This is a genomic window from Micromonospora sp. DT46, assembly GCF_049841735.1.
Lineage (GTDB): Bacteria > Actinomycetota > Actinomycetes > Mycobacteriales > Micromonosporaceae > Micromonospora > Micromonospora reichwaldensis.
The window spans coordinates 114,535-228,702 of record NZ_JBNCKW010000010.1; the positions used below are offsets into that span (position 1 = coordinate 114,535).

General features: G+C 73.2%; 101 protein-coding genes (2 of these 101 cut by a window edge). 59 read left to right on the forward strand and 42 right to left on the reverse strand.

Annotated features, from left to right (window positions below):
* Window positions 1–164, forward strand: the 3' portion of a protein-coding gene (locus ACLQ20_RS26130) for a 3-keto-5-aminohexanoate cleavage protein (RefSeq protein ID WP_425857945.1). The gene continues 550 nt to the left of window position 1, outside the view; only the last 164 of its 714 coding nucleotides appear in the window; its start codon lies off the left edge, out of view; the stop codon is at window positions 162–164.
* A 679-nt stretch (window positions 165–843) separates the two neighbouring features.
* Window positions 844–2,610 carry a ribonuclease Y gene (gene rny, locus ACLQ20_RS26135; RefSeq protein WP_151453945.1) on the forward strand — a complete coding sequence of 589 codons (1,767 nt, stop codon included), beginning with the start codon at window positions 844–846 and terminating at the stop codon, window positions 2,608–2,610.
* Between the two features lie 60 nt (window positions 2,611–2,670).
* Here the strand turns inward: rny and ACLQ20_RS26140 are convergent, their stop codons facing one another.
* The 4 genes from ACLQ20_RS26140 to ACLQ20_RS26155 are packed head-to-tail and all read right to left on the reverse strand — an operon-like array spanning window position 2,671 to window position 6,075.
* Window positions 2,671–3,639, reverse strand: coding sequence for an amino acid ABC transporter permease (locus ACLQ20_RS26140; RefSeq protein ID WP_151453946.1), 969 nt, complete (start codon window positions 3,637–3,639; stop codon window positions 2,671–2,673).
* Complete coding sequence (locus ACLQ20_RS26145; RefSeq protein ID WP_151453947.1) at window positions 3,636–4,343, reverse strand: amino acid ABC transporter permease; 708 nt, start codon at window positions 4,341–4,343, stop codon at window positions 3,636–3,638. The genes ACLQ20_RS26140 and ACLQ20_RS26145 overlap by 4 nt, the downstream gene beginning before the upstream one ends.
* Window positions 4,344–4,382: 39 nt before the next feature.
* Entirely contained in the window at window positions 4,383–5,261 is an 879-nt protein-coding gene (locus tag ACLQ20_RS26150; RefSeq protein ID WP_151453948.1) for a glutamate ABC transporter substrate-binding protein, read from the reverse strand.
* A gap of 58 nt (window positions 5,262–5,319) precedes the next feature.
* Window positions 5,320–6,075 (reverse strand): amino acid ABC transporter ATP-binding protein, encoded by a 756-nt coding sequence (locus tag ACLQ20_RS26155; protein ID WP_151453949.1) that lies wholly within the window; start codon window positions 6,073–6,075, stop codon window positions 5,320–5,322.
* Window positions 6,076–6,259: 184 nt separating this feature from the next.
* Here ACLQ20_RS26155 and selD point away from each other — a divergent pair, with 184 nt between their 5' ends.
* Complete coding sequence (gene selD, locus ACLQ20_RS26160; protein ID WP_425858006.1) at window positions 6,260–7,255, forward strand: selenide, water dikinase SelD; 996 nt, start codon at window positions 6,260–6,262, stop codon at window positions 7,253–7,255.
* A gap of 212 nt (window positions 7,256–7,467) precedes the next feature.
* On the forward strand, window positions 7,468–7,947 hold the full coding sequence (locus ACLQ20_RS26165; protein ID WP_151453951.1) for a hypothetical protein: 480 nt from the start codon (window positions 7,468–7,470) through the stop codon (window positions 7,945–7,947).
* 146 nt (window positions 7,948–8,093) lie between these two features.
* Here the strand turns inward: ACLQ20_RS26165 and ACLQ20_RS26170 are convergent, their stop codons facing one another.
* A complete protein-coding gene (locus ACLQ20_RS26170; protein ID WP_151453952.1) occupies window positions 8,094–8,324 on the reverse strand; it encodes a DUF2277 family protein in 231 nt (76 codons plus the stop codon).
* Window positions 8,325–8,375: 51 nt separating this feature from the next.
* Here ACLQ20_RS26170 and miaB point away from each other — a divergent pair, with 51 nt between their 5' ends.
* Window positions 8,376–9,902, forward strand: a complete 1,527-nt coding sequence (gene miaB / locus ACLQ20_RS26175) for a tRNA (N6-isopentenyl adenosine(37)-C2)-methylthiotransferase MiaB (RefSeq protein WP_151453953.1) — start codon at window positions 8,376–8,378, stop codon at window positions 9,900–9,902.
* A gap of 54 nt (window positions 9,903–9,956) precedes the next feature.
* Here the strand turns inward: miaB and ACLQ20_RS26180 are convergent, their stop codons facing one another.
* The 3 genes from ACLQ20_RS26180 to ACLQ20_RS26190 all read right to left on the reverse strand — a co-directional run bounded on the left by ACLQ20_RS26180 (window position 9,957) and on the right by ACLQ20_RS26190 (window position 14,362).
* Window positions 9,957–10,916 carry a pectate lyase family protein gene (locus ACLQ20_RS26180; protein ID WP_151453954.1) on the reverse strand — a complete coding sequence of 320 codons (960 nt, stop codon included), beginning with the start codon at window positions 10,914–10,916 and terminating at the stop codon, window positions 9,957–9,959.
* Window positions 10,917–11,188: 272 nt separating this feature from the next.
* On the reverse strand, window positions 11,189–12,793 hold the full coding sequence (locus ACLQ20_RS26185; RefSeq protein WP_425857946.1) for a cellulase family glycosylhydrolase: 1,605 nt from the start codon (window positions 12,791–12,793) through the stop codon (window positions 11,189–11,191).
* A 360-nt stretch (window positions 12,794–13,153) separates the two neighbouring features.
* On the reverse strand, window positions 13,154–14,362 hold the full coding sequence (locus tag ACLQ20_RS26190) for a DUF349 domain-containing protein (RefSeq protein ID WP_151453956.1): 1,209 nt from the start codon (window positions 14,360–14,362) through the stop codon (window positions 13,154–13,156).
* A gap of 332 nt (window positions 14,363–14,694) precedes the next feature.
* Here ACLQ20_RS26190 and ACLQ20_RS26195 point away from each other — a divergent pair, with 332 nt between their 5' ends.
* The 3 genes from ACLQ20_RS26195 to dapF are packed head-to-tail and all read left to right on the forward strand — an operon-like array spanning window position 14,695 to window position 17,196.
* Window positions 14,695–15,414 (forward strand): hypothetical protein, encoded by a 720-nt coding sequence (locus ACLQ20_RS26195; protein WP_425857947.1) that lies wholly within the window; start codon window positions 14,695–14,697, stop codon window positions 15,412–15,414.
* On the forward strand, window positions 15,411–16,337 hold the full coding sequence (miaA, locus tag ACLQ20_RS26200; RefSeq protein WP_425857948.1) for a tRNA (adenosine(37)-N6)-dimethylallyltransferase MiaA: 927 nt from the start codon (window positions 15,411–15,413) through the stop codon (window positions 16,335–16,337). The genes ACLQ20_RS26195 and miaA overlap by 4 nt, the downstream gene beginning before the upstream one ends.
* 7 nt (window positions 16,338–16,344) lie before the next feature.
* Window positions 16,345–17,196 carry a diaminopimelate epimerase gene (gene dapF / locus ACLQ20_RS26205; RefSeq protein ID WP_425857949.1) on the forward strand — a complete coding sequence of 284 codons (852 nt, stop codon included), beginning with the start codon at window positions 16,345–16,347 and terminating at the stop codon, window positions 17,194–17,196.
* Window positions 17,197–17,373: 177 nt separating this feature from the next.
* On the opposite strand, the gene ACLQ20_RS26210 is transcribed toward dapF, so the two are convergent.
* A complete protein-coding gene (locus ACLQ20_RS26210) occupies window positions 17,374–18,840 on the reverse strand; it encodes an NAD-dependent malic enzyme (RefSeq protein WP_089001418.1) in 1,467 nt (488 codons plus the stop codon).
* Window positions 18,841–19,014: 174 nt separating this feature from the next.
* Here ACLQ20_RS26210 and hflX point away from each other — a divergent pair, with 174 nt between their 5' ends.
* Both hflX and ACLQ20_RS26220 read left to right on the forward strand, forming a co-directional pair.
* Window positions 19,015–20,466 (forward strand): GTPase HflX, encoded by a 1,452-nt coding sequence (gene hflX / locus ACLQ20_RS26215; RefSeq protein ID WP_425857950.1) that lies wholly within the window; start codon window positions 19,015–19,017, stop codon window positions 20,464–20,466.
* Window positions 20,467–20,517: 51 nt separating this feature from the next.
* Complete coding sequence (locus ACLQ20_RS26220; RefSeq protein WP_425857951.1) at window positions 20,518–22,296, forward strand: hypothetical protein; 1,779 nt, start codon at window positions 20,518–20,520, stop codon at window positions 22,294–22,296.
* Window positions 22,297–22,399: 103 nt separating this feature from the next.
* Here the strand turns inward: ACLQ20_RS26220 and lexA are convergent, their stop codons facing one another.
* Entirely contained in the window at window positions 22,400–23,182 is a 783-nt protein-coding gene (lexA, locus tag ACLQ20_RS26225; protein WP_151452422.1) for a transcriptional repressor LexA, read from the reverse strand.
* Between the two features lie 600 nt (window positions 23,183–23,782).
* Between lexA and nrdR the strand changes: the two genes are divergently transcribed.
* The 4 genes from nrdR to ACLQ20_RS26245 all read left to right on the forward strand — a co-directional run bounded on the left by nrdR (window position 23,783) and on the right by ACLQ20_RS26245 (window position 28,966).
* A complete protein-coding gene (nrdR, locus tag ACLQ20_RS26230) occupies window positions 23,783–24,283 on the forward strand; it encodes a transcriptional regulator NrdR (RefSeq protein WP_132232964.1) in 501 nt (166 codons plus the stop codon).
* A gap of 67 nt (window positions 24,284–24,350) precedes the next feature.
* Window positions 24,351–27,233, forward strand: a complete 2,883-nt coding sequence (locus tag ACLQ20_RS26235; RefSeq protein ID WP_425857952.1) for a vitamin B12-dependent ribonucleotide reductase — start codon at window positions 24,351–24,353, stop codon at window positions 27,231–27,233.
* A 117-nt stretch (window positions 27,234–27,350) separates the two neighbouring features.
* Window positions 27,351–27,875: an AAA family ATPase gene (locus ACLQ20_RS26240; RefSeq protein WP_151452424.1), complete on the forward strand. Its 525-nt coding sequence runs from the start codon at window positions 27,351–27,353 to the stop codon at window positions 27,873–27,875.
* A gap of 155 nt (window positions 27,876–28,030) precedes the next feature.
* Complete coding sequence (locus ACLQ20_RS26245; RefSeq protein WP_425857953.1) at window positions 28,031–28,966, forward strand: DUF2332 domain-containing protein; 936 nt, start codon at window positions 28,031–28,033, stop codon at window positions 28,964–28,966.
* Window positions 28,967–29,012: 46 nt separating this feature from the next.
* Here ACLQ20_RS26245 and ACLQ20_RS26250 read toward each other — a convergent pair whose 3' ends face one another.
* Window positions 29,013–29,330: a TraR/DksA family transcriptional regulator gene (locus tag ACLQ20_RS26250; protein ID WP_151452426.1), complete on the reverse strand. Its 318-nt coding sequence runs from the start codon at window positions 29,328–29,330 to the stop codon at window positions 29,013–29,015.
* Window positions 29,331–29,742: 412 nt separating this feature from the next.
* Window positions 29,743–31,014 (reverse strand): MFS transporter, encoded by a 1,272-nt coding sequence (locus tag ACLQ20_RS26255; protein WP_425857954.1) that lies wholly within the window; start codon window positions 31,012–31,014, stop codon window positions 29,743–29,745.
* Between the two features lie 309 nt (window positions 31,015–31,323).
* Here ACLQ20_RS26255 and ACLQ20_RS26260 point away from each other — a divergent pair, with 309 nt between their 5' ends.
* A complete protein-coding gene (locus ACLQ20_RS26260; RefSeq protein ID WP_151452428.1) occupies window positions 31,324–31,566 on the forward strand; it encodes a DUF5522 domain-containing protein in 243 nt (80 codons plus the stop codon).
* Window positions 31,567–31,606: 40 nt separating this feature from the next.
* Here the strand turns inward: ACLQ20_RS26260 and ACLQ20_RS26265 are convergent, their stop codons facing one another.
* Complete coding sequence (locus tag ACLQ20_RS26265) at window positions 31,607–32,998, reverse strand: PLP-dependent aminotransferase family protein (protein WP_358116999.1); 1,392 nt, start codon at window positions 32,996–32,998, stop codon at window positions 31,607–31,609.
* 253 nt (window positions 32,999–33,251) lie between these two features.
* On the opposite strand from ACLQ20_RS26265, the gene ACLQ20_RS26270 reads away from it, so the two are divergent.
* From ACLQ20_RS26270 to ACLQ20_RS26300, 7 genes are all read left to right on the forward strand, one after another.
* Entirely contained in the window at window positions 33,252–35,048 is a 1,797-nt protein-coding gene (locus ACLQ20_RS26270; protein ID WP_358116996.1) for an ABC transporter family substrate-binding protein, read from the forward strand.
* A 27-nt stretch (window positions 35,049–35,075) separates the two neighbouring features.
* A complete protein-coding gene (locus ACLQ20_RS26275) occupies window positions 35,076–36,560 on the forward strand; it encodes an ABC transporter substrate-binding protein (protein WP_358116993.1) in 1,485 nt (494 codons plus the stop codon).
* 51 nt (window positions 36,561–36,611) lie between these two features.
* A complete protein-coding gene (locus tag ACLQ20_RS26280; protein ID WP_358116990.1) occupies window positions 36,612–37,598 on the forward strand; it encodes an ABC transporter permease in 987 nt (328 codons plus the stop codon).
* Window positions 37,599–37,638: 40 nt separating this feature from the next.
* Window positions 37,639–39,342, forward strand: a complete 1,704-nt coding sequence (locus ACLQ20_RS26285; protein ID WP_425857955.1) for a dipeptide/oligopeptide/nickel ABC transporter permease/ATP-binding protein — start codon at window positions 37,639–37,641, stop codon at window positions 39,340–39,342.
* Window positions 39,339–40,238 (forward strand): ATP-binding cassette domain-containing protein, encoded by a 900-nt coding sequence (locus tag ACLQ20_RS26290; RefSeq protein WP_425857956.1) that lies wholly within the window; start codon window positions 39,339–39,341, stop codon window positions 40,236–40,238. Before ACLQ20_RS26285 ends, ACLQ20_RS26290 begins: the two co-directional genes overlap by 4 nt.
* A 32-nt stretch (window positions 40,239–40,270) precedes the next feature.
* Entirely contained in the window at window positions 40,271–41,752 is a 1,482-nt protein-coding gene (locus ACLQ20_RS26295; protein WP_425857957.1) for an ABC transporter substrate-binding protein, read from the forward strand.
* A gap of 225 nt (window positions 41,753–41,977) precedes the next feature.
* Window positions 41,978–42,526, forward strand: coding sequence for a hypothetical protein (locus ACLQ20_RS26300; protein WP_425857958.1), 549 nt, complete (start codon window positions 41,978–41,980; stop codon window positions 42,524–42,526).
* Between the two features lie 95 nt (window positions 42,527–42,621).
* Here ACLQ20_RS26300 and ACLQ20_RS26305 read toward each other — a convergent pair whose 3' ends face one another.
* Window positions 42,622–43,308 (reverse strand): metal-dependent transcriptional regulator, encoded by a 687-nt coding sequence (locus ACLQ20_RS26305; RefSeq protein WP_425857959.1) that lies wholly within the window; start codon window positions 43,306–43,308, stop codon window positions 42,622–42,624.
* A 97-nt stretch (window positions 43,309–43,405) separates the two neighbouring features.
* Between ACLQ20_RS26305 and ACLQ20_RS26310 the strand changes: the two genes are divergently transcribed.
* The 3 genes from ACLQ20_RS26310 (at window position 43,406) to ACLQ20_RS26320 (ending at window position 48,110) form a co-directional block, all read left to right on the forward strand.
* Entirely contained in the window at window positions 43,406–44,263 is an 858-nt protein-coding gene (locus ACLQ20_RS26310) for a sulfurtransferase (RefSeq protein ID WP_425857960.1), read from the forward strand.
* An 83-nt stretch (window positions 44,264–44,346) separates the two neighbouring features.
* Window positions 44,347–45,528 carry an acetoin utilization protein AcuC gene (locus tag ACLQ20_RS26315; protein WP_425857961.1) on the forward strand — a complete coding sequence of 394 codons (1,182 nt, stop codon included), beginning with the start codon at window positions 44,347–44,349 and terminating at the stop codon, window positions 45,526–45,528.
* A 26-nt stretch (window positions 45,529–45,554) separates the two neighbouring features.
* Complete coding sequence (locus ACLQ20_RS26320; RefSeq protein ID WP_425857962.1) at window positions 45,555–48,110, forward strand: GNAT family N-acetyltransferase; 2,556 nt, start codon at window positions 45,555–45,557, stop codon at window positions 48,108–48,110.
* A gap of 45 nt (window positions 48,111–48,155) precedes the next feature.
* Here the strand turns inward: ACLQ20_RS26320 and ACLQ20_RS26325 are convergent, their stop codons facing one another.
* Together ACLQ20_RS26325 and sigB are read right to left on the reverse strand one after the other, a co-directional pair.
* Window positions 48,156–48,566, reverse strand: coding sequence for a VOC family protein (locus ACLQ20_RS26325; RefSeq protein ID WP_425857963.1), 411 nt, complete (start codon window positions 48,564–48,566; stop codon window positions 48,156–48,158).
* 100 nt (window positions 48,567–48,666) lie between these two features.
* Window positions 48,667–49,683 (reverse strand): RNA polymerase sigma factor SigB, encoded by a 1,017-nt coding sequence (sigB, locus tag ACLQ20_RS26330; RefSeq protein WP_425857964.1) that lies wholly within the window; start codon window positions 49,681–49,683, stop codon window positions 48,667–48,669.
* 258 nt (window positions 49,684–49,941) lie between these two features.
* Here sigB and ACLQ20_RS26335 point away from each other — a divergent pair, with 258 nt between their 5' ends.
* Window positions 49,942–50,730, forward strand: a complete 789-nt coding sequence (locus ACLQ20_RS26335) for a sporulation protein (protein WP_151452470.1) — start codon at window positions 49,942–49,944, stop codon at window positions 50,728–50,730.
* 51 nt (window positions 50,731–50,781) lie between these two features.
* Here ACLQ20_RS26335 and ACLQ20_RS26340 read toward each other — a convergent pair whose 3' ends face one another.
* The 4 genes from ACLQ20_RS26340 to ACLQ20_RS26355 form a co-directional block, all read right to left on the reverse strand.
* Entirely contained in the window at window positions 50,782–51,768 is a 987-nt protein-coding gene (locus ACLQ20_RS26340; RefSeq protein ID WP_425857965.1) for a TrmB family transcriptional regulator, read from the reverse strand.
* A 137-nt stretch (window positions 51,769–51,905) separates the two neighbouring features.
* Window positions 51,906–55,604, reverse strand: a complete 3,699-nt coding sequence (locus ACLQ20_RS26345; protein ID WP_425857966.1) for a S8 family serine peptidase — start codon at window positions 55,602–55,604, stop codon at window positions 51,906–51,908.
* Window positions 55,605–55,715: 111 nt separating this feature from the next.
* Complete coding sequence (gene dtd / locus ACLQ20_RS26350) at window positions 55,716–56,138, reverse strand: D-aminoacyl-tRNA deacylase (protein WP_151452438.1); 423 nt, start codon at window positions 56,136–56,138, stop codon at window positions 55,716–55,718.
* Complete coding sequence (locus ACLQ20_RS26355; protein ID WP_192581216.1) at window positions 56,138–57,622, reverse strand: DUF7059 domain-containing protein; 1,485 nt, start codon at window positions 57,620–57,622, stop codon at window positions 56,138–56,140. The genes dtd and ACLQ20_RS26355 overlap by 1 nt, the downstream gene beginning before the upstream one ends.
* A gap of 178 nt (window positions 57,623–57,800) precedes the next feature.
* Here ACLQ20_RS26355 and ACLQ20_RS26360 point away from each other — a divergent pair, with 178 nt between their 5' ends.
* On the forward strand, window positions 57,801–58,382 hold the full coding sequence (locus tag ACLQ20_RS26360) for an HhH-GPD-type base excision DNA repair protein (protein WP_327030879.1): 582 nt from the start codon (window positions 57,801–57,803) through the stop codon (window positions 58,380–58,382).
* Between the two features lie 56 nt (window positions 58,383–58,438).
* Window positions 58,439–59,677 (forward strand): low temperature requirement protein A, encoded by a 1,239-nt coding sequence (locus tag ACLQ20_RS26365; RefSeq protein ID WP_425857967.1) that lies wholly within the window; start codon window positions 58,439–58,441, stop codon window positions 59,675–59,677.
* Window positions 59,678–59,686: 9 nt separating this feature from the next.
* Here ACLQ20_RS26365 and ACLQ20_RS26370 read toward each other — a convergent pair whose 3' ends face one another.
* Window positions 59,687–59,998, reverse strand: coding sequence for a hypothetical protein (locus tag ACLQ20_RS26370; RefSeq protein WP_132233013.1), 312 nt, complete (start codon window positions 59,996–59,998; stop codon window positions 59,687–59,689).
* 13 nt (window positions 59,999–60,011) lie between these two features.
* The gene (locus tag ACLQ20_RS26375) at window positions 60,012–60,299 is read right to left on the reverse strand and encodes a hypothetical protein (protein WP_225851882.1); all 288 of its coding nucleotides are present in this window, start codon (window positions 60,297–60,299) and stop codon (window positions 60,012–60,014) included.
* Window positions 60,300–60,405: 106 nt separating this feature from the next.
* Between ACLQ20_RS26375 and ACLQ20_RS26380 the strand changes: the two genes are divergently transcribed.
* Window positions 60,406–60,762 carry a DUF3099 domain-containing protein gene (locus tag ACLQ20_RS26380; protein ID WP_151452442.1) on the forward strand — a complete coding sequence of 119 codons (357 nt, stop codon included), beginning with the start codon at window positions 60,406–60,408 and terminating at the stop codon, window positions 60,760–60,762.
* Window positions 60,763–60,786: 24 nt separating this feature from the next.
* Here ACLQ20_RS26380 and ACLQ20_RS26385 read toward each other — a convergent pair whose 3' ends face one another.
* Window positions 60,787–61,683 carry a carbohydrate kinase family protein gene (locus tag ACLQ20_RS26385; protein WP_425857968.1) on the reverse strand — a complete coding sequence of 299 codons (897 nt, stop codon included), beginning with the start codon at window positions 61,681–61,683 and terminating at the stop codon, window positions 60,787–60,789.
* Window positions 61,680–62,609, reverse strand: a complete 930-nt coding sequence (locus ACLQ20_RS26390) for a pseudouridine-5'-phosphate glycosidase (protein ID WP_358116959.1) — start codon at window positions 62,607–62,609, stop codon at window positions 61,680–61,682. The genes ACLQ20_RS26385 and ACLQ20_RS26390 overlap by 4 nt, the downstream gene beginning before the upstream one ends.
* 87 nt (window positions 62,610–62,696) lie before the next feature.
* Here ACLQ20_RS26390 and ACLQ20_RS26395 point away from each other — a divergent pair, with 87 nt between their 5' ends.
* The 3 genes from ACLQ20_RS26395 (at window position 62,697) to ACLQ20_RS26405 (ending at window position 65,533) form a co-directional block, all read left to right on the forward strand.
* Window positions 62,697–62,915, forward strand: a complete 219-nt coding sequence (locus tag ACLQ20_RS26395; RefSeq protein ID WP_089001394.1) for a DUF3039 domain-containing protein — start codon at window positions 62,697–62,699, stop codon at window positions 62,913–62,915.
* A gap of 40 nt (window positions 62,916–62,955) precedes the next feature.
* On the forward strand, window positions 62,956–63,606 hold the full coding sequence (locus tag ACLQ20_RS26400) for a trimeric intracellular cation channel family protein (RefSeq protein ID WP_151452445.1): 651 nt from the start codon (window positions 62,956–62,958) through the stop codon (window positions 63,604–63,606).
* Window positions 63,607–63,802: 196 nt separating this feature from the next.
* Window positions 63,803–65,533 carry a DEAD/DEAH box helicase gene (locus tag ACLQ20_RS26405; protein ID WP_327030882.1) on the forward strand — a complete coding sequence of 577 codons (1,731 nt, stop codon included), beginning with the start codon at window positions 63,803–63,805 and terminating at the stop codon, window positions 65,531–65,533.
* 122 nt (window positions 65,534–65,655) lie between these two features.
* Here ACLQ20_RS26405 and ACLQ20_RS26410 read toward each other — a convergent pair whose 3' ends face one another.
* Window positions 65,656–65,889: a DUF7455 domain-containing protein gene (locus tag ACLQ20_RS26410; protein ID WP_074474066.1), complete on the reverse strand. Its 234-nt coding sequence runs from the start codon at window positions 65,887–65,889 to the stop codon at window positions 65,656–65,658.
* 244 nt (window positions 65,890–66,133) lie between these two features.
* Complete coding sequence (locus tag ACLQ20_RS26415) at window positions 66,134–67,744, reverse strand: RNA polymerase sigma factor (protein ID WP_151452447.1); 1,611 nt, start codon at window positions 67,742–67,744, stop codon at window positions 66,134–66,136.
* Between the two features lie 288 nt (window positions 67,745–68,032).
* Between ACLQ20_RS26415 and ACLQ20_RS26420 the strand changes: the two genes are divergently transcribed.
* Window positions 68,033–68,848, forward strand: a complete 816-nt coding sequence (locus tag ACLQ20_RS26420) for an inositol monophosphatase family protein (protein WP_151452448.1) — start codon at window positions 68,033–68,035, stop codon at window positions 68,846–68,848.
* Window positions 68,849–68,892: 44 nt separating this feature from the next.
* Here the strand turns inward: ACLQ20_RS26420 and ACLQ20_RS26425 are convergent, their stop codons facing one another.
* A complete protein-coding gene (locus ACLQ20_RS26425; protein ID WP_192581217.1) occupies window positions 68,893–69,408 on the reverse strand; it encodes a LytR C-terminal domain-containing protein in 516 nt (171 codons plus the stop codon).
* A 435-nt stretch (window positions 69,409–69,843) separates the two neighbouring features.
* Here ACLQ20_RS26425 and ACLQ20_RS26430 point away from each other — a divergent pair, with 435 nt between their 5' ends.
* Window positions 69,844–70,140 carry a DUF4193 domain-containing protein gene (locus tag ACLQ20_RS26430; protein ID WP_013284790.1) on the forward strand — a complete coding sequence of 99 codons (297 nt, stop codon included), beginning with the start codon at window positions 69,844–69,846 and terminating at the stop codon, window positions 70,138–70,140.
* 139 nt (window positions 70,141–70,279) lie between these two features.
* Window positions 70,280–71,149, forward strand: coding sequence for a hypothetical protein (locus ACLQ20_RS26435; RefSeq protein WP_425857969.1), 870 nt, complete (start codon window positions 70,280–70,282; stop codon window positions 71,147–71,149).
* A 159-nt stretch (window positions 71,150–71,308) separates the two neighbouring features.
* Here the strand turns inward: ACLQ20_RS26435 and ACLQ20_RS26440 are convergent, their stop codons facing one another.
* Window positions 71,309–71,809, reverse strand: coding sequence for a DUF3093 domain-containing protein (locus ACLQ20_RS26440; protein WP_192581218.1), 501 nt, complete (start codon window positions 71,807–71,809; stop codon window positions 71,309–71,311).
* 90 nt (window positions 71,810–71,899) lie between these two features.
* On the opposite strand from ACLQ20_RS26440, the gene dut reads away from it, so the two are divergent.
* The 4 genes from dut (at window position 71,900) to ACLQ20_RS26460 (ending at window position 74,395) form a co-directional block, all read left to right on the forward strand.
* Entirely contained in the window at window positions 71,900–72,478 is a 579-nt protein-coding gene (dut, locus tag ACLQ20_RS26445; protein ID WP_421457898.1) for a dUTP diphosphatase, read from the forward strand.
* A gap of 25 nt (window positions 72,479–72,503) precedes the next feature.
* The gene (locus ACLQ20_RS26450) at window positions 72,504–73,172 is read left to right on the forward strand and encodes a DUF3710 domain-containing protein (RefSeq protein WP_151452451.1); all 669 of its coding nucleotides are present in this window, start codon (window positions 72,504–72,506) and stop codon (window positions 73,170–73,172) included.
* A gap of 127 nt (window positions 73,173–73,299) precedes the next feature.
* The gene (locus ACLQ20_RS26455) at window positions 73,300–73,680 is read left to right on the forward strand and encodes an OB-fold nucleic acid binding domain-containing protein (protein ID WP_151452452.1); all 381 of its coding nucleotides are present in this window, start codon (window positions 73,300–73,302) and stop codon (window positions 73,678–73,680) included.
* 31 nt (window positions 73,681–73,711) lie between these two features.
* A complete protein-coding gene (locus ACLQ20_RS26460) occupies window positions 73,712–74,395 on the forward strand; it encodes a DUF3159 domain-containing protein (RefSeq protein ID WP_151452453.1) in 684 nt (227 codons plus the stop codon).
* A 10-nt stretch (window positions 74,396–74,405) separates the two neighbouring features.
* Here ACLQ20_RS26460 and ACLQ20_RS26465 read toward each other — a convergent pair whose 3' ends face one another.
* Together ACLQ20_RS26465 and ACLQ20_RS26470 are read right to left on the reverse strand one after the other, a co-directional pair.
* A complete protein-coding gene (locus tag ACLQ20_RS26465; RefSeq protein WP_132233250.1) occupies window positions 74,406–75,095 on the reverse strand; it encodes a potassium channel family protein in 690 nt (229 codons plus the stop codon).
* 2 nt (window positions 75,096–75,097) lie between these two features.
* On the reverse strand, window positions 75,098–75,763 hold the full coding sequence (locus ACLQ20_RS26470) for a potassium channel family protein (protein WP_151452454.1): 666 nt from the start codon (window positions 75,761–75,763) through the stop codon (window positions 75,098–75,100).
* A gap of 161 nt (window positions 75,764–75,924) precedes the next feature.
* On the opposite strand from ACLQ20_RS26470, the gene ACLQ20_RS26475 reads away from it, so the two are divergent.
* The 4 genes from ACLQ20_RS26475 to dxs all read left to right on the forward strand — a co-directional run bounded on the left by ACLQ20_RS26475 (window position 75,925) and on the right by dxs (window position 82,508).
* Entirely contained in the window at window positions 75,925–78,000 is a 2,076-nt protein-coding gene (locus ACLQ20_RS26475) for an APC family permease (protein ID WP_151452455.1), read from the forward strand.
* Window positions 77,997–79,250, forward strand: a complete 1,254-nt coding sequence (locus tag ACLQ20_RS26480; protein WP_425857970.1) for a class I SAM-dependent RNA methyltransferase — start codon at window positions 77,997–77,999, stop codon at window positions 79,248–79,250. The genes ACLQ20_RS26475 and ACLQ20_RS26480 overlap by 4 nt, the downstream gene beginning before the upstream one ends.
* Window positions 79,251–79,259: 9 nt before the next feature.
* On the forward strand, window positions 79,260–80,429 hold the full coding sequence (locus ACLQ20_RS26485; RefSeq protein ID WP_425857971.1) for an anhydro-N-acetylmuramic acid kinase: 1,170 nt from the start codon (window positions 79,260–79,262) through the stop codon (window positions 80,427–80,429).
* Window positions 80,430–80,558: 129 nt separating this feature from the next.
* Window positions 80,559–82,508 (forward strand): 1-deoxy-D-xylulose-5-phosphate synthase, encoded by a 1,950-nt coding sequence (gene dxs, locus ACLQ20_RS26490; RefSeq protein WP_425857972.1) that lies wholly within the window; start codon window positions 80,559–80,561, stop codon window positions 82,506–82,508.
* An 88-nt stretch (window positions 82,509–82,596) separates the two neighbouring features.
* Here the strand turns inward: dxs and ACLQ20_RS26495 are convergent, their stop codons facing one another.
* Window positions 82,597–83,790 (reverse strand): hypothetical protein, encoded by a 1,194-nt coding sequence (locus ACLQ20_RS26495; RefSeq protein ID WP_151452459.1) that lies wholly within the window; start codon window positions 83,788–83,790, stop codon window positions 82,597–82,599.
* 189 nt (window positions 83,791–83,979) lie between these two features.
* Here ACLQ20_RS26495 and ACLQ20_RS26500 point away from each other — a divergent pair, with 189 nt between their 5' ends.
* Both ACLQ20_RS26500 and ACLQ20_RS26505 read left to right on the forward strand, forming a co-directional pair.
* A complete protein-coding gene (locus ACLQ20_RS26500; protein WP_370518891.1) occupies window positions 83,980–85,950 on the forward strand; it encodes a hypothetical protein in 1,971 nt (656 codons plus the stop codon).
* Window positions 85,950–87,791 carry a hypothetical protein gene (locus ACLQ20_RS26505; RefSeq protein ID WP_425857973.1) on the forward strand — a complete coding sequence of 614 codons (1,842 nt, stop codon included), beginning with the start codon at window positions 85,950–85,952 and terminating at the stop codon, window positions 87,789–87,791. The genes ACLQ20_RS26500 and ACLQ20_RS26505 overlap by 1 nt, the downstream gene beginning before the upstream one ends.
* A 57-nt stretch (window positions 87,792–87,848) precedes the next feature.
* On the opposite strand, the gene ACLQ20_RS26510 is transcribed toward ACLQ20_RS26505, so the two are convergent.
* Window positions 87,849–89,717 carry a glycosyltransferase family 87 protein gene (locus ACLQ20_RS26510; RefSeq protein ID WP_151452461.1) on the reverse strand — a complete coding sequence of 623 codons (1,869 nt, stop codon included), beginning with the start codon at window positions 89,715–89,717 and terminating at the stop codon, window positions 87,849–87,851.
* A 106-nt stretch (window positions 89,718–89,823) separates the two neighbouring features.
* On the opposite strand from ACLQ20_RS26510, the gene ACLQ20_RS26515 reads away from it, so the two are divergent.
* Together ACLQ20_RS26515 and ACLQ20_RS26520 are read left to right on the forward strand one after the other, a co-directional pair.
* On the forward strand, window positions 89,824–91,122 hold the full coding sequence (locus ACLQ20_RS26515) for a PQQ-binding-like beta-propeller repeat protein (protein WP_425857974.1): 1,299 nt from the start codon (window positions 89,824–89,826) through the stop codon (window positions 91,120–91,122).
* The gene (locus ACLQ20_RS26520; RefSeq protein ID WP_425857975.1) at window positions 91,119–92,405 is read left to right on the forward strand and encodes a PQQ-binding-like beta-propeller repeat protein; all 1,287 of its coding nucleotides are present in this window, start codon (window positions 91,119–91,121) and stop codon (window positions 92,403–92,405) included. Before ACLQ20_RS26515 ends, ACLQ20_RS26520 begins: the two co-directional genes overlap by 4 nt.
* A gap of 34 nt (window positions 92,406–92,439) precedes the next feature.
* On the opposite strand, the gene ACLQ20_RS26525 is transcribed toward ACLQ20_RS26520, so the two are convergent.
* The gene (locus tag ACLQ20_RS26525) at window positions 92,440–93,735 is read right to left on the reverse strand and encodes a C39 family peptidase (protein ID WP_425857976.1); all 1,296 of its coding nucleotides are present in this window, start codon (window positions 93,733–93,735) and stop codon (window positions 92,440–92,442) included.
* Window positions 93,736–93,884: 149 nt separating this feature from the next.
* On the opposite strand from ACLQ20_RS26525, the gene ACLQ20_RS26530 reads away from it, so the two are divergent.
* The 4 genes from ACLQ20_RS26530 to ACLQ20_RS26545 all read left to right on the forward strand — a co-directional run bounded on the left by ACLQ20_RS26530 (window position 93,885) and on the right by ACLQ20_RS26545 (window position 96,772).
* Entirely contained in the window at window positions 93,885–94,556 is a 672-nt protein-coding gene (locus ACLQ20_RS26530) for a response regulator transcription factor (protein ID WP_151452465.1), read from the forward strand.
* A 192-nt stretch (window positions 94,557–94,748) separates the two neighbouring features.
* Window positions 94,749–95,918 carry a sensor histidine kinase gene (locus ACLQ20_RS26535; RefSeq protein ID WP_151452474.1) on the forward strand — a complete coding sequence of 390 codons (1,170 nt, stop codon included), beginning with the start codon at window positions 94,749–94,751 and terminating at the stop codon, window positions 95,916–95,918.
* Window positions 95,919–96,086: 168 nt separating this feature from the next.
* A complete protein-coding gene (locus tag ACLQ20_RS26540) occupies window positions 96,087–96,389 on the forward strand; it encodes a VOC family protein (protein ID WP_425857977.1) in 303 nt (100 codons plus the stop codon).
* Window positions 96,386–96,772, forward strand: coding sequence for a VOC family protein (locus ACLQ20_RS26545; RefSeq protein ID WP_151452467.1), 387 nt, complete (start codon window positions 96,386–96,388; stop codon window positions 96,770–96,772). Before ACLQ20_RS26540 ends, ACLQ20_RS26545 begins: the two co-directional genes overlap by 4 nt.
* Window positions 96,773–96,825: 53 nt before the next feature.
* Here ACLQ20_RS26545 and ACLQ20_RS26550 read toward each other — a convergent pair whose 3' ends face one another.
* The 5 genes from ACLQ20_RS26550 to ACLQ20_RS26570 form a co-directional block, all read right to left on the reverse strand.
* A complete protein-coding gene (locus ACLQ20_RS26550) occupies window positions 96,826–97,668 on the reverse strand; it encodes a hypothetical protein (protein ID WP_425857978.1) in 843 nt (280 codons plus the stop codon).
* A 107-nt stretch (window positions 97,669–97,775) separates the two neighbouring features.
* Window positions 97,776–98,855: a hypothetical protein gene (locus tag ACLQ20_RS26555; RefSeq protein ID WP_425857979.1), complete on the reverse strand. Its 1,080-nt coding sequence runs from the start codon at window positions 98,853–98,855 to the stop codon at window positions 97,776–97,778.
* Between the two features lie 159 nt (window positions 98,856–99,014).
* A complete protein-coding gene (locus tag ACLQ20_RS26560; RefSeq protein WP_425857980.1) occupies window positions 99,015–101,084 on the reverse strand; it encodes a 3-hydroxyacyl-CoA dehydrogenase NAD-binding domain-containing protein in 2,070 nt (689 codons plus the stop codon).
* The gene (locus tag ACLQ20_RS26565) at window positions 101,081–102,277 is read right to left on the reverse strand and encodes a thiolase family protein (RefSeq protein WP_151457454.1); all 1,197 of its coding nucleotides are present in this window, start codon (window positions 102,275–102,277) and stop codon (window positions 101,081–101,083) included. The genes ACLQ20_RS26560 and ACLQ20_RS26565 overlap by 4 nt, the downstream gene beginning before the upstream one ends.
* A gap of 155 nt (window positions 102,278–102,432) precedes the next feature.
* Window positions 102,433–103,761, reverse strand: coding sequence for a ribonuclease D (locus tag ACLQ20_RS26570; protein WP_327030896.1), 1,329 nt, complete (start codon window positions 103,759–103,761; stop codon window positions 102,433–102,435).
* A gap of 209 nt (window positions 103,762–103,970) precedes the next feature.
* Between ACLQ20_RS26570 and ACLQ20_RS26575 the strand changes: the two genes are divergently transcribed.
* Complete coding sequence (locus ACLQ20_RS26575; RefSeq protein WP_327031174.1) at window positions 103,971–105,185, forward strand: S1C family serine protease; 1,215 nt, start codon at window positions 103,971–103,973, stop codon at window positions 105,183–105,185.
* 74 nt (window positions 105,186–105,259) lie between these two features.
* A complete protein-coding gene (locus tag ACLQ20_RS26580; RefSeq protein WP_425857981.1) occupies window positions 105,260–106,135 on the forward strand; it encodes a hypothetical protein in 876 nt (291 codons plus the stop codon).
* A 17-nt stretch (window positions 106,136–106,152) separates the two neighbouring features.
* On the opposite strand, the gene ACLQ20_RS26585 is transcribed toward ACLQ20_RS26580, so the two are convergent.
* Complete coding sequence (locus tag ACLQ20_RS26585; RefSeq protein WP_151457523.1) at window positions 106,153–106,725, reverse strand: DUF3000 domain-containing protein; 573 nt, start codon at window positions 106,723–106,725, stop codon at window positions 106,153–106,155.
* A gap of 171 nt (window positions 106,726–106,896) precedes the next feature.
* On the opposite strand from ACLQ20_RS26585, the gene hemE reads away from it, so the two are divergent.
* Genes hemE through hemQ form a run of 3 tightly spaced genes read left to right on the forward strand, consistent with a single transcriptional unit; the run spans window position 106,897 to window position 110,107 of the window.
* Window positions 106,897–107,994 carry a uroporphyrinogen decarboxylase gene (gene hemE / locus ACLQ20_RS26590; RefSeq protein WP_327030898.1) on the forward strand — a complete coding sequence of 366 codons (1,098 nt, stop codon included), beginning with the start codon at window positions 106,897–106,899 and terminating at the stop codon, window positions 107,992–107,994.
* A gap of 5 nt (window positions 107,995–107,999) precedes the next feature.
* Window positions 108,000–109,409 (forward strand): protoporphyrinogen oxidase, encoded by a 1,410-nt coding sequence (hemG, locus tag ACLQ20_RS26595; RefSeq protein ID WP_425857982.1) that lies wholly within the window; start codon window positions 108,000–108,002, stop codon window positions 109,407–109,409.
* A complete protein-coding gene (hemQ, locus tag ACLQ20_RS26600; protein ID WP_151457526.1) occupies window positions 109,406–110,107 on the forward strand; it encodes a hydrogen peroxide-dependent heme synthase in 702 nt (233 codons plus the stop codon). Before hemG ends, hemQ begins: the two co-directional genes overlap by 4 nt.
* A gap of 90 nt (window positions 110,108–110,197) precedes the next feature.
* Here hemQ and ACLQ20_RS26605 read toward each other — a convergent pair whose 3' ends face one another.
* From ACLQ20_RS26605 to ACLQ20_RS26615, 3 genes are all read right to left on the reverse strand, one after another.
* Entirely contained in the window at window positions 110,198–111,301 is a 1,104-nt protein-coding gene (locus ACLQ20_RS26605; RefSeq protein ID WP_358116909.1) for a lytic polysaccharide monooxygenase auxiliary activity family 9 protein, read from the reverse strand.
* Window positions 111,302–111,413: 112 nt separating this feature from the next.
* The gene (locus ACLQ20_RS26610) at window positions 111,414–111,872 is read right to left on the reverse strand and encodes a GNAT family N-acetyltransferase (RefSeq protein ID WP_327030901.1); all 459 of its coding nucleotides are present in this window, start codon (window positions 111,870–111,872) and stop codon (window positions 111,414–111,416) included.
* A 111-nt stretch (window positions 111,873–111,983) separates the two neighbouring features.
* Window positions 111,984–112,244, reverse strand: a complete 261-nt coding sequence (locus tag ACLQ20_RS26615) for a Prokaryotic metallothionein (protein WP_151457740.1) — start codon at window positions 112,242–112,244, stop codon at window positions 111,984–111,986.
* Window positions 112,245–112,405: 161 nt separating this feature from the next.
* Here ACLQ20_RS26615 and ACLQ20_RS26620 point away from each other — a divergent pair, with 161 nt between their 5' ends.
* The 3 genes from ACLQ20_RS26620 to ACLQ20_RS26630 form a co-directional block, all read left to right on the forward strand.
* Window positions 112,406–112,681 (forward strand): isoamylase early set domain-containing protein, encoded by a 276-nt coding sequence (locus ACLQ20_RS26620; RefSeq protein ID WP_132233095.1) that lies wholly within the window; start codon window positions 112,406–112,408, stop codon window positions 112,679–112,681.
* A 119-nt stretch (window positions 112,682–112,800) separates the two neighbouring features.
* The gene (locus ACLQ20_RS26625; RefSeq protein WP_327030902.1) at window positions 112,801–113,547 is read left to right on the forward strand and encodes a lytic polysaccharide monooxygenase; all 747 of its coding nucleotides are present in this window, start codon (window positions 112,801–112,803) and stop codon (window positions 113,545–113,547) included.
* A 66-nt stretch (window positions 113,548–113,613) separates the two neighbouring features.
* On the forward strand, window positions 113,614–114,168 hold the 5' portion of the coding sequence (locus tag ACLQ20_RS26630) for a DUF305 domain-containing protein (RefSeq protein WP_151456708.1). 30 nt of this gene lie beyond the right edge of the window; 555 of the gene's 585 nt are visible here — the first part of the coding sequence; it begins with the start codon at window positions 113,614–113,616; the stop codon falls past the right edge of the window.

Sequence of the window (114,168 nt, forward strand, 5' to 3'; positions counted from 1 at the left end):
TGCATGCCGAGGGGCCGGCGACCTGGCCGGTGCTGGCCGAGGCGGTACGCCGGGGCCTGCACAGCCGCGTCGGGCTGGAGGACACGCTGGCACTGCCCGACGGCTCGCCCGCGCCCGACAACGCCGCACTGGTGGCGGCGGCACTGGCGTCGGGCGCCCGCTGACCCACCCGATCGGGGGAGTGGTGCACTCGTGGGCTCCGGCGAGCGTCGCGGCGCAGAGGGTTGCGTCACAGCCGGTCGGCCGTGCGCCGGCGGGTACGCGCACGGCCGCAGGGTGGCGCGGCGGCGGGTGCGTACGGGCCGCCGCGCTGAGCAGGGCCGACACGCCGCGCGGCCCGGTCCGCTGCCGTTTTGTCCGCCGGTGTCCGGGCGTGCATCAGCGTTGCGTGACGTGACAACTTCTCTCCGTTCGGGGGGTTTGATCATGAGTTCTTGACCGGAGCACCCCGGGAGACCTAGCCTCGCCATACAGGCTCACATTGCCCGACCAAGCGCAGGCTAAGCGCACAACATAGATCGCGTAACGGAACAGCATCACTTTGGCCGATCCGATCGGCCATTGGCGGCAGCTTCGGACTGGCCGGTCCGACGCTGGCGCGACAACTGCACCCGGCCGTCGGCGATGCTCCCGCGTGGGCACCGCCGACGGAAGCTACCCCACGGCCAGTCGCTCCGGTCGGGCGTCCACAGCCGCAGGGTGCGTGCCCATCGGCACGGTCGCTGCGGTCCCGACGTTCAGGGGAGGCGGCCATGGCGAGGCGGCGCAGTTCCACCGGGGTCCCGACATGAGCGGGCCGGTCGGGCCGGGCCCTGTGGCCATCGGGCGGAGCGGGGCGCCGGCATGAGCGGGTTCGACATCCTGATCCTCGCCGTGGTGCTGGTCCTGACCGTGGTCGTGCTCGGGGCGGTGCTGCTCGGCGTACGGGCGCTGCGCCGGTTCGGTGCGGCACCGGCGCCCGAGGACCCCGCCTTCATCGCCGAGAAGGACCGGCAGGAGCAGTCCCTCGCGGCCCTGCGTACCGCCGCCGACGAGGCCAACAGCACGATCGACGTGGCGAAGTCCGCCGTCGCGGCGGCCCGCACCGAGGCGGCTGCCGCGAAGGCCGAGGCGAAGGCGGCCCGGGCGGAGGCCCGCCGGGTGCTCGACGACGCCCGGGCGGAGGCCGACACCGTCCTGGAGCGGGCCCACAAGCAGGCCGAGGCGGACGCGGAGCAGTTGCGGGCCACCGCCCGGCGCAGCGGCGAGCGGGAGGTCGCGGTGCTCGCCGCCACCACCCGGGAGCAGGCCGCCGAGGTGGACCGGCGGGCGGCCCGGATGGACGAGCGCGAGCGGCTGCACACCGAGGAGGTGGAGCGCCTCGCCGAGCGGGAACGGCAGCTCACCGCCGCCAGTGCGGCCCTGTCGGCCCGCGAGGCCGCCCTCGCCCAACGCGAGGCCGAGCTGGCCGAGGCGGAGGCGCAGCGGCGACGCGAGCTGGAGCGGGTCGCCGGCCTCACCGCCGACGCGGCCCGGGCGGAGCTGATCGAGGCGATCGAGGTCCAGGCCAAGCGGGAGGCCGCGCTGCTGGTCCGCGACATCGAGTCCGACGCCCGTGGCACCGCCGAGCAGCGCGCCCGGCACATCGTCGTCGACGCCATCCAGCGGGTCGCCAGCGAGCAGACCGCGGAGAGTGTGGTCAGCGTCCTGCACCTGCCCGGCGACGAGATGAAGGGGCGGATCATCGGCCGGGAGGGCCGCAACATCCGCGCCTTCGAGTCGGTCACCGGCGTGAACCTGATCATCGACGACACCCCCGAGGCGGTGCTGCTCTCCTGCTTCGACCCGGTGCGCCGGGAGGTCGGGCGGCTGACCCTGGAGAAGCTGATCCTGGACGGGCGGATCCACCCGCACCGCATCGAGGAGATCTACGACCTGGCCCGGCACGAGGTGGAGGAGCTCTGCCAGCGGGCCGCCGAGGACGCCCTGGTCGAGGTCGGCATCACCGAGATCCACCCGGAGCTGGTCACCCTGCTCGGCCGGCTGCGCTACCGGACGTCGTACGGGCAGAACGTGCTCAAGCACCTGGTGGAGACCGCGCACATCGCCGGCATCATGGCCGCCGAATTGCGGCTGGACGTGCCGATCATCAAACGCTCGGCGTTCCTGCACGACATCGGCAAGGCGCTCACGCACGAGGTGGAGGGCAGCCACGCCATCATCGGCGCCGACCTCGCCCGCAAGTACGGCGAGAACGAGGACGTCGTGCACGCCATCGAGGCGCACCACAACGAGGTGCCGCCGCAGACCATCGAGGCCGTCCTCACCCAGGCGTCCGACGCCTGCTCGGGCGGCCGGCCGGGGGCCCGGCGGGAGAGCCTCGAGGCGTACGTCAAGCGGCTGGAGCGGATCGAGGAGATCGCGGCCGGCAAGCTCGGCGTGGAGAAGGTCTTCGCCATGCAGGCCGGCCGGGAGGTCCGGGTGATGGTCAAGCCGGACGACGTCGACGACATCGGCGCCGCCGTGCTGGCCCGGGACGTGGCCAAGCAGATCGAGGAGGAGCTGACCTATCCGGGGCAGATCCGGGTGACCGTGGTCCGCGAGTCCCGGGTCACCGAGATCGCCCGCTGACGGCGTCAACACGAAGGGCCGGCCCGATCATCGGGCCGGCCCTTCGTCGTACCTCAGGGGTCAGATGCCCTGGCCGTTGCTTTCCGACTGCGCGGCGAGCGCGGCCGGGGGCGGGTTCTGGGCCGGGGTGCCGGCGGTCTTGCGGCCCCGGGAGAGCCGGCGCTGGACGTACTGGGCCAGCTTCGACAGCGAGTAGTTCACCAGGATGAACATCACCGCGATCACGACGTAGACCTGGATCGGGTTGTCCAGCGCGCCGATGATCTGCTTGCCGATGTTCAGGGTCTCCTCGTAGCTGATGATGAAGCCGAGCGAGGTGTCCTTGAGCACCACGACGAGCTGGCTGATCAGCGCCGGCAGCATGATCCGGAACGCCTGCGGCAGCAGGATCATCCGGGTGGTCTGCAACGGGGAGAGCCCGATTGCGGAGGCCGCCTCGGCCTGCCCGCCGGGCAGGCCCTCCATGCCGGAGCGGAGGATCTCGGCGATCACCACGGAGTTGTAGATGGTCAGGCCGATGACCAGGTACCACAGCGTGTCGAACGAGACGCCGAACTCGGGAAAGCCGCGGGCCACGAAGAAGATCGTGATGACCACGGGCAGGCCCCGGAACACCTCGACGCAGACCCGGGTGAGCGCCGACAGGAACAGGCTCAGCCCGCGCAGCAGGTACGCCAGCGGCGTGGCGAGACCCGTGAAGCGCCGACGGGTCAGGCTCTTGAGCTGGATCCGCAGCACCGCGAGCAGCGTGCCGACCACCAGCGACGAGACGATCGCCAGGGCGGCGGCGGTCAGCGTGTTCTTGAAGCCGATGCCGATCCGCTCCCACACCAGCGAGAAGTTCTCGTTGGAGGGGTCGATCAGCGGCCCCCACAGCTCCATCGAGAACTGGCCCTTGTCGTTCAGCGGGCGGTAGACCAGGAAGTACGCGCCGACGAGCAGCAGCACCGTCGCGACCGCGCTGCCGACCAGGGTGAGCCGGCGCTGCCGGGGTCCGGGGACGTCGTAGAGGACGCTCTGCTGGCTCATCGGGCCACCGCCTGCCGCTTCTCGATGCGGTCGAGGAGCGCGCCGAGGGGGACGGTCATGATCAGGTATCCGATCGAGATGCCGATGGCGACGGGGACGAAGGCGTAGCCCTCGGCCGAGGTGAGCTGGTCGGCGGTCTGCGAGAGGTCGCCGATCACGCCGAAGAAGCCGATCAGGGCAGAGTTCTTGATCATCGCGATGATCACCGACCCGAGCGGCACCACCGAGGCCTTCCAGGACTGCGGCAGCACCACGTGACGCAGGTTCTGGCCGAACGTGAGGCCCAGCGACCGGGCGGCCTCCGCCTGGCCGGCGGGCACGGCGTTCACCCCGGAGCGCAGCGCCTCGCAGACGAACGCGGCCGTGTAGAGCACCAGCGCGATCAGCGCGAACCGGAAGTACGGCAGGTCCGTGCCGAGCCGGCTGAACAACGAGTCGAGCACCGGGACGCGCAGGAAGTCCGCGTTGGAGCCGAGCGCCGGCAGGCCGAACGCGGCGAAGAACATCACCACGGTCAGCGGCATGTTGCGAAAGATGTTCACGTAGCCGGTGCCGAGCGCCCGCAGCGGCGGCACCGGGGAGATCCGCAGCACCGCCACGATGGCACCCAGGATCAGGGCGCCGATCGCGGCGAGTACGCAGATCTGGAGGGTGAGCCAGAAACCACCCGCGAAGACGTCGAACCTCTCGATGAGCACACTCACGGGACGGTCTTCCTCCCACCCTCCAGATCAGGAATCAGCTCAGTAGCGGTTGACGGTCGGCGCGGTGCCCAGTTCGGCACCGAACTTGCCGGCGGTGTCGTCCCAGGCCTTCTTCCAGCTGCCGTCGGCGAACGCCTTCTCCAGCGTGTCGTTGACGAAGTTGCGGAAGTCGGTGTCCTCCTTCTTCACCCCGAGGCCGTACGGCTCCTTGGTGAAGTTCTCGCCGGCCAGCTTGAACGACGCCTCGTCCTTGGCGATGTAGCCGAGCAGGATCACGTTGTCCGTGGTGACGGCGTCGACCTGGCCGTTCTTCAGGGCGTCGCGGCACTTGTCGTAGGTGTCGAAGGGCACCAGCTGGGTGGCGACGTCCTTGACGTACTTCTTGATCTCCTCGAACGGCGTGGAGCCGGTGACCGAGCAGACCTTCTTGGTGCCGTCCTTGAACGAGTCCGGGCCGGTGATGGTGGTGTCGTCCTTCTTCACCATGATGTTCTGGCCGGCCTCGTAGTACGGCCCGGCGAACGCGATGCGCTCCTTGCGCTTGTCGTTGATCGTGTAGGTGGCGGCGACCAGGTCGACCGTGCCGTTCACGATCACGTCCTCGCGGACCTTCGAGGGGGCCTCGACCCACTCGATCTTGTCCTCGGGGATGCCCAGCTCCTTGACGATGATCTTCGCGACCTCGACGTCGAAGCCCTCCGGCTTGCCGGACAGGCCCTTCAGGCCGAAGCCGGGCTGGTCGAACTTCGTGCCGATCTTGATGGCCTGGGCCTTGTTGAGGCGCTCCATCGTGCTGCCGGCGGCGAAGGACTTGCTGCCGGCGCCGGTGCCCTCGTCGGCGTCGTCGCCGCCGCAGGCGGTCATGCCGAGCGCCAGGGTGGCGGCCGCCGCGAGCGCCGCTACGCGCGTGATACGCATACACTTCTCCTTCTTCGACGGAACCCGCCGGGGGACGGCGCGCTCCAGGTACGGACGCCTAGTGCGTGAGGATCTTGGACAGGAAGTCCTTGGCGCGCTCGCTGCGCGGGTTGGCGAAGAACTCGGCCGGCGGCGCGTCCTCGACCAGCTGGCCGTCGGCCATGAAGATGACGCGGTTCGCCGCGTGCCGGGCGAAGCCCATCTCGTGGGTCACCACGACCATGGTCATGCCCTCGCTGGCCAGCGACGTCATCACGTCCAGCACCTCGCCGACCATCTCCGGGTCCAGCGCGCTGGTCGGCTCGTCGAAGAGCATCGCCTTGGGCTGCATGGCCAGCGCCCGGGCGATCGCCACCCGCTGCTGCTGGCCGCCGGAGAGCTGGGCCGGGAACTTGTCGGCCTGATTCGCGATGCCGACCCGGTCCAGCAGGGCCAGGCCGCGCTCGCGCGCCACCGCCGGCTTCTCCTTGCGGACCTTGACCGGCCCGAGGGTGACGTTCTCGAGGATCGTCTTGTGCGCGAAGAGGTTGAACGACTGGAACACCATGCCGACCTCGCTGCGCAGCTTCGCCAGCGCCTTGCCCTCGGCCGGCAGCGGCTGCCCGTCGAAGGTGATCGTGCCGGAGCTGATCGGTTCGAGGCGGTTGATGGTGCGGCACAGCGTCGACTTGCCGGAGCCCGACGGGCCGATCACCACGACCACCTCGCCGCGCCCGACCGACAGCGAGACGTCGTCCAGCACGTGCAGCGGCCCGAACCACTTGTTGACCGAGTCCAGCACGATGAGCGGTTCGCCCGTCGTCACGTCGTTCACCGTCCCTGTCGTCGCGCGGGGTCGGCTGACCCCCGGTTGGGCAACTGTAGGCGGGGGGATGTGGCGGGACGCAACTCAGTTGGTCACGGAGCGATAACACCAGTTCAGAACGGGGTCATGAGTCCGATTTTGACCGCGATCGGGGCCCGCCGGTTGCCATCGGATGGAGCTGTTCGGCGATCATGTGGGGATGACCGAACCGGTACGGCTCACCCGGTACGCCCGGGGCGGCGGCTGCGCGTGCAAGATCCCCCCGGGGGAGCTGGAGACCATGGTCGCCGGGCTCGGCCCGGCCACCGGCACAGCCGAGCTGCTCGTCGGGCTCGATCACGGCGACGACGCCGCGGTGGTCCGGCTCGACGAGCGCACCGGCCTGGTGACCACGGCCGACTTCTTCACCCCGGTGGTCGACGACGCGTACGACTGGGGGCGCATCGCCGCGACGAACGCCCTCTCCGACGTGTACGCCATGGGCGGCACCCCCCTCGTCGCGCTCAACCTGCTCTGCTGGCCGCGCGACGTGCTGCCGCTGGAGCTGGCCCGGGAGGTGCTGCGCGGCGGGCAGGACGTGGCCCGCGACGCCGGCTGCCACCTCGCCGGCGGGCACAGCGTCGACGACGAGGGCCCCAAGTACGGGCTGGCCGTCACCGGCGTGGTCCGGCCCGAGGAGCTGATCACCCTGGACGCCGGCCGGGCGGGGCTGCCGCTGTCGCTGACCAAGCCGCTCGGCGTCGGGGTGCTCAACACCCGGCACAAGGCCACCGGCGAGAGCTTCCCCGAGGCGGTCGCCGCGATGACCACCCTCAACCGCGACGCGGCGCGGGCCGCGGTGGCGGCCGGCGTCCGCTGCGGCACCGACGTGACCGGCTTCGGTCTGCTCGGGCACGCGTCCAAGCTGGCCCGGGCGAGCCGCCTGACGGTGGCGATCGACGCGGCCCGGGTGCCCTACCTGGCCGGCGCCCGGGAGGCGGTACGCGACGGGCACGTCAGCGGCGGCAGCCGGCGCAACCTGGAGTGGGTCACCGGGTGGACCGACTTCGGCGGCGTCAGCGAGGAGGAGCGGCTGCTGCTGGCCGACGCGCAGACCTCGGGCGGCCTGTTGGTCGCCGGCGAACTGCCGGGCGCCACCGTGATCGGCGAGCTGCTGCCGCCCGGGGAGCACCGCGTCGTCGTGCGCTGAGGGCGGGCCGCCCGGCGTGTGGCGTCCGGATCGGGCCACCGTACCCGATAAACTGTCATCTTTCCGCTACTCGGAGCAATGGCGCTCGGGGAAATTTTGCCCGGAATGGTCACAGACCGGTAACTTGCCCCCGGCTGAGGTCATATGCACCCCACCATCGTCAGTAAGGCCCGATCCGGAGGCCGGTGGGACGAGCACAGCGAGGAGGCGGCATGACCGAGCTGTGGAACTGGAGAATCGAGCAGGTGCGGCCGGTGGAGGTCTACCCGGCACTGGCCGAGGCGCTCGGCCGGGTGGTGATGCCCCTGGCGGCGGCGGACCCCGCCCGCCTGCCGACGTACGCGGTGATCTGCGACGTCTGGCAGGCGCCGGGGGAGTTCGCCACGATCGTGGACTGCTACGGGGTGCCCGAAGGGCTCTCCGAACACGGCAGCATCGCCACGCTGGCGCGGCTGCTGGACCGCAACTGCCTGCTGCGCGACGACACGCTGGACGCCGGGCGGCACCTGCTCGTCGCGCCCGACGGCACGATCCGGCCGGTGCACTTCGACGTCCGGGAGACCGACGACGGCGAGGAGCTCGCCGACCAGCGGCTGTGCACCGACGCCGATCCCCGCTGTCGCGGCTGGTCGCAGTGCCACCGCTCGCGCTGGGCGCCGGACTCGGTGCTCCCGGCGCTCGCCGCCGCCTGACCCGCGCACCCGCTGCCGGCCCCCGTGCCGGCACGGCGGAGGCAGCCCGGGAGCCGGCCGGTGGAAGCAGCCCGGGAGCCGGCCGGCGGAGGAGCCCGGGAGCCGGGCCGGCGGGGGCGAAACCCCGTCCCGGCCCGGCGGCGGGATCAGCTCGCCGGGCTGGTGGAGCGGCCACCGCGTACCTCCAGCTCGGCGAGCAGGGTCGCGGTGGCCGCGGCGACGGCGGCGACCGCCGCGTCGAAGGCCGCGGCGTTGTGGGCGGCGGGCTTGCGGAAACCCGAGATCTTGCGGACGTACTGCAACGCCGCCGCGTCGACGTCGCCCGGGGTCACCTCGGCGACGTACGGCTCACGTAGGGTCTTGATGCTCCGGCACACGGCTCCTCCTCGTTAAGTCCGGTCGGTGGGCCCGGATACGCTGTCCGGGTCATGACTACCGCAGCGGCGAGCAGCCCGCGCACCTATCAGGTGCGCACCTACGGCTGCCAGATGAACGTGCACGACTCCGAGCGCATCTCCGGCCTGCTGGAGCAGGCGGGCTACGTGCGCGCCGCCGAAGCCGACGACGACCCGGACGTGGTGGTGTTCAACACCTGCGCCGTCCGGGAGAACGCCGACAACCGGCTCTACGGCAACCTGGGTCACCTGCGCCCCGTCAAGGCCAGGCACCCGGGGATGCAGATCGCCGTGGGCGGCTGCCTGGCCCAGAAGGACCGGGGCGAGATCGTCCGCAAGGCGCCCTGGGTCGACGTGGTGTTCGGCACGCACAACATCGGGTCGCTGCCCGTGCTGCTGGAGCGGGCCCGGCACAACACGGCTGCCGAGGTGGAGATCCTCGAGTCCCTCGACGTCTTCCCCTCGACGCTGCCCACCCGGCGCGAGTCCACGTACGCGGGCTGGGTGTCGATCTCCGTCGGCTGCAACAACACCTGCACGTTCTGCATCGTGCCCTCTCTGCGGGGCAAGGAGAAGGACCGCCGCCCCGGCGACATCCTCTCCGAGGTCCGCGCCCTGGTCGACGAGGGCGTGCTGGAGGTGACCCTGCTCGGGCAGAACGTCAACTCCTACGGCGTGGAGTTCGGCGACCGGCTGGCCTTCGGCAAGCTGCTGCGCGCCTGCGGCGACATCGAGGGGCTGGAGCGGGTGCGGTTCACCAGCCCGCACCCGAAGGACTTCACCGACGACGTGATCGCCGCGATGGCCGAGACGCCCAACGTCTGCCACTCGCTGCACATGCCGCTCCAGTCCGGCTCCGACGACGTGCTGCGCGCGATGCGCCGCTCGTACCGGTCCGACCGCTACCTGGGCATCATCGAGAAGGTCCGGGCGGCGATGCCGGACGCGGCGATCACCACCGACATCATCGTCGGGTTCCCCGGCGAGACCGACGCCGACTTCGAGCGCACCCTCGACGTGGTCCGCGAGGCCCGGTTCTCCTCCGCGTTCACCTTCCAGTACTCCAAGCGCCCCGGCACGCCGGCCGCCACCATGGACGGCCAGCTGCCCAAGCAGGTCGTGCAGGAGCGCTACGAGCGGCTGATCGCCTGCGTGGAGGAGATCACCTGGGCGGAGAACAAGAAGCTGGTGGGGGAGACCGTGGAGGTGCTGGTCGCCGTCGGCGAGGGGCGCAAGGACGAGCGCACGGGTCGGATGTCCGGCCGCGCCCGCGACGGCCGCCTGGTCCACTTCGCCACCGGCGGGAACGGCCAGCAGGGCGACGCCGGTTCCCTCGCCGGGCGGATCCGGCCCGGCGACGTCGTGCACACCACCATCACCTACGCCGCACCGCACCACCTCAACGCCGACGGCGAGCCGCTGGCGCACCGGCGCACCCGGGCTGGTGACGCGGCCGAGGCGGGGCGCGCCCCGCGTACGCCGGGGGTGCTGCTCGGGCTGCCCACGATCGGCGCGCCGGCCGCGGCGCCCGCGCCGACGACCGGCTGCGCCGCGCACTGACCCGCGACCGGCCGGGGCCTGCGCGCGCAGGCCCCGGCCGGTGCGCTCAGCCGGTCACACCTGGATCCGACCCGCGCCCGCGCCGCCCGTGACGATGGACTTCACGCTGCTCGCGGCGTCCAGGGTGTACGAGTACGGGATGGCCCGGACGCTGCCGCCGGCCTGGCCGCTGCCGGAGTTGACGAAGTGGTTGTTCCGGGCGACCAGCGTGCCCGGCCCGGAGTCGCCCTCACCGAGGTGGTACGGGTCGTCGACGTTCTCGAAGTAGTTGCCCTCGACGAGCACCCCGGCGTTCTCCGTGGAGGCCACGCCGTAGCCGCCGTTGCTGTCGTAGTAGTTGTTGAACACGTGGACCGGGTTGCCGAAGCGGACCCGGGGGTGGCGCTGGGTGCTCTCGTCGAACCAGTTGTGGTGGTAGGTCACCCGCAGGTGGCCGGTGTCCTGGCTGCCGTTGCTGTCGCTGTGCCCGAGCAGCATCGACTTGTCGTGGTCGTAGACCCGGTTCCACGACACGGTGATGAAGTCCGAGCCCCGCTTGATGTCGACCGCGCCGTCGTTGCCGTTGGTGAAGCTGTTGTGGTCGATCCAGATGTTGGTGGCCGACTCCTGCACGTTGATCGCGTCGTCGTTCCAGTTCCGGAAGGTCAGGTTCCGGATGATGACGTTGCGGTCGCCGTTGATGTTGAAGCCGCAGCCGGAGATGGTCGCGCCGGGGTTGCCGAGGATGGTCTTGTTGGACCGCACCCGCAGCATGCCGGAGCAGGAGATGGTGCCGGAGACGCGGATCACCGCCGCGCTGCTGGAGCCGACCGCGCTGGTCAGGGCGGAGGCGCTGGTGACGGTGACGGGGTTGCCACTGCCGCCGGTGGTGCCGCCGTTCTGGGTGGCCCAGCCGATCAGCCCGGTGGGGGCGGCCGAGGCGGGTGCGGTGCCCGTGGTCAGCGCCCCCGCGGCGAGCAGGGCGGCGCTGGCGGCGGCGGTGAGCAGGGTGGTGCGACGTCGGGACGTACGCATGGTGCTTCCCTTCGGTGGTCGCGGGCTCGCGGACCGTGGGCCGACCCGGCGACGCCGTGCCCGGTGGCGTCTGGTCGGTGGGGACGGCGGTCTGCGGCCCCGCGGATGCGGACTGGCTACGCGAAGTTGCGGCTCCCGTGCTGGCGCTCACGAGCAGTCAGGTAAGCGCTTTCCCGATGTAAGCACAGATGTTCGTCGATGTAAAGACCGCCCCTACCTGCACGAAGATCGGCGGCCACCCCGAGGGATGACCGCCGATCGTCAGGGGTGGATCAGCAGGCGACGCCGTTGAGCTTCACCGCGCCCGGCGCGGCGGACGGGCCGTTGGCGGTGAAGCCGACCGTCACCGAGGCCCCCGGCGCCAGCGCCCCCGCCCAGGTCGGGGCCGCCGCCGTCACCGTGGTGCCGGACTGGGTCACCGTGGCGTTCCAGCCGCTGGCCAGGCTCACCCCGGCCGGCCAGGCCCAGGTGACCTGCCACGGGTTGACCGTCGCGGTGCCGGCGTTCGTCACCGTCAGCTCCCCCTGGAAGCCGCCCTGCCACGCGTTGACCTGCCGGTACGCGCCCGTGCAGCCCCCGGTCGGCGGAGGCGGCGACGAGGTCGGCGTCGCCGTCGGCGTGCCGGTGGGGCCGCCCCCGCCGCCCACCGGCGCGATCAGGTACGGCTGGAGGATGGCCTGCTTGGTGGTGTTGATGTTCGTCCAGTCGTCGAGCGCGATGCCCCCGGTGTCACCGGAGTTCGGGTTCCACGACCAGTAGGTGAAGGACATCCCGTCGACCCCGGTGCCGGTGTAGGCCATCAGCTTCTCCAGCCACACCTTGTCCCGGGGGTCGGCCAGGGTGCTGCCGAACTCGCCCATCATGATCGGCGCGATGTTCTGCTTGTAGAGGTAACCCCAGTACTTGTCCCAGATGCCCGGCAGGTTCGTCGGGAAGTCGGGGGACTTGAACCAGTTCTGCTCGAAGACCGAGGTGGCGTACTCGTGCGGCGAGTAGACCAGCCGGTTCGGCACGTCGAGCCGGACCGGGAAGTCCTTGGCCTTCGTCAGGTTGCCGCCCCACCAGCCGCAGTCCTCGTCGTTGCTCGGATCGTTGTCCCAGACGTTCGAGAGGCCACCGCTGGGGCAGCTCACGCCCTCCACGAAGATCAGCCAGTTCGGCTGCACCGACAGGACCGCGTTGCCGGCCCGCTCGGCGGCCAGCCGCCAGTCCCGTGCCGGGTCGCCGCAGCCCCAGCACGCGCCGGTGGCCGCCGGGTTGGTTCCTTCGGCGTGCGGCTCGTTGTGCAGGTCCGCCCCGATCACCGTGGTGTTGCCGGCGTACCGCTGGGCGAGCATCTTCCAGTCGTTGATCCAGGTCGCCTCGGAGACCGTCGGGGTGTACCAGAGCCCGGACTGGCCGGCGGAGGTCGGCCGGTGCCGGTCGAGGATGACCCGCATCCCCTTGCCGCCGGCGTAGTTGATGACCTTGTCGAGGATCTGCAACGGGGAGAGCCCGACCAGGTCCGGGTTGACGAAGTCGTTGATGCCGCTGGCCGTCGCGCCCGGCTTCAGCGCGTCGTTCGAATACGGCACGCGCAGCGTGTTGTAGCCGAGGCTGGCCATCTTGTCGATCTGTCCCCGCCACGGGTTCGTGGACCACAGCCCGTGGAAGGTCTTGTTGTCGGTCTCCATGCCGAACCAGTTGATGCCGGTGATGCGTACCGTCGCGCCGGTGCTGTCGACGATCTTGTTGCCGTTGGTGTGCAGGTAGCCGGTCCCGGTGCCGGCGGGGGCGGCGACGGCCGGGGCGGTGCTGACGGCGGCGGCGACGAGGACGCCGGCCGCGGCGGTGGCGAGCGCGGTGATCGCGCCGCCGAGGGCGCTGCGTCGGTGCATGCGAGCTCCACTTCGAACTGCCCGCCGCCGCCACCGGCGGCGCGGGCGGGAACCGGGCGACGGCCGTCACGCTCCCTCAGGGAGTACGCGGACAGGGCGCGACGGGACGTGCCACGTGGGATGCGGCCGCTCGCGGTACCACCGGCGTCCCCCGACGACGCGGTGTGCGCCGCCGGTGCCCTCGCGCCGGTGCCGGACCTGGCTCCGCCGCTCATTCTGATCAGCCCGCCTCGATGCGTCAACCGTCGCGTGCCCGGCCCGGGTGGCTGCGGGCGGACAGGCGGAAGCCCCCGGTCCGTGGCGGATCGGGGGCTTCCGTGGTGGCTCGGTGCGAGGCGGTGCCGTGGCGCTCGGTCCGGCTCAGCCGGCCTGCTCGGCGAGCTGGAGGAACTGCCGCTTGGAGGCCAGCGCCTGCTCGGCCTCCTTGACCCGCCGGGCGTCCCCGGCCGCCTGGGCCCGGGCCAGCCGCTCCTCGGCCTCGGCGACCTGCGCGCGCATCTGGGCGAGCAGAGGGTTGTCCTCCTTGGTGGTGCGCCGCCACGCGGAGTCCATCACCTCGCGGACCTTCTCGTCGATCGCGCGCAGCCGGCGCTCCAGCCCGGCCGCCGCCTCGCGGGGCACCCGGCCGGCCTCGTGCCACTGGGCCTGGATGTCCCGCAGCTTGGCCTGCGCGCCCTTCGGGTCGCCGTCGACGTCCAGCGCCTCGGCCTCGGCGAGCAGCGCCTGCTTGCGCTCCAGGTTGCCCCGCTGCTCGTTGTCGCGGGCGGAGAAGACCTCGCTGCGCCGGGTGAAGAACTCGTCCTGCGCGCCCCGGAACCGTTCCCAGAGCTTCTGCTCGGCCTCCTTGGAGGCCCGGGGAGCGGCCTTCCACTGGTTCATCAGGTCCTTGAGCTGGTTGGCGGTGGCCGCCCAGTCGGTGGAGTCCTTGAGCTTCTCGGCCTCGGCGACCAGCTCCTCCTTGACCGTCTGCGCCTGCTTGCGCTGAGAGTCGAGGGAGGCGAAGTGGGCGCCCCGGCGGCGGGTGAAGCCGTCACGCGCGGCGGCGAACCGCTTCCACAGCTCACCGTCGGCCTTCTTGTCGACCCCGCGGATGGTCTTCCACTCGTCGAGGATCTCCTTGAGCCGGTCCCCGGCGGTCTTCCAGCCCGTCGACTCGGCGGCCAGCTTCTCCGCCTCCTCCACGAGGGCCTGCTTGCGGGCAAGTGCCTCGCCCCGGGCGGCGTCGCGGGCCGCCTTGGCCTCGCCGGCCTTCTCCTCGGCGACCGTGGCGAGCCGGTCCAGCCGGGCGGCCAGCGCGTCGATGTCGCCGACGACGTGCGCCTCGGCCAGCGACGCGCGGATCCGCCGGATGGTGGTCAGTGAATGGCCGGCGTCGGCGGCACCCGAGTTGAGCCGGGCCTCCGTCAGGTTGACCTCGGTCACCAGGTCGTCGAAGCGGCGGGCGAAGTGGGCCAGCCCCTCCTCGGGCGCTCCCGCCTGCCAGGATCCGACCACCCGCTCGCCGTCGGCGGTCTTGACGTACACGGTGCCGTCCGCGTCCACCCGTCCGAAGGCAGTCCAGTCGCTCATGTGCCCATCCTCGTTCTCCCGGCGTCGGGGAGCAGTCCCGCGATCGCCGCCACGGCGCAGCAAAGTTTCCCCCGGCATTGTCACAGGTACGACCCCGTTCCCGTCGAGCGCCTATCGCCGACCGTGACCATACGGTGTCCTAGCGCCCGCGGACAGGCTCCCTGGGAGGAGTGTCGGAATCCGGCGTACGACGCGTCCGGACGGGCGGGCGTCGTCGGCGGCGTGGCGCCCCGAACCCGCAGGCGGCCCGCCGGCGGGGACCGGCCGGCAGCGGCGGCTCGAAGAGCCCGGGTGCGGGGCGCCGGGCGCCGTCGTGCCGATACCGTTGCCGGGTGCCCCTGGTCGCCGCTGCCGTCTGCCCCCACCCGCCGCTGATCGTCCCCGAGCTGGCCGGTGCCGCCGCGCCCGAGCTGGACGAGCTCCGTGCCGCCTGCGACGCCGCCGTCGCCGGGCTGCTCGCCGCCGGCCCCGAGGTGATCGTCCTGGTCGGCGGCGGGCCGGAGACCATCCGCTTCAACGCGGCCGACCACGGATCGCTGCGCCGGTACGGCCTCGACCGGGCCGTGCGGCTGTGGAAGGTGAACTGCGCCGGCGGCGAGCGGCTGCCGCTGAGCCTGACCGTCGGCGCGTGGCTGGTCGGCCGCTCCCGGACCGAGCTGCCCCGGCTGGCCCGCTCCGTCGCGTCCGACGCCTCCCCGGCGGACTGCGCCGAGCTGGGGGCGGCGCTCGGCGCGGCGACGGAGCCGCGTACCGCCCTGCTGGTGACGGGGGACGGATCGGCCTGCCGCGGCCCGAAGTCGCCCGGCTACGACGACCCGCGCGCCGAGGCGTACGACGACGGGGTCGCCCGCGCCCTGGCCGATGCGGACGCCGAGGCCCTGCTCGACCTGGACCCGGTCCTGTCGGCGGAGCTGAAGGTCGCCGGGCGGGCGCCCTGGCAGGTGCTGGCCGGCGCGGTCCGGGCGACGGGCGGCGACTGGCGCGGCGAGCTGCGCCACCACTCGGCGCCGTACGGCGTCGCCTACCTCGTGTCGTCCTGGACGCCGGCGTGACCACCCGCCCACCGGCCGGGACGGTCGTGGCCGTGGTCGGGCCGACGGCGGCCGGCAAGTCGGCGCTGAGCATCGCCCTCGCGCACGCCCTCGACGGCGAGGTGGTCAACGCCGACTCGATGCAGCTCTACCGGGGCATGGACGTGGGCACCGCCAAGCTCACCCCGGCCGAGCGCAAGGGGGTGCCGCACCACCTGCTGGACATCTGGGACGTCACCGAGCCGGCGAGCGTCGCCGAGTACCAGCGGCTGGCCCGCGCCGCCGTCGACGACGTCCTGGCCCGGGGCCGGGTGCCGCTGCTGGTCGGCGGCTCCGGCCTCTACGTGCGGGCGGTGCTGGAGCGCTTCGAGTTCCCCGGCACCGACCCGGCGGTGCGCGAGCGGCTGGAACGGGAGCTGACCGAGGCCGGCCCCGCACCCCTGTACGCCCGGCTGCGCGAGGCCGACCCGGCCGCCGCGGCGGGGATCCTGCCCGGCAACGGCCGGCGGATCGTCCGCGCCCTGGAGGTCATCGAGCTGACCGGGGCGCCGTTCACCGCCGCGCTGCCCGAACCGACCCCGTACTACCCCTCGGTGCAGCTCGGCGTGGACCTGGACACCGCGCTGCTGGACGAGCGGATAGCCCTGCGGGTGGACCGGATGTGGGCCGACGGGCTGGTCGCCGAGACCCGGGACCTGGTGGGGCGCGGCCTGCCCGAGGGACGTACGGCCAGCCGCGCGCTCGGCTACCAGCAGGTGCTGCGCTTCCTCGCCGGGGAGCTGACCGAGGCCGAGGCGCACGACGAGACCGTCCGGGCCACCCGGCGCTTCGTCCGGCGGCAGCGGTCCTGGTTCCGCCGCGACCCCCGGATCCACTGGCTGGACTCGTCGACGCCGGAGCTGGTCCCGGCCGCCCTGCGCCTGCTGCCCGCCGCTGCGCGATGATGGGGGCGTGCAGTTCACCAAGGGCCACGGCACCGGCAACGACTTCGTCATCCTCCCCGATCCGGACAACCGGCTCGACCTGACCCCGGGGCTGGTCGCGGCCCTCTGCGACCGGCGGCGCGGCCTCGGCGGCGACGGCGTGCTGCGGGCGGTCCGGGCAGCCGCGCACCCGGAGGGCGCCGAGCTGGCCGGCGAGGCCGAGTGGTTCATGGACTACTGGAACGCCGACGGGTCGTTCGCGGAGATGTGCGGCAACGGCGCCCGGGTCTTCGTGCGCTACCTGGTCGCCGGCGGGCTGGCCGAGCCGGCGGAAGGCGCGCTGCCGGTGGCCACCCGGGCCGGCGTCGTGCGCGCGCTGGTCACGGCCGACGCCATCGCCGTCGAGATGCGCCGCCCCCGGCTGTACGACACCGCGACCGCCACCCTCGGCGGACTGACCCTGCCCGGCACGGCCGTGGACGTGGGCAACCCGCACCTGGTCTGCGCGCTGCCGGCCGGGCTGGACCTGACCGCGCTCGACCTCACCCGGGCCCCCGACGTCGACCCGGCGGTCTTCCCCGCCGGGGTGAACGTGGAGTTCACGGCCCCCGGCGAGCCCGTCGACGGCACCGACGGCCACGTGCTCATGCGCGTGTACGAGCGCGGCTCCGCCGAGACGCTCTCCTGCGGTACGGGCGCCTGCGCGGTGGCTGCGGTGGCCCTGCGCGACGCCGGCCGGGACACCGGCGTGCTGGCGGTGGACGTCCCCGGCGGACGCCTCTCGGTCACGGTGACGGAGGACTCCTGCTGGCTGGCCGGCCCGGCCACCCTGGTAGCCACCGGCACCCTGGACCCCACCACCCTCACCACATCCGCCTGACCCACCCCACCCCGCCCCGCCCTCGGCCCGGGGCCGCCCCGCCCCCTGACCCTGTTGATCATGAAGTTATTGCCGGGGAGAACGCTTTCCTGGGGCAATAACTTCATGATCAACACGCTCGGGGCGCTCGGGGCGCTCGGGGCGCTCGGGGCGGGCGGGGCGGGGTGGGGTGGGGGGTCAGGGGGTGGCGCTGGCTTCGGCGGCGATCTCGGGGAGGTCGGCGGGGCCCGGGTCGGCGGCCGGGGCCGGAGCCGGGTTCTGGGCGGCGGCGCGGACCGCCGCGGCGACCGCCGGGGAGACCCGGGAGTCGAAGACGCTGGGCACGATCACCGTCGGGTTGATCTTGTCCTCGCCGACCACGTCCGCGATGGCCCGGGCCGCCGCGATCGCCATCTCCTCGGTGAACTCCTCGGCGTGCGCGTCCAGCATGCCCCGGAAGACACCCGGGAAGGCGAGCACGTTGTTGATCTGGTTCGGCTGGTCGGAGCGGCCGGTGGCGACCACGGCGGCGTACTTGCGCGCCTCCCGCGGGTCGACCTCCGGGTCCGGGTTGGCCAGCGCGAAGACGATCGAGTCCTTGGCCATCGTGGCGATGTCGTCGCCGGTGAGCAGGTTCGGCGCGCTCACCCCGATGAAGACGTCCGCACCGCGTACCGCCCCGGCCAGGTCGCCGGAGTAGTTCTCCTTGTTCGTGTTCTCGGCCAGCCACTGCCAGGCCGGGTTGAGCCCGCTCTGGCCGCGGTGCAGGGCGCCCTGCCGGTCGTACGCGATGATGTCGCCGACGCCCTGGCGCAGCAGCAGCTTCATGATCGCGGTGCCGGCCGCGCCCGCGCCGGAGACCACGACCCGGACGTCCGCGAGCTGCTTGCCCACGACGCGCAGCGCGTTGGTCAGCGCGGCCAGCACACAGATCGCGGTGCCGTGCTGGTCGTCGTGGAAGACCGGGATGTCCAGCGCCTCGCGCAGCCGCGCCTCGATCTCGAAGCAGCGCGGCGCGGCGATGTCCTCCAGGTTGATCCCGCCGTACGCCGGGGCGATCGCCTTGACGATCTGCACGATCTCGTCGGTGTCCTGGGTGTCGAGCACCACGGGCCAGGCGTCCACCCCGCCGAAGCGCTTGAACAGCGCGGCCTTGCCCTCCATCACGGGCAGCGACGCCGCCGGCCCGAGGTTGCCCAGGCCCAGCACGGCGGAGCCGTCGCTGACCACGGCCACGGTGTTGCGCTTGATGGTCAGCCGGCGGGCGTCGGCCGGGTTCTCCGCGATCGCCATGCAGACCCGCGCCACCCCCGGGGTGTACGCCCGGGACAGCTCGTCGCGGTTGCGCAGCGCCACCTTCGAGCTGACCTCGATCTTGCCGCCGAGGTGCAGGAGGAAGGTCCGGTCGGAGACCTTCCGCACGTCCACGCCGTCCAGCGCCGTCAACGCGTCGACCACCTGGTCGGCGTGGCTGGCGTCAGCGGTGTCGCAGGTCAGGTCGACGAGCACGTGGGTCGGGTCGGAGTCCACCACGTCGAGCGCGGTGACGATCGCCCCGGCCTCACCCACGGAGGTGGTCAGCCGGCCGATCGAGGACGCGTCCGCCGGCACGGCGATCCGAATCGTGATCGAGAATCCGGCACTTGGAAGTCGGGTGATGGCCACGGGGTCCCTCCGTCGACGCTGAACGGCTGCCCCGCATTTCTACTCGCCCCGGCGGGCCCCTCCGGCATCCGCCCCCACTTTTGTGGCCCGTTCGAGCGGGCATATAGCGGGTGCGTTCCGCGTTGGCACATGTCAGGATTGCTCGGTACGTGACAGAACGGACAGGAGACCGGCTTGCACAACCAGGAGACCCTTCTTCCCTACGAGGACGACGAGCTCGACGCCACCACCGGTGAGTTCGAGCTGTCGGAGCGGCAGGCGCTGCGGCGGGTCCCCGGCCTCTCCACCGAGCTCGCGGACATCACCGAGGTCGAATACCGCCAGCTGCGTCTGGAGCGCGTGGTCCTCGTCGGCGTCTGGACCGAGGGCTCGCAGAGCGACGCCGAGAACTCCCTCACCGAGCTGGCCGCGCTGGCGGAGACCGCCGGCTCGCAGGTGCTCGAGGGGCTGATCCAGCGGCGCAACCGCCCCGACCCCGCCACCTACGTCGGCCGGGGCAAGGTCGACGACCTCGGCTCGGTGGTGCTCTCCACCGGCGCCGACACGGTGATCTGCGACGGTGAACTGTCGCCGTCCCAGCTGCGCAACCTGGAGCAGCGCACCAAGGTCAAGGTGGTCGACCGCACCGCGCTGATCCTCGACATCTTCGCCCAGCACGCCAAGAGCAAGGAGGGCAAGGCGCAGGTCGAGCTGGCCCAGCTCGAATACCTGCTGCCGCGCCTGCGCGGTTGGGGTGAGACCCTCTCTCGGCAGACCGGTGGTAGCGGTCGTGGCGGCGGCGCCGGCGGCGGCGTGGGTCTGCGCGGCCCCGGTGAGACGAAGCTGGAGACCGACCGGCGTCGGATCCGCCACCGCATCTCCCGGCTGCGCCGGGAGATCAAGGGCATGCGGACCGTACGCCAGACCAAGCGCGCCAGGCGTTCCCGCAACGCCGTGCCGGCCGTGGCCATCGCCGGCTACACCAACGCCGGCAAGTCGAGCCTGCTCAACCGGCTCACCGGGGCGGGCGTGCTGGTGGAGAACGCGCTCTTCGCCACCCTCGACCCGACCACCCGCAAGGCCACCACGGCCGACGGGCGGCTCTACACCCTCTCCGACACGGTCGGGTTCGTCCGGCACCTGCCCCACCAGATCGTCGAGGCGTTCCGCTCGACCCTGGAGGAGGTCGCCGAGGCCGACCTGGTGGTGCACGTCGTCGACGGCACCCACCCGGACCCGGAGGAGCAGGTCCGGGCGGTCCACGAGGTGCTCGCCGAGGTGGGCGCCGACCGGCTGCCCGAGCTGCTGGTGGTCAACAAGACCGACGCGGCCGACGAGGAGACGCTGCTGCGGCTCAAGCGGCTCTGGCCGGAGGCGGTCTTCGTCTCCGCGCACTCGGGTCGCGGGATCGACGGGCTGCGCGAGGCCGTCGAGGCGCGGCTGCCCCGCCCGGCCGTGGATATCCGCGCGGTGCTGCCGTACGACCGGGGCGACCTGGTGGCCCGGGTGCACCGTCAGGGCGAGGTGCTGAGCACCTCCCACCTGCCGGAGGGCACCCTGGTGCACGTGCGGGTCGGTGAGGCGCTCGCCGCCGAGTTGGCGCCGTTCCGGGCGGACGAGGACCAGGCGGTCGCGGGCGCCCGGTGACGCCCTCCCGGCGTCACGCGTCGGAAACGCCCGGCATGCGACACTGATTCAATGCGCCGCGCTGTTTCTTCGGTCACGGTCGCCCTCGGCTTGCTGGGGGCGACCGTGGCGTGTACCGGAGTCGCCCTGGCGGCGGCGCCCGCCTCGGCCGCGTCCCCACTCGCGGCAGCTCCCGGCAAGAAGCGGTGCACGGTCACCGACGAGCGGCTGCGGGAGCTGTCGGGCCTGGTGGCCACCAAGAGCGGCTACATCGTGATCAACGACGGCACCGACGTGGAGAGCCGCAAGCGGATCTTCTTCCTCGACACCAAGTGCGGGATCGCGAAGGAGCCGGTCCGCTACTCGGGTCAGGGGCCGTTCGACACCGAGGACCTGGCGCTCTCCCCGGACGGCACGACGATCTGGATCGCCGACACCGGTGACAACGTCACCAGCCGGGAGCGTCGCCCGCGGGTGGCGCTGTGGAGCATGCCGGTCAATGGGTCGAAGCGGCCGGTGCTGCACCGGCTCTCCTACCCGGAGGGCAAGCCGCACGACGCCGAGGCGCTGCTGATCGGCGACGACGGCAACCCGTTGATCATCACCAAGGTGATGTCCGGCAAGGCCCAGATCTTCACCCCCGCCGAGAAGATGAAGAGCGGGGACACCCCGGCCGTGCCGATGAAACAGGTCGGCGAGATCAGCCTGCCGGAGACGGACACGGACAACCGGCTCGGCGCCCCCGGCCGCGTCGCGATCACCGGCGCGGCCCGGTCCCCCGACGGCTCCCGGGTGGTGGTGCGCACCTACGCCGACGCCTTCGAGTACGACGTGACCGACGGCAACGTCGTGGCGGCCCTGACCGGCGGCAAGCCCCGGGTGACGGCGCTCGCCGACCCGTTCGGTGAGGCGATCACCTACAGCCCCGACGGCAAGACCTTCCTGACCGTCTCCGACGGCGGCCAGCTCGACGAGGACGCGCCGATCGACATCCTCGGCTACACACCCTCCGCGGAGGGCGCGAAGCCGGTGGCCGGCGGTGGCGGCGCGCCGAAGAAGGCCGGCCAGTCCTGGGTCGACGGCCTGAGCCTGAGCGACATCACGTACCTGATCGCGGCCGTGGGGGTGATCGGTGCGCTGATGGTGGCGGCGGGTGTCTTCGGCATCCTCCGGTCCCGGCGCAAGCCGGCGCCCCCCCGCGACGACGACGGTGCCGACCGCGACGACGTCCCCGCCGACGACCGGCGTGGGCCGGCGGACGACGGCTTCCTTCCGCCGGGCGACCGGGGCCGGGGCGGCGTCTACGGCGGTGCGCCGGCGGCCGGGGTCTACGGCGGCCCGGCCGGTGGGCGCGGCGGTCCCGCGCCGGCCGGCGGGGGACCCGGTGGCGCCCGCCCGGCCGGTGGGGGCGTCTACGGTGGCGCCCGTCCGGCTGCCGGCGGCGGGGTCTACGGCGGCGGTCGCCCGCCTGTGGACGGGCCGCCCAGCCTGGGCGGTCCGCCGCCAGGCGGCGGTGGTCGCCAGGGTGGTGGCGGTGGCCGTCAGGGTGGTGGCCGTCAGGGTGGCGGCGGTGGCCGTCAGGGCGGTGGCGGGCGTCAGGGTGGTGGCGGACGCCAGGGTGGCGGTGGTCGCCAGGGCGACGGTCGTCCCGGTGGCGGTGTCTACGGGGGCGGCGGGCAGCCGGGCGGTGGCGTCTACGGCGGTGGCCGGGCGGAGCCGCCGCGTCGGGGCGACGAATCGGACCCCCGTGGCCAGCGGCCGGTCCGCCGGCGCGACGACGGCCCCGACGACGGTCGCGGTTACGGTCACGTGCCCGGTGGTGGCCGGGGCTACCGGGGCGACCGCTACTGAGGCTCTGGGCCTGCCGGAGACGGCAACGGACGCTCAGAGCCCGCAATCGAGCGGCACGGCGCCCGGGTGACCGCCGACGGCGGCCACCCGGCGCGGTGGCGGATCAGATGCGACGCAGCACCGCGACGACCCGGCCCATGATCGTGGCGTCGTCGCCGGGGATCGGGTCGAAGGCCGGGTTCTGCGGCATGAGCCAGACGTGCCCGTCGCGGCGGCGGTAGGTCTTCACGGTCGCCTCGCCGTCGAGCATGGCGGCGACGATGTCGCCGGCCTCGGCGGTCGGCTGCTGCCGGACCACGACCCAGTCGCCGTCGCAGATCGCCGCGTCCAGCATCGAGTCGCCCTTGACCTGGAGCATGAAGACCTCGCCCTCACCCACCAGCTCGCGGGGGAGGGGGAAGATGTCCTCCACGGCCTGCTCGGCCAAGATCGGGCCACCGGCCGCGATCCGGCCCAGCATCGGCACGTAGGCCGGGGCGGGACGCTGCGAGCGGGCCAGCTCGTCGTCGACCTCGGCGGGCGCCCGGACGTCCACGGCGCGCGGCCGGTTGGGGTCGCGGCGCAGGAAGCCCTTCTTCTCCAGCTCCTTGAGCTGGTAGGCGACGCTGGACGGCGAGACCAGGCCGACGGCCTCGCCGATCTCGCGCACGCTCGGCGGGTAGCCGTGCCGCTCGACCCAGCTGCGGATGAACTCCAGGATCCGGCGCTGCCGGGCGGTGAGATCCACCGTCGCGGGGTCGGGGAAGGCACTGACCACCGGGGTGACCGGGCGCACGGCGGGCTGCCCGGTCCGGCTGCGCGCGGCGCCCCGGCGTCGGGTGGCCGGCGGTCCCGCCTCGGTGATCTGCTGCGGGCTCTTCGGCCGGCTGGCCCGATCCTCGGTCACGTCCGTCCTCCCTGGTCGGCGCTGGGTGCCTTGGCGGCTCGTGGTGCGTGCGGGGGTGCTGGTGTGCGGTGATGCTGGTGCGTGCGGTGGTGCGAGGTGACCGGTGGACGGAGGATTCCGCGCCCGGTTGTTCAAGACCGTATAGGTGAGATCGGTCATTTTCAAACATCTGTACGACCTTGCTCGGCGTGTCGGGGTGAAAACCGCTCCGCTCGTACTCGTGTTCTGATAAATGGTACGCCGGGTCGAACGGGTGTTCGACTTTCGTCCGATCGTCGGCCGTTTCGCACCGGCCGGACCGGTAACCCGCGGGGGCGTCGGACGGTTGGTCCTGCGGCGGGTTGCGGTGCCGGTCGATCCCGGAGTCGGGTGACGCGCCGGACACGCCGGCCAACTTGACCTCCGATCCGCAGCGGCCTACGGTCAACCCCTAGATGTAGTAGTCACACGGGCGTAAGTCGCCTACAGGTTGGGTTCGACTACCCACCGCACTCCGGCACCGTCGACACGGCGAAGACCATCGGCAGATGGCTCCGTCGCGCTGACGCGTGCCCGGCGAGTGGTCGGCGGGCCCGCGATCGACGAAGGAGGTCGGGTGCGATGCGGTGTCCGTACTGCCGGCACGCCGACTCCCGGGTGGTCGACTCGCGGGAGGCCGACGACGGCCAGTTGATCCGCCGGCGGCGATCCTGCCCGGAGTGCGGCAAGCGGTTCACCACAGTCGAGGAGGCGGTCCTCGCGGTCGTCAAGCGCAGCGGGGTGACCGAGCCGTTCAGCCGTACGAAGATCGTCGGCGGGGTGCGCAAGGCGTGCCAGGGCCGGCCCGTGGACGACGACTCGCTCGCGCTGCTCGCGCAGAAGGTCGAGGAGACCGTCCGGGCCAAGGGGGCCGCCGAGATCCCCAGCCACGAGGTGGGGCTGGCCATCCTGGGCCCGCTACGGGACCTGGACGAGGTCGCCTACATGCGGTTCGCCAGCGTCTACCGGTCGTTCGACTCGCTCGCCGACTTCGAGCGCGAGATCGAGACGCTGCGAGCCGCCGCGCGCGCCCGGGAGGGCGCCGGGGCCGACGCGGCCGAGGCCGCCGGCCGTACCAGTTGAATTCTTCGCAGTTTGTTGACAGTCGGATCGGGCGGCGGGTGGCCGTGCGGACGAGGGGGCGGATGAGATGTCGGGGGACGGTGTGACAACCAGCAGGGCACGCAACAAGGCCGGCGCGGGGCTCAAGATCGAGCGGGTCTGGACGACCGAGGGGGTGCACCCCTACGACGAGGTCGCCTGGGAGCGCCGCGACATCGTCATGACCAACTGGCGGGACGGCTCGGTCAACTTCGAGCAGCGCGGCGTCGAGTTCCCGGAGTCGTGGAGCGTCAACGCGGCGAACATCGTGACCACCAAGTACTTCCGGGGCGCCGTGGGCACCCCGGAGCGGGAGTGGTCGCTGCGGCAGTTGATCGACCGGGTGGTCACCACCTACCGCACGGCGGGTGAGGAGTACGGCTACTTCGCCGGCCCGGCCGACGCCGAGATCTTCGCCCACGAGCTGACCTGGATGCTGCTGCACCAGGTGTTCAGCTTCAACTCGCCCGTCTGGTTCAACGTCGGCACGCCCTCGCCGCAGCAGGTCAGCGCCTGCTTCATCCTGGCCGTCGACGACTCGATGGACTCCATCCTGGACTGGTACAAGGAGGAGGGGCTGATCTTCAAGGGTGGCTCCGGCTCCGGCGTGAACCTGTCCCGGATCCGTTCCTCCCGCGAGCTGCTCTCCTCCGGCGGCAACGCCTCCGGCCCGGTCAGCTTCATGCGCGGCGCGGACGCCTCCGCCGGCACCATCAAGTCCGGCGGCGCCACCCGGCGCGCGGCGAAGATGGTCATCCTCGACGTGGACCACCCGGACATCCAGGAGTTCGTGGTCACCAAGGCGCGCGAGGAGGACAAGATCCGCGCGCTGCGCGACGCCGGGTTCGACATGGACCTCGGCGGCGCCGACATCGTCAGCGTGCAGTACCAGAACGCCAACAACTCCGTCCGGGTCTCCGACGAGTTCATGACCGCCGTGGAGAACGGCGGCGGCTTCGACCTGCGCGGCCGGCTCGACGGCGCGGTCATCGAGACCATCGACGCCAAGAACCTGTTCCGCACCATCTCCCACGCCGCCTGGGAGTGCGCCGACCCCGGCCTCCAGTACGACGACACCATCAACGACTGGCACACCTGCCCGGAGACCGGGCGGATCACCGCGTCGAACCCGTGCTCGGAGTACCTGCACCTGGACAACTCCTCGTGCAACCTGGCCTCGCTCAACCTGATGAAGTTCCTCCGCGCCGACGGCGGCTTCGAGGTGGAGAAGTTCGTCCGGTCCGTCGAGTTCGTCATCACCGCGATGGACATCTCGATCTGCTTCGCCGACTTCCCGACCGAGAAGATCGGCGAGACCACCCGCGCCTACCGGCAGCTCGGCATCGGCTACGCCAACCTCGGCGCCCTGCTGATGGCCTCCGGCCTGCCCTACGACTCGGAGCAGGGCGGCTCGGTCGCCGCGGCGATCACCTCGCTGATGACCGGCACCGCGTACCGCCGCTCGGCCGAGCTGGCCGGCGTCGTCGGCGCGTACGACGGCTACGCCCGCAACGCCGAGCCGCACAAGCGGGTCATGCGCAAGCACGCCGCCGCCAACGACGAGATCAAGCCCTCGGGCACGGTGGCCACCGCGATCGTCCGTGAGGCGACGAAGCAGTGGACCCAGGGCAACAAGATCGGTGACAAGTTCGGCTGGCGCAACTCCCAGGCCAGCGTGCTCGCGCCGACCGGCACCATCGGCCTGATGATGGACTGCGACACCACCGGCGTGGAGCCGGACCTGGCGCTGGTCAAGTTCAAGAAGCTGGTCGGCGGCGGCTCGATGCAGATCGTCAACCAGACGGTGCCGCGCGCCCTGCGCAGCCTCGGCTACCCCGAGGAGCAGGTCGAGGCGATCGTGGAGCACATCGCCGACCACGGCCACGTGGTCGACGCCCCGGGCCTCAAGCCGGAGCACTACCCGGTCTTCGACTGCGCGATGGGCGAGCGGTCCATCGCCCCGATGGGCCACGTGCGGATGATGGCGGCCGTCCAGCCGTTCATCTCCGGCGCCATCTCCAAGACGGTCAACATGCCGGAGCAGGCCACCGTCGAGGACGTCGAGAAGATCTACTTCGAGGGCTGGAAGCTCGGCCTCAAGGCGCTGGCGATCTACCGCGACAACTGCAAGGTCGGCCAGCCCCTGTCGGTCGCCAAGCCGAACAAGGCCGCCGCGACCATCCAGGCCCCGGCCGCCGAGGTGGAGAAGGTCGTCGAGAAGGTCGTCGAGTACCGCCCGGTGCGCAAGCGGCTGCCGAAGAAGCGTCCGTCCCAGACGGTCAGCTTCTCCGTCGGCGGCGCCGAGGGCTACCTCACCGCGTCGTCCTACCCGGACGACGGCCTCGGCGAGGTCTTCCTCAAGATGTCGAAGCAGGGCTCGACCCTGGCCGGCGTGATGGACGCCTTCTCGGTGGCCATCTCCATCGGTCTCCAGTACGGCGTCCCGCTGGAGACGTACGTCAGCAAGTTCACCAACATGCGCTTCGAGCCGGCCGGCATGACCGACGACCCGGACGTGCGGATGGCCGCCTCGGTGATGGACTACATCTTCCGTCGCCTGGCGCTGGACTTCCTGCCGTACGAGCGCCGCGCGGAACTGGGCATCTTCACCGCCAGCGAGCGGGCCGCCCAGCTCCGGGCCGAGGCGGAGGCGGAGGCGAGCGGTGCGGACCTCACCGCGATGGCCGCCTCCGCCCCGGTCGAGGCGCCGACCGAGCCGAAGACCGGCCCGATCGCCCAGCCGGCGCAGGAGACCGCCGACGTCGCCGCCGCCAAGCCGGCGCCGTCGGTCGGTTCCAGCACCGAACTGCTGGAGGCCGTGATCGGCAAGGCCGCCGACGCGCCGCTCTGCTTCACCTGCGGTACGAAGATGCGCCCGGCCGGTAGCTGCTACGTCTGCGAGGGCTGCGGCTCCACCAGCGGCTGCAGCTGACGTACGAGTGACAAGGTGGGCCGGTGGACATCCGCCGGCCCACCTTGCTTGCTCCGCGACAAGCAGGCCCAGCCATAAGGCCGACGCGTCGGCGGCACGGCGTTAGCATCGAGTCCCATGATCGTATGGATCAATGGCACCCACGGCGCAGGCAAGACAACGACCAGTGCCCTCGTGCAGCAACTGATCCCGGACTCGCGGGTGTTCGACGCCGAGAAGGTCGGCGAAACACTCATGGACATCACGCCGGGGCTGCCCGAAACGGACAATTTCCAGCACTGGCCGCCGTGGCGGCAGTTGGTCGTCGAGACCGCTCGACGCGTCCTCGACTACACCGGCGGCACTCTGGTGGTGCCCATGACTGTCCTGGTCGAGCAGTACTGGCGTGAGATCAGCGCTGGCCTCGCCCAACATGCCATCCCGGTGAGGCACTTCGTGCTCCATGCCGACCGCGACACACTTCGCGGGCGCATCGAGGGGGAACATCCCGTCCCTTCACCATTTCGTCTCAGGTACCTCGATGCCTATTCGGAGGCGGCCCGCACGTGGTTGCACGCCGAGGCCGAGGTCGTCGACACCACGCACCTCACCCCCGCACAGGCCGCCCTACACATCGCAGTGGCCGTGGGGAGTGAGAGTTGAGCGTGATCGAGGGCGCGCCGGTGTCGTTGTGCGTCCACACGTGGTCCTACCTGGCGTGGCGGCCGAGGACCTGACACGTATGCCCGCTGGGCTGTTGCACCGGCATTTCCTGGGGGTGGCTCCGGTCGTGAGGCATCGACTGCGATCATCGGAGCATGACGATTGCCGAGAGCTACGTCGAGTTCGCCACCCGGGAGGCGCGCGGCGTGTCGCCGGCGTACGAGCGCCTGTCCCTCGCCGTCTCCCGCGACGACGAACTGCTCGCCCTGCTCGGTGCGCTCCCGCGAGGAAAGCGGCAGCCGAACCTGCTGTTCGGCGTCGTACGACTGCTCGGCGGGCCGGTCGACGACCCGGCGGCCTTCCGCGACTTCGCGCTGGCGAACTGGCCGGCGATCGAGGCGGAACTGCGCACCCGCGCGACCCAGACGAACGAGCCCGGCCGGTGTGCCGTACTGCTGCCCGTGCTCGCCGCGTTGCCGCAGCCGCTGGCGTTGCTGGAGGTCGGCGCGTCCGCCGGGCTCTGCCTCTACCCCGACCGGTACGCCTACCGCTACGGCGACCACGCGCTCGGCGCGGGCGAACCGGTCCTCGGTTGCGCGGCGACCGGCCTGGCCCCGCCGGACCGGTTACCGGAGGTGGTGTGGCGGGCCGGCCTGGACCTCAATCCGCTGCGGGTGACCGAGCCGGCGGACGTGGCCTGGCTCGACGCCCTCATCTGGCCGGAGCACACGCACCGCCGCGCCCGGCTGCGGGCCGCCGCGGCCGTCGCCGCGTCCGACCCGCCGCTGCTCGTGCGCGGCGACCTGGTGGACGACCTGCCCGCGCTGGCCGCGCGGGCGCCGGCGGGCGCGACGCTGGTGGTGTTCCACACCTCCGTGCTCTACCAGGTGCCGGCGCCGCGCCGGGCGGCGTTCGCCGACGCGGTACGCGGCCTGCCCGGCCACTGGATCTCCAACGAGTCCCCGGACGTGCTGCCCCACGACGCGTTGCCGGAGCCGCCGGACGAGGCGCTGTACAACGTGCTCGCGCTGGACGGCCGACCACTCGCATGGACGAGCCCGCACGGGCAGGCGATGACCTGGTTCGGGTGACCCGACGGGCTGCCGTGCCGTGCGCCGGCACGGCAGCCCGCGTACGTCACTGCTGCTTCTGCTGGCAGGGCACGCAGAAGCGGGCGTGCGGTAGCACCTCCAGGCGCTCCCGGGGGATCGCGGCGGAGCAGCGCTCGCAGATGCCGTAGCGGCCCTCGGCGAGGCGGCGCAGCGCCCCGCTGACCTGCTCGATGCTCCGCCGGGTGGCGGCGATCAGCGCGCTCTGGGTGTGCGCCTCGCCCGGGTCGCCGGTGTCGGCGGTGAGCTGCGTCAGCCGGACGGTCTGCGCCTCGAAGTCGTTGGTCAGTGTCGTACGCAGGTCGTCGAGCCACTTCTGCTCGCTGGACTGGGTGGGCGTGGTCATGGCGTAGCTCCTCGGGAAAAAGAAAAAAGGCCGAAGCTGGATAGCTTCGCCCTGGTGGCCGTTCGCAAGAGTTGCAATCGGTTCACGGAGGGCCACGTCCGGCGGGGCTCGGCAGTCGGGAGGCGACCGAGCCGGCGCACGACGGCGCGACCGCGGATCGCACCACCCGGGTCGCCACGTTCACCCGCAGGGCGCACCGGCAGACAGCAGCGGGCGCCGCCGTCACCACGACGGCGGTGCTGATCTGCTGACCGGTCGAACACATGCAGCCACCATAGGCCGGGCGGGGCGGAAAGCCAACGTGCTTCCGTGCGCACGGGGGACGGCCCGGTGCCCGGGGCCACCCGGCGCAGCGTGCGACCCGATCGGCCGGCGTCGGGTTCCGCCCGGAGCCAGGGCTGGCATCGACCGGTCAGGCCGCCGGCATGTCCCGCATCCGCCGCAGCGGGGAGAGGACGACGAAGAGCGCGGCGCTCCACGTGCCGAGGACGCAGATCCACAGCGCCGGCCGCAGCCCGAGCTGGCTGGCGAGCGCGCCGCCGGTGAGCGCGCCGAGCGGGATCACGCCGAAACAGACCCAGAGGAACGCCGCGTTCACCCGGCCCAGCAGGGCGGGCGGTGTGATCCGCTGCCGGTACGTCAGGGTGGCCACGTTGTAGAGCACCGCGTTGGCGGAGAACGCGGCCAGGCCGATGCCGTAGAGCAGCATCCCCCAGCCGGGCCGAGCCAGGGGCATGAGCAGGTAGAGCGGGCCCGGGGCGGCCATCGCCACCCAGATCACCCGGGCCGAGCCGAGCCACGCGGTCAACCGGCCGGCGAACGCGCCGACCACGAGGCCGCCCACCGCGCTGACCGAGAAGACGAGCCCGACCAGCGCCGGCGTGGCGTGCAGCTCCTCGAGCAGGAAGACCACCTCGATGGAGCCGGACGCCATGACGAAGAAGTTCGAGGCGGTGGTGCAGGCGAGGATGCTGCGCAGGATCGGCTGGCGGCGGATGAAGCCCAGCCCTTCGGTCATCTCCACCCGCAGCGGCACCCGGTCGCGCCGGGGCGCGGGCTCGCTCGGGGCCTCCCGGATCAGCAGCAGGGTCAACCCGCTCACGGCGAAGGCGAGGCCGGTGACGACGAAGGTCCTCGCGGCGCCGACGAGCCCGACGAGCACGCCGCCGATCGTCGGACCGACGAGCTCGGCGGAATCCTGGCTGACGGTGAGCTTCGCGTTGGCGTCCACGAGCCGGTCCGGCGGCACCAGCCTCGGCAGCATGCTCTTGTGGGCCACGGTGAACAGGACGGTGAGCACGCCGGAGATCCCGACCACCGCGTACAGGAAGCCGAGGGTGAGCAGGTCGGCCAGGGCGACCACCGGCACCGACAGCAGCAACACCGCGCGGCCCAGGTCGCAGGCGACCATCAGCCGCCGCTGGTCGACCCGGTCGGCGAGGATCCCGGCGGGCAGGGAGAAGATCAGGTACGGCAGCCAGGCGAGCGCCGTCAGCAGCGCGACCTGGAAGACGCTGGCGTCGAGCGTGCCGACGGCGAGCAGCGGAACCGCCACGTTGGAGACCCGGGTGCCCAGCTCGCTGACCGTCTGCCCGGCCAGGAGCAGCCCGAAGTTGCGGCTGCGCAGCAGCGAGGGCCGTCTCGGGGCGGCACCCCCGACAGGTGTGGTCGCCTGCTGCGTCACGTCGGCTCCCCGGCCCGCGTCAGCGAACGCCGTGCTGGCGTCGGCGACGCCCCGGGGGTTGACGCGCGTCGCGGGCGCCCGGCCCGGCGATGGTCCATCGGGTCAGCCTGCCGGCCCCGCCCGGACCGACGCCACCGGTTAACGGCCGGCGCCACCGGCGTGGTGTTCACCCAGGGCACCGACACGCTGGCCGAGTCGGCGTTCCTCGCCGATCTGGCTCGGCGCCCCGTCCCGGCCCCCGAGCCGGTCCGTGCCGACGCGTCGACCGGCCTGGAACAGGGGCGACGAACGCGTGTCTAGACTGCGCCGGTGACCGGAGAGCGGCGACCGCTGGCGGACCGGCCGCTGACCGAGCCCCACCCGTCCCGGCTGCCGCCGGAGCACCCGGAACGGGAGCGGATCCTGGCCGCGCACGCCGCAGCCCTGACCGCCGGCGAGGCCGGCTACCTTGACCCGACCAGTGGCCTCTTCGTGCTCAGCGCGGGTTTCCTGGCCCGGCGCGGCACCTGCTGCGGTCGCGGCTGCCGGCACTGCCCGTACGTCGACGACTGACACGGCAGAACGGCAAGCTGATCTACCGACAACCCGGCACTCACCGGTGGACCGAGACTGAGGAGATCTCGCCAACCTTCGCGGGCAACTGACACGCCTCGGCGATCAATCGGGCCGTGGGGTCCAGGCCACGGCCCAGTGCGGTGCCGTTTATGTGCACGTGCTGCTGCAGGACCGGTCCCGCTTCGAAGAAGCTGCCGGGGTGTACGACGATGCCGTGCCGGCTGAGTCGTGTACAGACCGAATGCTCGTCGGGAACGGGCAGCCAGATGTGCGGTCCGTCAGTCGTTTCAACGTCGAACCCGTAGCTGGCGAGGGCCTGGCTGAATGCGGCATGTCGCCGTCTGCACTCGATGACGAATTTACTCGTGTGGCGTTTCGCTCTGGCGTCGGTCAATTGGAATGCCAACGCGAGCTGGAGAATTCGACTGACCCATCGAGATGAGTAGGTGAGCCGCATCCACATCATTTCGATGTATTCCGGGCCGCCGCCGACCACGGCGACGCGCAGGTCCGCGCCGAAGAAGAAGTTGTAACTCTGCATGTGGACGACCCGGCTCGGCAGGTGGTTCGCCAGGGACCGCTGTCGAGACCGCATCAGCGGGGTCAGTGACAGCTCAAAGATCGGAAACGACTCGTCGCGGAGCAGCGCCGCAGCGGCCTCGATCCAGTTGTCGTCCACGGTCCGGCCCGAGGGGGCGCTCCCATTCGGCTGGTAGATCATCGCGGCCGGCTTGCTGATCAACGCCACCCGCAACTGGTCCAGGTCGGGGCCGTTCGCCTGGTACCGGATCGGGACGGCGGTGGCGCCGATGGACTCAAGGATGTCGAGCACCCGCGCCTGGCTGGGCGACTCGATGATCACCCGGTCGCCGGGGCGAGCCACCGAGGTGAGCGCCAGTTCGAGGGCGTCAATGGGGCCGTGGGTGGCGAGGAAGTGATTGGTCTCGGACGGCCAGTACGGCCGGACGGATGCCGCCAGCTCGGGCGTGATGGGATCGGCAAAGGTGTTGTGCAGGGCGGGGCTGCCGAGCGCGTACTCAAGAGCCGGAGCCAGATCCGGCGGCGTCAGGTCGTCGCTGCGCAGGTTTCCCAGGTCGATCGGCATCGTTGACGACGTGCGGACCATGCTGTCGAACCGTCGGGCCCGCGGGGGTTGCGGTGGCCCCAGGACGAAGGTGCCACCCCGACGCCGGGTCTCAATCACGTACCGCAGGCTGAGGGTCTTCCATGCCTGCGCCACGGCCGATCGGCTCATCCCCAACTGGGTCGCCAGATCCCGCACCGTGGGCAGCTGGGACTGTGCCGGCAGTTCGCCCGAGGCGATCATGTCGATGATCGCGCGAGCCAGCGCGTTGGCGGTACGCAGCGTGAGCTGTGACTGAATGAGCCGCAGGCATTCCTCGCTGTCCAGCGGCGCCGGTGGTGTCACGGTTTGTGTCCTTTGATGACGGTGTGCGCCAGAAGTGATTCGGGCGAAGGGGCATGCCGGTGCTGACTGTAGTGCCTCAGGTGGGGGTCGAACCGGGGCGTAGCGCTCGCCCGCTGTGGGTCCTTCCGGGGGCAGAGGCGGGTCGGAGTCAGCCGAGGAACATGTCGTGGCTGGTCAAACAACCCGCCGGCTAATATGTCCATGGACATTTCTCTGTTGACCAGAACATAACCCGAACTTAGCTTCATGTGCGTTGACCTCGCACTTCGGGGTTCCTGCTGCGGAGTCCAGCCACCCTGGCAGCCGCCGCCTGAGTCGCGCCGCATTCAACGAAAGCCGCATACCACTCATTCAGCTCAGAGGACGTGTGCCAGTGAAAACCCCTCGACGCCTCGTGGCCGTTGTCGCGCTTGCCGCGCTCGCCGGGATGGCCGGCTGCACCAAGATCGCCGACGACAAGCCCAACGCTCCGACCTCTTCGACCGAGGTCACGGACGGCGGGACGCTCACCATCGCCGCTGCCAGCGCCCCCGTGGACTGGAACCCGCTGTCGGCCGCCGGTGACACCACCGGCCAGCGCCAGCAGCAGTGGCCGTTCTATCCACACCCGTTCCTGACCAACCCGGACACCACCGTGGTGCTCAACAAGGCACTCCTGGAATCGGGAGAGGTGGTCAGCACCGACCCGATGAAGGTCGAATACAAGATCCAACCGAAGGCCGTCTGGTCCGATGGCACACCCATCACCGGCAAGGACTTCGAGTACACGCAGGCCGTGCAGGACCCGAAGAAGTGCGCCGAGTGCAAGGCCGCCTTCACCGAGGGCTACTCGCTGATCACGTCCGTCGACACCAGCGCGGACGGCAAGACGGTGACGATGACCTACTCGCAGCCGTTCGCCCAGTGGCAGGCGCTGTTCAACTACATCCTGCCGGCGCACGTGGCCGCGTCGTACGGGAACCTGGCGACCTCGTTCAACGACGGTTTCGGCAAGAACGTGCCGAAGTTCTCGGGCGGCCCGTACCTGGTGAAGGAATACCAGGACGGCGTTTCGATGACGATGGTCAAGAACCCCAAGTGGTACGGCGACCCGGTGCACCTGGACACCATCAACACCCGCTACATCGCCGGTCAGGGCGCACAGATCACCGCGCTGCAGAACGGTGAGATCGACCTCGCGTACCAGAACCCGACGGTCGACACCGTCAACCAGGTGAGGGCCATGAACAACATGACCGTCCTGCTCGGTTCGACGCTCACCTACTTCCACCTCGGCATGAAGACCACCGGCGACGTGATGAGCGACCCGGCGCTACGCAAGGCCATTTCCACCGGGCTCAACCTGGACGATATGCGCAAGCGCACCGTGGGCCAGTTCGCCCCGGATCAGCCGACCTCGAAGAGCAGTGTGTACGTGCCCGGGCAGAAGGTGGGTGGCATCCCCGCCTACCGCGAGAACACCGAAGAGCTCAACATCGGCAAGGGTGACACCAAGGCTGCTCTCGATATCCTTGAGAAGGCTGGATACAAGATCACCGACGGCAAGCTGATCCTCCCGGACGGCAAGCCGCTGCGTGACCTGAAGATGCTGACCCTGTCCACCGATGTCCTTCGCATGGAACTCGCGCAGATCACCCAGTCGCAGCTCAAGCCGCTGGGCATCACCGTGACCATCGACGCCGCCGACGGCGCCCGCTACTCTCCCGCGCTGCGGGCGGGCAGCTTCGACATCATGGCCACCGGCACCGCCCTCGACCTGGGCTCGCTCTCCCTCCAGCAGTGGTACGGCACCAAGGCCGCCCGCTCGTTCGGCTACTCGTCGCCGGAGGCGGATCGACTCTTCGCGGCAGCCGCGACGGAGCTGGACCCGCAGAAGCAGATCGATCTGATGAATGAGATCGACCGGACGCTCATGTCCGACGGTGTGGTGCTGCCGCTGTTCGCCAGTCCGCAGATGGCCGCGTATCCCAGCAAGTTCGGCAACATCTTCATCAATCCCAGCAAGTACGGAACCACGATGAATATCGAGCAGTGGGGACTTCGTAAGTAGTTCTCTGCTCAGCGAGAGAGGAACCGGATGACGATCGACTTTGTGGTGGCGACCCCACACGACGCGATTGAGTTCAACGACGTCTACCGCAATACCACCGCAAGTGCCGGCTACATCGCCTGCAACAACATCTACAACCGGGTCGTGCTGAACGAGTGGTATGACATCAACCCGTTCCCGGATCTGGCGACGCACTGGGAGCAGTTGGACGGGTCGCGCCGGTGGCGCTTCCACCTGAACAAGGCCGCCCGGTGGCAGGACGGCACGCCGCTGACCGCGCACGACGTCGTGTACACCCACCTGCACGCCAAGGAGATGGGCTACACCGGCGGGCGGTTCATGAAGGACGTCGAGACGATCGTGGCGGTCAACGACCACACCGTCGACTACCACCTGCACACCGCCAACGCCGGATTCCTCGTCCTGCTGGGCAACTTCATCTTCACCCACATCCTGCCCCGGCACCTGTACGAGGGAACCGACTGGGCCACGAACCCGCACAACCTCAAGCCGGTGGGCTCCGGTCCGTTCCGACTGGCGGAGTGGATTCCGGGCGAGCACGTCATCATGGAAGCGGTCAAGAACCACTGGGGCCCGCAGCCGGAGATCGACCGGCTGATCCTGAAGATCGTCAAGGACCGCGACGAGTGCGTCCGGATGGTCGCCCGGGGTGAGGCGCACTACTTCCCGCAGGACACCCTGACCAAGGACCGGCTGCACCTGCTCGACGGGGCCACGGCCAACATCGAGCTGCTGAAGGACCCGGGGCCGGGCATGGCGCTGCTGGACTTCAACCACGGCCGCGAGATCTGGCAGGACAAGCGGGTGCGGGAAGCGGTCGCCCACGCGGTGAACCGGGCGGAGATCGCCGAACTCGGCGACCCCGGAGTGTCCCAGGCCTGGGACCACTACCTGCTCGGTTCGGTGGAGTGGTCGTTCAACCCGGACGCCAAGGCGCCGGCCCACGACGCCGAACGCGCGCGGGCGCTGCTGGACGAGGCGGGCATGAAGGCCGACGCGTCCGGCGTACGGGCCCGGTTGTCGCTGTTCTACATGGACAGCTTCCACGGCCACAAGCCGCTGGCCGAGCTGATCAAACGGCAGTTGGGCGCGATCGGCTTCGAGGTGAACTTCGAGGGCCTGTCGTCGGTGGACTGGGCGCGCCGGATCGGCCGCGAGCACGACTTCGACCTGATCATCGTCGGTGGCTCGATGGCACCGGACCCGGAGATCACCGCCCCGAAGTACTCCACCGGGGGCGAGAACAACATGGCCCAGCACCGCAACCCCGACGTGGACGCCGCCTACCTGGCCGCGCGCACCGCGGGCACGCTCGCCGAGCGTGGTGAGCACTACCGCCGGCTTCAGGAGATCTGGGCCCGGGACACCGAGTGGGTGCCGCTGTTCTGGTACGGCACCTACTTCGCCCGGAGCCGGGACTTCTTCGGCTGGTCCGACCAGGTTGGCTACTCGGTGCCGTGGTGGCACTGGGGCAGAATCCGCGCCGTCTAGGGACCCGGTACCCAACATGCAGATCTTCCCGAGGGAAGGAGGAGCGAGGCCATGCTTCGGCTGATCCTTAGACGGCTCGCCAGCGCCGTCCTGGTGTTGCTGCTCGCCTCCGTCGTGATCTTCACTGTGATCTCGGTCTCGGGAGACCCGTTGGCTGAGCTCCGGGACCGGCAGCCGCCGGTCCCGGAGTCGGTGATCACCGCTGAGGAAGAGCGCTTGGGGCTGAACAACCCCCTCCCCGTGCGCTACCTGAACTGGCTCGGCGGGGTGCTCACCGGAGACTTCGGCCCGTCGACCATCGCGACCCGGGACATCGGGGCCGAGTTGGGCACCCGGGTCGGCGTCACACTGCGGCTCGTGGTGCTGGCCATCGTGCTCGCACTCGTCCTCTCCCTGATCGCTGGCACGGTCTCGGCACTGCACCAGCGCCGCTGGCCGGACCTGATCATGACTCCCACCGCGTTCGTGCTTCTCGCGCTGCCGTCGTTCTGGCTGGCCGTGTTGTTCAAGCAGTGGGCGATCGGGCTGAACGACGCGACCGGCTATCAGCTCTTCTACACGGTGGGTGCGGTCTCCGTGCCACAACCGGAGGCGATAGGCGCCCGGATCGCGGACATCGCCGGGCACCTGGTGCTACCGACGCTGGTGCTGGCCCTGGTCCACTTCGCGACCTGGAGCCGCTACCAGCGTGCGGCGGTCGCCGAGGGACTGGCCGGCGACCACGTCCGGTTCGCCGTGCTCAAGGGCCTCAGCCGAGGACGGATCGTCAGGTCGTACGTGGTCCGTCCCGCGCTCATCCCGATCGTCACCATCGTCGCTTTGGACCTTCCGGTCGTCTTCTCCGGTGCGGTGATCACCGAGACGGTCTTCCAGTGGCGCGGAATGGGCGGTTTCCTGCTGGAGTCGATCGCGACCCGCGACACCAACGCCGTACTCGCGTGGTTGCTCATCGCCGCCACCGCCGTGGTCGTATTCAACCTGATCGCCGACATCCTGTACGGCCTTGTGGATCCTCGGGTGCGCTATGCAAAGTCCTGAGCTGGCCAACGATCTCGCGCCAACGGCCGGGACGTCGAAGATGGCCGTCACCTTCCGACGGTTCGTCCGGCACAAGGTGGGCATGGGTGCACTTGCCGTCCTGCTCATCGTCATCCTCGCGGCGGTCATCGTGCCGCCGCTGTGGCCCTACGACCACACCGACATCACCCCCGAACTGTCGCAGTCCCCGTCCCTGCAACACCCGATGGGCACGGACACCCTGGGCCGTGACCTGTTCGCGCTGGTGCTGCGGGGCATGCAGCAGTCGCTGCTCATCGCGGGCTCGGTCACGATCATCGCCTGTGTCATCGGCGTCGTCATGGGTGTCGCGGCCGGCTACTTCGGGCGGTTCGTCGACGCGGCCGTGATGCGCACGGTCGACCTCGTGCTCACCCTGCCCACCATCGCGCTCGCCGCGTTCCTGGGCTCGCTCGTCGCGGGTAAGGGCGTCTCCTGGCTCGGCCTGGCCATGGTCCTCGGCGCGCTGATGTGGACGTCGGTCGCCCGCCTCGTCCGAGGTGTCGTGCTCGGAATGCGCGAGTTGGCCTTCATCGACGCGGCCCGGGTGATGGGGGCGAGTCCGATCCGCATCATGTTCCGGCACCTGGTGCCCAACGCGTCAGACCACATCGTGGTGTCGGGAACGCTCATGTTCGGCGTGGCCATCCTCGCCGAGAGCAGCCTGTCCTTCCTCGGATTCGGTGTGCAGCCCCCGGACACCTCCCTGGGTTTGCTGGTCGCCAACGCACAGTCGGCGGTGCTGACCCGCCCGTGGCTGTTCTACTTCCCGGGTCTGCTGATCGTCACGATCGTGCTGTCGGTCAACTACGTCGGCGAGGGGTTGCGGGACGCCTTCAACCCGAAGTCCTCGCCCGCCAACCCGCTGGCGACACCTCGCCGGCTGCGCAGGCGCAAGCCGCATCCGGTGTCCGGCGATCCGGCACCATTGCAGAAGCCGCTGCTCAAGGTGTCGGACCTCTCCGTACGGTTCGGTGAACACATCGCGGTGGACGCCGTCAACCTGGAGGTCAGGCCGGGTGAGGTGGTGGCCCTCGTCGGTGAGTCCGGGTCCGGAAAGTCACTCACCGCGCTGTCCCTGGTGGGGCTGCTGCCCAGCAACGCGGTGGGCAGCGGGTCGATCAACTTCGACGGCGCCGAGCTCAGTGGTCTGAGCTTCGCGCAGTGGCGCGAATACCGGGGTCGGCGGATCGCGATGATTCTCCAGGACCCGTCGACCACCCTCAACCCGGTGCTCACCATCGGTGCCCAGTTCGCGGACTCGATGGCACTGGCTGGCACGGTCAAACGGGCCGAGGCGCGACGGCGCGCGATCGAGCTGATGGAGAGCGTGGCGATCAAGGACGCGGAGGCTCGGCTCGACCAATATCCGCACCAGCTTTCCGGCGGAATGCGCCAACGGATCGCGATCGCGTTGGCCATGGTGCACGATCCGGATCTCATCATCGCCGACGAGCCGACCACTGCCCTGGACGTCACCGTGCAGGCCCAGGTGATGGCGACGCTGGCGTTGGCCCGGGAACGTACCGGCGCGGCGATGCTCTTCATCACCCACGACCTGGCCCTCGTCGCCGGCATCGCGGACCGCGTCGCCGTGATGTACCAGGGCGAGATCGTCGAGCAGCGGGACGTCTTCGCCATCTTCGACAACCCGGAGTCGGACTACACCAGGAAGCTGCTGTCGTTGGCACCCCGGATCACCAGTCAGGCGGGGGAGGGGCAATGAGCGCGCAGACGCCCATCGGCGGGTCCGCCGAACTGTTGCGGGTCACGGACCTGGTGAAGCACTTCCGGGCTCCCAGGGCGGCCCGACGACGCGGGCAGGCCATCGTGCACGCCCTCTGCTCCGCCTCGTTCTCGGTCGGCCCGGCGGAGACGCTCGGCATCGTCGGGGAATCGGGGTCGGGTAAGACCACGCTGCTGCGGACCATCCTCGGGTTGCAGCAGCCGACCTCGGGTCAGGTGCTGTTCCTGGGCCAGGATGTCTCCCAGCGCAAGGGCGCCACCGCCCGCGCGTTGCAGCAGGAGATCTCGGTGGTGTTCCAGGACCCGTACACCTCGTTGGATCCTCGGATGACGGTGGCGGACCTGCTCGCGGAGCCGATGCGGATCCACCGGCTGCCGGTGGACGGCGCGCGGGCCCGGACGCTCCTCGACCAGGTACGCCTGCCCGCCGCCAGCCTGCGGAAGTTCCCGCACGAGTTCTCCGGCGGCCAGCGTCAGCGCATCGCCATCGCCCGCGCACTGGCCCTGAATCCGAAGCTGATCGTGCTCGACGAGCCGGTGTCGGCGCTGGACGTGTCGGTCCAGGCGGAGGTGTTGGGCCTGCTCAAGGAGTTGCAGCGGGAACGGCAGGTCTCCTACCTGTTCGTGGCCCACGACCTTGCCGTGGTTGCCGACATCTCCCACCGGGTGGGGGTGATGTACGGCGGTCAGCTCGTCGAACTCGGCCCGACCGGACAGGTGATCGGCGAGCCGGCGCACCCGTACACCCGGGAACTCCTGGCCGCGGTGCCGGTGCCGGACCCCCGGATCGAGCGGGCCAAGCCGCGAATGCTGCAACGCCGGTGGCCGACGGAAACCGACGGCCTGCCGCCGTGCCCGCACGGCGACGCCCTGTAGCCGTCACCGAACAACAGAACAGAGAGGCACGCATGTCCGTAGATTTCGTGGTGGCTACCCCGCATGACGCGGTGGAGTTCAATGACGTATACCGGAACGTGACAGGCAGCGCCGGCTATCTGGCTTGCAACAACATCTACAACCGCGTCGTGCTGAACGAGTGGTACGAGGTGAACCCGTTCCCGGATCTGGCGACCCACTGGGAGCAGTTGGACGGGTCGCGTCGCTGGCGCTTCCACCTCAACAAGGCCGCCCGCTGGCAGGACGGCACCCCGCTGACCGCGCACGACATCGTCTACACCCACCTGCACGCCAAGAAGATGGGCTACCAGGGTGGGATGTTCCTGCGGGACGTGGAGACGATCGTCGCGGTCAACGACCACACCGTCGACTACCACCTGCACACCCCGAACGCGGGATTCCTCGTACTCCTGGGGAATTTCATCTTCGCGCACATCCTGCCCCGGCACCTGTACGAGGGAACGGACTGGGCGACGAACCCGCACAACCTGGACCCGGTGGGTTCGGGCCCGTTCCGACTGGCCGAATGGATTCCGGGTGAGCACATCATCCTGGAGGCGGTGAAGAACCACTGGGGGCCGCAGCCGGAGATCGACCGGATCATCCTGAAGATCGTCGCGGACCGCGACGAGTGCGCCCGGATGATCGCCCGGGGCGAGGCCCACTTCGCGCCGCAGGACACCGTCACCCGGGACCGGCTGGGCTTGGTGGAGGGCGTTCCCGGGATCGAGGTCCTCAAGCGGCGGGGCCCCGGCATGGCGTTGCTGGACTTCAACCACGGGCGCGAGCTATGGCAGGACCAGCGGGTACGGGAAGCCATCGCGCACGCGGTGAACCGGGACGAGATCGCCGAACTGGGCGACCCCGGGGTGTCCCAGGCCTGGGGCCACTACCTGATCGGCTCATCATGGGCGTTCAACGCCGACGCCAAGGCCCCCCGCTTCGACCCGGAGCGGGCCCGCACGCTGCTGGATGAGGCGGGTATCACCGCAGACTCCTCGGGTGTCCGGGGCCGGCTGTCCATGTTCTACATGGACACGTTCCACGGTCACCGGCCGATCGCTGAGATGATCAGCCGCCAGTTGGGCGCGGTCGGGTTCGAGACGACCTTCGCCGGCCTCTCCTCGGTGGACTGGGCGCGGCAGGTCCGCGACCAGCATGACTTCGACCTGATCATCGTCGGCGGCTCGATGGCGCCGGACCCGGAGATCACGGCGACGAAGTACTCCACCGGCGGGCAGAACAACATGTGTATGCACCGCAACGCCGACGTGGACGCCGCCTACCTGGCCGCGCGCAACGCCGGAACCCGCGCCGAGCGCCGTGAGCACTACCGGGAGCTCCAGAAGGTGTGGGCGCGGGACACCGAGTGGGTGCCGTTGTTCTGGTACGGCACGTACTACCCGCGCAGCGAGAAGTTCTTCGGCTGGGCCGACCAACTCGGCTTCTCCATCCCCTGGTGGCACTGGGGCCGGATGCGTCCGGTCGCCTGAGCCCTCACCCGGTCCCGGCTCTCGGCGGTCACGACTGCCGATAGCCGCACCGTGCTCAGGCCGTTGACACCGGTGGGTCCGCACAGCCTCCGCCGGTGAAGGCGTGGTTCGCGCCGCGTCCTCGCCCGATGTCGGACCCCTATGCTCCTTCGGTCTTCACAAGTGGCTCTGGCGGGCCATACGGTGTCCGGCGGACACGTCGGGGTGGGCAGCGGAGGAGTGATCGTGCGCGGGCGGATGGTGGGCGCCGGGGTGACCCTGCTGCTGGTGACGGGGTGCGGCGGGGAGGCGGAACCGGTGGCTGTACCACCGCCCGCGCCGGTCACGGTCGACCTGGCCGCCGCATCCTCCGGCGGGGCGTGCCGGCTGCTGGACTTCGGCGTGATCGAGCAGCACGCGGGCGTCCGCTTCGACGTCGCGGCGGCCAGCGCGACGGGCGACAGCCACACCTGCGTGGTGCGCGCCGGTCGCGAGGCCCTGCCGGAGTTGACGCTGACCGTCACCCGGACGTCGATCGACGCGGCGACCTTCACCGCCGACGTGGTGCCGGAGAAGGCGGCCAAGGTCACCGGGCTCGGCCAGCGGGCGTACCGGCGGACAACCTCGGCCAAGGGCACCCTCGGGCCGGTCGCGGAGGTGGGCTGGCTGGCCGCCGAGGGCCGCCTCGCCACCCTGCGCTACGCCGCCGCACGCGACGCCGACAAGGCGGAGGCCGAGAAGCTCACCACCGGCCTCGTCGCCCTGGCCCAGGGACTCGACACCCGCGCTATCTGACGCCGGCCAGGGTTGACGAAGCCGTCCCGCCACAGCGTGAACTGCCTCGCCTCAAGATCCTGCGCCTGCTGCGTGCGGGCGTGGGGCCGGGTGGATCAGTGGGCGGCGACGAAGACCCGGGAGGCTACCTCACGGGGCAACCTGATGCGGTCGCCCGAGCGGTCGATCGAGACCCCGTCGCGCTCCTGCGCCACCGTCACCGTCGCGCCCGGGTCGACGCCGGCGGCGTGCAGCTGCCGGAGCACGTCCGAGTCGGTCTGCACGCTCTCGCAGATGCGTCGCACCACGACCGGCCCCGACAGCCCGGGGAACGCCAGGTTGCGCTCACCCTCGATGGGGGCGGCGGCCGTCTGCTCCGGCGTGCCCAGCTCCTCCAGCCCCGGGATCGGGTTGCCGTACGGCGAGCGGGTCGGCCGGTTCAGCAGGTCGTAGACCCGCTTCTCGACCGCGTCGCTCATCACGTGCTCCCACCGGCAGGCCTCCTCGTGGGCCTCCTCGTAGGGCATCCCGATCACGTTGACCAGCAGCAGCTCGGCGAGGCGGTGCTTGCGCATCACGGAGACCGCGTTGCTGCGGCCGTGCGCGGTGAGCGCCAGGTGGCGGTCGCCCTCGACGGTCAGCAGGCCGTCGCGCTCCATCCGGGCGACGGTCTGGCTGACGGTCGGCCCGCTCTGCCCCAGCCGTTCGGCGATGCGGGCACGCAGCGGCGGAACCCCCTCCTCCTCCAGCTCGAGGATGGTCTTGAGGTACATCTCGGTCGTGTCGACCAGATCATGCTTCACGTCAGCGGACCTCCGGCCAACGATGCTACCTCGGTGTTCACCGAACGACCCACGGCGAACCGCCAGGTCGGTGCCGGGATGGTGTTGACTGGACGCCATGTCCGCCTCCGATGATCTCCTTGTCGAGGCCGGTCGGCTCGCGGTCGAACTCGGCCAGGCCGACCCGCCCACGCTGCTCGACGTGCGCTGGCGGCTCGTCGGCGCGCCGGGTCGGGAGGACTACGCCGCCGGTCACCTGCCCGGCGCGGTCTTCGTCGACCTGGACACCGCGCTCTGCGGGCCGCCCGGACCCGCCGGCCGCCACCCGTTGCCCGACGCCGCCGCCCTCCAGGCCGCGCTGCGGGCCGCCGGCGTGCGCGCCGGTCGTTCCGTCGTGGTGTACGACGGCGGCGACGGCATGGCCGCCGCCCGCGCCTGGTGGACCCTGCGCTGGGCGGGCCACCGGCCGGTACGGCTGCTGCACGGCGGCTTCCCGGCGTGGCTGGCCGCCGGGCTGCCCGTCAGCACGGCGGTGCCGACCCCGGAGCCGGGCGACGTGGAGGTGCGGCCCGGAGCGTTGCCGGTGCTCGACGCGGGGGAGGCGGCCCGGCTGGCCGCGGCCGACGACGGTGTCCTGCTCGACGTGCGCGCCGCACCCCGCTACCGGGGCGAGACCGAGCCGATCGACCCGGTCGCCGGTCACGTCCCCGGTGCGGTGAACCTGCCCGCCGGCGAGTACGTCGCCGAGGGCCGGTTCCCCGCCGCCGAGGCGCTGCGCGAGCGGTTCGCCGCCGCCGGGGTGGGCGAGGACCGGCCGGTCGGGGCGTACTGCGGGTCGGGGGTGACCGCCGCGCAGGCCGTGTTCGCGCTGCACCTGGCCGGCCGGCCGGACGCCGCGCTCTACGTCGGCTCGTGGAGCAACTGGGTCGCCGACCCGGCCCGCCCGGTGGCCACCGGAGCGACCCCGGCCGGCTGAACGGGCAACGGACGCCGGGCGACACCCGGCGGCTGAGCAGCGCGTGCGCGGGCGTGCCGGGGCGCGCGTGCGACGATGGGGCCATGTCCGACGACACGGTGGTGGTGTGGGACGAGTCGCTGCTCGCCTACGACATGGGGGACCATCCCCTCGACCCGGTACGGCTGGAGTTGACCTTCGCCCTCGCCCGGGAGTTGGGCGTGCTCGCGCGTCCCGGGGTGCGGCTGGTGAAGCCGGAGCCGGCCGACGACGCGCTGCTGAGCCGGGTGCACGACCCGCGCTACCTCGCCGCGGTGAAGGTCGCCCCCCGCGATCCGCTCTTCGCCGGCTTCGGGCTGGGCACCTCCGACAACCCGGTCTTCGAGGGGATGCACGAGTCCAGCGCGCTCGTCGCCGGCGCCACGGTGGCGGCGGCCGAGGCGGTCTGGCGGGGCGAGGCCAGGCGGGCGGTCAACGTGGCCGGCGGCCTGCACCACGCCATGCCGGCCCGGGCCGCCGGGTTCTGCGTCTACAACGACCCGGCGGTGGCCATCGCCCGCCTGCTCGACCTGGGCGCCGAGCGGGTCGCGTACGTGGACGTGGACGTGCACCACGGCGACGGGGTGCAGCAGGTCTTCTGGAACGACCCCCGGGTGCTCACGGTCAGCGTGCACGAGACGCCGTTGGCGCTCTTCCCGGGCACCGGCTTTCCCGACGAGACGGGCGGGCCGGGCGCCGAGGGCAGCGCCGTCAACGTCCCGCTGCCGCCCGGGTTGGACGACGCGGGCTGGCAGCGCGCCTTCCACGCGGTGGTGCCGTCGGTGCTGCGCGCGTTCCGGCCGCAGGTGCTGGTCACCCAGTGCGGCGCCGACGCACATCGGCTCGACCCGCTCGCCGACCTGAACCTCTCCGTGGACGGGCAGCGCGCCACCTACCTGGCCCTGCGGGCGCTCGCCGACGAGCTGTGCGAGGGCCGCTGGGTGGCCACCGGTGGCGGCGGGTACGCGCTGGTCGAGGTGGTGCCCCGGGCCTGGACGCACCTGCTCGCGGTGGCGGCCGGGGAGCCCATCGACCCGGCGACGCTGACCCCGCCGGCGTGGCGGGAGCTGGCCGCCGGGCGCCGGCCGGGCCGGCAGATCCCGCTGCGGATGACCGACGACGTGGACCCGGCGTACGAGCCGTGGCAGCCGACCGGCGAGCCGAGCGCCGTGGACCGGGCGATCGCGGCGGCCCGCAAGACCGCCTTCCCGCTGTTCGGGCTCGATCCGCACGACCCGCGCGACTGATCCGGCGGGCGGAGGGGACCGCACAGGTGACCACTGTGGAACAACCGGTGGACGTGCTGCTCAGCGACGGCAGCACCGTGCAGTTGCGGCCGATCCGTCCGTCGGACGGGCCGGGCATCGTGGCGATGCACTCGCGCTTCTCCGAGCGCACCCGCTACCTGCGCTACTTCTCGCCGTACCCGCGCATCCCCGAGCGCGACCTGCAACGCTTCGTCAACGTCGACCACCGCGACCGGGAGGCGTTCGTGGTGCTGGTCGGCGACCGGATCGTCGCCGTCGGCCGCTACGAGCGGCTCGGCCCGCAGGCCCCCGAGGCCGAGGTGGCGTTCGTGGTCGAGGACGCCTACCAGGGCCGGGGCATCGGCTCGGTGCTGTTGGAGCACCTGGCCGACGCGGCCCGCCGCAACGACATCGCCAACTTCGTGGCGGAGGTGCTCCCGGCCAACGGCGCGATGCTGCGGGTCTTCTCCGACTTCGGCTACCAGGTGCAGCGGCAGTTCGCCGACGGCGTGGTGCACCTGAGCTTCCCGATCGCCCCCACCGACGCGACGCTGGAGGTGCAGCGCGGCCGGGAGCACCGCACGGAGGCCCGCTCCGTCGCCCGGCTGCTCGCGCCGCGGGGCGTCGCCGTCTACGGCGCCAGCGCCACCGGGCAGGGCGTCGGCGCGGCGGTGCTCGGGCACCTGCGCGACGGCGGTTACACCGGCGCGGTGGTCCCGGTGCATCCGGGCGCGACGACGGTCGCCGGGCTGCCCGCGTACTCCTCGGCGGCCGATGCCGGCGTGCCGGTCGACCTGGCCGTGGTGGCGGTCCCGCCGGAGGCGGCGACGGAGGTGGTGGCCGACGCGGCCGCCGCGGGCGCGCACGGCCTGGTGGTCATCTCGGCGGGCTTCGCCGAGGCCGGCGGCGAGGGCGCGGCCGCGCAGCGCGCGCTGGTCCGCGCGGCGTACGCGGCGGGCATGCGCGTGGTCGGCCCGAACTGCCTGGGGGTGGCCAACACCGATCCGGCGGTACGCCTCAACGCCACCCTCGCCCCCCGGCTGCCGGTGCCCGGCCGGGTGGGCATCTTCAGCCAGTCCGGCGCGTTCGGGGTGGCGCTGCTGGCCGAGGCCGACCGGCGGGGGCTGGGCCTGTCGAGCTTCGTCTCGGCCGGCAACCGGGCCGACGTCTCGGGAAACGACCTGCTCCAGTACTGGCAGGACGACCCCGGCACCGACGTGATCATGTTGTACCTGGAGACGTTCGGCAACCCGCGCAAGTTCGCCCGGCTGGCGCGCCGGATCGGCCGGGACAAGCCCGTCGTGGCGCTCGCCTCGCCGGCCCGGCCGCCCGGGGTGGGCGACTCCGCCGGCCCGGACGAGGTGGCGGTCGCCGCGCTGTTCGCCCACTCCGGCGTGATCCGGGTGGACACCGTCGCCGAGCTGCTCGACGTCGGGGTGCTGCTGGCCCACCAGCCGCTGCCCGCCGGCCGTCGGGTAGGCGTGGTCGGCAACTCCTCGGCGCTGACGGGGCTGGCGGCCACCGCCTGCGCCGCGCAGGGGCTCACCGTCGCCCGGGGCTACCCGCGCGACGTCGGCCCGCGCGCCGGCGCGGCCGAGTTCGCCGCCGCGCTCGCCGAGGCGGGCGCCGACAGCGAGGTGGACGCGCTGGTGGTGGTGTTCGCCCCGCCGCTGCCCGGCCAGCTCACCGACACGGAGTCGGACTTCACCGCCGCGCTGCCGAGCGCGTTCGCCGCCGGCAAGCCGGCCGTGGCGACGTTCCTGGTCGGCCGTACGCCCGCCGGGGTGCCCGCCTACCCGAGCGTGGAGGAGGCCGTGCGCGCCCTCGCCCGGGTCACCGCGTACGCCGACTGGCTGCGCCGGCCCGCCGGGGTGCCGCCGGAGCTGCCCCGGGTGGACCGGGAGGCGGCCCACGCCGCCCTGCGCCCGGAGGCCCTCGACCCGGCGGAACTGCTCGCGGCGTACGGGATCGAGGTGGTCGAGTCGGTGCCGGCGCGCTCCGCCGCGGAGGCCGTCGACGCGGCGACCCGGCTGGGTTTCCCGGTGGCCCTCAAGGCCGCCGCCCCCGGTCTGCGGCACCGCCTCGACCTCGGCGCGGTCCGGCTCGACCTGCCCGACCCGGCCACGGTGCACCGCGCGTACGCGGAGATGTCGGCGGTCTTCGGCGCGGACGTCCTGGTGCAGCCGATGGTCCCGCCCGGTGTGGCCTGCGTGGTCGAGCTGGTGGAGGACCCGGCGTTCGGCCCGGTGGTCGGCTTCGGGCTGGGCGGCGTCGCCACGGAGCTGCTCGGCGACCGGGCCTGGCGGGCGGTGCCGCTGACCGACCTGGACGCGGCCGAGCTGGTCGACGAGCCCCGGGCGGCGCCGTTGCTGCGCGGGCACCGCGGCGCGGCGCCGGTGGACCGGGCGGCCCTGGCGGACCTGCTGCTGCGGGTCGGCCGGCTCGCCGACGAGCAGCCCCGGGTCCGCGCGCTGAGCCTCAACCCGGTGCTCGCCCGCCCCGACGGCATCTCGGTGCTGCACGCCACCGTGCGGGTCGGCTCCGCCGTGGCCCGCCCCGACACCGGCCCCCGCCGCCTGTGAGGAAGGTGCCCTTCCTGACACGTCGCGGTGCGGCGGCCGAACCGGTCAGGCCGCCCGGTCGGAGATCTGCTGCACCGACCAGGCGTTGCCGTCGGGGTCGGCGAAGTGGACGAAGCCGACGTTGTCCAGCGGGTCCGGCATCGGGCGCGGATTCTCGCCGAGCACCTGGATCTCGCTGACCTCGACGCCTCGCTCGACCAGCTCCGCCCGCGCCCGGCGCAGGTCGGGCACGACGAGCTGGAGGCCCTTGAGCGAGCCGGGTGGCATCTCGGGCAGGGGCCCCCTGCCGATCACGATCGAGCAGCCTGAGCCGGGCGGGGTCAGCTGCACGATCCGCGCGTCGTCGCCGAACGTCGTGTCGTGGTCGACGGCGAAGCCGAGCCGGTCGGCGTAGAACGCCTTGGCCCGGTCCACGTCGGAGACCGGCACGACCACCACTTCCAGGGTCCAGTTCATGGCTATTGGTAGCCCGTCGGGCAGCCGGGATCAAGGACCACGGTCCGGACGGACGCGAGGCCCCGGCGAACCGCCGGGGCCTCGCGTGGTCCAGGAAACGTCAGCAGGCGTACGCCTCCAGGCGCTGCGCCCGCTCCGGGTCACGCAGCTTCAGCAGGGTCACCTTCTCGATCTGCCGGATCCGCTCCCGGGACAGGCCGAACTCCCGGCCGACCTCGTCGAGGGTGCGCTGCCGGCCGTCGTCGAGGCCGAAGCGGAGCCGGATCACGGCCTGCTCCCGCTGCGACAGGGTGGACAGCACGATGCTGACCTCGTTGCGCAGCTCGCCCTGCGCGGCGGCGTCGCCCGGCTCGGCGCTCGGGTCGACGGCGGCGACGAAGTCGCCGAGCGCGCTCTCGCCGTCCTCACCGACCGCCTGGTCGAGGCTCACCGGCTCCCGGTCGTACGAGATCAGCTCGATGACCTGGAACTCCGGGATGTCCATGGCCCGGGCGACCTCGGCGACGGTGGGCTCGCGGCCCAGCGAGACGGAGAGCTCGCGGCGGGCCCGGACCATGCGGTTGACCTGCTCGACCATGTGCACCGGGATGCGGATCGTGCGGGCCTGGTCGGCCATGGCCCGGGTGATCGCCTGCCGGATCCACCAGGTGGCGTACGTGGAGAACTTGTAGCCCTTGGCGTAGTCGAACTTCTCGACCGCGCGGATCAGGCCGAGGTTGCCCTCCTGGATCAGGTCGAGGAACGCCATGCCGCGACCGGTGTACCGCTTGGCGATGCTGACCACCAGGCGCAGGTTCGCCTCCAGCAGGTGGTCCTTCGCGGCGCGGCCCTGCGCGACGATCAGCCCCAGGTCGGCCCGGAACTCCGCCGAGACGGGGGTGCAGGTCGCGAGTTTCTCCTCGGCGAACAGCCCGGCCTCGATCCGCTTGGCGAGGTCGACCTCCTGGGCGGCGGTCAGCAACTTCGTCCGGCCGATCCCGTTCAGGTATGCCCGGACCAGGTCCGTGGAGACGCCGCGCTCGTCGGTGGCGTCGAGGTCGGTCAGGGTGTCGGTGGCGCTCGCGGCCTCGGTGGTGCCGGCAGGGCGCGTCCGGTGCTCCGTCATCTGCAGGGCCATCTCAGTTTCTCCCCGTGTCCACGTCTGTGCCGTTGGATCCGGCCCAGTGGTGCCGGTGTGACACACAGCTTGGCGGGCGGGGCGTGAAACGGGAGTGAGGCGATCGGGGAACCGACACGAATTCCGTCGATGCCCTGCTCAGCGTGGGCGGCTCGTCGCCGAGCGCTGGTTGCCGCCGGCGGTTACCGTGCCAGCGGTCGGCCCGCACGGCCGGCCCGCCGGCGACGTCGGCGTACCGAACAGGTTGTGGAGGGTGTCGTGGTCTTCAAGCGGCTCATGCAGGCGATGGGTGTGGGTGGCCCGTCCGTGGAAACCGTGCTGACGAATCCGAACTGCCGCCCCGGCGGCCAGCTGGAGGGCGTCATCCACGTGGCTGGCGGCGACCACCTCGTCGACGTGTCGTACGTCGCCCTGGGCCTGGTCACCCGGGTCGAGGTCGAGAGCGGCGACAACGACTACGAGACCACGCAGGAGTTCCACCGGCAGGCCGCGACCGGCGCCTTCCGGCTCGCCCCGGGGCAGCGCCACGACATCCCGTTCCGCTTCGCCGTGCCGTGGGAGACGCCGCTCACCGAGCTGTACGGGCAGCACCTGCACGGCATGACGATGGGGCTGCGTACGGAGCTGGAGGTGGCCCGCGCGGTGGACAAGGGCGACCTGGACGCGGTGGCGGTGCACCCGCTGCCGTCCCAGCAGAAGATCCTGGAGGCGTTCCTGCGGCTGGGCTTCCGGTTCGCCCGGGCCGACGTGGAGCGCGGCCACATCTACGGCGTACGGCAGACCCTGCCCTTCTACCAGGAGATCGAGTTCTACCCGGCGCCGCAGTACGCCGGGGCGATCAACCAGCTGGAGGTCACCCTCGTCACCGACCCGCAGCAGATCCAGGTGGTGCTGGAGCTGGACAAGCGCGGCGGTCTGTTCACCGAGGGCCGGGACGCCTTCGGCCGCTTCACCGTCGACCACGCCACCGCCGAACGTACCGACTTCACGCCCCAGCTCGACGGCTGGATCCGTCAGTCGCTGCAACGCCGCGGCCTCTTCTCCTGACGCCACGGTGTGCGCCGGCCCTGCCGCGGGCTCGCCGGGCCCGCGGCACCGTCAGGCCCAGCCGTGCCGCGCGGCGTGCCAGCCGAGCTGCATCCGGGTCTGCACCCCCGCGAGGTCCATGAGGTGGCGCAGGCGCCGCTGGAGGGTCCGCAACGACAGGTCGAGCTGGGCGGCGACGACCGGGTCGGTGAGCCCGGCCAGCAGCAGCGCCATGATCTTCCGGTCGAGTTCGGTCGGGCCGTCGGCCGCCTGGCGGTCGGCGTTGTCGCCGGCGGGGGCGGTCAGCGCCGAGGAGTCGAGCGAGTGGGCGTGCCGCCAGACGATCTCGAACAGCGCGTCCATCGCCGCCAGCAGCCCGGTGCGGTGCAGCAGCACCGCGCCGGGCTCGCCGCCGGGCGTGGCGGTCAACGGCACCAGGGCCAGTTCCGCGTCGGCCAGGACCAGCTTGATCGGCAGGTGGTCGACCACCCGCACCTCGACGCCGTCGCGCAGCGACTCCAGCGTCTCGGTGACCACCCCCGGTTCGGCCAGTGTCGGCCGGTCGATGACGACGCGGAAGCGCACCCCCTGGCCGACCGCCGTCGACTCCACCGCGTTGGCGCCCGGCGGTACGGCGATGAACGGGGTGGTGACGAAGCTGCGCACCTGCGTGCGGGCGGCGTGCTGCACCTGCGCGAACCGGTGCCGGACGGCGTCGACGCCGCTGACCACCTCGATCAGCTCGTCGATGGTGCGCCCCGCGATCGACGAGCGGTACTCCTCGGCGAGCCTGACCAGCGCGAGTTCCGCGTTGTGCAGGGCGCCCCGTTGCTCGCTGATCAGCGCCCCGAGCGCGACGGCGGGCGGCGCCACCGAGAACTGCCCGTCCGGGCCGTGCTTCACCAGGCCGTACGCGGTCAGTTGCGAGAGCACCGCCTCGACCGCCGCGGCGGGCCTCCGCAGGGCGTCGCCCAGCTCGGCCGGGCCGGACTGGCCCCGCCGGACCAGCAGGCCGTAGACCGCCTCGTCCTCGGGGCTCAGCCCCAACGCGCCCAGCATCGGTGGCTGCCTCCCTCTGCCCGCTGCGGCAGGCAGAGTATGGGACACCGGCACCGGTCCTGACCAGCCCGGGAAGGCCGACGGGTCGTCGGGAAGGGCCCCGGAACGCTGCGTGTCCCGGGGCCCCGCCAACCAGCTCACCGCAGGCCGTACACCCGGATGAGTTCCTGCCGGATGCCGAAGCCGGCGTCCGTCTTGGCGCCGGCCCGCACCGACACGAAGCCACCCGGCTGCCTCGGCAGGGCGAGCGAGCCGGTCCAGCGGTCACCCGCGCCCTTGCTCAGGGTGACCTTCCGCCAGGTGGCACCGTCGTCGTACGAGACGTCCAGCGTGACCGACGTGACCGTGCCGGTGCCGGTGCCGCCCGGCTGCGGCCCGGCCTTGACGCTGATCCGCTGGGTGGTGCCCGCCTTCACGTCGCCGCGCAGGTCGGTCTCCAGCGCGTAGTCGAGCTGGAGCAGCGCGAACGGGACGAAGTTGTCGGCGGTGTTCGAGCCGGAGACGAAGTCCCACTCGGTGTGCGTGCGGGTGGACAGCCGCCACCGGTCGGCCGGCCGCGAGGCGTCCAGCACCAGGCGGTACGGCAGCGTGCCGGCGGGCACCGGCGTCCATTGCAGGTCCGAGCTCCAGGTGTTCTCGTCCACCAGCTTGTCGCCCTGGTAGAGCTTGAGGTGGGTCGGCACCGAGCCCCACTCCAGGTTGCCGCCGTGCTCCAACACGTCGTCCGACGGGCTCCAGGCCTGCACGTTCAGGGTCATGTAGTCCCCGTAGCGGCTGTTGCGCACCCCGAACGCCCGGCTGAAGGCCGGTGGGACGGCCGGCGCGAACCAGTCCAGCCTGGTCGTGCTGCCCTTGGCGTACGTGTTGAGGTAGGCCGTGTCGGTCCAGCCGCCCTGGTCGTGCACCTCGTGCCAGACCACGTCGGGCGTGACCCACTCGGTGCGGGTGTCCGGGTGCGACTCGCTCTCGGGGAAGCCGAACGAGGGGCTGAAGACCATGTCGTAGCGGTAGCCGGAGCCGGGGGAGTCGACGGCCGCGTGGTAGCGGGCGTCGATCCGGCCCAGGTCCCGCTGCCGGGGGTGGTAGGCGAGCGACCGGTCCGGCACCTGTCCGGGCCAGACCCGGGCCAGGTCGTAGACGTAGCCGGCGTACGGGACCCGGGTGACGGTCAGCTTGCGCGGCCCGCCCCGGGTCGCGGCGATCAGCTGCCTGCCGGCGTCGCGGTGCACGGTGGCGACGGGGATGGCGGACTCGCCGACCCACTCGTTGAGGATGCCGGCGCCGTCGTTGACGACCAGCAGCAGCTTCGCCCCGGCGGCCGCCGCGGCGGCGGCGCGGGCGGTCGGGTCGACCGCGTCGCTGCGGGTCACCACCACGGCCCGGCCCTTGACGTCGAGACCGGCGTACGCCTCCGGAGCGCCGGTGCCCGCGTAGACGGGTCGCAGCGTCTCGGTGCCGGCGGTGACGGTGCTGCCCGGCTGGACCGTGGCGTCGACCGGGGACCGGCCGGGGATGCGCAGGCTCAGCATCGGCTCGCCCTTGCGCCACCGCGCCGCCATAGTGAACGAGACCTTGCTGACCCGCTCGGTCGGCAGGACGTACAGGTCGTCGTAGCGGATCGGCAGCTGGTACGCCGCGCGGAAGTCGCTGCCGTCGGCGTACCCGACGGTGTAGTCGAGCTTGCGCTGCCGGTCCTCGGTCCGCTCCGGTGCGGTGGTGTCGAGCAGCCGTGCCCGGCGCGCGTCCAGCACCACCTCGGCGCCGCGGTCGAGCACGGTCTCCGGGTCCACCAGCAGGGCGAAGCCGAGCCGGTCGGACCGCTCGCCGGGAACGTCCAGCACGGCCTCCACCGTGTAGGTCCCCTTCGGCAGGCGCAGCGTCCGCTCGCCGGCGACCGGGTACTGCCCGGGGTTGGGCTCGCCGGCCCGGTTCACCACGACCGTCGCGCTGGCCGGCTTGCCGTCGCGGCCGACCAGCTTGACCTTCAGGTCGTACCGCTCGTTCTCCTTGAGCAGCCCCAGCGCGGTACGGGTGACCGCCGTGCCGGTGGCGGCGTCGGTGCCGACCAGGTAGCCGGTCAGCTCGCCGTGGGCGTCGCCGCGCGGGTCGCCGGTGACCGCGACGTCGGCGCTGCCGCCCGCCGGCACGGTCACCGTGGAGGCGCCCAGCGCGAACGGGCCGCCGCCGGTCAGGGCGAGGTCGAGGGTCACGGCGGCGGTGCCGGAGTTGGTGAAGGTGACCGGCCGGGTGACCGGGGCGTCGGTCGGCTCGTGCGGCCAGTCGAAGGTGCCGAAGAACGCCGAGCCGGTGGCGCGTACGGTGCCGCGCACCGCCGCCGCCACGTCCAGCCGGCCGGTGCCCACCTGGTACGGCCGGTAGCTGTCGGACAACCCCTTGGCGCTGCTCATCAGCGCGTCCTTGAGCTGCTGCCCGGTCCAGTCGGGGTGCCGCTGGGCGAGGATCGCGGCGGCCCCGGCGACGTGCGGCGTGGCCATCGAGGTGCCGTCCATGCCCTGGTACGCGCCCTCGCCGGCGGCCTGCTGCGAGCGGGCCGCGACGATCCCGACGCCGGGTGCGGCGAGGTCCGGCTTGAGCGCGCCGGTGCGGGCCAGCGGGCCGGTGCTGGAGAAGCCCGCCAGCGCGTCCTGCTTGTCGACCGCGCCGACCGTCAGCGCGCTCGGCGCGGTGCCGGGCGACCCGATGGTCTGCGGGCCGGAGTTGCCGGAGGCGACGACGAAGAGCGTGCCGTGCCGCGCGGAGAGCGTCTCCACGGCGGCGGTCATCGGGTCGGTGCCGTCGGTCAGCGAGCCGTCGCCGAGGCTCATGTTGACCACGTCGGCCCCGGACTCGGCCGCCCACTGCATGCCGGCGATGATCCAGGAGTCCAGGCCGTACCCGCCGTTGTCGAGCACCTTGCCGACGATCAGGTCCGCGCCCGGGGCGACGCCCCGGTTGCCGCCGCCGGAGGCCGCGCCGGTGCCGGCGATCGTCGAGGCGACGTGGGTGCCGTGCCCGTTGACGTCGGAGGTGTCCTCGCCCGGCACGAAGCTGACCTTGTCGTCGACCTGGTCGACCAGGTCGGGGTGGCTGGGGTCGACCCCGGTGTCGAGCACCGCGACCCGTACTCCGCTGCCGTCGTACCCGGCGGCCCACGCGGCGGGCGCGCCGACCTGGGGCACGCTCTCCTTCAGCGCCGCCGTCACCCGGCCGTCGAGCCAGAGCTTCGTGACCCCGCCGCCGAGGGCCCGGGCCGGTGCCGTCGCCGTGGCGGGCGCGAGGGTGGACCAGAGGGTGCGGGCCTGCTTCTTCTCGGTGGACAGCGCCGCGCCCTGGATGCTGGGCAGGTCGCGGACCAGCTTCGCGCCGCGCGGTGGCGCCGGCTTCGCCGTGCGGGCCTTCGCCGGGGTGTACGCCGCGATCAGCGGCAGCGTGGGGGTCTTCGCGTCGTCGTACCCCATCTCGATGAGGTCCGTGACGTTGAACAGCCGCCGGTCGAGCTTGTCGCTGTCCAGCAGCGGCAGCGCCTCGTCGGGCAGGACGTACAGGTCGTCGCCGCTCTGGCGGAAGCGCACGCCGCCGGTGGCGTCGTCGGGCCGGTCGACCTCTGCGGTGGCCTTGCCGTCGGCGGAGGTGGTCACCGTGACCACGTCGCCGGTGATCAGGGTGACCGTGTGGGTGTCCCGGGTGGCGGCGGGGGCGGCCGGCGACGGGCCGGCCGCCGTCGCCGGGGCCTGGATCGCGGCGAGGCCGGCCGCGACCATTCCGGTCGCCGCCGCGGCGGCGGTGAGCCGCCGTCTCGCGCGACCCCAGGTGAAGGGCTGTGAGGGGGATGACATGCGATGGTTCTACCGTCGTCGGCCGACCCCCGTGAACAGTTGGCGGCGGCGGTGTTGCGCCACGACGGGACTCCGCCACCGGGATCCGGCGCCGGCCGCCGGCCCGGCCGGTCAGATGTCGAGCAGCACCGTGCGGGGGCCGACGTTGACGCTCTCGACCAGCATGTGGGCGCGGAAGCGGCCGGTCTCCACCTTGGCGCCCCGGGTGCGCAGCGCCGTCACGACCTCCGTCACCAGGGGCTCCGCGACCTCGGCCGGTGCCGCCGCGGTCCAGCTCGGACGGCGACCCTTGCGGGCGTCGCCGTAGAGGGTGAACTGGCTGACCACCAGGACCGGCGCGCCGGTGTCCGCAGCGGACCGTTCCTCGTCGAGGATCCGCAGCTCGTACACCTTGCGGGCCATGGTCCGGGCGGTCTCGACGGTGTCGGTGTGGGTCACCCCGAGCAGCACCAGCAGCCCGTCGTCGATCGCGCCGACCACCTCGCCGTCGACCGTCACGGCGGCCCGGCCGACGGTCTGCACCACCGCCCGCATCAGTCGGCGACCGGCTCGATGAAGCCGCGCTCGACGAGGTGCGCGACGATCGGCCCGGCCGCCTCGGCCAGCTCCCCGGGGGTGACGTCGTGCGCGGCGGCGAGCAGGGCGAGCTGGTCGCGCAACGCCAGCCGCCCGTCGGCCCCGCCGACCAGGGCCAGGACGAGCGGGTCGATCTCCTCGGTCCAGCGCAGGCCGTGCGGCATGGCCAGCACCTGCCGGTCCACCGCCCAGCCCTCGTCGCCCATGGTGGCCTCCTGCCGCAGCTGGAGGCCCTCGGCGGCCCGGAAGCGGGCGGCGAGCAGCCCGTCGGTGTCGCGGGCGCGCAGCCAGTCCTGGCGGTCGAACCACGTGTCGACCCGGTCGCCGAGCGGCGCCTCCACCCGCTGGCGCAGGTCCTCCACCCGCACGATCGGGTCGTCGTGGCCCGAGCGGCGCAGCGAGACGATGCCGAAGCCGACCGCCTCCACCTTGTGCGCGTCGAACCAGTCCAGCCAGTCCGCCATCCGGCGCGGGTCGGCCGCCTCGCCGACATCGGTGAGCCACAGGTTGACGTACGCCATCGGGTCGGCCACCTCACGCTGGATGACCCAGGCGTCCAGCCCCGTGCCGGCGAACCAGCCGGTCACCCGCTCGCCCCAGTCCTCCCCGGCGACGTGCACCCAGTTGGCCAGGTACTGCATGGTGCCGCCCTCGGTGAGCAGGCCCGGCGCGGCGGCGGCCAGTTCCGCGCCGATCGCGTCCCCGACCCGCCCCGAGTCGCGGTAGACGTGCGTGGTGGTGCCGGGGCCCACCACGAACGGCGGGTTGCTCACCACCAGGTCGAAGCGCCGCCCGGCGACGGGGGCGACCATGTCACCGCGGAGGAGTTCCCAGTCCTGGCCGTTGAGCGCGGCGGTGGTGGCGGCGAAGCGCAGCGCCCGCGCCGACAGGTCGGTGGCGGTGACCCGCCGCGCGTGGCTGGCCAGGTGCAGGGCCTGCACGCCGGACCCGGTGCCAAGGTCCAGCGCGGCCTCGACGGGCCGGCGGACGGTCGCGCCGATCAGCGTCTGCGTCGCCCCGCCGATGCCGAGCACGTGCTCGGCGTGCAGCGGGCGGCCGGGCCGGGCACTGGCGGGCACGTCGGCGAGCACCCACCACTCGTCCCCGTACGGCTCCAGGTCCACGCCCATCCGCAGCCCGTCGCCGTGCCGCTCGACCAGGCCCCCGGCGAGCGCCTCGGCCAGCGACAGCGGCGCCAGCGCGGCGGCCACGGCGGCCTCCGGCTCGGTCTGCTCGCAGACGAACACCCGGATCAGGGTGCCGAGCGGGTCGCGGTCCTCGGTGGCGCGCAGCGCGGCCCGGAAGTCGTTGCGGGCCACCCCGCCGGTGGCCTGCGGGCCGAGCCGGGTGGCGATGCCGTTCGAGGTGAACCCGGCCCGCGTCAACGCGGTCCGTAGCGCCTCGACGCCGGCGGGGGAGAGCAACATGTCGTGTCCGTCCACGTCGCCATCCTGCCTGGTGCCCGGCAGCGGGGTCCGGCCACCCGGCGGATCAGAGCCGGGCCCCGGCCGCACGCAGCTGGGTCACCTGCGCTCCGGTGCCGGCCCGCAGGCCGACACGTGCCCTGCCAACTGCGGCCTACGCACCTCCGCCGGTCGCCGGTCAGGGCAGGATGGCGCCATGACGCTCGCACTGCCCATCGACCCCGAGGCCAACGAACTCGTCAACCGGGATCCGCTGGCCCTGTTGCTGGGGATGGTCCTCGACCAGCAGGTGCCGATGGAGAAGGCGTTCTCCTCGCCGTACGTGCTGGCGCAGCGCCTCGGGCGCGACCTGGACGCCCGGGAGTTGGCCGACCACGACCCGGAGGCGCTGGTCGCCCTGTTCGCCCGGCCACCGGCGCTGCACCGGTTCCCGAAGGCGATGGCGGCCCGGGTGCAGGAGGTGTGCCGGGCCCTCGTCGACCGGTACGACGGCGACGCCGCCGGGCTCTGGTCGGACGTGGGCGACGGCCGGGAGCTGCTGCGCCGGGTCGGTGAGCTGCCCGGCTTCGGCAGGCAGAAGGCGCAGATCTTCGTCGCGCTGCTCGGCAAGCGGTTCGGGGTCACGCCGAAGGACTGGCGGGAGGCGGCCGGCGACTACGGCGACCCGGACGCCCACCGGTCGGTGGCCGACGTCACCGACGCGGACTCGCTGCGCCGGGTGCGCGAGTACAAGCAGCAGATGAAGGCGGCGGCGAAGGCGAAGTCCACCGGGGGCTGACGCAACCGCGCCGTCGTGGCGGTCGTTGTAGCCAGGATGGCGACGACGGGCAGCCGATGACGGACGAACGCGGCGGGCGGTTGCTGCGGCCGGAGGACAGCTCGCCCCGGGCCACCTTCCTGGAGCTCTTCTTCGACCTGGTCTTCGTCTTCGCGCTGACCCGGGTCTCGCTGCGCCTGGTCGAGGGCACCGGAGGCTCCGGCGGGATGCTGCTGGCCGAGATCGGGCGCACGGGCGTGCTCTTCCTGGCCCTGTGGCTGCTCTGGTCGATCACCACCTGGGTCACCAGCCGGTACGAGCCGGAGCAGCCGGTGATCCAGTTCGTCGTGGTCGGGACGATGTTCGGCGCCATGGTGATGGCCGTGGCGTTGCCCCGGGCGTTCGAGGACCGGGCTGCCTCGTTCGTGTTGGCGTACCTGGCGGTGATGCTCGTCCGGCCTCTGATCATCGCCACGGCCCTGCGCCGCCATCCGCGCCGCACGGTCCCGCTGCGGCTCTTCGCCTGGGCCGCCGCGGGGGCCGTGCCGTGGCTGACCGGGGCGGTCGGGCCGGAGGAGCTGCGCCTGCCGCTCTGGGCGCTCGCCGTGGTCGTCGACTTCGCCGGCCTGCTGCTCGGCTGGCCGCTGCCCCGGCTGGGCCCGGCGCGCACCGCCGGCTGGCTGATCGCCGGTGAGCACCTGGCCGACCGGTACCAGCAGATCTTCCTCATCTCGCTGGGGGAGACCATCCTGGTCATCGGGCTGACGTACAGCGGCACGGAGTTCAGCGCCGACCGGGCCGGCGCCTTCGCGACCGCCTTCGCCACCACGGCGCTGCTCTGGCGGATCTACTTCCACCGGGCGGGGCACCTGCTCGCCGAGGCGCTGCGGGTGGCCCGGTCGCCCGGGCGGCTGGGCACCTCCGCCAGCAGCACCCATCTGGTCATCGTGGTCGGCGTGCTGAGCACCGCCGTCGGTTACGAACTGGTGATCGTGCACCCGCACGGCCGGACCGACCCGACCTGGCTGGTCTTCGTCGTCGGCGGCCCGGCGATCTTCCTGGCGGCCCGGGCCCGCTTCGAGTACGAGATATTCGGCCGGGTGTCCCGGTCCCGGGTGGCGGGCCTGCTGGTGTTGCTCCTGCTGGGCCCGGCGCTCACCGTGGTGTCACCGATGGTGGCCCTGGCGCTGGTCGCCGTGGTGCTGGCGGGGGTGGCGTCCGCCGACGCGCGGCGCAGCAGGGGCCGCCCGCCCGAGCCGGCCGCGTCGCCGCTCGGGCACGGCGGGACCGGTGGCGGCGAGTTTCCCGCGCCGTGACGGGGTGGGTCAGGCGGCGGTCGGCCGGGAGAGGGCGGCCAGCGCCCGCCGGACGTCGGCGAGGGAGACCGTGGCCGAGTCGTCCAGGTCGGCCAGGCCGGCCTCGATCCACTGCCGCATGAGCGTGGTGACCCCGATGCCGCGCGCGTCGGCGGCGGCGCGGACCTGCTCGTACGTCTCCAGCGGCAGGCGCACCGAGCGGCTGACCATGGGGGTGTCGGTGTCGGGGGTGGGAAGCTCCACCTGCTGGCTCCCGTCGATCAGCTCCGCGAGCCGGTCACCGCCGCTGTGGAACTGCTTGGTCGCGTCGTTACGGTTCATCGTCACCGCCTCCTCATCGGCGAGATCTCCGCACGGCCTCGTCGTAGCGTTTCGCCTCGACGTCGCTCAGCTCGCGGGCGGAGAGGATGTCCCAGTCGTTGTCGGTGCCGTCGGCCTCGGCGAGCAGCACGGCCAGCCGGCGCCCCCGGCGGGCGGCGGCGTAGACGACCATCACGTCGTCGCCGAGGTGTCGGATCACCCGGCGGGTGCTGTGCAGCGCCTCCCAGACTTCCCCGGGCGTGACGTCGTAGACCCTCAGGTTGGCCAACGCCTCGTCGGTGAAGCTGAACCTGCTGCCCACGGCGCGAGCGTACCACGCAGGTAACACGGGGCCGGGTCGAGCGATTTTCGCTGATCACGCGCCGCAGGTGACAGGATGGGGCGTAACCCCCTCGAGGAGGTCCGTGGTGAAGCGTCAGGCGTACCAGCCGATCCTGATCACCGACGCCTCGCGCAGCCAGGACGACCAGCTCACCAGCCGTCAGAAGCGTTACGTGCTGATGATGGGCATCCGGGTGGCCTGCGTGATCGTCGGTGCCGTCCTGGTCGGCGTGCAGGCCCCACTGCTCTGGCTCTGGCTGCCGATGGTGGCCCTGGGCATGGTGCTCATTCCGTGGCTGGCCGTGCTGCTGGCCAACGACCGCCCGCCCAAGGAGGAGCACCGGCTGGCCAACCGCTTCCAGCCGCGGCACCGGGACGAGACCCCGCCGATGAGCCTCACCGCCGAGGAACGTCCGCACAAGATCATCGACGTCGAGCCCTGATCCACCCCACCCTCCGGCCCGAGGTCAGGGGGAGGGGCGGGCGCCGATCTGGGAGACCGCGAGGGCGCCGAGATCGCCGGCGCGGCCCAGCGCCACCGCCGGCTGCGCGCCGTCGAGCCAGGCGGCCAGCAGCCCGGCCGCGAACGCGTCCCCGGCCCCCGTGACGTCGACCACCGACACCCGGCGGGCCGGCGCCACCGCCACCGAGGCGTCCCGGTCCACCCAGACCGCCCCGGCCTCGCCCTGCTTGACGACGATCCGCCGGGCGGAGGCCGACAGCGCCCGCCCCTGCGCCGCCGGGTCCAGCCCGCCGGCCAGCACCGTCGCCTCGTCGGCGTTGACCAGGAGCAGGTCGACCCCGCGTACCCAGGACAGGAAGGCCGCCGCGCCGACCCGCCGCAGCGGGGCCGCGGAGGCCGCGTCGACACTGGTGGTGAGCCCGCGCTCGCGGGCGGCAGCCAACGCCCGCAGCCCCGCCGGTCGGGACTCGGCGTCCAGCAGGGTGTACCCGGACAGGTGCAGGTGCCGCGCGTCCGGCGTCGCCGTCAGGGCCGCGTCGACGTCCCCCGGGGTCAACCGCAGGTTCGCGCCCCGCTCGGTGATCATCGACCGCTCCCTGGCAGTGGCCAGCACGATGACCGTCCCGGTGGCGCGGTCCGGGCACACCCGCGTCGCGCAGTCGACCCCCGCCCGCTCCAGCTCGGCCACCCGGTCCCGCCCGGCGTCGTCGTCGCCGACGGCGCCGACCAGCGTGACAGGTACGCCCTGCGCGGCGAGCCAGGCCGCGGTGTTGGCGGCCTGCCCGCCGCCGCTGAACCGGATCGCCGCCGGCGTGTCCGACCCGGTGGCCACCGGCCCCGCCAGCACCGCCACCACGTCGGTGATCAGGTCACCGACGACGAGGACGCGGCCTGCGGTCATGCCCCGGCGCGGCGGGCGGCCGCGGCGACGGCGATCCGGGCCGCGAGGTCGGCGTTGCGCAGGATGATCCGGACGTTCACCGCCAGGCTCGCCCCCTCGGTCGCCGAGTGGAAGTGCGCGAGCAGGTAGGGCGTCACGGCCTTGCCGGTCACCCCGTCGCGCTCCAGCAGGGCCAGCCCGTCGGCGAGGGTCCGGTCGTGCAGCTCCGGGTCGAGCTGCTCGTCGGTCGGCAGCGGATTGGCCACGATCAGGCCGCCGTGGTGTGCGCCGTGCTGCTCGCGGGCCGCCAGCACGTCCGCGACCTGCTCCGGGGAGTCCAGCGACCAGTCCAGGTCGAAGCCGCCGTCGGTGATGAAGAACCCGGGGAAACGCCGGGTCCGGAAGCCGACCACCCCGACGCCGAGGGTCTCCAGCCGCTCCAGGGTCGCGCCCACGTCGAGGATCGACTTGACCCCGGCGCAGACCACCGCGATCGGCGTACGGGCCAGGGTGACCAGGTCGGCGGACTCGTCGAAGGTCTGCGCCGCCTCCCGGTGCACCCCGCCGAGGCCGCCGGTGGCGAACACGCCGATCCCGGCGGCGTCGGCCACCGCGCTGGTCGCGGCCACGGTCGTGGCGCCGTCCGCGCCGGTCGCGGCGGCGACGGCGAGATCGCGTACGGAGAGCTTGGCGACCCCGTCGACGGTGGCGAGCCGGGTCAGCTCCGCGTCGTCCAGGCCCACCACCAGCCGCCCGCCGACCATGCCGATGGTCGCCGGGACCGCGCCCGCGTCCCGGACGGCCTGCTCGATCTCGCGGGCCACCCGCAGGTTGTCCGGCCGGGGCAGGCCGTGCGAGACGATGGTGCTCTCCAGGGCGACGACGGGACGCCCGTCGCGCAGGGCGTCGGCAACCTCGCTGCCGTAGCGGATGTGAAAGTCGGTCACGTCACCACCGTACGGCCCCTGTCCGGGCGACCTGAAGTGGACCGGAGCGGGGGTGACCTGCCAGACTTGACGGTCGGAGGTGCAGAAGTGAGCACAGAGGTTCTCGAGCGTCCGGAGCTGAAGGACGCCGACACCGGTCCCGAGATGTTCCACTACGTGCGCAAGGAGAAGATCGCCGAGAGCGCCGTCATGGGCACTTTCGTCGTCGCGCTGTGCGGGGAGACCTTCCCGGTCACCAAGGCCGCCAAGCCCGGCTCGCCGGTCTGCCCGAAGTGCAAGGAGATCTACGACTCCTGGGGCGAGTGAGCGTGGGCGACCCTCCCGGTCGCGCACGTAACCTTCGCCGGTGACCACCTCCACCGCCCTGCTCCTCGCCGACCTCACCGGGGTGGCGGTCTTCGCCGCCTCCGGGGCCTCCGCGGCGGTGGCCAAACGGCTCGACCTCTTCGGCGTCGTCTTCGTCGGCTTCGTGGCCGCGCTCGGTGGCGGGATCTTCCGGGACCTGGCGATCGACGAGGCGCCGCCGCTGGCCTTCGGCGACTGGCGGTACGCCGCCACGGCCGCCGTCACCGCCGCGGCCGTCTTCTGGCTGCACCCCCAGTTCGCCCGGCTGCGCACCACTGTGCTGGTGCTGGACGCGGCCGGGCTGGCGCTGTTCACGGTCACCGGCACGGTCAAGGCCCTCGACGCCCAGGTGCCGGCGGTGGGGGCCTGCGTGATCGGCATGCTCACCGCGATCGGCGGCGGCCTCGGGCGGGACCTGCTCACCGCCGAGATCCCGGTGGTGCTGCGGCGGGAGATCTACGCCGTCGCCGCGCTCGCCGGCTCGATCCTCGTGGTGCTGCTGGACGCCCTCGGGCACGCCAACGCCGGCTGGCTCACGGCCGCGGCGGTCTTCGTCTTCCTGCTGCGCCTGGTGTCGCTGCGCCGCCGGTGGTCCGCGCCGGTGCCGACCACGCGGCCGTCCAGGACGGGCATGCGCGGCCGGCGGGAGTGACTCAGGGCGGCGCTCGTGACCGGGCGCGGGGCGGTGGGACCGGCGTGGCCCGTATGTCGCGTGGGCCCGGCGGGGCGGCGCTGGTTATGCTGGGTCGGCCTTCGCGGCACCCACTGCGCGGAGGCGTTTTCATGGGCGGCGGTACCCGTGGCCCTCGCCCGGGGTCCGCCGTCAGGCGGTCGGAGAGGAGCTTCCCGTGGCGGCCCGGTTGCCGGCGATCGAGACGTTTCCGGCACTGCGCGCATGGCAGCGCAAGGCACTCGTGGAGTACCTGCGTCGGCGGGACCCCGACTTCACGGCGGTCGCCACCCCCGGCGCCGGAAAGACCACCTTCGCCCTGCGGATCGCCGCCGAGCTGCTCGCCGACGGCACCGTCGAGGCGGTGACCGTGGTGGCGCCGACCGAGCACCTGAAGACCCAGTGGGCGCAGGCGGCGGCCCGGGTCGGCATCCAGCTCGACGCCGCCTTCCGCAACGCCGACCTGCACTCCTCCGCCGACTTCCACGGCGCGGTCGTGACGTACGCGCAGGTGGGCATGGCGCCGCACGTGCACAAGCGGCGCACCCTCACCCGGCGCACCCTGGTCGTCCTCGACGAGATCCACCACGCCGGGGACAGCCGCTCCTGGGGCGACGGGGTGAAGGCGGCCTTCGAGGGCGCCGAGCGCCGGTTGATGCTCACCGGGACCCCGTTCCGCTCCGACGACAACCCGATCCCGTTCGTCGAGTACGAGCGGGGCGGCGACGGGCTGCTGCGCTCCCGCGCCGACTCGGTCTACGGCTACGCCGACGCGCTGCGCGACGGCGTCGTGCGGCCGGTGCTCTTCCTGGCGTACTCGGGGGAGACGCGGTGGCGCACCAACGCCGGGGAGGAGTTGGCGGCGCGGCTCGGCGAGCCGATGACCCAGGACCTCGTGGCGCAGGCGTGGCGTACGGCGCTGGACCCGGCCGGCGACTGGATGCCGCAGGTGCTGCGGGCCGCCGACGCCCGGCTGACCGTGCTGCGCAACGCGGGGATGCCCGACGCCGGCGGGCTGATCATCGCCAGCGACCAGCAGACCGCCCGCTCGTACGCGAAACTCATCGCGCAGGTGACCGGCGAGCGCGCGGCGGTGGTGCTCTCCGACGACGTGGGCGCCTCGGCGCGGATCGCGACGTTCGCGGCGTCCGAGCAGCGCTGGCTGGTGGCGGTCCGGATGGTCTCCGAGGGCGTCGACATCCCCCGGCTGGCGGTCGGCGTCTACGCGACCAGCGCCAGCACCCCGCTCTACTTCGCGCAGGCGATCGGCCGGTTCGTCCGCGCCCGCCGCCCCGGCGAGACCGCCTCGGTCTTCCTGCCCAGCGTGCCGCACCTGCTCGGGCTGGCCAGCGAGATGGAGGTCGAGCGGGACCACGTGCTCGGCAAGCCCAAGGAGCGCGAGGGCTTCGACGACGACCTGCTGGAGCGCGCCCAGCGCGACGACCAGGCCAGCGGCGAGCTGGAGAAGCGCTTCGCCGCGCTCTCCGCCACGGCCGAGCTGGACCAGGTGATCTTCGACGGCGCCTCGTTCGGCACCGCCGCCCAGGCCGGCACCCCCGAGGAGGAGGAGTACCTGGGCCTGCCCGGGCTGCTCACCGCCGACCAGGTGGCCCTGCTGCTGACCAAGCGGCAGCAGGAACAGCTCGCGGCCCAGCGCCGCCGGGCCGCCAGGCCGGCTGAGGCGGCCGCTGCGGCGCCCACGGCGCCGCCGGCACCAATGAGTGCCGCCCAGCGTCGGGTCGCCCTACGCCGCCAACTGAACGGCCTCGTGGCCGCCCGGCACCACCGCACGGGGCAGCCGCACGGGAAGATCCACGCGGAGCTGCGCCGCCTCTGCGGCGGCCCGCCGAGCGCCCAGGCCACCATCGAGCAGCTCGAGGAACGCATCGCCACCGTCCAGACCCTCTGACGGCTGTCGACCGGCCCGCCACCGGTGCCCGGTATCGGGCGTGCCGGGCGGGGGAGACGCAAAAGCCGGCCGGAGGCCCCCTCAGGGGGCCTCCGGCCGGCTATGTCGTGGGTTTGCGGATCTCAGTTCGCCATCAGATCGGCGCCACGCCAGCTGAACTCCGGGTCCGTCGCGAACCGCACGGTGATCTTCACGAGATCCTCCGCGTACTTGTTCGCGTGGTGCCCACAGAACACCAGCTCGCTCCCACCCGCCAGAGTGATCCGGAGCTTGCCGGCAGCATTGCAGCGGTCGCACCGTTCATCGGCGGCTGGGGGAGCCACCGTCTCGGGCGGCGGCGTGAGGGTCGGGGTCATCGCCTTCCTCCTCTGGTCGTCACCGATGAACACTCTCTTCGGTCTTTGCTCACCTATCGTGCAACACCCTGTCCCGGCGCTGCCTTCCCTGTGTGCCCGCGGGGGACCGAGGTCACACATGGCAGGGACAGTGTGCCGTGCACCAAGGGTGCCACGTCAACGATCACAATCGTGCAACCGAACGATCACCTTCCGACGTTGCACGCCAGGTGGTCAAAACGACACGTTCGGTTGACGATCGCGATCAGTCCAGGTAGTCCCGGAGCACCTGCGAACGCGACGGGTGACGCAACTTGGACATCGTCTTGGACTCGATCTGCCGGATGCGTTCCCGGGTCACCCCGTAGACCTGGCCGATCTCGTCCAGCGTGCGCGGCTGACCGTCGGTCAGCCCGAAGCGCAGGCGTACCACCCCCGCCTCACGCTCGGACAACGTCTGCAGCACCTGCTGGAGCTGGTCCTGCAGGAGCGAGAACGAGACCGCGTCGACCGCGACCACGGCCTCGGAGTCCTCGATGAAGTCACCGAGCTGGCTGTCGCCCTCGTCGCCGATGGTCTGGTCCAGCGAGATGGGCTCCCGGGCGTACTGCTGGATCTCCAGCACCTTCTCCGGTGTGATGTCCATCTCCTTGGCGAGCTCCTCCGGGGTGGGCTCGCGGCCCAGGTCCTGGAGCAGCTCGCGCTGGATGCGGCCGAGCTTGTTGATGACCTCGACCATGTGCACCGGGATGCGGATGGTGCGGGCCTGGTCGGCCATGGCCCGGGTGATCGCCTGCCGGATCCACCAGGTGGCGTACGTGGAGAACTTGTAGCCCTTGGTGTAGTCGAACTTCTCGACCGCGCGGATCAGGCCGAGGTTGCCCTCCTGGATCAGGTCGAGGAAGGCCATGCCGCGACCGGTGTAGCGCTTGGCCAGCGAGACCACCAGCCGGAGGTTGGCCTCCAGCAGGTGGTTCTTGGCGCGCTCGCCGTCGCGCGAGATCCAGCCCAGGTCCCGCTGCATCTCGCGGGTGAGCTTCTCCTCGCCCTCGTCGGCAGCCCGCAGCCGCTCCGCGGCGTAGAGCCCGGCCTCGATCCGCTTGGCCAGCTCCACCTCCTGCTCGGCGTTGAGCAGCGGGACCTTGCCGATCTGCTTGAGGTAGGCCCGGACCGAGTCTGCGGAGGCGGTCAGCTCCGCGTCGCGACGCGCCTGCTTGAGCGCCTCGGACTCCTCGTCGTCCCACTCGAAGTCGTTGTCGCTGGCCGAGTTGGCGGCGTCGGTCTCGGCGGCGCGGGTCAGCTCCGCCGGCTCCTCGACGACCACGTCCTCGATCGCGGCGGCGAGCTCCTCCGGGTCGATGTCGCCCTCGGCGCCCTCGCCCTTGGCCTTGCCGCCGGCCTTGGCCGGCTTGGCGCCGGCCGCCGCGACCGTCGCCTTGGTGGCCCGGGTCGCCTTGGTCGCCTTCGCGGGCGCGGCGGCCTTGGCGGCCACCTCGGCGGTGGTGCCGGTGGCCTTGCGCGGGGCGGCCTTGCGCGGGGCCGGCGCCGGGGCCTCGTCCGCGGCGGGCGCCTGCTTCGGGGCGGGCGCGACGGCCTTCTTGGTGGTCTTGGCGGTGGTGGCCCGGGACGCGGGAGTGGCCGATCGGGCGGCGGCGACGCGGCGGCGGGTGCTCGCCGAGCCGTCGACCACCACGGTCACTCCCGCCTCGGAGAGCGCCCGCAGGATCTTCTTGGCCTGGGCCGGAGTCACCTCGGCGGACTCGACGGTGCGCGCGAGCTGAGCCGACGTGAGCTGGCCGCCGGCGCTCTGCGCGTGGGCGATCAGAGTGTCGGTGAGCGAGCGAACGTCGGCGCCGGTCTGGCGGGGTTCTGTCACGAATGACCTTCCGGAGGCGAAGAGCGAGCACGGCCGGGTCGTCCGACGCAGAGCGGGGCACCTTGCCGGGCGATGTGGTTGAGGGACCCCCGTGTCCCGGGCCGGCCGGTCGTTGGCGGTCCGTCGCAGCGTGGGCAGGGGTGAATTGTAACGCCGTCTGCGGCGATCATCCCGCGCCGCACGGCGGACCGGCGGCGGGGACCGCCGATTCGACGTAGATGTGGACTTTGTAAGGATGGTACAGCGCGTGACCCGGAACACCCCGGCCGTGCGGGAAGGGGACGAACGATGGATCGCTCGGCGCCGGCGGAACTGCTGGACATCGCGGTCGAGGTGGCCCGGGACGCGGCCGCCACCGCGTACCGGATGAGGGTCGAGGGCGTGTCGGTGGCGGCCACCAAGAGCACGGTCACCGACGTGGTGACCGCCGCCGACCGGGCGGTCGAGCGGCAGGTGATCGACGCGCTGCGCCGGCTGCGGCCGGGCGACGCCGTCCTCGGCGAGGAGTACGGGGCGGGGGAGACCGGCCCGGTCGCCCCCGGCGGCGTCCGCTGGATCGTGGACCCGATCGACGGCACGGTCAACTACCTCTACGGGATCCCGCACTGTGCGGTGTCGCTCGCCGCCGAGGTCGACGGCGAGGTGGTCGCCGGGGTGGTGCGCAACGTCAGCACCGGCGAGGAGTGGACGGCCACCGCCGGCGGGGGCGCCTGGCGCGACGGCGAGCGGCTGCGCTGCTCCACGGAGACCGATCTCGGCCAGGCGCTGGTCGCCACGGGATTCGGCTACGACCCGGGGCGCCGGGCGCACCAGGCCCGGGTGGTCGCCGAGCTGATCCCGCACATCCGGGACATCCGTCGGTTCGGCGCCGCGGCGCTGGATCTCTGCCTGGCGGCGGAGGGGCGGGTGGACGCCTACTACGAGAAGGGGCTCGCGGCCTGGGACCAGGCCGCCGGTGCCCTGGTGGCGACCGAGGCCGGGCTGCTGGTCGCCGGGCTGGGCGGGCTGCCGGCCGGCCCGGACCTGGTGATCGCCGCGCCGGCGGCGCTGTTCAAGCCGCTGCACGACCGCCTCGCGGACCTGGACGCCTCGGGCGGTCCCTGACCGGCCGGCGCCGTGCCCCCGGCGGGACCGGGGGCACGGCGTGGTCAGTCGTCCTCGGACATCGGGCAGGACTCGGCCGGTGCGACCGGCGCGCCGAGGTCGCCCAGGGACTGGTTGACCTCGGTGGTGGTGGCGAGCTGCTGGAAGCCGCCGCCGAGCACCACGTCGACGACGTCGTCGGTGCGCTTGGCGTCGTAGTCCCACTCGGCGTTGTCGAGGAAGTACGCCCGCAGCAGGTGCGCCGAGCCGACGCCCTTCGGGCCGTAGCGCAGGACCGCGATGTCGTCGATGTGCTTCTTCTCGTTGCCGACCTTCTTGACCTGGAACTTACGGTTGCGGAAGTCGTCCGCGACGGTGCTGGCCCGACCCGCTTCGTCGGTCGCGTTGTAGACGTTGATCTTGACGTCCTTGGGTTCCCGCAGGGTCACGTCGGCCATCGGCCAGCCCTCGGGGCAGCCTCCGGCGAGGCCGGCGCTGCTCTGGGTGTCGCGGACCAGTGCGACGACCACGAAGACGAGGGCCAGCACCGCCAGCAGGCCGACGACAACGAGTGCTCGCACTCGTGCAAAGCTCATCAGGGTGCTCCCCGGACAGTGGGTGGGTGGTGGCGGCCGCCGGTGGTCGGGCCGCCCCGCCGGCCGTCGAGTACGCCGCTGAGGTTAACGGTTGTCCGGCCGTCGCGTGGAAACAGCCGGACATGCCGGCGCGCCATCCGGGAACCGGGTAGTACTACCCCTATCTTCGTGTCGCCTGAGTCACATTGGGAACAACTTCGCGTGCGGGGGCGTACATCTCAGCCACGAGGGCGGTATACATGCCTCGCCAAATGGGGGGGTATGGTTCCGCGCTCGTCGGGTGTTCCTTGGGGATGCCTCCGTCCGTGCTGTCTTCGGGTCGGGTGACCGACACAAGTGGTGGCCGGCCAGCGGAACCGAAACAGCGTCGTCCGGCGTTACAACCGGAAGCGACAACATCGATATGGGAGAGTGAAACCGATGGCCACCGACTACGACGCCCCGCGTCGCGACGAGGTCGACCTCGGCGAGGACAGCCTGGAAGAGCTCAAGGCCCGACGCGTCGACTCACAGTCGGGCGCCGTGGACGTCGACGAGGCCGAGGTGGCCGAGAGCTTCGAGCTGCCCGGCGCCGACCTGGCGGACGAGGAACTCACGGTCAAGGTGCTGCCGATGCAGCAGGACGAGTTCCGGTGCGCCCGCTGCTTCCTGGTGCACCACCGCAGCCAGTTGGCGGTCGAGCGTAACGGCGACCTGATCTGCCGCGAGTGCGTCTGACACCGTGCGTCCGCACCAGCGGCGGCTCCCTCGTCGGGGCCGCCGCTGCCCGAGTCGCCGTGCGGCATTCCCGGGGACCTGCTTGACTCGTTGACGGGTGACCGTCATGACGACGTCGGTCCATTCGGGAGGTCGGTCCATGAGCGAGCGGAGCGAGTCCGGCGGCACGCGTGGCGCGGACCAGGGCCGCGCCGACGGCGCGGACGACCCCGTCGCGCGGGACGACCATGCCGACGCGGTGCCCGCGCGCGGCACGGACGAGCTGGGTGCCACCGTCGCGGCCCTGACCGCCGACGACGTCGAGCCGGCGCGCCGGCGGCAACTGCTCGGCCGGCTCGTCGGGCAGGCGCGGGCGCGTGGGCTGACCGACCTGTTCAAGCCGAAGAGCGCGGTGCGCTGGATGGTCGACACGGTCGCCGAGGTCGCCCCGCACGTGCCCGTACGCGACCTGGCCACCCTGCGCCGGCACTTCGACGGCCTGGACGGCGAGGCGTTGGCCGAGCGGCTGGTCCGCAACGCCGCGCGGACGACGGCCGGCATCGGCGCCGCCGGCGGGGGAGTGGCGGCGGTCGAGTGGGCGGTCGCCCCGACCCTGCTCTCCGCGCCGGTCCTGCTGGCCGCCGAGACGGTCGCCGTGGTGGCGGTCGAGCTGAAGCTGATCGGCGAACTGCACGAGGTCTACGGGGTCCCGGTGCCGAGCGGCGGCACCCAGCGGGCCGTCGCGCTGGTGCAGTCCTGGGCCGGCCAGCGGGGGATCAACCCGATGATGCCCGGTGTCGGGGTGGGCGCCGTGCTGGGCACCGCCGCGCGCAAGGAGCTTCGGGACACGCTGCTCAAGCGCTTCGGCCGCAACCTGACCACCCTCGGGCCCTTCCTCACCGGGGCGGCGGTGGCCAGCTACCTCAACCGCCGGGCCACCCGGACCATGGCGGACCAGCTCCGCAGCGACCTGCGTCGCCAGGCCAAGGCCCTGCCGGACGCCCCGCCGGCCCTCCCCGGCGTCCGCTGAGCGGGCAACCGGCACCGAACACGGGCAGGGTCCCGAACGCCGCCGGACAGCGTCGGAGCGAACGGGCAGCGGCCGGACGGACAGCGCCCGGGCGGCCGGGGCCCGAGCGGAGGGACCGGCGTCGGGCAGCGGGACGGCGCGACCGGGCGCCGGACGAACTCAGGCCCGGGCGGCGTCGCGGGCGGCGAGGAGCGCCTCGGCCAGCTCGACCGGGTGCCGGGTGCTGACCACCCAGAACGGGGTGGGGTCGGCCGGGTCGTCGAGGACCACCTGCACGGCGCCGGGGATCCACGGCCGCTGCACCACGAACGCCAGCGGGTCGGCGCCGACCCCGAGCACCTCACGCCGGCCGGCGGCGTCCAACGGGACGACGTCGGCGACGAACCGGACCGGCAGCCGGGCGTCGTCCACCCGCAGCTCGTCGTCGCGTACGGCGATCCGGATCCGGCCCAGCCAGGCCAGGCCGGCGACGGTCGCCGGGAGCAGCACGACGAAGGGCAGCCAGGCGCGGACGCCGGGGGCGCCCATCCAGACCTCGAGGGCCAGCAGCGTGGCCGCAGCCAGGCCACCCAGCCACAGCCACCAGGGCAGACCGAGCCGCTCGGCGTGCTGCGGGGGCACCGCCGCGGGCGGCGCCGGGGACGGCGAGGATGGTGACAGGCTCACTCCTGCGAGGGTACGGCGCACGACGGGCGACGGAACCGGCAGGATGGCAGGGTCACCCCAGGAAACGGACGGAAGAGGAGAACCGTGACCGACGTCGTACCCGTGCCCGTACGGCAGCTCGACCCCGAGCTGCCGCTGCCGGCGTACGCCCATCCCGGCGATGCCGGCGCGGACCTGGTGGCCGCGGCGGACGTCGAGTTGCCACCCGGCGGCCGGGCCCTGGTCCCGACCGGCGTGGCGATCGCGTTGCCCGAGGGGTACGTGGGCCTGGTCCACCCCCGTTCGGGGCTCGCCGCCAGACTCGGCGTGACGGTGCTCAACGCGCCCGGTACGGTCGACGCCGGCTACCGGGGTGAGATCCTGGTCAACCTGATCAACCATGATCGGGAGACACCGGCGAAGATCTCCCGTGGTGACCGCATCGCGCAGCTCGTCGTGCAGCGGGTGGCGCGGGCGGACTTCCGGCCGGTTGCCGAGCTGCCCGCGTCCCGGCGCGGGACCGGCGGCCACGGCTCCACGGGCGGCCACGCCGGCCTGGTGCCGTCCCCGGCGGACGGCGGGCAGGACGCGGCCCCGGAGGCACCGGACGGACGGCGGTCGCCGGACGTGCGACGGGAAGAGCGGGACCGGGCAGGCGGCCGGACGGAAGAGGTGGCAGGGTGAGAGCGAACAGCGGAGGGTTGGCGCAGTGATCTTCTCCCGGAAGCGGGACAGTGCCGGACGGCACGCCCGTGACGAGCGGACGACCGAGGTCCTCGACTCGCACGAGGAGTCGACCCCGGCCCGCGGCCCGTACGACATCTCCGAGGCGCCCGAGGGGGTGCAGCGGCTCGACCTGGGCAGCCTGCACATCCCGGCGGTGCGGGACGTCGAGGTGCGGGTGCAGGCCGACCCGGAGGGCGTGATCCAGCAGGTCGTGCTCGTGCACGGTCCGAACGCGCTCCAACTCGGCGTCTTCGCCGCGCCGCGCTCCGAGGGCATCTGGGACGAGGTGCGCGAGGAGATCCGCCAGTCGCTGTTCAACGACGGCGCGGCGGCCCAGGAGGTCCAGGGCGAGTACGGCACCGAGCTGCACGCCCGGGTGCGTACCCCGGACGGGCTGACCGCCCTGCGGTTCGTCGGCATCGACGGGCCGCGCTGGATGGTCCGCGGCGTCTACCAGGGCGAGGTGGCCACCGACCCGGCCGCCGCCGGCCCGCTGGCCGAGTGCCTCGACGGCCTGGTGGTCGACCGGGGCCAGGAGGCCAAGCCGGTGCGCGAGCCGCTGCCGCTGCGGCTGCCCCGCGAGGTGGCCGACCAGGCGGGCACCGAGGCACCGGCCGACGGCAACCCCGCGCCCGCGCCCCGCGAGGCCTGACCGACCGTCACGACGCGCCGGGACCGGCCCCGTCGGCGTACGCTGGCGGGACGGTTCCGGCGTCGTCGGGGTCGTCCCGGGTGCCGGCGACGCGTCGGCCCAGCGTGGAGAGGGTGACGCGGAGGTCATGTCGACCGACGAGGGCCGGGGTCCGCTGCGCCGCATGCTGCGACGGCTGACGGCGAGCGAGGCGGAGATCGAGGCGCAGGAGCTGCGCCGGGAGAGCGCCGAGCACGGCGGTGTACCGGCCGGGCAGTGCATGCGGGGCCAGGTGGTCTCGGTGGCCGGTCGGCTGCGTACGGTCGTCTACACCCCGCGGACCAACCTGCCCACGCTGGAGGCGGACCTCTACGACGGCAGCGACGTGGTCACCCTGGTCTGGCTGGGCCGGCGGCACATCGCCGGGATCGAGCCCGGCCGGCACCTGACCGCGCGCGGCCGGGTGGCGGTGCGCGACGACCGCAAGGTCATCTACAACCCGTACTACGAGCTGGAACCGCCGAAGTGATCCGGTGGCCGCGGCGGACGGAAGGCGTGCGATGACGACGGGACAGCACCGGGCGGCACAGCCGGAGAGCGACCCGCAGGGCGAGGAGCCGCTGCCCACCCTCGCCGAGCAGATGGCCGACCAGCTCGGCGGCTGGCGGGGCCTGGTCGAGTCCAGCATCCCGGTGGTCGTCTTCGTGCTGGCCAACATCATCGGCGAGCTGCGGCCCGCCGTGATCGCCTCGGTGGCGGTGGCCCTCGCGATCGCCGGGCTCCGGCTGGCGCAGCGCCGCCCGGTCCGGCACGCGGTCAACGGGCTCTTCGGCGTCGCCGTCGGCGCCGCGATCGCCTGGCGCACCGGCGACGAACGCGACTTCTACCTTCCCGGCATCCTCTACGGCATCGGCTACGGACTGGCCCTGCTGCTCTCGGCGGCGCTCCGGCAGCCCCTCGTGGGGTGGATCTGGTCGGTGCTGGTGGCCAAGGGCCGCTCGGAGTGGCGCGACGATCCGCGCCTGGTACGCACCTTCACCGGGCTCACCGTGCTGTGGGGCGTGGTGTGGCTGGCCAAGGTGGGCGTGCAGGCGGGGCTCTACCTCGCCCACCAGGACACGGCGCTCGGCGTGGCGCGGCTGGTGCTGGGTTACCCGCCGTACGTGCTGCTGCTGCTGATCACGGTCTGGACGGTCCGCCGGGTCACCCGGGAGGCGGAGTCCGAGGCGCTGCCCGGCGGCTGAGACCGCCGCCTCAGCGCTGCTCGCGGGTGCGCTCGACGCTGTCCGCCCCGAGCACCACCGCGCGGACCGCGTCCTCGACCTCCGCCGTGCACACGAAGATCAGCTCGTCGCCGGCCTCCAACGGGTCGTCCGGCGTGGGCACCAGCACCCGCTTGCCGCGCAGGATCGCCACCAGCGCCGAGTCGCGGGGCAGCGGGACCGCGCGCAACGGCTCCCCGACGTACGGGGCGGTCGGCGGCAGGGTGATCTCCACCAGGTTCGCCTCGCCCTGCCGGAACGTCATCAGCCGGACCAGGTCGCCGACGGTGACCGCCTCCTCGACCAGGGCCGCCATCACCCGCGGCTTGCTCACCGCGACGTCGACGCCCCACTGCTCGGTGAAGAGCCACTCGTTCTCGGCCCGGTTGACCCGGGCCACCACCCGGGGCACCGCGAACTCGGTCTTGGCCAGCAGCGAGACCACCAGGTTGACCTTGTCGTCCCCGGTGGCCGCGACCACCACGTCGCAACCGGCGATGTCGGCCTCCTCCAGGCTGGCCAGCTCGCAGGCGTCGGCCAGCACCCAGTCGGCGGCCGGCACCCGGTCGGGGCGGAGCATCCTGGGCTGGCGCTCGATGAGCATCACCTGGTGGCCGTTGTCGATCAGCTCCTGCGCGATCGAGCGGCCCACGTTGCCCGCGCCGGCGATGGCGATGCGCATGCTCACAGCCCTCCTTCCGGCGGCGCCGCCGCCACCGACGTGACCGTCTCCGCGATGTCGTCGGTGACCAGCATGAAGAGCTGGTCGCCCTCCTGGACGACGCTGGAGCGGGTCGGCAGCGTGCCGATGCCGAAGCGGATCAGGTACGCCACCCGGGCCCCGGTCGCCCCCTCCAGGGCGCGTACCGGCCGGCTGACCCAGTCCTTGTGCACCGGCACCTCGATGATCGACACCGTGCTCGTCGGGTCGCGGAAGATCTCCACGTTCCCCTCCGGCACCAGGTGCCGCAGCATCCGTTCGGCGGTCCACCGGACGGTGGCCACGGTGGGGATGCCGAGCCGCTCGTAGACCTGCGCGCGGCGCTGGTCGTAGATCCGCGCCGCCACCCGGGACACGCCGAACGTCTCCCGGGCGAGCCGGGCCGAGATGATGTTGGAGTTGTCGCCGCTGGAGACGGCCGCGAAGGCGTCCGCCCGCTCGATGCCGGCCTGCCGCAGCACCTCCCCGTCGAAGCCGGCCCCGGTGACGGTGATCCCGGCGAAGTCCGGGCCGAGCCGGCGGAAGGCGTCGGCGTCATGGTCGATGACCGCGACCGAGTGCCCCCGGGACTCCAGGCTGTAGGCGAGGGTCGAGCCGACCCGGCCACAACCCATGATCACGACATGCACCGCGTCCCTCCTCAAGGTGCGCCACACCGGCCGGTGAGCGTGCCGTCTGCGAGCCTGCCACGTTCCCGGCGCGAGTGCGGACCGACGGTACTCCGCCGGTCCGCCCCGCCGCGCTCGACCACCCCACGACGCCCACCCGGCTGGTCGTACGCTTGGCCGTTGTGGCCAGACCCACCTCGCTGCTGAAGCGGCTGCTCCTCGGTCGACCGTTCCGGTCCGACCGGCTCAAGCACACGCTTCTGCCCAAGCGCATCGCGCTGCCCGTGTTCGCGTCCGACGCGCTCTCCAGCGTCGCGTACGCGCCCGACGAGATCCTGCTGACCCTCTCCATCGCCGGCGCCTCGGCGTACTTCTTCTCGCCGTGGATCGCCCTGGCCGTCGTGGTGGTGATGCTCACCGTCGTGGCCAGCTACCGGCAGAACGTGCACGCCTACCCCTCGGGCGGCGGCGACTACGAGGTGGCCACGGTCAACCTCGGACCCCGGGCGGGGGTCGCGGTGGCCAGCGCGCTGCTGGTGGACTACGTGCTCACGGTCGCGGTCTCGGTCTCCTCCGGGGTGGCCAACTTGGGCTCGGTGGTGCCGTTCGTGGCCACCCACAAGGTGCTGATCGCGGTGACCGCGGTGGTGCTGCTCACCGCGGTGAACCTGCGCGGCCTGCGGGAGTCCGGCACGGCCTTCGCCATCCCCACCTACGGCTTCATCATCGTGATGGTCGGGATGCTGCTCACCGGCCTGGTCCGGGTGTTCGTGCTCGGCCACGACCTGCGCGCGCCCAGCGCCGGCCTGGAGATCCAGGCCGAGCACAGCGTCACCGGCTTCGCCCTGGTCTTCCTGCTGCTGCGCACCTTCTCCTCGGGCTGCGCGGCGCTGACCGGCGTGGAGGCGATCTCCAACGGGGTGCCGGCGTTCAAGGCGCCGAAGAGCCGCAACGCGGCCACCACGCTGCTGCTGCTCGGCACCATCTCGGTGGCGATGCTGGTCGGCATCATCTGGCTGTCCCGCCTCACCGGCCTGCAGTTCGTCGAGGACCCGCGGCTCCAGATCATCTCCGGCCCCGAGGGGTACGTGCAGAAGACCGTCACCACTCAGCTCGGGGAGACGGTCTTCGGCTCCGGCTCGGTGCTGCTCTTCGTGGTCGCCGGGGTCACCGCGCTGATCCTCTTCCTCGCCGCGAACACCGCGTTCAACGGCTTCCCGGTGCTCGGCTCGATCCTCGCGCAGGACCGCTACCTGCCCCGGCAGCTGCACACCCGCGGCGACCGGCTGGCCTTCTCCAACGGCATCGTCTTCCTGGCCGTCGCCGCGATCGTGCTGATCGTCGGCTTCCAGGCCGAGGTGACCAAGCTCATCCAGCTCTACATCGTGGGCGTCTTCGTCTCGTTCACGCTCTCCCAGGCCGGCATGATCCGGCACTGGAACCGGCACCTGAGGACCGCGCGGGACCCGCAGGCGCGCCGGCGGATGCTCCGCTCCCGGGCGATCAACACCTTCGGCATGGCGATGACCGGCGCGGTGCTGATCGTCGTGCTCGTCACCAAGTTCCTGCTCGGCGCGTGGATCGCCATCGCCGCGATGGCGATGATCTACGTGCTGATGCTGGGCATCCGCCGACACTACGACCGGGTCGCGGCGGAGCTGACCCCGCCGGACGAGGGCCGCGCCGTGCTGCCCGCCCGCAACCACGCCGTCGTGCTGGTCAGCAAGCTGCACAAGCCGACGCTGCGGGCGATCGCGTACGCCCGGGCCACCCGGCCGGACACGCTGACCGCGGTGACCGTCAACGTCGACGAGAAGGACACCCGGGAGTTGCAGGCGGAGTGGGAGCGGCGGGACCTGCCCGTCCCGCTGACCGTGGTCGACTCGCCGTACCGGGAGATCACCCGCCCGATCCTGAACTACGTGGCCGGCGTCCGCCGGGAGTCGCCGCGCGACGTGGTCACGGTCTTCATCCCGGAGTACGTGGTGGGGCGCTGGTGGGAGCACCTGCTGCACAACCAGAGCGCGCTGCGCCTGAAAGGCCGGCTGCTCTTCGAACCGGGGGTGATGGTGACCAGCGTGCCGTGGCAGCTCGCCTCGACCGCCGGCAAGGACCTGGACCGGCTGGACGCCACACTGAGCCGGGGGCCGGCACGCGGCCCCCGGGTCGCGCCGCGCGGCACCCTGCCGCCGAGCGTCCCGCCCGTCGTGTCCGCGCCGCCCGGCGAGAGCGGCCAGAGTGGTGGAGGTGAACGGTGAGGGCGCACGGTAACGACCGGGGGCTGGAGGAGGCCGAGCGGGTCGAGCTGACCGTGGGGGCGGTCGCGCCCGGCGGGCACTGCGTCGCGCGGGTGGACGGCCAGGTGGTCTTCGTCCGGCACGCGCTGCCCGGCGAGCGGGTGGTCGCCGAGGTCACCGAGGTGCACAAGGGGTTCGTCCGGGCCGACGCGGTGAGCGTGCTCGAGGCCGCCCCGGACCGGGTCGAGCAGCCCTGCCCGTACGCGAAGCCGGGCCGGTGCGGCGGGTGCGACCTGCAACACGTCGCCCCGGCCGCCCAGCTCGACTGGAAGGCGGCGGTGGTGCGCGAGCAGCTCACCCGCCTCGGCGGGCTCACCGAGGCCGAGCTGGACGCCCTCGGCGTCCGGGTCGAGGCGCTGCCAGGCGGGCCGCTCGGCTGGCGCTCCCGGGTCCGCTACGCCGTCGACGGGGCGGGCCGGGCCGGCCTGCTCAAGCACCGCTCGCACGAGGTGGTCCCGATCGACCGCTGCCTGATCGCCCACCCGGCGATCCGCGAGCTGCCCGTGCTGGCCCCAACCGGGGCGCGCTGGCCGGACGCGGACGCGGTCGAGACCGTCGCCTCCACCGGCGGGGACGTGGCCGTGACCGCCGTCGCCGACGGGACGCCCCGCACGGTGAGCGGCCCGGACCGGGTCCGCGAGGTGGCCACCGGCCGGGAGTGGACGCTGCCGGCGTCGTCGTTCTGGCAGGTCCACCCGGCCGCCGCCGACACCCTGGTCGACGCCGTGCTGGAGCTGGTCGACCCGCGCCCGGGGGAGCGGGCCTGGGACCTCTACGGCGGGGCGGGGCTCTTCGCCGCCGCGCTCGCCGGCCGGGTCGGCGACGCGGGCCGTGTCACCCTGGTCGAGTCGGCGGCGCAGGGCGTCGCCGCCGCCCGGGAGAACCTGCGCGACCTGCCCCGGGTGGAGGTCGTGCCGGCCCGGGTGGAGACCGCGCTGGCCCGCCGCCGGATCACCGGCCCGGTCGACGTGGTGGTGCTCGACCCGCCGCGCTCCGGCGCGGGCGCCCGGGTGGTGCGCGACATCGTGGCCGCCGGTCCCCGCGCGGTGGCGTACGTGGCCTGCGACCCGGCCGCCTTCGCCCGCGACGTGCGCACCTTCGCCGGGCTGGGCTGGCGGCTGACCGTGCTGCGCGGCTTCGACCTGTTCCCGATGACCCAGCACCTCGAGCTGGTCGGTCTGCTCCTGCCGCCCGACGGAGCCGCCCGCTAGCCTGACGCCATGAAGATCGTCGGACTGATGTCGGGGACCTCCTACGACGGGGTGGACGTGGCCGCCGCCGAGTTCACCCTCGACGGGGACACGCTGCGGCTGCGCCCGCTGGGGCACCGCGCCCTCGACTACGACGACGAGCTGCGGGCCGCCATCGGCGCGCTGCTGCCGCCGGAAAACACCACGATCGAGGCGGTCTGCCGGCTGGACAACCGCCTCGGCGAGGTCTTCGCCGAGGCGGCGGCCCTCGGCGTCGAGCTGGCCGGCGGCGCGGTCGACGCGGTGGTCTCGCCCGGGCAGACGGTCTTCCACTGGGTTGCCGACGGGCGCGCCCGGGGCACCCTGCAACTGGGCGCGGTGGCCCGGGTGGCCGCCCGGGTGGGCGTACCCGTGCTCAGCGACCTGCGCTCGGCGGACGTCGCGGCCGGCGGGCAGGGCGCGCCCCTGGTCCCGGCGTTCGACGCGCTGCTGCTCGACCCGGCAGACGGTGCGGCCCCACGCGCCGCGCTCAACCTGGGCGGCATCGCCAACCTCACGGTGCTCGCGCCGGGCGCGCCGGTGCTCGGGTACGACGTCGGGCCCGCCAACGCGCTGCTCGACGCGGCGGCCCGCCGCCTCCTCGGGCGGCCCTGCGATCTCGACGGCGCCCGCGCGGCGGCCGGTCGGGTGCACCCCGGGCTGCTCGACGCGCTGCTCGCCGAGCCGTACTACGCGGCGCCGCCGCCCAAGTCGACAGGCAAGGAGCTGTTCCACGCCGGCTACCTGGACGCCCGGCTGGCCGCCCTCGACGAGGCGGTGCCGGCCGACGACGTGCTCGCCACCCTGACCGAACTGACCGCCCGGGTGGTGGCCGCCGAGTGCGACCGGCACGGCGTGGCGGAGGTGGTGGCGGCCGGCGGCGGGGTGCGCAACCCCACCCTGACCGCCCGGCTGGCGGCCCTCGGGGCGGGGCGCTGGCGGCTGCGCACCACCGACGAGCTGGGGGTGCCCGCGCAGGCCAAGGAGGCCTACGCGTTCGCCCTGCTGGGCTGGCTCTCCTGGCACGGGCTGCCCGGCGCGCTGCCCTCGGTGACCGGCGCCGCCCGGGCCGCCGTGCTGGGCTCCTGGACCCCGTCCGGGCCGGCGTACCGGGGCACCCCGGCCGTCCCGGCGCCCCGGCGGCTGCGGATCGCGGCCTGACTCCCGCAGGCGCGCGCCCGGCCGCCCGCGATCCATCCGCAGGCTGACCAGGCGCTCAGCACCCCCGGTCGGTGGGCGGGCGTCCGGGCCAGCCTGCGGAGTGTCGGACGGCCGATAGACTCTTGCGTCATGAGCGTTGAAGAGGGCACGGTCCACCACACCGGGCTGCTGGCCACCGTCCGGGGTCCGCAGGACGTCAAGCGGATGTCCGCCGAGGAGTTGGACGTCCTCGCCGCCGAGATCCGTGACTTCCTGGTCGCCAAGGTCTCGCGCACCGGCGGGCACATCGGCCCCAACCTGGGTGTGGTCGAGCTGACCCTGGCCATGCACCGGGTCTTCGACTCCCCGCGCGACCGGCTGCTGTTCGACACCGGCCACCAGGCGTACGTGCACAAGATCGTCACGGGCCGGCAGGTGGGCTTCGACAAGTTGAAGCAGCGCGGGGGCCTCTCGGGTTACCCCAGCCAGGCCGAGAGCGAGCACGACCTCATCGAGAACTCGCACGCCTCCACCGCCCTGTCCTACGCGGACGGCCTGGCCAAGGCGTACAAGCTGCGGGGCGAGCAGCGCAGCGTGGTCGCCGTGGTCGGCGACGGCGCGCTTACCGGTGGCATGTGCTGGGAGGCGCTGAACAACATCGCCACCGCCGGCAACCCGCTGGTGATCGTGGTCAACGACAACGGCCGCTCCTACGCGCCGACCATCGGCGGCCTCGCCGACCACCTCTCCTCGCTGCGGCTCAACCCCGGCTACGAGAAGGTGCTCGACACCGTCAAGGAGGCGCTCGGCTCGACGCCGCTGGTCGGCCGGCCGATGTACGAGGTGCTGCACGCCGTCAAGCGGGGCATCAAGGACGCCGTCGCCCCGCAGGCGATGTTCGAGGACCTCGGCATCAAGTACGTCGGCCCGGTCGACGGGCACGACGTGACGGCGGTCGAGTCGGCGCTGCGCGCGGCGAAGAACTTCGGCGGCCCGGTGATCGTGCACGCCGTCACCCGCAAGGGCTACGGCTACCGCCCGGCCGAGGAGGACGAGGCCGACTGCTTCCACGGCCCCGGCGCCTTCGATGTCGCGACCGGCAAGTCGGTCGCCGCCCCGTCGGTGAAGTGGACCGGCGTCTTCGCCGACGAGCTGGTCGCGATCGCCGACGAGCGGCCCGACGTGGTGGGCATCACCGCCGCGATGGCCGAGCCCACCGGCCTAGCCAAGCTGGCCCGCAAGCACCCGAACCGGGTCTACGACGTCGGCATCGCCGAGCAGCACGCCGCCACCTCGGCCGCCGGCCTGGCCCTCGGTGGGCTGCACCCCGTGGTGGCGGTCTACGCGACCTTCCTCAACCGCGCCTTCGACCAGGTCCTGCTGGACGTGGCGATGCACAAGCTGCCGGTGACCTTCGTGCTGGACCGGGCCGGCATCACCGGCCCCGACGGGCCCAGCCACTACGGCATGTGGGACATGTCGATCTTCGGCGTCGTGCCGGGCCTGCGGATCGCCGCGCCCCGCGACGCCGCCACCCTGCGCGAGGAGCTGCGCGAGGCTGTGGCCGTCGACGACGGCCCCACCATCGTCCGCTTCCCGACCGGCACCGTCGCCGCCGACCTGCCGGCCGTGCGCCGGGTCGGCACCGTCGACGTGCTGGCCGAGGCGGCGCGCAAGGACGTGCTGCTGGTGGCGGTCGGCTCCTTCGGCCACCTGGGCATGGAGGTGGCCACCCGGGTCGCCGAGCAGGGCTACGGGGTCACTGTGGTCGACCCGCGCTGGGTCCGCCCGGTCCCGGCCGAGCTGGTCGAGTTGGCCGCCGGGCACCGGCTCGTGGTCACCGTCGAGGACGGCGTCCGGGTCGGTGGCGTGGGTGACGCCCTCGCCCAGGCGATGCGGGACGCCGACGTCCGGGTGCCGCTGAAGGACCTGGGCGTGCCGGCCGACTGGCACCCGCACGGCAGCCGCGCGCAGATCCTCGCCGACCTCGGCCTGACCGCGCAGGACGTGGCCCGCGACGTCACCGGCTGGATCTCCCGGCTGGACGTGGAGCAGGTCGAGCCGGTGATCGCCGCCGACGACGCGACCGCGCAGAACTGAGTTCCAGACCGCCGACGGCGGGTGCCCCGGGAGTCCGGGTCACCCGCCGTCGGCGTCTCGCGTGCCGGTCAGCGGAGCCGACGCTGGGTCAGCGACCGCCGAGGGAGCGGTAGTGCGTCTTCTCCGCCTCGGCGAGGCTGAACGTCTCCGACCGGGTCGGCGCCGGCACCACGACCAGCCCCGGCCGGTCCACCAGCCGGGGCGTGTCCGGCGGCGTCGACAGCGAACTGTCGGCGGTCGGCCGCCAGCTCAGCACGGCCAGCGGCTGCCCCGGCACCGGCAGCGTGTACGTCTGCAACGGGTTGGAGCGGTCGGCGGGGGAGACCACCGGCGTGCCCCCGTCGGCGGGGCGGTAGACCACGGCGGTCATCGTGCCGTCGGCCGTCTCCCAGCTCAACTGCTCCAGCTCCGCCGGCTCGCCGCCGCCGAGGGCGACCTCGCCGAGGGTGCGTACGGTCAGCTTGGTCATCGGCCACGACGACGGGACCGAGCGCGGCGCGTCCCGGTCGCCGATGCGCCGGGGGACGCTGCCGAACGGGCCCTCCTCGCCGGCGAGCGCGCAGGTGTCCAGGCCCGTGAGGGCCCGCTTGCCGGAGCCGCTCTCGTCGCGGACGAGGGGGTAGCGCGGGTCGGTGGTGCCGGTGCCGAGGTCCAGCAGCCGGTCGGCGGCGCGGCCCCGGGGCAGCGCCTCGGTGGCCCTGAGCGTGGCGGTCACCGGCACCGCCCGGCAGGCCGGCACGGTCACCGGCTCGGTGAGGCCGTCGGTGTGCCGCAGGGCGCGGCCGTCCGGCCCGAGCAGCCGCTGCACCCGGCCCGACGTGAGGTAGCGCCGCCCGTCGGAGGTGTGCACGGGGAGCACGTCGGAGTAGACGAGGTAGCCGGGGTCGGTGTACTCGGCGGCGCGGGTGACCGCGTACCGGCCGTCCTCGGTGGTGACCTGGAGCAGCCAGGAGGCGCTCTCGCCGGGCACGTCCGCGGCGACCAGGGCCAGCGGCGCGCCGCCGACCTCGCCGGACCAGAGGATCCCGGACGTGGGCAGGTGCACCCGGTCGTCGGCCGGTGACCGCCAGTCGCGTACCGCCTCGGTCACCGCCGACCGGACGGCGGCGTCGCCCGCCAGGGTGCCGCGTGGCGGCCAGACCGTCAGGTCGCCGTCCAGGCTGTCGTAGCCGACCCGCAGGTCGCCCGGCTGCCGGTCGGCCACCGGCCCGCAGGCGGTCGCGGTGAGCAGCAGGGTCAGCAGTGCGGTGGCCGTGATGCCGCGCCGGCGGACTGGAGCCACCTGTACGCCCCCTCGATCGCCTCAGCCGTCGTTCAACGGAAAGCGCCATAGTACGAGATGTCGGATCACCGGGACGCGCCACCTCGCCCACCGTCCGTGCGCAGGTCGCGGGCGGTGGGCGACGCCGACCACAGAGGACACTGCCGTGGTTTCAGGGTGAATGTCCCGCTCGGGTAGACTCCGCCGACTGTGACGCCTGCCGAGACCCGCGCCGAATCCTGGTCGGAATCCGACGCCGCCGCGGCCCCCGCGTCCGAACCCGTGGCGCCGCCCGTGGGCGGCGCCGGTGACCGTACGCCGGACGGGGCCGCCCGCGCCGACGAGGCCGACGCTCCCGGCACGGCCGTGGCCACCACCGAAGCGACCGACGCCGCCGGCCCCTCCGGCGAGGCCCGCGGGGCGGACGGCGCGGCCCGGCCCCGGCGGTGGACCCGGCGTCGGCAGGACCTCACGGTCTTCGGCCTGTTCCTGCTCGCCGCGGTGTGGGTCACCAGCCAGATCTGGGTGGACCCGGCCGGCCGGGTGGCCTCGCTCTACAGCAGCGACCCGGCCCAGGTGCAGTTCTTCCTCGCCCACTCGGTACGCGTGGTGCTGCACGGCGAGTTCCCGTTCTTCACCGAGCAGTTCAACTACCCCGACGGGGTCAACCTGATGGCCAACACGGCCATCCTCGCGCTGGGCATCCCGATGGTGCCGGTGACGCTGCTCTTCGGGCCGGCCGTGACCTTCGTGGTGCTGGTCACGCTCGCGCTCGCCGGCACGGCCTCGGCCTGGTACTTCGTGCTCTCCCGGCACGTCGTGCGCAGCCCGCTGGCGGCGGCCGTCGGCGGCTGGTTCTGCGGGTTCTCGCCGGCGATGCTGTCGCACGCCAACTGGCACCCCAACATCATCTCGCAGTTCCTGCTGCCGTTCATCGTCTGGCGGGTGCTGGTCATCACCCGGTCCCGACGGCCGTGGCGCGACGGCGTGCTGCTCGCCCTGATGGTCACCGCCCAGGCGTTCATCAACGAGGAGATCCTGCTCTTCACGGCGCTCGCCTGCGGGGTGTTCCTGCTCGCCGTGCTCGCCCAGCGGCCCGGGCTCTGGTCGGCGGCGTGGCGACCGCTGGCCAAGGCCCTCGCGATCTGCACCGTGCTCGCCGGGTCGCTGCTGGCGTACCCGCTCTACGTCCAGTTCGCCGGGCCGATGGCGTACCACGGCCTGAGCGACGCGGTCCGCGACTACGGCAACGACATCGCGGCCTTCTTCGCGCCCGGCTCGCCGACGATCGGCGGCGACGAGCGCGCCAACGTCAACCTCGCGCCGAACTACTCCGAGGAGAACGCCTTCTTCGGTTGGAGCCTCGCCCTGATCGCCGTCGGCATCGTGGCCTGGCTGCGCCGGGAGATGCTGGTCCGGGCGCTCGCCGCGACCGGGGCGTTCTTCGCGGTGCTCTCCCTCGGCGAGCGGGTGTCCTGGTGGCACCGGGAGCTGTTCACCGGGCCCTGGGAGTGGCTGGTCCGGCTGCCGCTGCTCGACGCGGTGGTGCCCACCCGCTTCGGCCTGATCACCAGCGTGGTGGTGGGCATCCTGCTGGCGCTCGCCGTCGAGCGCTCCCGGACGCTGCCGGTCGAGCGGCGGACGCTGCGTACGCTCACCGTGGCCGGGCTCGTCCTCGCGCTGCTGCCGATCGCGCCGATGCCGCTGAAGGTGACCTCCCGCCCGCCCGTACCGGACTTCATCACCGCCGACCGGTGGCGCGGCTACGTCGGTGAGGACCAGACGCTGGTGCCGATCCCGGTGCCGAACATGGGGCACACCCACGGCATGCGCTGGGCCGCCTCCACCAACCTCGACTTCAAGATCCCCGGCGGCTACTTCCTGGCGCCGCGCAACGGCAACACCGGCGACCCCGGCCGCTTCGGCGGCCGGCCCAGCGGCGTCGGGCGGCTGCTGGAGGAGGTCGCCTCGACCGGCCGCATCCCGAAGCTGGACGACCGGCAGCGCCGCCGCTCGCTCGACGAGCTGCGGCACTGGCGGGCGGCCGTCCTGGTGCTCCCGGTCGGCCAGCACCACTCCGAGCAGCTGCGGCGCACCGTCGAGCAGCTGGTCGGTCCCGGCCGCCGGGAGCTGGACGTCTGGGTCTGGGACGTCCGGGCGCTGACCGACCAGCCGACCTGATGACCGCCCCGGCGGCGACCGGCACCGCCGGGGCGGCACCCGCCCGGCGGTCCCGCCGGCTGCCGGTGCGCGCGCCGGACGCGCTGGTCGTCGCCGGCTACCTCGCCCTGGCGGTGCTGCTGACCCTCGGCCAGTGGGGTCGCCCGGGGCGGCTGTTCCACCAGGCGGGGGACCAGGTCCTCTTCGAGTGGATGCTGGCCCGCGCGGCCCGGGCGGTGACGGGCCTGGAGAACCCGCTGTACAGCGGGGAGCTGAACGCCCCGGACGGGGTGAACCTGATGGCCAACACCTCGGTGCTGGGCCTGGGCGTGCCGCTGACCCCGGTCACCCTGCTCTTCGGCTCGCAGGTCGCGTTCCTGGTGGCCGTGGTCTGCTGCCTGGCCGGCACCGCGACCGCCTGGTACGCGCTGCTGCGCCGCCGGCTCGTCGGCTCCCGGGCGGCGGCCGTCGGCGGGCTCTTCTGCGGCTTCGCCCCCGGCATGGTCGCGCAGGCCGGGGCGCACCTGCACATGGCGGCGCAGTTCCTGGTGCCGGTGATCCTGGCGCTGGTGTTCCACCCGGACCCGCGCCGGGTGTGGCGGCACGGGACGCTGCTCGGGCTGCTGGTGGCGTACCAGGTCTTCCTCGGCGAGGAGGTGCTGGTCTTCCTGGTGCTCGCCGCCGGGACGTTCGCGCTGGCGTACGCGGTGGCCGACCGGGAGAGCGCGCGTCGGCGGGCCCCGGCGCTGCTCGGCCGCCTCGCGGTCGGGGTGGCGGTGGCGCTGCCGCTGCTGGCGTACCCGCTGTGGTTCCAGTTCTTCGGCCCGGGCCACTACCGGGGGATGCCCTTCCACGCGTACGGCTACCAGCTCGACGCCGCGTCCTTCACCGCCTCGGCGCGGCAGACGGTGCTCGGCGACGACCACCTGCCCGGCCTGCTCGCGCCGAACCCCACCGAGGAGAACTCCTTCTTCGGCCCGGGGCTGCTGGTGCTCGCCGTGGTGATCGTGATCTGGCTGTGGCGCCGGCCGCTGGTCCGCGCGCTGGCCGCCTGCGGGCTGCTCTTCGCGCTGCTCTCGCTGGGCGAGCAGGTCCGCCTGGACGGCACGTCCACCGGCATCCCCGGGCCGTACCGGCTGGTCGCCGAGCTGCCGCTGCTCGACCACGCGGTGCCGGCGCGCTTCCCGCTGGTCTGCGTCCCGGTGCTGGGCATCCTGCTCGCCCTCTCCCTGGACCGGCTGCGCCCCGCGGCCGGGGCCGACCGGCTGCGCCCCGCGGCCGGGGCCGACCGGCTGCGCCCCGGGGACGGGGCCGAGGCCCGGGTGGGCGCCGTGCCGGTGCGGCTGCTCTGGGGCGGGGCGGTGGCCGCCGCGCTGCTGCCGCTGATCCCCACCCCGATCCGGACCGTGCCGGCCTGGCCAGTCCCGGCGTTCGTGGCCGAGGGCGGCTGGCGGGCCCACGTCCCGCCGGGCCGGACCCTCGTCCCGGTGCCGCCGGTGACCGGTGCGGGGCTCAGCCCGGCGATGCTCTGGTCGGCCCGCACCGGGCTGGCCTTCCCGGCCCCGGGCGGCTACTTCATCGGCCCCCGGGGCGCCGACGACCCGGCCGCCCGGTGGGGCGCCCCGGACCGCCCCACCGCCGAGCTGCTGCGCCGGGTGGCCGAGACCGGCGAGGTGCCGGTGGTCACCGACGAGCACCGCCGGCAGGCGGTCGAGGACCTGCGGCACTGGCGCGCCGCGCTGGTGGTGCAGGGCGGACTGCACCACGGCGACCCGGTGCGCCGTACGCTCGACGCGCTGCTCGGGCCCGGCCGGGAGGTGGCCGGCGCCCACGTCTGGGACGTCCGCCCGCTGGTGGGCTGACGGCTCAGCCCCGCCGCCGGTCGCCCGGCGGCCGACTGAGCCTCGACGGTCGCCGGCTCACCCGACGAGCGGCCGGACGTCCCAGAGCCACACGTCGTCGACGCGCTGGGGCGGGCCGATCAGCGCGGTCATCAGCTCGCGCAGGACCGCCTCCCGGGGATGCGCGCCGAGGACCACCACGGACGCCCGCCAGAAGCGCAGGTCCTCGACGGCCTGGCGGCGGTTCTCGTCGGTCAGCGCGGGGACGGCGTTCTTGTCCATGGTGGAGTAGATCAGGGTGCTGGTCGGACGGTTGGGCGCGCCGAAGACGCCCTCGCCCAGCTCGTTCGGCCCGATGAAGTAGCCGCCCGGGATCGGGAACGCGTGCTGCGTCAGCGCGCTCCAGCGCAGCGTGGGCAGGCCGTGCACGTTGCTCGGGATCGGCACCGGCACCAGGGTCCGGCCCTCCGGCACGTACGGGCGCCAGCCGCCGGCGGTGATGAAGTGCGGCGGCGGGTCGACGGGCTCCGCGGGCAGCGGACGCGGGAACAGCGGCAGCACGGCGAGCGCGACGGCCGCGTACCCGACCGGCCGGAGCCAGCGGCGGCGCGACCCGGCGTCGGCACCGGCCGCGCGGTCGTCGCCGTCGGAGCCGGCGCGGGGGGCCGGCACCGGCGGGCGGCCGCTGCCGGCGACGGTGTCCCAGGCCAGGGCGAGCAGCACGCCGAGCGCCGCCGCCACGACCAGGGCCAGCCGGGTCGGCATCATCATCTCGACCAGCGGCAGGTCGTCGGAGACGTAGGCCCACGGGCCGTCCGTCTCCGTCTCCACCCCGTTGATCCGCACCTTCGGGCCGATCGAGGCCACCGTGAAGACCACCACCAGCACCGCGAGGATCCGGGCGGCGAGCGAGCGGCGGACCAGCAGCACCAGCGCCACCAGCGACAGCAGCACCAGCGGCCAGCCGAACCAGGTGTTCTGCTCGGTCAGGCCGATGGTCTTCTCCACCGCCTCGTCGCCGGCCACGGTGTCGCGGGCGAAGGTGACGAAGGCGGCCAGGTCCTCGCCCCAGTTGTGGAACACCCCGCCCTGCAACCCCCGGTAGGACTGCGGGCCGTTGAACTGGAACCAGATCGGGTAGGCCGTCAGCAGCAGCGCCAGAGCGCCGCCCACGCCGAGCGCGGCGGCGAAGGTGCCGGCCACCGCCCGCGTCCGCGCCGGCCGCATGATCGCGTACGCGACCACGACGACCAGGCACGCCAGCGCGGTGAGCAGCAGCATCTCCTCGTTGATGAAGATCTGGTACGCCACCAGCAGGCCGAGCACGATCCCGTTGCGCCGCCACCGGCCGGGCTCGCCGAGCCGGAGCACCCGCACCACGATCAGCGGCAGCAGGAAGTTCGAGACGAAGTTGGGCTGGCCGTTGGCGTGGTGCACGATGCCGGGCGCGAAACCCAGGAACGCGCCGCCGACGAAGGCCGCCGCGCGCGAGCGCACCAGGTGCCGCGACAGCATCCAGTACGACGTGCCGGCGGTCGCGGCCAGCGCGCCGCCCAGGTAGAGCGCGTACATGACCTGCGGGCCGAGGAGCATGGTCAGCGGCGCCAGCGGCAGCGTCACCCCGAGCAGCGAGGTGTTCGCCATCATGTTCACCCCGTCCGGGGCGTTCTGCCGCTCGGTGAACAGCGGGTTCTCCAGGTGCCGCACCGAGTAGGCGCCGTGCGAGAAGAGCCACTCGAACCAACTGTGGTCGGTGGGCAGGTGCGACGACACCCGGTTCTGCACGTCGACCCAGTAGTTCAGGCACACGAAAACGCCGAGCAGGACATAGGCTCCGATGGCCAGTACGTCGGCGCGGGAGGGCCTGCGCCGGGGCCGGCGCGTCGGCTCGGCCGCGACGGGCTCGGAGACGGAGTTCAGCGAGGGGTCTACCACCGGCACAGCCACGACGCGCCATCGTACAGGCGCTCCGGCGTCGCTTTTGCCGGGCCGGTGCCCCCACGGCCGATTTGCCGGTCCGCCGGAGGCCACGGTGTGACGGGGAGGACGCCACGTGACGGTCATCGACCTGGGCGAGCGACGGGACGTCGACGGGGCCGCCGGGCCCGGTCCGGGCCGGTTCCTCCGCCGCTGGGCCCCGGCCCTGGTCGCCCTGCTCTGCCTGGTGACGTCTGCGGCCGCCGCGCCGTGGCCCGCGCAACCGCCGGGCGTCACGGTCCCGGCCGGCCCGGACGCGAATCTCCTGTTCGTCGAGGGGGTCCTGCTGGTGGCGGAGCCGTCGGGCCCCGGCACGGTGGCCGACGGGGATCCGGTGTCGCGGCTGGCCGCCCACCGGCTGCCCTCCGGCCGTCCCCTGTGGCGGGTGCCGTTGCCCGCGCCGGGGCGGGTGTTCCACGCCGTCCGGGCCGGCGACCTGCTGGCGGTCGGCCTGGCCGGGGACCGGACGGCGTCCGAGGTGGTCGGGCTCTCCCTCGCCGACGGCGGGGTGCGCTGGCGGGGCGAGGGACAGTTGCACGGCGCCACCTCGGCCGGGCACCTGCTGCTGTCGGGCTTCGCCGGATCGAGCGCGTCCGTGCTGCGCTCGGTGGACCCCGCCACCGGTGCCGTCCGGTGGTCGCAGCCGCTGGCATTCGAGGACGCGCACCTGTCGCGGCGGGACCAGCGGATCAGCCTGCTGACGGTGCTTGCCGGCAGGCGGCTGGAGCTGCGCGACCCCGACACGGGCGCGGCGCGTGCCGCGACCACCGTGCCCGACCGCTCCCGCGTGCTGACGGTCACGGAGGAGCTGGTGCTGCTCACCGACGCCAGCGGGGTCCTCAGCGGCTACGAGATCCCCGGCCTGCGCCGGCGGTGGAGCGTGCCCCGCGGCCCGGCCGACCAGCCGGACGTTTACGACTGCGGCGCCCTGATCTGTGTCGACGACGGCTCGCCCGCCACCCGGCTGCTCGATCCCGCCACCGGCGCCCTGCGGTGGCGGAGCGAGAACGCGGCGCTGGGGCCGGTCGCCGTCGAGGGCCGGCTGCTGGCCGTCCGGCGCGCCTCCGGTGGCGCCGCGGAGCACGTGCTGCTCGACGCGGCGACCGGCCGGCCGGTGCGGCAACTGGGCCGCTGGCGGGCCGGCGCCCCGTGGCTCTCGGCCGACGCGACGACCGTGCACCGCCGGCAGCGCGACGGGCGGTACCTGGTCGGCCGGATCGACGAGCGCGGGGAGGGCGTGCGGGTGCTGGCGGCACTGCGCGGCGTGGTGGGGGAGTGCGGCGCTCGCGAGTCGTTCGTCGCCTGCCGGCGCGAGGACGGTGGGTTGGGCGTGTGGGAACTGCCCGGCGACCGCGACCGGAAGGGGCGGGCGTGACGCTCATCGACCTCGGCGAGGTGCGTGACGAGCCGGGCCGCGAGGCGCCGCCGCCCCGCCCGCCGCGCGCCGTCGGCCGCCCGTTGCGGGTCGCGCTGGCGCTCGCGTTCCTCGTGGCCACCGTGGCGGCGGCCGCCCCGGTACCGGCCCGGGTCGGGCTCGTCGTGCCGGCCCGCCTCGGGTCGGAGGCGTTCCTGCACGGTGACCGGCTCTACGTCGTCGAGCCGGCCGAGGGGGAGCCCGAGGGGACCGTCGAGGTGCGCGCGTACGCCCTGCCCGAGCGGGCGCCGGCGGACGACGCCCCGCCCACCCCGGTGTGGCGCTCCCGGGTCGCGGCGGCGGGCCGGTTCTGGCAGGTCCAGACCGGGCCGGAGATGGTGCTCTTCTCCGTCACCGGGGACCAGGACGACGGGCAGACGATCGCCCTGGACGCCGCGACCGGCCGCGGGCTCTGGCGGCAGCCCGGCTACCCCTGGTGGGACCCGGCCGGCATCCTGCTGATGCAGACCGGCGGGGAGGAGGGCGGCGCCGTGCGGTCGGTGGATCCGGCCTCCGGGCGGGCCCTGTGGTCGGTGCCGACGACGCGCGAGGGCGCGACGTACAGTCTCCGCGACGGGCGGGTCGAGCGGATCGTCCGGGTCCCCGCCGAGGGGCGGGTCGAGGTGCGCGACCCCCGCTCCGGCGCCCTGGTGCACGCGGCGGACCTGGGCCTCGACGAGGCCTCCGGGCACGTGGTGGTGGCGTACGACCTGCTGCTGGTCGTCCGGCCGGCCGCGGGCGTGGTGACCGCCTACGGGCTGGACGGGCTGCGGCGGCGGTGGGAGGCGCGCGTCCCCATGGTGGAGCACGTCACCGAGTGCGGCGAGCTGTTGTGCGTGCCCGGGGGAAACAGGTTCGTCGCGCTCGACCCGGCGACCGGCGCGCTCCGGTGGGTCGGCGGGCGGTGGTTCGGGGTGCTGTCGGCACAGGGCGGCCGGCTCCTGGCGGTCGCGCCCGGGCCCCTCGGCGACCGGCTGGGCGTGCTCGACGCGGCCACCGGTCGGGAAGTGGCCGACCTGGGCACCTGGCAGCTGATGACCTGGCACGCCGACGAACGGCTCCTGGCCGTGCGGCCGGCCGCCGCCGGTGGCGGGGTGGTGGTCGCCGAGCTGGACGTCGCCGAGGGCCGGGCCCGGGTGCTGGACGTGCTCCGCGGCGCGACCGGGGACTGCCGCAGCCGGGCCGAGACGGTGGTGTGCCGGCTGCAGACCGGCGAGCTCGGCGTCTGGCGCTATCCCGGTTGAGCCGCCGCGTCCGGTGCCGCGGACGCCGCCGGGGTCACCAGTTGGGCTGCTCCGGCGCCGGGGGGAGCGGCACGCCGGGCGGCCGGAGCACGTACGCCACCCCGCCGCTGCCACCCTGCCAGGCGGCCTCGAACCGGTCCCGGTCGACGGTCCGGCGCACCGCGTCGTCGTCCGGGGCGTACGGGTCGTTGAGCACCGGCGCGCCCGTGGCGGTGAAGCCCACCAGCACCATCAGGTGCCCGGCGGTGTCGTAGTCCAACCCGGGCACCTCGCCCGACTTGAACGCGGCGGAGACGATCAGCGGGATGCCGGTGGCCACGAACGCCTCCGCCTCGGCCAGCGACCGCAGCCGGGTGACGAAGGCGTCCACCCCGTGCAGGCCCGCGTACGCGGTGTTGAACGGCCAGTTCCCGGCCCCGGCGAAGGCGTGGTCGTAGCAGTGTCGCGCGGCGTGCACCACCACCGGGCGAGGGCCGGCCGGAGCCACCCAGGCGTACCGGGTCGGGGCCGGGGCGGCGTCCCAGAAGGCCAGCACCATCGAGGTGCAGGTGGGGCTGCACCAGGCATCCCCGCCGCCACCCCACTGCGGGTGGGCGCCGGCGTGCAGCCGCTGCGAGTAGCGCGGCACGTCCAGCACCGTGCCCCAGGCGGCCGGGACCGTCGCGGCGGACCCACTCGCAGGGGCCGGACCCGGGGCGCGGAACTCGGGCCCGGTGACCGGGGCGGGCCCGGCCGCCACCGGCGGGGAGCCCGCTGCGGTGGGCCGGGACGCCCCGGCCGCAGCCGTCGGGCGCGGGCCCGCGGCGACCGCCCCGACCGCGCGCAGCACCGGGGTCGCGTCGGCGTCCTCGGGCCGGAGCAGGGTCACCCGGACCTGCCAGCCGGTGACGGTCGCACCCGTCACCACCAGCGTGTCCGTGTCCACCCGGGCGTCGGCGTCGCGCTGCCCGGGCACGGACGTCCGGCGGATCGCGTGGTCGTCGGCCGCCCAGTCGGCGAGGACGTACCACCCGGTGGCCGGCGCGTCGTCGTGCCAGCCCCGCAGCTCCACCCGCAGCCAGCAGTCGCCGGGGGTGTCCCCGGTCCACGAGGGCACCACGTCGCGCACGGCGAAGCCGACCGGCACGGGCGGGGACGTCCAGCTGCCGGCCGCGTACCGGCGGGTGCGGCCGTCGGCGTCGGTGTGGTCGAGCCGGTCGGCCGGGTCGGCCAGTTCGAGGCCCCGTCCGCCCGCGCGCAGCCCGGACAGGCTGCCCAGCCCGGCGTCGCCGGGAAGGCGGAAGCCCCGGTAGGTGACGTCCCGTCGGATCGTCGGCGCCGCGTCGGTCATGCGTCTTCCCGTCCGTCGTGAAGGTTGCCGCCAAGAGCATTGCGTACGACGAAGGTTTTCTGCAACGGGGTCGGACCGGGACGGCGGGTGCGGCCCGGTTTGGCTGCCGGCACTAGGTTGTGGGTGGTCAGGGGCGCGAGGAGGCCGGAATGCGGGTACTGGTGGTCGAGGACGAGCGCAACCTCGCCGACGCGATCGCGCGGGGGCTGCGCAAGCGGGGGATGGCGGTGGACGTCGCCTACGACGGCGACAGCGGCCACGAGATGGCGTTCGTCACCCGGTACGACGTGGTGGTGCTCGACCGGGACCTGCCCGGCGTGCACGGTGACCAGATCTGCGCCGAGCTGGCCGCCTCCGGCACGCTCACCCGGGTGCTGATGCTTACCGCCAGCGGCACTGTCGCCGACCGGGTGGAGGGGCTGCAGCTCGGCGCGGACGACTACCTGCCGAAGCCGTTCGCCTTCGACGAGCTGGTCGCCCGGGTGCAGGCGCTCGGCCGCCGGGCCACCCCGGCCGCGCCGCCGGTGCTCGAACTCGCCGATCTGGTCCTCGACCCGGCCCGCCGGGTGGCCACCCGGGGCGGCCAGCCGGTCGACCTGACCAACAAGGAGTTCGGCGTGCTCTGCGAGCTGCTCAAGGCGCGCGGCGCGGTGGTCTCCAGCGAGGAGCTGCTGGAACGGGTCTGGGACGCCAACACCGATCCGTTCACCACGATCGTCCGGGTCACCGTGATGACCCTGCGCAAGAAGCTCGGCGACCCGCCGCTGATCGAGACGGTGGTCGGTGCGGGCTACCGCACGGCGGAGACGGTGGGGCTGTGAGCGTGAGGAGTGAGCCGGTTTTGCGAGCCCCGCAGTCGCGAACGAAGGTGGGGCTGTGAGCGTGAGGAGTGAGCCGGGTTTGCGAGCCCCGCAGTCGCGAACGAAGGTGGGGCTGTGAGCGTGAGGAGTGAGCCGGTTTTGCGGGCCCCGCAGTCGCGGACGAAGGCTGGTGCCGCGACCCGGCGGGCCCGGCTGCGGCCCACGCTGCGGCTGCGGCTGACCCTGCTCAACGGGGTGCTGCTGGTCGGCGCGGGCGCGATCCTGGTGCTGCTGGCCTGGCTGCTGGTCCGCGACGCGCTGCGCCCGACCGACGAGCTGCTGCCCGGCACCGTGGTGGTGCTGGCGGACGGCCGGTCGCTGGACGCCGCGCAGTGGCAGCGCCAACTGGTCGACGCCGCCAGCGCGGAGCTGCTGGTCAAGGGCCTGGTGGCGCTGCTGGCGATCAGCGTCGTCGGGGTGGCCGGCGCGTACGCGGTCGCCGGCCGGGCGCTGCGCCCGCTGCACCAGGTCACCGCCACCGCCCGCCGGCTGGGCGAGACCACCCTGGACCAGCGGATCGGCTATTCGGGCGCCGACGACGAGGTGGCCGAGCTGGCGGAGACCTTCGACGAGATGCTGGACCGCATCGCCGCCGCGTTCGAGGCGCAGAAGCGCTTCGTGGCCAACGCCTCGCACGAGCTGCGGACCCCCCTCGCGGTGATGCGTACCGAGATCGACGTGACGCTCAGCGACGACGAGGCGGACGCCGCCGAGTACCGCCGGATGGCCACCGTGGTCCGGGACGCCTCCGAGCGGGCCAACGGGCTGGTCGACGCCCTGCTGGTGCTCGCCCGCAGCGAGGCCCAGGCGGGCCGCCGGCTGGGCCGCCGCACCGAGTGCGACCTCGCCGCCGGCACCGCCAACGCCCTGTCGGCGGTACGCCGGGAGGTCGAGCGGATCAAGCTGCGGGTGCAGACCTCGCTGGAGTCCGCGCCGGTCGTCGGCGATCCCGGGCTGCTGGACCGGCTGGCCGGCAACCTGATCGAGAACGCGATCCGCTACAACCACCTGCACGGCCGGGTCTGGGTGCGTACCGGGTCGGACGGGTGCCGGTCGTGGCTGGTGGTGGGCAACACCGGTTTCGAGGTGGACCAGGCCGACGTGCCCGGCCTGTTCGAGCCGTTCCGGCGCGGCGGCCGGGAGCGTACCGGCGCGCGCGGCTCGGGCCTCGGGCTCTCCATCGTGCGGGCGGTCTGCGACGCGCACGGCGGCACCGTGAAGGTGGTCGCCCAGACCGGTGGCGGGCTGGAGGTCACGGTGACGCTGCCGGCGGCGGAGGCGGCCCCGGCGGTCACCGCCCAGGAGCCGGCCGCCCGGCGGTGACGGGCCACCCCGGGGTTGCGGGGAGTACGGGCCCGATGGAAGGATCACGGCGTCAGCTCGAGGACCGGAGGGGGGTGCGTCGATGTTCACCGTCATGATCTCCGCGCCCCGTCTCGCCGGCTGACCCTCACGCACGCGGGGCGCCTCATCCCCCAGCGGAGGAACTCCGTGTATCCACGGATCCACAACACCAGTTTCGACTGTCACGACACCTATGCCCGCTCCGGCTCCTGGCCGGCGGTTACCGGATACGTCCGGCACGCCGACGACGCCCCCGGTGGTCCGGAGGCGGTGCTGCCGGCCACCCCGCACGTCTTCTTCCCACCGGTCCCCGAGGCCGGGAGGGTGAAGAACCGGGCGCGCGTCCGTCTCGAACCGGCCGGTCGGACCCGGGCGCGGGAGGCCGAGCGGGTGCTCGGCGCCGGCGCGACGGAGCGGGCGGGTAAGACCATCGAGGAGGAACACCCGTGAGCGCACGGATCCACAACGTCTGCATCGACTGTCGCGACACGTACGCGCTGTCCGGCTTCTGGGCGCAGGTCTTCGACTGCCCCCGCCAGCCGGACGACTTCCCCGGCGACCCGGAGGCCATGCTGCTGCCCCCGGGAGGACCGGAGGTGCTCTTCGTGGCGGTGCCGGACGGCAAGGAGGTGAAGAACCGCCTCCACCTCGACCTGGAGCCCACGGACCGGACCCGGGACGAGGAGGTCGCGCGCCTGGTGGGCATCGGTGCCACCCAGGTCGCCGACCAGCGCCGCCCCGACGGTTCGGGCTGGGTGGTGCTCGCCGACCCGGAGGGCAACGAGTTCTGCGTGCTGCGCAGCGCCGCCGAGCGGGCCGCCACGGCGGGCTGACGCGAAAGGGGCCCGTCCACCGTCGTGGGCGGGCCCCCGCGCTGCCGTACGGGTCAGGACTTCTGCTCGACCTGTCCCCGGATGGTGGCGAACTCGGCGTGGGCCTGCTGGCCCGTCTTGAAGTAGATGATGACCATGCCGACGCTGCCCTTGTCGCTCCACACGCAGACGCCGAGCGGCACGTCCTGCGCCTTGGCGTCGCCGCACTTGGCCTCGCCGCCGAGCGGTCCCGGATCCACGGTCTTCATCTCGCCCAGCCGCACGTCGCTGGTGCGCGCGCCCCTGATGGTGTCCTCGAGCGTCTTGGCCGGGTCCGGGTTCAAGCCGGACGCGGCGGCGATCATCACGAGGTTCCTGCCGGTGAGGGTGCCGTAGAACTCGCCGACGGTGCTGCTGGCGCCGGGGATCGTCTTGTTGAGTTCCGCCTCGAGCTCCCGGGCGCCGGCCTGCAGGGTCGGGTCCGTCGCCCTGGGCCGCCCGGCGAGGGTCGCCGGCGCGACGACCCGGGTCCGGGTGGCGTCGACGGTCTCCTTGACGTCGTCCTTGACGGCGAAGGCGACGATCGCCGCGCCGCCCAGGCAGAGCACCAGCACCACGGCGAGCGAGATCAGCACGATCTTGCCGGCGTTCGACTTCCGCGGCGCCGGCGGGCCGCCGTACGCCCCCGACCCGCCCCCGTACGGCGGTGGCCCGTACCCGCCGGCCTGCGCGGGCGGTGGTCCGTACCCGCCGGCGTGGGGCTGCGGTCCGTACCCGCCAACCTGCGGCGGCGGTCCGTATCCGCCGGGCTGTGCCGGTGGCGGTCCGTACCCGCCGGGCTGTGGCGGCGGGTACGAGCCGTACGGGCCGCCCCCGCCGTCCGGCGGCGGGTAGGAGTTGGCGGGTGGGTAGGACATCGGTCAGCTCCGGGTCTGCGCGAGAGAGATGGTGGTCCGTGCGGCCCCGGCCACGCCCGACGCGCCGCGTCGGTCGTGGGCGGCGGCGCGCACCGGGCGGGTGCTGGTCAGTACTTCTGCTCGATCTGACTGCGGAAGGCGACGAACTCCGCCGCCGTGGCTGCCGAGGAGGAGAAGAACATCACGATGAGCCCGACGCTGCCGTGGTCGGCCCACGCGCAGACGCCCAGCGGCACGCCGGCGGACTCGCCGTCGCCGCACTTGGCCAGGCCGCCGAGCGGTCCGGGGGCGACGGTGGTCAACCGCTTGACGGCCAGGTCCTTCGAGATGCCCTTGACCGCGTCGTCGAGCTCCCGTTCCGGGTTGAGCACGAAGGTGCTGGCGGCGATCACCATGACCATGTCCCGCTTGTCGGCGCTGCCGTAGAAGGCGCCGGCGACGCCGGTCTCGCCGCGCACCGAGGACTGCAGCTCGCGGACCATGTCGTCGGCGGCCTTCCGCAGGGTCGGCTCGGTGCTCTTCGGGCGGCCCCCGAGGGTCTCCGGCGTGACGACCCTGATCTGCGGGGCGTCGCTGGACTCCGGCGACGGGGCGGCTTCGGACGAGGTGCCGGCGCTCGGCGTGGCGCTCGGCGCCGCAGCGGTGGGGGACGCGGTCGGCGTGGGCCTGGGGTCGGCGCCCTGATCGCCCTCGTAGGCGAGGTAGGCGATGCCACCTCCGCCGAGGCAGAGCACCAGCAGCCCGACGATGCCGAGGGACAGCACCAGCTGGTGGGGCCTCGCCGGCCGGCCCGCGCCGGGAGGGGGCGGCGGGTAGCCGGCGTACGGGCTGGCCGGGAACCCGCCCTGCGGCGTCACGGGATAGCCGCCGTACGGCTGGGTGGGGTGCGGCTGGGCCGACGTGGGCCCGGGGTGCGGCTGTGCCGAGGTGGGCCCCGGGTACGGCTGGGCGGACGTGGGTCCGGGATACGGCTGGGCGGACGTGGGCCCGGGGTACGGCTGGGCCTGCGGGGGGTGGGGGTGCGGCGTGGTGGGCCAGCCGCCACCCGCCGGCGGCTGCCCGTGCGGCGGGGAGGCCCAACCATCGGCGGGCGGTGCCGGGTAGCCGTCCGGTCGCGGCGGATGGAAGTCGTAGTGGGCGTCGTGCTCCGGCTGCCCGGACCAGGGATCGACCGGCGGTGAGGACATGATCAGCTCCAGGCGAGGGTGCGAACGGGTGATCGTAGCCAGCCACGGCACGGTACCGCTGTCCCGACCCCGACCGTATCGGCCGCAACGACGAACGCGGTGGCCACCTCCATCCAAGCTGGACGGGGCAACCACCGCGAACGCGGGGGGCGGTGTGGATCAGGCGGGCAGGCTGGCCACCCCGTGCGGCAGGAACCGCTGGCCGGTGACCCGCTCCGAGGTGCCGGTCCGGTCCAGGTACGGCGTGATGCCGCCCAGGTGGAACGGCCAACCCGCGCCGAGGATCATGCACAGGTCGATGTCCTGCGCCTCGGCGACGACGCCCTCGTCGAGCATGAGCCGGATCTCCTGCGCCAGCGCGTCGAGCGCGTTCTGGCGCACCTGCTCGGCGGTGAGCGGCTGGTCGCCCACCACGAGCAGCTTGGCCACCTCGTCGTTGATCTGGTCGTCGACGACGATCGGCTGACCGGAGTCGGCGATCCGCTTGAGGTTCTCGCTCACGTCGAAGCGGTCCGGGAACGCGGCGTGCAGGGTGCCGCCAACGTGGTACGCGACGGCCGGCCCGACGAGCTGGAGCAGGGCGAGCGGGCGCATCGGCAGGCCCAGCGGGTCCAGCGCGCTGTTGGCCACGTCCAGCGGGGTGCCCGCGTCCACGGCGGCGAAGACGGTGCCGAGGAAGCGGGTGAGCAGCCGGTTGACCACGAACGCCGGGGCGTCGGAGACCAGCACGGAGGACTTCTTCAGCTGCTTGCCGACCGCGAACGCGGTGGCGAGCGTGGCGTCGTCGGTGCGCTCGCCCCGGACGATCTCCAGCAGCGGCAGCACCGCGACCGGGTTGAAGAAGTGGAAGCCGACCACCCGCTCGGGGTGCTCCAGCTCCTCGGCCATCGCCGTGATCGACAGGCTGGAGGTGTTGGTGGCCAGCACCGCCTCCGGCTTGACGATCTTCTCCAGCTCGGCCCAGACCTGCTTCTTGACGGCCAGGTCCTCGAAGACCGCCTCGATGACGAAGTCGGCGTCGGCGAAGACGCCCTTGTCGACGGAGCCGCTGACCAGGCCGTACAGCTTGGCGGCCGTGCCCTTGTCCATCCGGCCCTTGCTGACGGCCTTCTCGATCTGGGTGTGCACGTAGCCGACGCCCTTGTCCACCCGGGCCTGGTCCAGGTCGGTCATGACGACCGGCACCTGGAGGCGACGGGCGAAGAGCAGGGCGAGCTGGCTGGCCATCAGGCCGGCGCCCACGATGCCGACCTTGGTGACCGGGCGGGCCAGGCCCTTGTCCGGCGCGCCGGCCGGCCGCTTGGCCCGCCGCTGCGCCAGGTCGAACGCGTAGAGGCCGCTGCGCAGCTCCTCGGAGAAGACCAGGTCCGCGAGGGCCTCGTCCTCGGCGGCGGTGCCGGTGGCGAAGTCGGCGTCCTTCGCCGTCTCCAGCAGGTCCAGCGCCTTGTACGCGGCCGGGACCGCGCCGTGCAGCCGCTGGTCGAGGGTCTGCCGGGCGAAGTAGAGCACGCCCGCCCACATGTCCTTGTCGACCTCGGGCCGGGTCACGGTGACCTCGCCCCGGACGACGCCGGCGGCCCACTCCAGGGACCGCTCCAGGAAGTCCGCCGGCTCCAGCAGCACGTCCGCGATGCCCATCTCGGCGGCCTGCTTCGGCTTGAGCATCTTGTTCTGCATCAGCGGGTTCTGGATGATCACCTGGGTCGCCGCCGGGATGCCGATCAGGTTCGGCAGCAGCTGCGTGCCGCCCCAACCGGGGACCAGGCCGAGGAAGACCTCGGGCAGCGCCAGCGCCGCCACCCCACCGGAGAGCGTCCGGTAGTGGCAGTGCAGCGCCAGCTCCAGGCCGCCGCCCATCGCCGCGCCGTTGACGAAGGCGAAGGTCGGGACCTCGCTGTCCTTGAGCCGGGCGAAGACCCGGTGGCCGAGCCGCCCGATCTCCAGCGCCTGCTCGCGGTCGGCGAGCTGCGGGAGGCTGGTGATGTCCGCGCCCACGCAGAAGACGTACGGCTTGCCGGTGACCGCCACGAACGCCGGGTTCGCGGCCAGGGCGGCGGTGATCGCCTCGTCCAGGCTGGTCAGGCCGCCCGGGCCGAAGCTGTTGGGCTTGGTGTGGTCGAAGCCGTTGTCCAGGGTGATCAGGGCGGCCGGCCGGTCCAGCCCCGGTACGTTCACCTGGCGCAGCAGCGCCCGGGTGACGACCTCGTTCGGTGCGGCGAGCGCGCTCACTTGTCTCCACCCTCCCAGTGCGGGTTCTCCCAGATGACCGTGCCGCCCATGCCGATGCCGATGCACATGGCGGTGACGCCGTAGCGGACCTCGGGGTGCTCGGCGAACTGCCGGGCGAGCTGGGTCATCAGCCGCACGCCCGAGGAGGCGAGCGGGTGGCCGATGGCGATCGCGCCGCCCCATGGGTTGACCCGCGGGTCGTCGTCGGCGATGCCGAAGTGGTCGAGGAAGGCGAGCACCTGCACGGCGAACGCCTCGTTCAGCTCGAACAGGCCGATGTCGTCGATGGTCAGGCCGGCGAGGCGCAGCGCCTTCTCGGTCGACGGGATCGGGCCGACGCCCATCACCTCGGGCTCGACGCCGACGAAGCCGAACGACACCAGCCGCATGGCGACCGGCAGGCCCAGCTCGCGGGCGACGTCCTCGGAGGCGAGCAGGCTGGCGGTGGCGCCGTCGTTCAGGCCGGCCGCGTTGCCGGCGGTGACCTTGCCGTGCGGGCGGAACGGGGTCTTCAGGGTGGCGAGCTTCTCCAGCGAGGTGTCGCGGGGGGCCTCGTCGACCGTGGCCATGCCCCAGGCGTTCTCCTCGTCGCGGACCGCCACGGACACCAGGTCGTCCTGGAGCTTGCCGTTGGCGTACGCCTTGGCGGTCTTCTGCTGCGAGGCGAGCGCGAAGGCGTCGGTGCGCGCCTTGGTGATGTGCGGGACCCGGTCGTGCAGGTTCTCCGCGGTCGCGCCCATGACCAGCGCGGACGGGTCGACGAGCTTCTCGGCGACGATCCGCGGGTTGGGGTCGACGCCCTCGCCCATCGGGTGGCGGCCCATGTGCTCGACGCCGCCGGCGATCGCGACGTCGTAGGCGCCCATGGCGATGCCGCTGGCGACGGTGGTCACCGCGGTCATGGCGCCGGCGCACATCCGGTCGATCGCGAAGCCGGGGACGGTCTTGGGCAGGCCCGCCAGCAGGGCGGCGGTCCGGCCGATGGTCAGGCCCTGGTCGCCGATCTGGGTGGTGGCGGCGATCGCGACCTCCTCGACCCGCTCCGGCGGCAGCTGCGGGTTACGGCGCAGCAGCTCGCGGATGCAGCGGATCACCAGGTCGTCGGCGCGGGTGTTGGCGTACATGCCACCCGCCTTGCCGAACGGGGTACGGACGCCGTCGACGAAGACGACATCACGAACTTCACGGGGCACTTGAGCCTCCTCTTCGACCTGATCCGGCCTCCGTGCCGGCAGGCGGCACTACGGACCGGACGAAGGTCGCCGGCACGGGCGTGTTCCTCCGGATGCTACTCGCCAGTAACCAACACTGGCACCCGCCCCCGTGTGGCCCACCCCACACCGCCGGTTCAAGGCGCGGGGGGCGGATCGGTGAGGGCCTCCGTGAGGGCGGGAAGGAGCAGGGCGATCTGCCACTCGCGGGCGTTGAAGCCCCGGAGGGTCTCCGCGACGGCCGCCTCCGTGACCTCCTCCGGAGGCACCCACGCCAGCCGACGGATCGAGTCGGGAGCGATGAGGTTCTCCGGCGGCAGCTGGTGCGCGCCGGCGATCCGGACCACCACCTCCCGGCAGCGGGCCAGCCGGGCCGCCGCCACCGGGTCCCGTTCCGCCCAGCGGTGCGGCGGCGGGGGACCCTCGACCGTCGGGGCGACCGGCAGCGCGTCCTCGGGCAGCTGCCGCGCGTCGTCGAGCGCGGCGAGCCAGGTGCGCGCCAGCCGGCGCACCGAGCGGCCACCGAAGCCGGGCAGGGTCAGCAGGGTCTTCTCGTCCCTCGGATCCAGCTCCGCCGCCGCGACGATGGCCGAGTCCGGCAGCACCCGCCCCGGGGCGGCGTCCCGCCGCGCGGCGATCTGGTCCCGCGCGTACCAGAGGGAACGGACGCGGGCCTGGGCCCGCGCGCCGCGCACCCGGTGGATGCCGGACGTGCGGCGCCACGGCTCGGCCCGCACCTTCGGCGGCCGGGCGCCGGTGCGCACCAGCGCGGCGAACTCCTCCGCCGCCCACGCGGACTTGCCCTGTCGGGTCAGCTCCTCGTCGAGCGCGTCGCGCAGGTCGACCAGCATCTCCACGTCGAGCGCGGCGTAGGTCAGCCAGGACTCCGGCAGCGGGCGGCTCGACCAGTCGGCCGCCGAGTGGTGCTTCTCCAGGCTGTAGCCGAGCAGCTGCTCGGTCAGCGCGGCCAGGCCGACCCGCTCGAATCCGGCCAGCCGGGCGGCCAGTTCGGTGTCGAACAGCCGGCGGGGCCGCAGCCCCAGCTCGGCCAGGCAATGCAGGTCCTGGCTGGCGGCGTGCAGCACCCACTCGGCCTCGCCGATCACCGTGTCGAGGGCGCTCAGGTCGGGCAGCGGCAGCGGGTCGATCAGCGCCGTGCCGGAACCGGCCCGGCGCAGCTGCACCAGGTAGGCCCGCTGGCTGTAGCGGTAGCCGGAGGCGCGTTCGGCGTCGAGGGCGACGGGGCCGGTGCCTGCGGCGAAGCGGGCCACGACGTCGTCCAGCTCGCCGGGCGTGGCCGCCGGCTGGGGTGTGCCCTCGCGCGGGGCGGTCAGCGGAACGGGCCCGTCGGCGGTCTGTTCGGTCCCCGCGGCCTCCGGCTCCGGTCGGGCCGACGGCGGGTGGTGCGCATCGTTTCCCGTACGGCTTTCGGCGGGCCGACGGCGCAGGGGTGGTTCGTCGGTCACCTGACAACCCTAGTGCGCGACGCGACGCGGTGGGTGAAGCCGGTCCGGTGTGTGTTGCCGGGCGACCGCCGGATGCCCTTCCGGAGGCCGGACATAGGGGAAGACAAAGCCCGTTGACGCAGGTACGGTCCATCGGGCCGTTGCGCGGGTACGGCATCATCAGGGTCCCGCGTGCGGAGCGGGGCGTCTACGGGGAGGGCAAGGCGATCATGACTGGCTACGGGTCGGCGGACAAGGGCCCGGCGGGACCGGGTGACGGCGGGTTCCCGCCGGGGACGGCCCGCCCCGGGCCACTGCCACCCCGGATCGAGCCGGTCGGCTCCGCATACCTGCCGCCGGGCGCCCCCGGGCAGCCCCCGGCCCCCCGCCCCGCCTGGTCGCCGCCGGCGCAGCCGGGCCAGTGGGGCACCGCCCCGGCCAACGCGCCCGCCCCGGCCGCCGCGCCCGCCGCCGCAGGCTGGGGACACGGCGGCGCGCCGTCCACCGCCCCGGGCCCGTCGACGCCCCCCGGGGTCCCCCCGGGGCCCGGCTGGCCCCCCGCGTCCGGGTCGACGCCGCCGGGTGTCCCCGGTCAGCCGCCCGCCCACGGCCACCCCCAGGGCCCCGGGCCGGGCCAGCCGTACCCCGTCGGGCCGGCGCCGGCGACGAAGGGGCGCGGGCTCACCGTCACCGCGCTCGTGCTCGCCGGCCTGCTGGCCGTGGTGACGGGCGTGCAGGCGTACCAGATCAACCGGCTCTCGAACCGGCTGGGCGACACCGACAGCCGGGTGGCGGCGGCGCAGGCGGCCGACGGCACCCGGTTCGACGGCCTGGAGTCCCGGGCGGGGGCTCTGGAGAAGCAGGCCGGGGCCGCGTTCAACCCGGAGGCCGTGGCCAGCGCCGTGCTGCCCAGCGTGTTCCGGGTCCGGGCCGGCAACTCCACCGGCACCGCGTTCGCGATCGGCAAGCCGGCCGCGGGCGGGGGCACCAACCTGTTCACCAACTACCACGTGGTGGACGCGCTCTGGCAGACCGGCGAGCGGGAGGTCTTCCTGGAGCGCACCAACCAGCGCTTCCCGGCGACCATCGTGCGCGTCGACGAGACCAACGACGTCGCCCACCTGCGGACCAACGGCAAGTTCACCGGCCTGGTCGCGGCGTCCGCCGCGGTGAAGTCCGGGCAGCAGATCGTGGTCGTCGGCGCGCCGCTCGGCCTGGAGGACAGCGTCACCACCGGCGTGGTGAGCGCCTTCCGCGAGGCCGGCGGCGGCGAGGGCCCGGTCATCCAGTTCGACGCCCCGATCAACCCCGGCAACTCGGGCGGCCCGGTCATCAACGGCAGCAAGCAGGTCGTCGGCATCGCCACCGCCAAGGCCCGTAACGCCGAGGGGATCGGTCTCGCCGTACCGATCAAGGTCGCCTGCGACGGTTTCAAGATCTGCTGACCCCGTCAGCGCCCAACCACCCCCTCGGCCCGGCGGCTCCAACGCCGGACCAGCACACGTGGAGGAAGAACGACATGTCCCAGCCACCGACCGGGCCGGAGGGCTACCCGCCGTACCCGCCGGCCGCGCCCGGTCAGCCGCCGTCGGGCGGCGCCCCGCACGGCACCACCTACGGCAGCCCGCGCCCGTACACGCCCGAACAGCAGGACGCCGGCCAGCAGTACGCCCCGGCGCCGCAGCAGTACAACCCGGCCCCGCCCGCCGGCTACCCGCAGTCCGCGCCGCCGGCCGGACCCTCCGGCTACCCCCAGTCGGCTCCGCCGGCCGGACCCTCCGGCTACCCCCAGTCGGCGCCGCCGGCGTCGCCCGGCTTCGGCCCCGGCAGCGCGTCGCCCCACGCCGGGCAGGCCTCCGGCGGGCCGGCCTTCGGGCAGCCGATGTCGGTCCCCCCGGCCTCCGGGCCGGCGTACGGGCAGCCATTGTCCGCCCCGCCCGGCTCCGCCCCGCCCTTCGGCGCCCCCGCGCCCGGCGGCCCCCGCAAGAGCCACAAGGTGCTCGTCCTGGCGGTCGTGGCCGGGCTGCTCTTCGTCCTCGGCGGGGTGATGACCGGCCTGTTCGTGTCGACCACCAACGAGCTGGACCGGACCGAGAAGAAGATGGCCAGCGAGGTCAGCCAGCGCGACGGCACCATCACGGCGAACGGCAAGGAGATCGAGAAGCTCAAGACCGACCTCCAGGCGGTCCGGGACAAGCTCGGCGACACCGAGCAGGACCTCACCGGCACCCGCAACGACCGGGACGAGCAGGCCCGGCAGAAGAAGGTCATCGCCAACTGCCTCGACAAGCTCACCACCGCGCTCGCCGCGGCGGCGAACGGCAACAAGCCGGCCTACGACAAGGCCATCCAGGGCATGGACAAGGTCTGCAACGAGGCCGAGAAGTATCTGTGAGGTGATCCGTCGCGGGGTCAGGCCGCGCCGGCGGGGCGACGCTCCGGCAGCGCGGTCACCCCGGGCGGGGGAAGCCCGGCGGTCGAGGCCAGCAGCGCGCACCAGGCCAGCAGGTGCGGGGCGAGGTCGTCGTCGACCGGCGTCCAGGAGGCGCGGATCTCGATGTCGCCGGCGGCGGGCGGCCCGGCCAGGTCACCGAAGCGCGTCGACATGGTCTGGGTGATGGTGCCGCCGATCGCCCGGTGCTCCGCGTCCTGCGCCTCCAGGGCGTCGGTCAGCCAGGTCCAGCCCACCCCCGGCAGCAGCGGGTCGGCGGCCAGGTCGACCTCCAGCTCCGCCGTCACGTAGGTGACCAGCCGCAGGGTGCCCTGCCACGCCTCGTGACCGGCCGGGTCGTGCAGCAGGATGAGCCGCCCGGAGGCCACCTCCTCGCCGTCGCGCAGGACGGTGGCGGAGAGCGCGAAGGTGTACGGGGCGAGCCGCTGCGGCGCGCCGACCTCCTCCAGCACGATCTCCGATCGGGGCGCCGCGGACCGCAGCCCGGTGACCGCGCGGGCGAAGGTCTCCGGGAGCGCGATCGGGGGGGCCATGCCGGCAGCCTATGCCGCCGGCCGCCCGCCCGCCCGAGAGGCGCGCCGACGCCGTCTGACGCCGGGGCCGCCGCCACCGCCCGGCCGGTCCCACCGCCGGCGGGCTGACCGGGGTCACAAAAGGCGGCGCTGCCCGCTGCCGGTCGCGTCCCCCGTGGCACGATGGCCGCGATGAGCACCACGACGACGGGCGCCGACGCCCGAGACGAAGACCCCCGTCCCGGCGGACCGGCCGACTCGCCCTTCGTCCGGGCCTGCCGGCGTCAGTCCGGCCCGCACACCCCCGTCTGGTTCATGCGCCAGGCCGGCCGGTCGCTGCCGGAGTACCGCGCGATCAGGGCCAACGTGGCGATGCTGGAGTCCTGCCGCCGCCCCGACCTGGTCACCGAGATCACCCTCCAGCCGGTACGCCGGCACGGTGTGGACGCCGCGATCCTGTTCAGCGACATCGTGGTGCCGGTCGCCGCCGCCGGGGTGGACCTGGACATCGTGCCGGGCACCGGCCCGGTGGTCGCCGAGCCCGTGCGCACCCTGACCGACGTGGAGCGGATCCGGCCGATCACCCGCGACGACGTGTCGTACGTGGACGAGGCGGTCCGGATGCTCGTCGCCGAGCTGGGCGACACCCCGCTGATCGGCTTCGCCGGCGCGCCGTTCACCCTGGCCAGCTACCTGGTCGAGGGCGGCCCGTCGCGGACCCACGCGAAGACCAAGGCGATGATGTACGGCCAGCCGGAGCTGTGGCACGCGCTCTGTGGCCGGCTGGCCGAGGTGACGCTGGAGTTCCTGCGGGTGCAGGTGGCCGCCGGGGTGTCCGCGGTGCAGCTCTTCGACTCGTGGGCCGGCGCGCTGTCGGAGGCCGACTACCGCCGCTTCGTGCTGCCGCACTCGGCGGGCGTGCTGGCCGGGCTGGCCGACGCGGGCGTGCCCCGGATCCACTTCGGGGTGGGCACCGGCGAACTGCTCGGCGCGATGGGCGAGGCCGGCGCCGACGTGGTGGGCGTCGACTGGCGTACGCCGCTGGACGCGGCGACCCGGCGGATCGGGCCGGAGCGGGCGGTGCAGGGCAACCTCGACCCGTGCGTGCTGTTCGCGCCGTGGCCGGTGGTCGAGGCCGAGGTGCGGCGGATCCTGGAGCAGGGCCGGGCCGCCCCCGGGCACGTGTTCAACCTGGGGCACGGGGTGCTGCCGGAGACCGACCCCGACGTGCTGACCCGGGTGGTCGCCCTGGTGCACGAGCTGTCCGCCGAGTCGGGCGACCGGGGCTGAGCGGCATGCGGGCGCCGTGGCGGGTGGCGGTGGTCGGTGGCGGGATCGCCGGGCTGGCCGCCGCGGTCCGGTTGCGCGACCGCGCTCCCGCCGGCACCGAGATCACGGTGTACGAGCAGTCCGGCGCGCTCGGCGGCAAGCTGCGCACCGGGGAGCTGGCCGGCTCACCGGTGGAGTTCGGCGCCGAGTCGTTCCTGATGCGCGACCCGGCCGGGGGCGAGTCCGCCGCCGTGGCCCTGGTCCGCCGGCTCGGCCTGGGCGAGCGGATCGTGCACCCCACCGTCGGGCAGGCCGCGCTCGTGGTCGACGGGGGGCTGCGCCCGATCCCGGGCGGCACGCTGGTCGGCGTACCCGGGGACCTGGAGCGGGTGGCCACGGTCGCGCGGCCGGCGGCGGACGCCGACGTCGACGCCGGCCGCCCGCTGCTCGGCGCGGACGAGGACGTCTCCGTCGGCGCGCTGGTGCGGGCCCGGTTCGGCGACGAGGTGGTCGACCGGCTGGTCGACCCGATGCTCGGCGGCGTCTACGCCGGCCGGGCCGACGACCTCTCCCTGACCACCACCATGCCCGCGCTGGCCCGGTCCGCCCGGGTGGAGCACACCCTGGTGGGCGCGGTGCGCGCCGCACAGGCCGCGGCCCCCCGCGCGCCGGGGGCGCCGGTCTTCGGCACCCTGGCCGGCGGGCTCAGCACGCTGGTCGAGGCCGCCGCGGCGGCCAGCGGGGCGACGATCCGGCGGGGCGCGGCGGTACGCGAGCTGACCCCGGCCGGGGCCGGGTGGCGGCTGACCGTCGGCCCCACCCGCGAGGCGGAGTCGGTCGACGTCGACGCCGTGGTGCTGGCCGTGCCGGCCCGCCCGGCGGCCCGGCTGCTCGGCGGCCCGGCCCCGCGGGTGGCCGAGGGCGTCGGCGGGCTGGACTACGCCAGCGTCGCGCTGGTCACCCTGGCGCTGCCCGAGCCGGAGCTGCCGGAGCTGTCCGGCTTCCTGGTGCCGGGCACCGAGGGCCTGCTGATCAAGGCGTCGACCTTCTTCACCACCAAGTGGGGCCACCTGCGCCGCACCGACGGGCTGGCGCTCGTCCGCGCCTCCGTGGGCCGCTACGGCGAGGAACGGCAGGTGCAGCGCACCGACGAGGACCTGGCCGCCACCGTGCACCGGGAACTGTCGGCGGTGCTCGGCGTGCTGCTGCCCGCACCGGTCGCCGGCCACGTGCAGCGCTGGGGCGGGTCGCTGCCGCAGTACACCCCGGGGCACGCCGACCGGGTGGCCGCCGCGCGGGCGGCCCTGCGGGCGAGCCACCCGACCCTGGTCCTGGCCGGCGCCGGGTACGACGGGGTGGGCATCCCGATCTGCGTCCGCTCCGGCGAGACGGCGGCCGAGGAGATCATCACAGCACTGGGAGGACCGGGGACATGACCGAGCAGACCAACGCGGCCCGGCTGCGGGAGCTCAACGACAGCATCCGCTACACGATGTGGTCGGTGTACCGGGCCACCAGCCCGCTGCCGTCGCTGCGCGACAACGTCACCGGCGAGGTCGAGGCGCTCTTCGCGGAGCTGGCCGGCAAGGACGTGGTCGTTCGCGGCACGTACGACGTCTCGGGGCTGCGTGCCGACGCCGACCTGATGATCTGGTGGCACTCCGCCTCCAGCGACGACCTCCAGGACGCGTACCTGCGGTTCCGCCGCACCACGCTGGGCCGGGCGCTCACGCCGGTTTGGTCGCAGATGGCGCTGCACCGCCCGGCGGAGTTCAACAAGAGCCACATCCCGGCGTTCCTGGCCGGTGAGGAGGCGCGCTCCTACGTCTGCGTCTACCCGTTCGTCCGCTCCTACGAGTGGTACCTGCTGCCGGACGCCGAGCGGCGCGAGCTGCTCGCCGAGCACGGCAAGATGGCCCGCGGCTACCCGGACGTGCGGGCCAACACGGTCGCCTCGTTCGCGCTCGGCGACTACGAGTGGATGCTCGCGTTCGAGGCCGACGAGCTGCACCGGATCGTCGACCTGATGCGCGACCTGCGGGCCTCCGGCGCCCGGCGGCACGTCCGGGAGGAGATCCCGTTCTACACCGGTCGTCGCCGCTCGGTCGCCGACATCGTCAACTGCCTGGTCTGACGCACGCCTGCCCGCCGCACCGCCGTCGGGCCGGCCGGGGTCGCGCCCGGAGGGAGTGGGCTGCGACCCCGGCCGGGGTTCCGGTGCGGATCAGACCACGGTCGTGCAGGTGGGTGTCGGCACGCTGTTGGTGCCGGACCACGAGCCGAGGAAGCCGAACGTGGTGCTCGCCCCGGGGGCCAGCGACCCGTTGTGCTCCGCGTTGCGGGCGACGACCCGCGTGCCGCTGGTGGTCACGGTCGCGTTCCACGTCGACGTGACCTGCTGGCCGTTGGCGTAGGTCCAGGTCACGGACCAGCCCCTGACGGCCCCGCCACCGGCGGTCACCGTCACCTCGCCCTGGAAGCCTCCGGTCCACTGCCCGGTCACCCGGTACGTCGCCGTGCAGGCCCCGGCCGGCGGCGGGGTCGTGGGCGGCGGCGTCGTCGGCGGGGGAGTGGTCGGCGGCGGCGTGGTGGGCGGGGGAGTGGTGGGCGGCGGCGTCGTCGGCGGCGGGTTGGTCGGCCCACCGGAGAAGTCGACGTCGCTGCACAGGTAGTACGACTGGTCGAGGTGGCTGGCCTGCCAGATGGTGTAGACGACGTGCCGCCCGGTCCGCCCCGGCGCGTTCGCCGGGATCTCGATGGACACGCCGGTGGGCTCCGGCTTCCACCCCGACGCCGGGGTGTTGCCGATCTGGCCGACCAGTTCCAGGTCGTCCCAGCCCAGCGGCTCGGTGAGCGCGTTGAAGCCCTGCCTGGTCACGTACACCCGGATGTAGTCCGCGCCGTGACTGGCCTGGTCGTAGAGGCGGACCCGGAAGTTGCTGGAGACCGGGGCGGTCTTCCAGGCGCCGACCGTGTCGAGGGCGTTGTAGCGACCGCCCTCGGTCCGGCCGCCGGAGCAGAGCTGGCCGTTGGGGATGGCGGCCTGGTGGTTGCCGGCGACGCCCTCGCGGAACAGGCCGTTCCAGTTCCACATGGCGTTCGGGTTGGCCTGCCAGGCCTGCCAGCACATCGGGTCCTCGGTGGCCATCCGGGGATTCTGGAAGTCGCTGCCCCAGCGCTGCCAGCAGCCGTAGTTGCGTGACGCCGGGTCCACCACGGAGCCGTGCGCCGACACAGGGTTGGCCAGGGCGGTGGTCAGCAGCAGCACGGCGGTCGCCGCGACGGCGAGCAGCCACGCCAGGCGGGAGGTGCGAAGTTGAGTGGACATGGGGAGCCCCCGGGAGGAGAGGTCGGACGACGACGCCCGGACGGCCCGGGAGTTGCCCCTCCCGTGCGCGCTGCGTGGCTTCCGCGACGGCTCTGCCCGGAGGCTGTCACATTTATCGGCTTCGGTCAATGCCTTCCCGGCGCATCGGGGTGTGCGGGATGCCGTCCTCGACGTACTCGGGACCGGCGACGGCGAAGCCGTGGCGGGCGTAGAGGCCGACCAGGTGGGACTGGGCCTCCAGCACGCAGGGGCGGTCGCCGACCAGCTCCAGCGCCGCGGCCATCAGCCGGCCCGCGTGCCCGCCGCCGCGCGCCTTCGGCGCCACCACCACCCGCCCGATCCGCGCCACGCCGCCCGGGTCGGCGAGGATCCGCAGGTACGCCAGGGGCGCGCCGCCGTCGTCGAGCCAGAGGTGGCGGGTGCCCGGCTCGACGTCGCGCCCGTCGAGTTCCGGGTACGGGCACGCCTGCTCCACCACGAACACGTCGATCCGGAGCCGGAGCAGGTCGTGGAAGGTGCGGGCGTCGAGTTCGGCGAACGAGGCGGTCCTCGGCACGGGGGGCTGTGGCACTCCCCGATGGTAGGCCGGGCCCGTGGGCCAGCCGCCCCGCTGCCCTGCGTGCCGCCGGTGCGCCCGGCCGACCGGGCGGCCATGGCGGCGGCGGCCGGCCGACCGCCGGCCTCAGGCGGGGCGGGCGCCGACCGCGTCGCGGATCTCGGCGCCCCGGGCGCCCTCCTCCGCGCGGGCGCAGTGCGCGCAGCAGAAGAACCGGCCGGACACCTCCACCCCGTGCCCGACGATCTTGACCTGGCAGTGCTCGCAGATCGGCGCCAGCTTGTGCGCGGCGCACTCGAAGCAGTCGAAGGTGTGCACGTCGCCGCTGACGGTCCGCACCTCGAACGCCATCCAGTAGTCGTTACCGCAGACCTCGCACGTCGCCACGACAGAACCCCCCGAAGGCCGACACATTTCCTCGAGCGTGCGGCAACCGGACCGTGCCGGGTGGGCGGATCGGCCCAGGTCACTCGGGGGTGGCGGCGTGTCGCCCCCGGCGTGTCGGGCGTTGTACCGGGTGACCGCGCGCGACCCCGGAGGAACACGACATGATCAAGCGGAACAAGCTCTTCGGCAACCAGGTACGGGTCACCTTCAGCCTGCCCCGCGACACCCCGCCCGGCCCGGTCAGCGTGGTCGGCTCCTTCAACGGCTGGGAGCCGGGGCGGCACGAACTCCTCCCGCGTCGGGACGGCACCCGGACGGTCACCGTACGACTCGGCCCGGGGGAGTACCGCTTCCGCTACCTCGCCACCGGTGGCGTCTGGCTGGACGACGAGTCCGCCGACCGGGTGGACGAGCGGGGCAGCCTGTTGCTGCTCTGATGGTCACCCTGCGTGTGCAGAAGGTGCGATGTTTCTATCGACAGGAGTCTTTACTGTTAACAAGCTTTAATTTATGTTGATGGCACCTCACCAGGCCGAAGTCCGAAGGAGCTGCCACCATGCGTCGAAGAATCACCATCCCGCTCGTGGCGACGGGTGCCGTCGTCTCCGCACTCGCCGTCGCGGCGCCCGCCCAGGCGCACGGCTACGTGTCCGGCCCGCCGAGCCGCCAGGCGCTCTGCGCCCAGGGACGGGTCCCCGACTGCGGGCAGATCAAGTACGAGCCGCAGAGCGTCGAGGGGCCGAAGGGGCTGCGCAGCTGCCACGCGGGGATCGCCCAGTTCGCCGTCCTCAACGACGACAGCCGGGGCTGGCCCGCCACCTCGGTCGGCAGCTCCGTCACCTTCACCTGGACCAACACCGCCCGGCACGCCACCAGCAACTGGGAGTACTTCATCGGCGGCACCCGGGTGGCCGTCTTCAACGGCGGCGGGCAGCAGCCCGGCGCCACCGTCTCGCACACCGTCAACCTGGGCGGCCACCCGGGACGGCAGAAGGTCCTCGCCGTGTGGAACATCGCGGACACCGCCAACGCGTTCTACTCCTGCGTCGACCTCCAGGTCGGCGGGGGCGGCAACCCGTCGCCCACGCCGAGCCCGACCGGGCCGGCCCCGTCGCCCACCCCGACCCCCACCGCCGCCCCGACCACCCCGCCCGCGCCGGGCGGCAGTTGGACGGCGGGCCGGGCCTACCAGGTCGGCGACCAGGTCACCTACGGCGGGCTGACGTACCGCTGCCGGCAGGCGCACACCGCGATCCCCGGTTGGGAACCGCCGCACGTGCCGGCGCTCTGGACGCAGGTCTGACCGGACGGGTGCGGCCCGTCCCCCCGGCGCCCGCACCCGTCATCCCTTCCCGGATCGGAGTACGCCATGCGACGGCTGCCCACGGTCGTCCTGCTCGCCGTCCTGCTGACCGTCCCCGGTTGCGCCGCGCGGACCGCCCCGGCGTCGTCCGTCCCCGCGCCGCCGGGGCCGGCCGCGGCCAGCGCGACCGAGATGAACGGCTTGGACGTGGTCTTCCTGGCCATGTTGGCGGCACACACCGAGCAGACGCTGGAGATGGTGCGGCTCAGCCGCGACCGGGTGACCGACCGGAAGCTGCACACCCTCGTCGCCGCCATCGAGGTCACCGAGACCGACGAACTCGCCACGATGCGCGGCTGGCTGCGCGACGCCGGACCGGCCGCCGCCGAGGCCGCCCGCCGGCACGACCACGGGCAGCACGGGACCGCCGCCGAGGACATGGCACGCCTGCGGGCCGCCCCGGACGGCGAGGTCGACCGCGTCCTGCTCGGCCTGCTCGTCCCGCACCAGGAGGCGGCGGCCGACCTGGCCCGGGCGCACCAGAAGGTCGGCGCCGACCCGCGCGTACGCGACTTCGCCGGTCGCGTCGAGCGGTCGCGTACGGCCGAGGTCTCGCTGATG

Bases quoted from the DNA above. Each gene is read 5' to 3' on its own strand.
- sigB (WP_425857964.1), bottom strand. From the start codon at position 49,683: ATGGCCCTGCAGATGACGGAGCACCGGACGCGCCCTGCCGGCACCACC.
- hemE (WP_327030898.1), top strand. From the start codon at position 106,897: ATGAGCACCACGACGACGGGCGCCGACGCCCGAGACGAAGACCCCCGT.
- ACLQ20_RS26530 (WP_151452465.1), top strand. From the start codon at position 93,885: ATGCGGGTACTGGTGGTCGAGGACGAGCGCAACCTCGCCGACGCGATC.
- ACLQ20_RS26485 (WP_425857971.1), top strand. From the start codon at position 79,260: ATGAAGATCGTCGGACTGATGTCGGGGACCTCCTACGACGGGGTGGAC.
- ACLQ20_RS26365 (WP_425857967.1), top strand. From the start codon at position 58,439: ATGACGGACGAACGCGGCGGGCGGTTGCTGCGGCCGGAGGACAGCTCG.
- ACLQ20_RS26165 (WP_151453951.1), top strand. From the start codon at position 7,468: ATGACCGAGCTGTGGAACTGGAGAATCGAGCAGGTGCGGCCGGTGGAG.
- ACLQ20_RS26240 (WP_151452424.1), top strand. From the start codon at position 27,351: ATGATCGTATGGATCAATGGCACCCACGGCGCAGGCAAGACAACGACC.
- ACLQ20_RS26295 (WP_425857957.1), top strand. From the start codon at position 40,271: ATGTCCGTAGATTTCGTGGTGGCTACCCCGCATGACGCGGTGGAGTTC.
- ACLQ20_RS26325 (WP_425857963.1), bottom strand. From the start codon at position 48,566: ATGAACTGGACCCTGGAAGTGGTGGTCGTGCCGGTCTCCGACGTGGAC.
- ACLQ20_RS26285 (WP_425857955.1), top strand. From the start codon at position 37,639: ATGGCCGTCACCTTCCGACGGTTCGTCCGGCACAAGGTGGGCATGGGT.
- miaB (WP_151453953.1), top strand. From the start codon at position 8,376: ATGACTACCGCAGCGGCGAGCAGCCCGCGCACCTATCAGGTGCGCACC.
- dtd (WP_151452438.1), bottom strand. From the start codon at position 56,138: ATGCGGGCGGTGGTGCAGACCGTCGGCCGGGCCGCCGTGACGGTCGAC.
- hemG (WP_425857982.1), top strand. From the start codon at position 108,000: ATGCGGGCGCCGTGGCGGGTGGCGGTGGTCGGTGGCGGGATCGCCGGG.
- ACLQ20_RS26245 (WP_425857953.1), top strand. From the start codon at position 28,031: ATGACGATTGCCGAGAGCTACGTCGAGTTCGCCACCCGGGAGGCGCGC.
- ACLQ20_RS26465 (WP_132233250.1), bottom strand. From the start codon at position 75,095: ATGCGCATCGCCATCGCCGGCGCGGGCAACGTGGGCCGCTCGATCGCG.
- ACLQ20_RS26140 (WP_151453946.1), bottom strand. From the start codon at position 3,639: ATGAGCCAGCAGAGCGTCCTCTACGACGTCCCCGGACCCCGGCAGCGC.
- ACLQ20_RS26360 (WP_327030879.1), top strand. From the start codon at position 57,801: ATGACGCTCGCACTGCCCATCGACCCCGAGGCCAACGAACTCGTCAAC.
- ACLQ20_RS26460 (WP_151452453.1), top strand. From the start codon at position 73,712: ATGACGACGGGACAGCACCGGGCGGCACAGCCGGAGAGCGACCCGCAG.
- ACLQ20_RS26235 (WP_425857952.1), top strand. From the start codon at position 24,351: ATGTCGGGGGACGGTGTGACAACCAGCAGGGCACGCAACAAGGCCGGC.
- ACLQ20_RS26525 (WP_425857976.1), bottom strand. From the start codon at position 93,735: ATGACCGACGCGGCGCCGACGATCCGACGGGACGTCACCTACCGGGGC.
- nrdR (WP_132232964.1), top strand. From the start codon at position 23,783: ATGCGGTGTCCGTACTGCCGGCACGCCGACTCCCGGGTGGTCGACTCG.
- dxs (WP_425857972.1), top strand. From the start codon at position 80,559: ATGAGCGTTGAAGAGGGCACGGTCCACCACACCGGGCTGCTGGCCACC.
- rny (WP_151453945.1), top strand. From the start codon at position 844: ATGAGCGGGTTCGACATCCTGATCCTCGCCGTGGTGCTGGTCCTGACC.
- ACLQ20_RS26620 (WP_132233095.1), top strand. From the start codon at position 112,406: ATGATCAAGCGGAACAAGCTCTTCGGCAACCAGGTACGGGTCACCTTC.
- ACLQ20_RS26220 (WP_425857951.1), top strand. From the start codon at position 20,518: ATGCGCCGCGCTGTTTCTTCGGTCACGGTCGCCCTCGGCTTGCTGGGG.
- ACLQ20_RS26505 (WP_425857973.1), top strand. From the start codon at position 85,950: ATGACCGCCCCGGCGGCGACCGGCACCGCCGGGGCGGCACCCGCCCGG.
- ACLQ20_RS26190 (WP_151453956.1), bottom strand. From the start codon at position 14,362: ATGAGCGACTGGACTGCCTTCGGACGGGTGGACGCGGACGGCACCGTG.
- ACLQ20_RS26280 (WP_358116990.1), top strand. From the start codon at position 36,612: ATGCTTCGGCTGATCCTTAGACGGCTCGCCAGCGCCGTCCTGGTGTTG.
- ACLQ20_RS26290 (WP_425857956.1), top strand. From the start codon at position 39,339: ATGAGCGCGCAGACGCCCATCGGCGGGTCCGCCGAACTGTTGCGGGTC.
- ACLQ20_RS26575 (WP_327031174.1), top strand. From the start codon at position 103,971: ATGACTGGCTACGGGTCGGCGGACAAGGGCCCGGCGGGACCGGGTGAC.
- ACLQ20_RS26555 (WP_425857979.1), bottom strand. From the start codon at position 98,855: ATGTCCTCACCGCCGGTCGATCCCTGGTCCGGGCAGCCGGAGCACGAC.
- ACLQ20_RS26385 (WP_425857968.1), bottom strand. From the start codon at position 61,683: ATGACCGCAGGCCGCGTCCTCGTCGTCGGTGACCTGATCACCGACGTG.
- ACLQ20_RS26180 (WP_151453954.1), bottom strand. From the start codon at position 10,916: ATGCGTACGTCCCGACGTCGCACCACCCTGCTCACCGCCGCCGCCAGC.
- ACLQ20_RS26580 (WP_425857981.1), top strand. From the start codon at position 105,260: ATGTCCCAGCCACCGACCGGGCCGGAGGGCTACCCGCCGTACCCGCCG.
- ACLQ20_RS26430 (WP_013284790.1), top strand. From the start codon at position 69,844: ATGGCCACCGACTACGACGCCCCGCGTCGCGACGAGGTCGACCTCGGC.
- ACLQ20_RS26345 (WP_425857966.1), bottom strand. From the start codon at position 55,604: ATGTCATCCCCCTCACAGCCCTTCACCTGGGGTCGCGCGAGACGGCGG.
- ACLQ20_RS26605 (WP_358116909.1), bottom strand. From the start codon at position 111,301: ATGTCCACTCAACTTCGCACCTCCCGCCTGGCGTGGCTGCTCGCCGTC.
- ACLQ20_RS26420 (WP_151452448.1), top strand. From the start codon at position 68,033: ATGGATCGCTCGGCGCCGGCGGAACTGCTGGACATCGCGGTCGAGGTG.
- ACLQ20_RS26275 (WP_358116993.1), top strand. From the start codon at position 35,076: ATGACGATCGACTTTGTGGTGGCGACCCCACACGACGCGATTGAGTTC.
- hemQ (WP_151457526.1), top strand. From the start codon at position 109,406: ATGACCGAGCAGACCAACGCGGCCCGGCTGCGGGAGCTCAACGACAGC.
- ACLQ20_RS26625 (WP_327030902.1), top strand. From the start codon at position 112,801: ATGCGTCGAAGAATCACCATCCCGCTCGTGGCGACGGGTGCCGTCGTC.
- ACLQ20_RS26370 (WP_132233013.1), bottom strand. From the start codon at position 59,998: ATGAACCGTAACGACGCGACCAAGCAGTTCCACAGCGGCGGTGACCGG.
- ACLQ20_RS26410 (WP_074474066.1), bottom strand. From the start codon at position 65,889: ATGACCCCGACCCTCACGCCGCCGCCCGAGACGGTGGCTCCCCCAGCC.
- ACLQ20_RS26340 (WP_425857965.1), bottom strand. From the start codon at position 51,768: ATGCTGGGCGCGTTGGGGCTGAGCCCCGAGGACGAGGCGGTCTACGGC.
- ACLQ20_RS26435 (WP_425857969.1), top strand. From the start codon at position 70,280: ATGAGCGAGCGGAGCGAGTCCGGCGGCACGCGTGGCGCGGACCAGGGC.
- ACLQ20_RS26310 (WP_425857960.1), top strand. From the start codon at position 43,406: ATGTCCGCCTCCGATGATCTCCTTGTCGAGGCCGGTCGGCTCGCGGTC.
- ACLQ20_RS26315 (WP_425857961.1), top strand. From the start codon at position 44,347: ATGTCCGACGACACGGTGGTGGTGTGGGACGAGTCGCTGCTCGCCTAC.
- ACLQ20_RS26150 (WP_151453948.1), bottom strand. From the start codon at position 5,261: ATGCGTATCACGCGCGTAGCGGCGCTCGCGGCGGCCGCCACCCTGGCG.
- ACLQ20_RS26455 (WP_151452452.1), top strand. From the start codon at position 73,300: ATGTCGACCGACGAGGGCCGGGGTCCGCTGCGCCGCATGCTGCGACGG.
- ACLQ20_RS26585 (WP_151457523.1), bottom strand. From the start codon at position 106,725: ATGGCCCCCCCGATCGCGCTCCCGGAGACCTTCGCCCGCGCGGTCACC.
- ACLQ20_RS26250 (WP_151452426.1), bottom strand. From the start codon at position 29,330: ATGACCACGCCCACCCAGTCCAGCGAGCAGAAGTGGCTCGACGACCTG.
- ACLQ20_RS26550 (WP_425857978.1), bottom strand. From the start codon at position 97,668: ATGTCCTACCCACCCGCCAACTCCTACCCGCCGCCGGACGGCGGGGGC.
- ACLQ20_RS26185 (WP_425857946.1), bottom strand. From the start codon at position 12,793: ATGCACCGACGCAGCGCCCTCGGCGGCGCGATCACCGCGCTCGCCACC.